This is a genomic window from Kordia sp., from assembly GCF_965283645.1.
Lineage (GTDB): Bacteria > Bacteroidota > Bacteroidia > Flavobacteriales > Flavobacteriaceae > Kordia.
On sequence record NZ_CBDIPG010000001.1, the window covers coordinates 4,332,844 to 4,448,186 of the forward strand.

At 33.5% G+C, this 115,343-nt stretch carries 107 protein-coding genes (2 of these 107 only partly in view); 69 read left to right on the forward strand and 38 right to left on the reverse strand.

All coding sequences use genetic code 11. The annotated features are described in order from the left end of the window. On the reverse strand, positions 1-1,992 hold the beginning of the coding sequence (locus tag ACQ654_RS19305; protein WP_430411983.1) for an MG2 domain-containing protein. The gene continues 4,623 nt to the left of window position 1, outside the view; the window shows 1,992 of its 6,615 coding nt (coding positions 1-1,992); it begins with the start codon at positions 1,990-1,992; its stop codon lies beyond the left edge, outside the window. 172 nt (positions 1,993-2,164) lie between these two features. Between ACQ654_RS19305 and ACQ654_RS19310 the strand changes: the two genes are divergently transcribed. Then, complete coding sequence (locus ACQ654_RS19310; RefSeq protein ID WP_430411984.1) at positions 2,165-3,298, forward strand: hypothetical protein; 1,134 nt, start codon at positions 2,165-2,167, stop codon at positions 3,296-3,298. A 65-nt stretch (positions 3,299-3,363) separates the two neighbouring features. On the opposite strand, the gene ACQ654_RS19315 is transcribed toward ACQ654_RS19310, so the two are convergent. Then, positions 3,364-3,612 carry a hypothetical protein gene (locus tag ACQ654_RS19315; protein WP_430411985.1) on the reverse strand — a complete coding sequence of 83 codons (249 nt, stop codon included), beginning with the start codon at positions 3,610-3,612 and terminating at the stop codon, positions 3,364-3,366. A 232-nt stretch (positions 3,613-3,844) separates the two neighbouring features. Here ACQ654_RS19315 and ACQ654_RS19320 point away from each other — a divergent pair, with 232 nt between their 5' ends. Both ACQ654_RS19320 and ACQ654_RS19325 read left to right on the forward strand, forming a co-directional pair. Next, entirely contained in the window at positions 3,845-4,606 is a 762-nt protein-coding gene (locus tag ACQ654_RS19320) for an isocitrate lyase/PEP mutase family protein (protein WP_430411986.1), read from the forward strand. A gap of 1 nt (position 4,607) precedes the next feature. Next, complete coding sequence (locus ACQ654_RS19325; RefSeq protein ID WP_430411987.1) at positions 4,608-5,669, forward strand: bifunctional transcriptional activator/DNA repair enzyme AdaA; 1,062 nt, start codon at positions 4,608-4,610, stop codon at positions 5,667-5,669. A 159-nt stretch (positions 5,670-5,828) separates the two neighbouring features. On the opposite strand, the gene ACQ654_RS19330 is transcribed toward ACQ654_RS19325, so the two are convergent. Both ACQ654_RS19330 and ACQ654_RS19335 read right to left on the reverse strand, forming a co-directional pair. Continuing rightward, positions 5,829-6,083 (reverse strand): hypothetical protein, encoded by a 255-nt coding sequence (locus tag ACQ654_RS19330; protein WP_430411988.1) that lies wholly within the window; start codon positions 6,081-6,083, stop codon positions 5,829-5,831. A gap of 410 nt (positions 6,084-6,493) precedes the next feature. Next, positions 6,494-12,556, reverse strand: a complete 6,063-nt coding sequence (locus ACQ654_RS19335) for an alpha-2-macroglobulin family protein (protein ID WP_430411989.1) — start codon at positions 12,554-12,556, stop codon at positions 6,494-6,496. 302 nt (positions 12,557-12,858) lie between these two features. On the opposite strand from ACQ654_RS19335, the gene ACQ654_RS19340 reads away from it, so the two are divergent. After that, entirely contained in the window at positions 12,859-13,818 is a 960-nt protein-coding gene (locus ACQ654_RS19340) for a tetratricopeptide repeat protein (RefSeq protein WP_430411990.1), read from the forward strand. A gap of 8 nt (positions 13,819-13,826) precedes the next feature. On the opposite strand, the gene ACQ654_RS19345 is transcribed toward ACQ654_RS19340, so the two are convergent. The 8 genes from ACQ654_RS19345 to ACQ654_RS19380 form a co-directional block, all read right to left on the reverse strand. Continuing rightward, complete coding sequence (locus ACQ654_RS19345; RefSeq protein ID WP_430411991.1) at positions 13,827-14,180, reverse strand: hypothetical protein; 354 nt, start codon at positions 14,178-14,180, stop codon at positions 13,827-13,829. A 134-nt stretch (positions 14,181-14,314) separates the two neighbouring features. Then, positions 14,315-15,076 carry a cyclase family protein gene (locus ACQ654_RS19350; protein WP_430411992.1) on the reverse strand — a complete coding sequence of 254 codons (762 nt, stop codon included), beginning with the start codon at positions 15,074-15,076 and terminating at the stop codon, positions 14,315-14,317. Between the two features lie 16 nt (positions 15,077-15,092). After that, positions 15,093-16,430 carry a hypothetical protein gene (locus tag ACQ654_RS19355; RefSeq protein ID WP_430411993.1) on the reverse strand — a complete coding sequence of 446 codons (1,338 nt, stop codon included), beginning with the start codon at positions 16,428-16,430 and terminating at the stop codon, positions 15,093-15,095. Positions 16,431-16,477: 47 nt separating this feature from the next. Beyond that, positions 16,478-17,065 (reverse strand): 2OG-Fe(II) oxygenase, encoded by a 588-nt coding sequence (locus ACQ654_RS19360; RefSeq protein ID WP_430411994.1) that lies wholly within the window; start codon positions 17,063-17,065, stop codon positions 16,478-16,480. An 83-nt stretch (positions 17,066-17,148) separates the two neighbouring features. After that, positions 17,149-19,848 (reverse strand): carboxypeptidase-like regulatory domain-containing protein, encoded by a 2,700-nt coding sequence (locus tag ACQ654_RS19365; RefSeq protein WP_430411995.1) that lies wholly within the window; start codon positions 19,846-19,848, stop codon positions 17,149-17,151. Beyond that, positions 19,832-20,053: a hypothetical protein gene (locus ACQ654_RS19370; protein WP_430411996.1), complete on the reverse strand. Its 222-nt coding sequence runs from the start codon at positions 20,051-20,053 to the stop codon at positions 19,832-19,834. Before ACQ654_RS19370 ends, ACQ654_RS19365 begins: the two co-directional genes overlap by 17 nt. Positions 20,054-20,055: 2 nt before the next feature. Next, positions 20,056-20,781 carry a GLPGLI family protein gene (locus ACQ654_RS19375; RefSeq protein WP_430411997.1) on the reverse strand — a complete coding sequence of 242 codons (726 nt, stop codon included), beginning with the start codon at positions 20,779-20,781 and terminating at the stop codon, positions 20,056-20,058. A gap of 24 nt (positions 20,782-20,805) precedes the next feature. Beyond that, positions 20,806-21,036, reverse strand: a complete 231-nt coding sequence (locus ACQ654_RS19380; RefSeq protein WP_430411998.1) for a hypothetical protein — start codon at positions 21,034-21,036, stop codon at positions 20,806-20,808. Positions 21,037-21,533: 497 nt separating this feature from the next. Between ACQ654_RS19380 and ACQ654_RS19385 the strand changes: the two genes are divergently transcribed. Beyond that, positions 21,534-21,890: a dihydroorotase gene (locus ACQ654_RS19385; RefSeq protein ID WP_430411999.1), complete on the forward strand. Its 357-nt coding sequence runs from the start codon at positions 21,534-21,536 to the stop codon at positions 21,888-21,890. Between the two features lie 9 nt (positions 21,891-21,899). On the opposite strand, the gene ACQ654_RS19390 is transcribed toward ACQ654_RS19385, so the two are convergent. Genes ACQ654_RS19390 through ACQ654_RS19400 form a run of 3 tightly spaced genes read right to left on the reverse strand, consistent with a single transcriptional unit; the run spans position 21,900 to position 23,553 of the window. Beyond that, a complete protein-coding gene (locus ACQ654_RS19390) occupies positions 21,900-22,439 on the reverse strand; it encodes a GNAT family N-acetyltransferase (protein ID WP_430412000.1) in 540 nt (179 codons plus the stop codon). Between the two features lie 36 nt (positions 22,440-22,475). Further along, the gene (locus tag ACQ654_RS19395) at positions 22,476-22,874 is read right to left on the reverse strand and encodes a hypothetical protein (RefSeq protein WP_430412001.1); all 399 of its coding nucleotides are present in this window, start codon (positions 22,872-22,874) and stop codon (positions 22,476-22,478) included. Beyond that, positions 22,867-23,553: a hypothetical protein gene (locus ACQ654_RS19400; protein ID WP_430412002.1), complete on the reverse strand. Its 687-nt coding sequence runs from the start codon at positions 23,551-23,553 to the stop codon at positions 22,867-22,869. The genes ACQ654_RS19395 and ACQ654_RS19400 overlap by 8 nt, the downstream gene beginning before the upstream one ends. Positions 23,554-23,751: 198 nt before the next feature. Here ACQ654_RS19400 and ACQ654_RS19405 point away from each other — a divergent pair, with 198 nt between their 5' ends. Together ACQ654_RS19405 and ACQ654_RS19410 are read left to right on the forward strand one after the other, a co-directional pair. Continuing rightward, positions 23,752-25,107: a UDP-N-acetylmuramate--L-alanine ligase gene (locus ACQ654_RS19405; RefSeq protein WP_430412003.1), complete on the forward strand. Its 1,356-nt coding sequence runs from the start codon at positions 23,752-23,754 to the stop codon at positions 25,105-25,107. A 324-nt stretch (positions 25,108-25,431) separates the two neighbouring features. Next, entirely contained in the window at positions 25,432-26,085 is a 654-nt protein-coding gene (locus ACQ654_RS19410; RefSeq protein ID WP_430412004.1) for a hypothetical protein, read from the forward strand. A gap of 268 nt (positions 26,086-26,353) precedes the next feature. Here the strand turns inward: ACQ654_RS19410 and ACQ654_RS19415 are convergent, their stop codons facing one another. After that, positions 26,354-26,809, reverse strand: coding sequence for a DUF1569 domain-containing protein (locus tag ACQ654_RS19415; RefSeq protein ID WP_430412005.1), 456 nt, complete (start codon positions 26,807-26,809; stop codon positions 26,354-26,356). A gap of 178 nt (positions 26,810-26,987) precedes the next feature. Between ACQ654_RS19415 and radC the strand changes: the two genes are divergently transcribed. From radC to ACQ654_RS19445, 6 genes are all read left to right on the forward strand, one after another. Next, entirely contained in the window at positions 26,988-27,683 is a 696-nt protein-coding gene (radC, locus tag ACQ654_RS19420; protein WP_430412006.1) for a RadC family protein, read from the forward strand. Further along, entirely contained in the window at positions 27,684-28,979 is a 1,296-nt protein-coding gene (locus ACQ654_RS19425) for a polysaccharide deacetylase family protein (protein ID WP_430412007.1), read from the forward strand. Then, on the forward strand, positions 28,972-29,655 hold the full coding sequence (locus ACQ654_RS19430) for a YjjG family noncanonical pyrimidine nucleotidase (RefSeq protein ID WP_430412008.1): 684 nt from the start codon (positions 28,972-28,974) through the stop codon (positions 29,653-29,655). Before ACQ654_RS19425 ends, ACQ654_RS19430 begins: the two co-directional genes overlap by 8 nt. Positions 29,656-29,788: 133 nt before the next feature. Then, the gene (locus ACQ654_RS19435) at positions 29,789-30,343 is read left to right on the forward strand and encodes a hypothetical protein (protein ID WP_430412009.1); all 555 of its coding nucleotides are present in this window, start codon (positions 29,789-29,791) and stop codon (positions 30,341-30,343) included. A gap of 19 nt (positions 30,344-30,362) precedes the next feature. Continuing rightward, complete coding sequence (locus tag ACQ654_RS19440; protein WP_430412010.1) at positions 30,363-31,790, forward strand: DUF5723 family protein; 1,428 nt, start codon at positions 30,363-30,365, stop codon at positions 31,788-31,790. Between the two features lie 53 nt (positions 31,791-31,843). Continuing rightward, positions 31,844-32,647: a hypothetical protein gene (locus tag ACQ654_RS19445; RefSeq protein WP_430412011.1), complete on the forward strand. Its 804-nt coding sequence runs from the start codon at positions 31,844-31,846 to the stop codon at positions 32,645-32,647. A 90-nt stretch (positions 32,648-32,737) separates the two neighbouring features. Here ACQ654_RS19445 and ACQ654_RS19450 read toward each other — a convergent pair whose 3' ends face one another. After that, positions 32,738-34,015 carry a replication-associated recombination protein A gene (locus ACQ654_RS19450; RefSeq protein WP_430412012.1) on the reverse strand — a complete coding sequence of 426 codons (1,278 nt, stop codon included), beginning with the start codon at positions 34,013-34,015 and terminating at the stop codon, positions 32,738-32,740. A gap of 91 nt (positions 34,016-34,106) precedes the next feature. On the opposite strand from ACQ654_RS19450, the gene ACQ654_RS19455 reads away from it, so the two are divergent. Further along, the gene (locus tag ACQ654_RS19455; protein WP_430412013.1) at positions 34,107-34,856 is read left to right on the forward strand and encodes a rhomboid family intramembrane serine protease; all 750 of its coding nucleotides are present in this window, start codon (positions 34,107-34,109) and stop codon (positions 34,854-34,856) included. Between the two features lie 6 nt (positions 34,857-34,862). Here ACQ654_RS19455 and rlmB read toward each other — a convergent pair whose 3' ends face one another. The 10 genes from rlmB to ACQ654_RS19505 all read right to left on the reverse strand — a co-directional run bounded on the left by rlmB (position 34,863) and on the right by ACQ654_RS19505 (position 51,559). Then, positions 34,863-35,600 carry a 23S rRNA (guanosine(2251)-2'-O)-methyltransferase RlmB gene (rlmB, locus tag ACQ654_RS19460; protein ID WP_430412015.1) on the reverse strand — a complete coding sequence of 246 codons (738 nt, stop codon included), beginning with the start codon at positions 35,598-35,600 and terminating at the stop codon, positions 34,863-34,865. A gap of 72 nt (positions 35,601-35,672) precedes the next feature. Beyond that, entirely contained in the window at positions 35,673-36,518 is an 846-nt protein-coding gene (locus ACQ654_RS19465) for a hypothetical protein (RefSeq protein WP_430412016.1), read from the reverse strand. 11 nt (positions 36,519-36,529) lie between these two features. Continuing rightward, positions 36,530-37,342, reverse strand: coding sequence for a hypothetical protein (locus tag ACQ654_RS19470; RefSeq protein WP_430412017.1), 813 nt, complete (start codon positions 37,340-37,342; stop codon positions 36,530-36,532). Positions 37,343-37,355: 13 nt separating this feature from the next. Then, positions 37,356-38,777: a RagB/SusD family nutrient uptake outer membrane protein gene (locus tag ACQ654_RS19475; RefSeq protein WP_430412018.1), complete on the reverse strand. Its 1,422-nt coding sequence runs from the start codon at positions 38,775-38,777 to the stop codon at positions 37,356-37,358. 12 nt (positions 38,778-38,789) lie between these two features. Further along, positions 38,790-41,837 (reverse strand): SusC/RagA family TonB-linked outer membrane protein, encoded by a 3,048-nt coding sequence (locus tag ACQ654_RS19480; RefSeq protein WP_430412019.1) that lies wholly within the window; start codon positions 41,835-41,837, stop codon positions 38,790-38,792. A 367-nt stretch (positions 41,838-42,204) separates the two neighbouring features. Then, the gene (locus ACQ654_RS19485) at positions 42,205-43,830 is read right to left on the reverse strand and encodes an aryl-sulfate sulfotransferase (protein WP_430412020.1); all 1,626 of its coding nucleotides are present in this window, start codon (positions 43,828-43,830) and stop codon (positions 42,205-42,207) included. A gap of 136 nt (positions 43,831-43,966) precedes the next feature. Further along, complete coding sequence (locus ACQ654_RS19490; RefSeq protein WP_430412021.1) at positions 43,967-44,866, reverse strand: hypothetical protein; 900 nt, start codon at positions 44,864-44,866, stop codon at positions 43,967-43,969. Between the two features lie 11 nt (positions 44,867-44,877). Then, positions 44,878-46,566 (reverse strand): SusD/RagB family nutrient-binding outer membrane lipoprotein, encoded by a 1,689-nt coding sequence (locus ACQ654_RS19495; RefSeq protein WP_430412022.1) that lies wholly within the window; start codon positions 46,564-46,566, stop codon positions 44,878-44,880. An 11-nt stretch (positions 46,567-46,577) separates the two neighbouring features. After that, entirely contained in the window at positions 46,578-49,760 is a 3,183-nt protein-coding gene (locus ACQ654_RS19500; protein ID WP_430412023.1) for a SusC/RagA family TonB-linked outer membrane protein, read from the reverse strand. Positions 49,761-49,933: 173 nt separating this feature from the next. Further along, positions 49,934-51,559 (reverse strand): POTRA domain-containing protein, encoded by a 1,626-nt coding sequence (locus ACQ654_RS19505; protein ID WP_430412024.1) that lies wholly within the window; start codon positions 51,557-51,559, stop codon positions 49,934-49,936. 242 nt (positions 51,560-51,801) lie between these two features. On the opposite strand from ACQ654_RS19505, the gene rpsL reads away from it, so the two are divergent. The 36 genes from rpsL (at position 51,802) to eno (ending at position 73,320) form a co-directional block, all read left to right on the forward strand. Beyond that, on the forward strand, positions 51,802-52,176 hold the full coding sequence (gene rpsL / locus ACQ654_RS19510; protein WP_007094992.1) for a 30S ribosomal protein S12: 375 nt from the start codon (positions 51,802-51,804) through the stop codon (positions 52,174-52,176). A 24-nt stretch (positions 52,177-52,200) separates the two neighbouring features. Then, on the forward strand, positions 52,201-52,677 hold the full coding sequence (rpsG, locus tag ACQ654_RS19515) for a 30S ribosomal protein S7 (protein WP_430412025.1): 477 nt from the start codon (positions 52,201-52,203) through the stop codon (positions 52,675-52,677). An 18-nt stretch (positions 52,678-52,695) separates the two neighbouring features. Further along, entirely contained in the window at positions 52,696-54,828 is a 2,133-nt protein-coding gene (fusA, locus tag ACQ654_RS19520; RefSeq protein WP_430412026.1) for an elongation factor G, read from the forward strand. A 10-nt stretch (positions 54,829-54,838) separates the two neighbouring features. Continuing rightward, positions 54,839-55,144 (forward strand): 30S ribosomal protein S10, encoded by a 306-nt coding sequence (gene rpsJ, locus ACQ654_RS19525; RefSeq protein ID WP_007094989.1) that lies wholly within the window; start codon positions 54,839-54,841, stop codon positions 55,142-55,144. Between the two features lie 154 nt (positions 55,145-55,298). Next, the gene (gene rplC / locus ACQ654_RS19530) at positions 55,299-55,916 is read left to right on the forward strand and encodes a 50S ribosomal protein L3 (RefSeq protein WP_430412027.1); all 618 of its coding nucleotides are present in this window, start codon (positions 55,299-55,301) and stop codon (positions 55,914-55,916) included. Further along, positions 55,916-56,545 carry a 50S ribosomal protein L4 gene (gene rplD, locus ACQ654_RS19535; protein WP_430412028.1) on the forward strand — a complete coding sequence of 210 codons (630 nt, stop codon included), beginning with the start codon at positions 55,916-55,918 and terminating at the stop codon, positions 56,543-56,545. The genes rplC and rplD overlap by 1 nt, the downstream gene beginning before the upstream one ends. 8 nt (positions 56,546-56,553) lie before the next feature. After that, positions 56,554-56,844, forward strand: a complete 291-nt coding sequence (rplW, locus tag ACQ654_RS19540) for a 50S ribosomal protein L23 (RefSeq protein ID WP_430412029.1) — start codon at positions 56,554-56,556, stop codon at positions 56,842-56,844. Between the two features lie 13 nt (positions 56,845-56,857). After that, the gene (gene rplB / locus ACQ654_RS19545; RefSeq protein WP_430412030.1) at positions 56,858-57,682 is read left to right on the forward strand and encodes a 50S ribosomal protein L2; all 825 of its coding nucleotides are present in this window, start codon (positions 56,858-56,860) and stop codon (positions 57,680-57,682) included. A gap of 3 nt (positions 57,683-57,685) precedes the next feature. Then, positions 57,686-57,964 (forward strand): 30S ribosomal protein S19, encoded by a 279-nt coding sequence (gene rpsS, locus ACQ654_RS19550; protein ID WP_072303192.1) that lies wholly within the window; start codon positions 57,686-57,688, stop codon positions 57,962-57,964. 9 nt (positions 57,965-57,973) lie between these two features. Then, positions 57,974-58,381 carry a 50S ribosomal protein L22 gene (rplV, locus tag ACQ654_RS19555; RefSeq protein WP_046756860.1) on the forward strand — a complete coding sequence of 136 codons (408 nt, stop codon included), beginning with the start codon at positions 57,974-57,976 and terminating at the stop codon, positions 58,379-58,381. 10 nt (positions 58,382-58,391) lie between these two features. Continuing rightward, complete coding sequence (gene rpsC / locus ACQ654_RS19560; protein ID WP_298422435.1) at positions 58,392-59,114, forward strand: 30S ribosomal protein S3; 723 nt, start codon at positions 58,392-58,394, stop codon at positions 59,112-59,114. A gap of 20 nt (positions 59,115-59,134) precedes the next feature. Next, on the forward strand, positions 59,135-59,554 hold the full coding sequence (gene rplP / locus ACQ654_RS19565; RefSeq protein WP_430412031.1) for a 50S ribosomal protein L16: 420 nt from the start codon (positions 59,135-59,137) through the stop codon (positions 59,552-59,554). Positions 59,555-59,567: 13 nt separating this feature from the next. Continuing rightward, a complete protein-coding gene (rpmC, locus tag ACQ654_RS19570; protein WP_298422441.1) occupies positions 59,568-59,759 on the forward strand; it encodes a 50S ribosomal protein L29 in 192 nt (63 codons plus the stop codon). Positions 59,760-59,777: 18 nt separating this feature from the next. Further along, entirely contained in the window at positions 59,778-60,035 is a 258-nt protein-coding gene (gene rpsQ / locus ACQ654_RS19575; RefSeq protein ID WP_430412032.1) for a 30S ribosomal protein S17, read from the forward strand. A gap of 2 nt (positions 60,036-60,037) precedes the next feature. Then, positions 60,038-60,406 carry a 50S ribosomal protein L14 gene (rplN, locus tag ACQ654_RS19580; protein ID WP_430412033.1) on the forward strand — a complete coding sequence of 123 codons (369 nt, stop codon included), beginning with the start codon at positions 60,038-60,040 and terminating at the stop codon, positions 60,404-60,406. 12 nt (positions 60,407-60,418) lie between these two features. Then, positions 60,419-60,730 carry a 50S ribosomal protein L24 gene (gene rplX / locus ACQ654_RS19585; RefSeq protein ID WP_430412034.1) on the forward strand — a complete coding sequence of 104 codons (312 nt, stop codon included), beginning with the start codon at positions 60,419-60,421 and terminating at the stop codon, positions 60,728-60,730. A 2-nt stretch (positions 60,731-60,732) separates the two neighbouring features. Further along, positions 60,733-61,284 (forward strand): 50S ribosomal protein L5, encoded by a 552-nt coding sequence (gene rplE / locus ACQ654_RS19590; protein WP_430412035.1) that lies wholly within the window; start codon positions 60,733-60,735, stop codon positions 61,282-61,284. Between the two features lie 2 nt (positions 61,285-61,286). After that, a complete protein-coding gene (gene rpsN, locus ACQ654_RS19595) occupies positions 61,287-61,556 on the forward strand; it encodes a 30S ribosomal protein S14 (protein WP_430412036.1) in 270 nt (89 codons plus the stop codon). A 60-nt stretch (positions 61,557-61,616) separates the two neighbouring features. After that, the gene (gene rpsH / locus ACQ654_RS19600; protein ID WP_430412038.1) at positions 61,617-62,015 is read left to right on the forward strand and encodes a 30S ribosomal protein S8; all 399 of its coding nucleotides are present in this window, start codon (positions 61,617-61,619) and stop codon (positions 62,013-62,015) included. A gap of 18 nt (positions 62,016-62,033) precedes the next feature. Further along, entirely contained in the window at positions 62,034-62,576 is a 543-nt protein-coding gene (gene rplF, locus ACQ654_RS19605; RefSeq protein WP_430412039.1) for a 50S ribosomal protein L6, read from the forward strand. 9 nt (positions 62,577-62,585) lie between these two features. Continuing rightward, on the forward strand, positions 62,586-62,939 hold the full coding sequence (gene rplR, locus ACQ654_RS19610; RefSeq protein ID WP_430412040.1) for a 50S ribosomal protein L18: 354 nt from the start codon (positions 62,586-62,588) through the stop codon (positions 62,937-62,939). A 6-nt stretch (positions 62,940-62,945) separates the two neighbouring features. After that, entirely contained in the window at positions 62,946-63,470 is a 525-nt protein-coding gene (gene rpsE / locus ACQ654_RS19615; RefSeq protein ID WP_430412041.1) for a 30S ribosomal protein S5, read from the forward strand. A 12-nt stretch (positions 63,471-63,482) separates the two neighbouring features. Next, complete coding sequence (gene rpmD, locus ACQ654_RS19620; RefSeq protein ID WP_430412042.1) at positions 63,483-63,662, forward strand: 50S ribosomal protein L30; 180 nt, start codon at positions 63,483-63,485, stop codon at positions 63,660-63,662. 15 nt (positions 63,663-63,677) lie between these two features. Continuing rightward, on the forward strand, positions 63,678-64,130 hold the full coding sequence (rplO, locus tag ACQ654_RS19625) for a 50S ribosomal protein L15 (RefSeq protein WP_430412043.1): 453 nt from the start codon (positions 63,678-63,680) through the stop codon (positions 64,128-64,130). A 15-nt stretch (positions 64,131-64,145) separates the two neighbouring features. Next, a complete protein-coding gene (gene secY / locus ACQ654_RS19630) occupies positions 64,146-65,486 on the forward strand; it encodes a preprotein translocase subunit SecY (RefSeq protein WP_430412044.1) in 1,341 nt (446 codons plus the stop codon). A 2-nt stretch (positions 65,487-65,488) separates the two neighbouring features. Next, a complete protein-coding gene (gene infA, locus ACQ654_RS19635) occupies positions 65,489-65,704 on the forward strand; it encodes a translation initiation factor IF-1 (protein ID WP_046756846.1) in 216 nt (71 codons plus the stop codon). Positions 65,705-65,708: 4 nt separating this feature from the next. Further along, complete coding sequence (ykgO, locus tag ACQ654_RS19640; protein WP_007094966.1) at positions 65,709-65,825, forward strand: type B 50S ribosomal protein L36; 117 nt, start codon at positions 65,709-65,711, stop codon at positions 65,823-65,825. Between the two features lie 2 nt (positions 65,826-65,827). Then, positions 65,828-66,202 carry a 30S ribosomal protein S13 gene (rpsM, locus tag ACQ654_RS19645; RefSeq protein WP_430412045.1) on the forward strand — a complete coding sequence of 125 codons (375 nt, stop codon included), beginning with the start codon at positions 65,828-65,830 and terminating at the stop codon, positions 66,200-66,202. Between the two features lie 101 nt (positions 66,203-66,303). Next, complete coding sequence (gene rpsK, locus ACQ654_RS19650) at positions 66,304-66,693, forward strand: 30S ribosomal protein S11 (protein ID WP_430412046.1); 390 nt, start codon at positions 66,304-66,306, stop codon at positions 66,691-66,693. Positions 66,694-66,776: 83 nt separating this feature from the next. Then, positions 66,777-67,382 carry a 30S ribosomal protein S4 gene (rpsD, locus tag ACQ654_RS19655; protein WP_430412047.1) on the forward strand — a complete coding sequence of 202 codons (606 nt, stop codon included), beginning with the start codon at positions 66,777-66,779 and terminating at the stop codon, positions 67,380-67,382. Positions 67,383-67,407: 25 nt separating this feature from the next. Continuing rightward, positions 67,408-68,400, forward strand: coding sequence for a DNA-directed RNA polymerase subunit alpha (locus ACQ654_RS19660; protein ID WP_298422488.1), 993 nt, complete (start codon positions 67,408-67,410; stop codon positions 68,398-68,400). Between the two features lie 60 nt (positions 68,401-68,460). Then, positions 68,461-68,931 (forward strand): 50S ribosomal protein L17, encoded by a 471-nt coding sequence (gene rplQ, locus ACQ654_RS19665; RefSeq protein ID WP_430412048.1) that lies wholly within the window; start codon positions 68,461-68,463, stop codon positions 68,929-68,931. Between the two features lie 200 nt (positions 68,932-69,131). After that, complete coding sequence (locus tag ACQ654_RS19670) at positions 69,132-69,950, forward strand: FkbM family methyltransferase (protein WP_430412049.1); 819 nt, start codon at positions 69,132-69,134, stop codon at positions 69,948-69,950. 37 nt (positions 69,951-69,987) lie between these two features. Next, positions 69,988-71,100, forward strand: coding sequence for a glutamine-hydrolyzing carbamoyl-phosphate synthase small subunit (gene carA, locus ACQ654_RS19675; RefSeq protein WP_430412050.1), 1,113 nt, complete (start codon positions 69,988-69,990; stop codon positions 71,098-71,100). A gap of 149 nt (positions 71,101-71,249) precedes the next feature. Then, the gene (locus ACQ654_RS19680) at positions 71,250-71,885 is read left to right on the forward strand and encodes a hypothetical protein (protein WP_430412051.1); all 636 of its coding nucleotides are present in this window, start codon (positions 71,250-71,252) and stop codon (positions 71,883-71,885) included. A 145-nt stretch (positions 71,886-72,030) separates the two neighbouring features. Next, positions 72,031-73,320 carry a phosphopyruvate hydratase gene (gene eno / locus ACQ654_RS19685; RefSeq protein WP_430412052.1) on the forward strand — a complete coding sequence of 430 codons (1,290 nt, stop codon included), beginning with the start codon at positions 72,031-72,033 and terminating at the stop codon, positions 73,318-73,320. A 76-nt stretch (positions 73,321-73,396) separates the two neighbouring features. On the opposite strand, the gene ACQ654_RS19690 is transcribed toward eno, so the two are convergent. Continuing rightward, positions 73,397-73,654: a hypothetical protein gene (locus ACQ654_RS19690; RefSeq protein WP_430412053.1), complete on the reverse strand. Its 258-nt coding sequence runs from the start codon at positions 73,652-73,654 to the stop codon at positions 73,397-73,399. Positions 73,655-73,850: 196 nt separating this feature from the next. Between ACQ654_RS19690 and ACQ654_RS19695 the strand changes: the two genes are divergently transcribed. From ACQ654_RS19695 to ctlX, 12 genes are all read left to right on the forward strand, one after another. Then, the gene (locus tag ACQ654_RS19695; RefSeq protein WP_430412054.1) at positions 73,851-74,897 is read left to right on the forward strand and encodes a hypothetical protein; all 1,047 of its coding nucleotides are present in this window, start codon (positions 73,851-73,853) and stop codon (positions 74,895-74,897) included. A 101-nt stretch (positions 74,898-74,998) separates the two neighbouring features. Next, the gene (locus ACQ654_RS19700) at positions 74,999-75,520 is read left to right on the forward strand and encodes a hypothetical protein (protein WP_430412055.1); all 522 of its coding nucleotides are present in this window, start codon (positions 74,999-75,001) and stop codon (positions 75,518-75,520) included. Between the two features lie 14 nt (positions 75,521-75,534). After that, positions 75,535-75,993, forward strand: coding sequence for a hypothetical protein (locus tag ACQ654_RS19705; RefSeq protein WP_430412056.1), 459 nt, complete (start codon positions 75,535-75,537; stop codon positions 75,991-75,993). Positions 75,994-76,326: 333 nt separating this feature from the next. Further along, the gene (locus ACQ654_RS19710) at positions 76,327-83,265 is read left to right on the forward strand and encodes a leucine-rich repeat domain-containing protein (protein WP_430412057.1); all 6,939 of its coding nucleotides are present in this window, start codon (positions 76,327-76,329) and stop codon (positions 83,263-83,265) included. Between the two features lie 271 nt (positions 83,266-83,536). Continuing rightward, positions 83,537-84,826 carry a citrate synthase gene (locus tag ACQ654_RS19715; RefSeq protein ID WP_430412058.1) on the forward strand — a complete coding sequence of 430 codons (1,290 nt, stop codon included), beginning with the start codon at positions 83,537-83,539 and terminating at the stop codon, positions 84,824-84,826. A gap of 71 nt (positions 84,827-84,897) precedes the next feature. Further along, entirely contained in the window at positions 84,898-85,812 is a 915-nt protein-coding gene (locus tag ACQ654_RS19720) for a dimethylarginine dimethylaminohydrolase family protein (protein WP_430412059.1), read from the forward strand. A gap of 742 nt (positions 85,813-86,554) precedes the next feature. Next, on the forward strand, positions 86,555-86,935 hold the full coding sequence (locus ACQ654_RS19725) for a hypothetical protein (protein WP_430412060.1): 381 nt from the start codon (positions 86,555-86,557) through the stop codon (positions 86,933-86,935). A gap of 290 nt (positions 86,936-87,225) precedes the next feature. Next, on the forward strand, positions 87,226-87,882 hold the full coding sequence (locus ACQ654_RS19730; protein ID WP_430412061.1) for a DUF4412 domain-containing protein: 657 nt from the start codon (positions 87,226-87,228) through the stop codon (positions 87,880-87,882). Positions 87,883-88,026: 144 nt separating this feature from the next. Next, the gene (locus ACQ654_RS19735; protein WP_430413038.1) at positions 88,027-88,317 is read left to right on the forward strand and encodes a porin family protein; all 291 of its coding nucleotides are present in this window, start codon (positions 88,027-88,029) and stop codon (positions 88,315-88,317) included. Positions 88,318-88,437: 120 nt separating this feature from the next. Further along, positions 88,438-89,100 carry a hypothetical protein gene (locus ACQ654_RS19740; protein WP_430412062.1) on the forward strand — a complete coding sequence of 221 codons (663 nt, stop codon included), beginning with the start codon at positions 88,438-88,440 and terminating at the stop codon, positions 89,098-89,100. Positions 89,101-89,294: 194 nt separating this feature from the next. After that, complete coding sequence (locus tag ACQ654_RS19745; RefSeq protein ID WP_430412063.1) at positions 89,295-90,035, forward strand: hypothetical protein; 741 nt, start codon at positions 89,295-89,297, stop codon at positions 90,033-90,035. A 795-nt stretch (positions 90,036-90,830) separates the two neighbouring features. Beyond that, a complete protein-coding gene (gene ctlX / locus ACQ654_RS19750; RefSeq protein ID WP_430412064.1) occupies positions 90,831-91,766 on the forward strand; it encodes a citrulline utilization hydrolase CtlX in 936 nt (311 codons plus the stop codon). Positions 91,767-92,000: 234 nt separating this feature from the next. Here ctlX and ACQ654_RS19755 read toward each other — a convergent pair whose 3' ends face one another. Beyond that, positions 92,001-93,449, reverse strand: a complete 1,449-nt coding sequence (locus tag ACQ654_RS19755; protein ID WP_430412065.1) for a hypothetical protein — start codon at positions 93,447-93,449, stop codon at positions 92,001-92,003. 293 nt (positions 93,450-93,742) lie between these two features. Between ACQ654_RS19755 and ACQ654_RS19760 the strand changes: the two genes are divergently transcribed. Next, entirely contained in the window at positions 93,743-94,156 is a 414-nt protein-coding gene (locus ACQ654_RS19760) for an RrF2 family transcriptional regulator (protein WP_430412066.1), read from the forward strand. Between the two features lie 122 nt (positions 94,157-94,278). Next, positions 94,279-96,189, forward strand: a complete 1,911-nt coding sequence (gene argS / locus ACQ654_RS19765; protein ID WP_430412067.1) for an arginine--tRNA ligase — start codon at positions 94,279-94,281, stop codon at positions 96,187-96,189. Between the two features lie 166 nt (positions 96,190-96,355). Here argS and ACQ654_RS19770 read toward each other — a convergent pair whose 3' ends face one another. From ACQ654_RS19770 to ACQ654_RS19780, 3 genes are all read right to left on the reverse strand, one after another. Beyond that, a complete protein-coding gene (locus tag ACQ654_RS19770) occupies positions 96,356-98,662 on the reverse strand; it encodes a TonB-dependent receptor plug domain-containing protein (protein WP_430412068.1) in 2,307 nt (768 codons plus the stop codon). After that, on the reverse strand, positions 98,655-99,554 hold the full coding sequence (locus tag ACQ654_RS19775) for a FecR family protein (RefSeq protein ID WP_430412069.1): 900 nt from the start codon (positions 99,552-99,554) through the stop codon (positions 98,655-98,657). The genes ACQ654_RS19770 and ACQ654_RS19775 overlap by 8 nt, the downstream gene beginning before the upstream one ends. A gap of 148 nt (positions 99,555-99,702) precedes the next feature. Then, positions 99,703-100,218 (reverse strand): RNA polymerase sigma factor, encoded by a 516-nt coding sequence (locus ACQ654_RS19780; RefSeq protein ID WP_430412070.1) that lies wholly within the window; start codon positions 100,216-100,218, stop codon positions 99,703-99,705. Positions 100,219-100,357: 139 nt separating this feature from the next. Here ACQ654_RS19780 and ACQ654_RS19785 point away from each other — a divergent pair, with 139 nt between their 5' ends. After that, entirely contained in the window at positions 100,358-102,370 is a 2,013-nt protein-coding gene (locus tag ACQ654_RS19785; protein ID WP_430412071.1) for a LamG domain-containing protein, read from the forward strand. A 452-nt stretch (positions 102,371-102,822) separates the two neighbouring features. Here ACQ654_RS19785 and ACQ654_RS19790 read toward each other — a convergent pair whose 3' ends face one another. After that, positions 102,823-103,488 carry a hypothetical protein gene (locus ACQ654_RS19790; RefSeq protein ID WP_430412072.1) on the reverse strand — a complete coding sequence of 222 codons (666 nt, stop codon included), beginning with the start codon at positions 103,486-103,488 and terminating at the stop codon, positions 102,823-102,825. A 300-nt stretch (positions 103,489-103,788) separates the two neighbouring features. Here ACQ654_RS19790 and ffh point away from each other — a divergent pair, with 300 nt between their 5' ends. From ffh to ACQ654_RS19810, 4 genes are all read left to right on the forward strand, one after another. Beyond that, on the forward strand, positions 103,789-105,120 hold the full coding sequence (gene ffh, locus ACQ654_RS19795) for a signal recognition particle protein (RefSeq protein WP_430412073.1): 1,332 nt from the start codon (positions 103,789-103,791) through the stop codon (positions 105,118-105,120). 149 nt (positions 105,121-105,269) lie between these two features. Next, positions 105,270-106,160 carry a bifunctional 5,10-methylenetetrahydrofolate dehydrogenase/5,10-methenyltetrahydrofolate cyclohydrolase gene (locus ACQ654_RS19800; RefSeq protein ID WP_430412074.1) on the forward strand — a complete coding sequence of 297 codons (891 nt, stop codon included), beginning with the start codon at positions 105,270-105,272 and terminating at the stop codon, positions 106,158-106,160. Between the two features lie 168 nt (positions 106,161-106,328). Further along, a complete protein-coding gene (locus tag ACQ654_RS19805; protein ID WP_430412075.1) occupies positions 106,329-106,766 on the forward strand; it encodes an SRPBCC family protein in 438 nt (145 codons plus the stop codon). Between the two features lie 117 nt (positions 106,767-106,883). Continuing rightward, complete coding sequence (locus tag ACQ654_RS19810; RefSeq protein WP_430412076.1) at positions 106,884-107,999, forward strand: DUF2914 domain-containing protein; 1,116 nt, start codon at positions 106,884-106,886, stop codon at positions 107,997-107,999. Positions 108,000-108,208: 209 nt separating this feature from the next. Here ACQ654_RS19810 and ACQ654_RS19815 read toward each other — a convergent pair whose 3' ends face one another. The 5 genes from ACQ654_RS19815 to ACQ654_RS19835 all read right to left on the reverse strand — a co-directional run. Further along, positions 108,209-110,917, reverse strand: coding sequence for a carboxypeptidase-like regulatory domain-containing protein (locus tag ACQ654_RS19815; RefSeq protein WP_430412077.1), 2,709 nt, complete (start codon positions 110,915-110,917; stop codon positions 108,209-108,211). Between the two features lie 68 nt (positions 110,918-110,985). Beyond that, entirely contained in the window at positions 110,986-111,828 is an 843-nt protein-coding gene (locus ACQ654_RS19820; protein WP_430412078.1) for a GLPGLI family protein, read from the reverse strand. Between the two features lie 576 nt (positions 111,829-112,404). Beyond that, a complete protein-coding gene (locus ACQ654_RS19825; protein ID WP_430412079.1) occupies positions 112,405-113,919 on the reverse strand; it encodes an NADP-dependent isocitrate dehydrogenase in 1,515 nt (504 codons plus the stop codon). A gap of 285 nt (positions 113,920-114,204) precedes the next feature. Then, complete coding sequence (locus ACQ654_RS19830; protein WP_430412080.1) at positions 114,205-114,777, reverse strand: hypothetical protein; 573 nt, start codon at positions 114,775-114,777, stop codon at positions 114,205-114,207. A 334-nt stretch (positions 114,778-115,111) separates the two neighbouring features. Then, positions 115,112-115,343: the 3' end of a LytR/AlgR family response regulator transcription factor gene (locus ACQ654_RS19835; RefSeq protein ID WP_430412081.1), read on the reverse strand. It continues 521 nt past the right edge of the window; the window shows 232 of its 753 coding nt (coding positions 522-753); the start codon falls outside the window, past its right edge — the gene reads right to left on this strand; its stop codon occupies positions 115,112-115,114.

Genomic DNA, 115,343 nt, shown 5'->3' on the forward strand with positions numbered 1-115,343 from the left:
AATTTCTATAGAATATTCGCCTGTAGGTGCATTTTTTGGCAAACGAAAAGAACCGCTAAACGTACCAAACTCGTTTGTTTTTAGGCGAAATTCTTTCATCTCATCATAATCGGCTTCAATAATAACGGAACAATACACATTTGGCACCACGGAACTTTTGCCATTTTTTTGTTGTAGCAAAATTCCTTTGAAATAAATAGTTTGTCCTGGTCTGTAAATACTTCTATCCATAAACACAAACGGACGCGCTTTCCATTCGGTTGCTTCTTCTCCTACTTCTTTTTTATTATTGATACCTAACGATGTATTTTTCGTGTATAATGTATCGTTTTGATACGTTACATATTCTGTAATCTTGCGTTTTCCTTCACGTTTACGAATGATAGCATTTCCAATATAATCTGTGTGTAAATGCTGATTAATGATTTTTTTATCATCAAAAACAGTAATTTTTGCATTATGAATCGGAATTCCTGTATCTCTATTTACAACCGTATACATAATATCTGAATTGAGCGTAGTTGTAAATATCGCAAGATTTGTTTTTTTAACTTCTGAGTATACAAATACTTTTGAATCAGCGGAATCTTCATTTTTATCAGATAGTGTGATGAGATAGTTTCCTGTAGGAAGTTTTGGAACACTAATTTCAAAATCATGGGCATAAAAATCTTGAGGAATTTTATGCACGTAGTTTTTTGTTAAAACGGGTTTGTGTGTTAACGCATAGCTAGCTATAATTGAATCATGATCTTTATGTTTTGCAGTATATAAAAATCTATTTGGTACACGATATGCTTTCAAAAAAAGGGTGTCAATATTCCTGAAAGATACACTGGCAAGCGAAGGTCTGTTAGGAATACTATGCGCTTCCATTTGTAAACGAATACTACTTTTTTCAATATCTTTTTGTAATAATTCACACTTCAAAGCGCCTTCCGAATTAGGATACTTATCCAGTACTTCTTGTGTAAGTTTGTGGGCTTTTACTCTAAATTCCTTATAATTTGGATACATTTCATGTGAAATTCCGGATGAAATTGATAGATATGAATTTGCAATGTCATACTGAATTAAAGCAGCTTGTGTATGTTCCTGATAACGGTTTGCTAATTTTTTCAACGCTTTTAAATATAGCGGAAGCAAAGGAGTTTTAGATTTCCATATTGCAAACTCTAAGCGTTTTAATACAACTGGAATATATGCTTCTGTAGAATTTTGATGTAATTTTTCAAGCTTTTGAAAAAGTTGCAATGCACTTACTACGCTAATTTCATTTGAAGACGTTGCCACAAAATTATATGTCAAAAAAGAAGCATCTACAGTAAAAAGAATATCTTTATTTATTTTATCATATTGATTTGCACTAAGTGAAGAAACCTTACCATCATAAAAGTCTAAGGCAGTATGTGCTAAAATATCATACAATGTTGGGCGCTGTTCTTTTTTGGAAGCTGTTCCTTTTAAAAATGCAGTATAATTTGTTGAAGGAAGCTGTTGTAATGCAGTTTCTTTTTGAATAGAATGTTGAAAATGTTGATGAATTTTAGCAATAAACATCTTGGCGTCCCAAACCCGATAATCACTTGGAAGACTATCATTTTCAATAGCAGAACGCGCGCGAATTTTATATTGGTGTTTCTTAAAATACTGAAACAAAAAGTTCGCATATATATTTTCAAGAATAGCATTCGTAGGAAACGATTGTTGTTGCAGTGCTACTTCCAAACGTTCAAAAACCAAACGTTCGGCTTCTTCATCGAGCAATAGCGAAAACTTCGAACTGTAAATAAAACTCTTTACAATTTGTGCTGTATTCTGTTCTTTTTCAGCTTTAGTATAAATTTTTTGGACAATCTTATTCGCAGCTTTTGCTTTGCCTTCCAATTCCAAACGTTCTACTTTTTTCCACTTTTTTTCATAATTATATTGCGCAACGCTTATTTGAAAACATAAAAATGTAAAAATGCCAACCAAGTAAAGATTTTTCATAATTTTTAGTGCTAGTTTATGAAGCAAAGAACCAAAAACGTATACTTAACTACAACAAGCAATTAGGCAACGTACATTTTCAATTAGGTAACATACGAATTGAAACAGTTCATCGTTTTAAAAATATCAAAAGCTATTTTCTTTTCAGTATCTTAGTTTCCAATCAAATTATATGAAAAAAAAGATTTTATATTTTCTGTGTAGTTGTTTCGCTTTCGCGAATGTACATGCACAAGTATTTCCCAAGCCTAGTTTGTCTTCACCCGAAAAAACATTCTATACATATTTAGACAATGAAAACATTTCAAATCCTGAAAACTACACGGGAAATGTAAAGAAAGTGATTCGTACATTTAAAGAATATGAATATGGTTTAGATGTGTTAACGCTGGAAAAAACGTCGATGTTTGTCAATAGAGAAGGGAAATTTCATAAAACGGTCGTTCGAACATATTCATTTGGAATTGAAGATTCTAAAACCGAAACAAATCATTTAGAAGTTCCAAAAGCTACAATTAAAACAAACGGAAATAAAACTCTGAAAATCATCAAAAGTGAACTAAACGCAGATTTAGGATACGAATATGAAGAAAAAGGTGATGACACGTATGTGTATGAAAATGATCGTTTGATGGCGTTTTTCAACAATAATGATAGCATTTCATATGTGTATGATGCAAAAGATCGATTGGTAGAAATTAAAATGTTTGAAAGTTTACTTTTGGAAGAATACAATGACGAAGATGAAGCTACCACACTTTGGCGAAGCGAGTTTGAAGACAAGTTTTTACAGCGAATCACCTATGAAAATGGACGTGTTAAAAGTAAAATTATGTATGATAAATTTGGCGAAGTCATTGATATTTATAAAACAACATACACATATTCGAAAGTTAATTTGTTACAAAAATTTGAAACGATTTACCAACGTTATTTATATGATTATTACGATTCATCTATTGTGATTGACAAGCAAAAATATTCAGATTTCCCCAAAGTAGGCGAAACAGATAGTATACAAACGGGAACATTTCAATATTCCAAAACAAACAAAATCAATGCATATGCCGTCGTAAATGGAGATGAAAAAGAAAGTTATACAATTGTATTTGATGAAAATGATCGATTACATTTAGTAAACGGAATTTTGCAGTTTTATGGTAATGGTCAATTACAAAAACTAGAAGTTGAATACGAATATTTGTATGATGAAAAAGGAAATCCTAAAAGTATACGATCGTATTATTATAATGGTGGAGAAAAAATGATTCATAAAGAAACTACTTTTGAAATAGAATACTATTAACATAAAAACCAAAAAGAGCCGAAATGTCACATTTCGGCTCTTTCTGATAAGTAAAAAACAACATACTATTTTTTACTCTTCTTAGCAGACTTTTTTGCTTTCTTAGCAGTAGTCTTAGGTGTTTTGTTTGCTTTTTTCGGTTTCTTTTTTCCAGAACCTTTTTTCGTGTCAGCTTTCTTAGCCTTTTTCTTTGCAGCTACTTTTTTAGCTTTCTTCTTCGCTATTTTTTTAGCAATTGCTTTTTTAGATTCTGACTTTTTTACTTTTTTCTTCGACGCTTTCTTCTTTGCGTCAGACTTTTTATTTTTACTCATGTATACTATTTTATATAACCAAACGGTATGTTTGATCGCTTTATTTTAGATGCTTCAAAGTTAAGTAAATGTTATGTAAATGTTAGTTAAAAGTTATCTAAATAATAATATTGAAGTTTTTTTATATTTTCATACTAGTAAATAGTAGCTGTTTCCTGCTAAAAAATACATGTCCAGTTTTCGGTTGCTGTCCAAATATAAACATATGTTCTTTGTGTAAAATAATACAAAAATGGCGTTTAAAAAATTGTACAATCAAGAAGAACCGTTATTAATTTACAATGTTTGGGATGTGCCAAGCGTAAAAGTTGCAGAAAAACTAAACGCGAAAGCTATCGGAACGTCAAGCGCAGCAATTGCAGCATTGCTAGGATATAATGACGGTGAAGAGCTGAGTTTTGCTGAACTAGAATACATCGTAAAACGAATTGCTTTAAACACAAAACTCCCACTGTCTGTAGATTTAGAAGCTGGTTACAGTCGTAATCCAACAGAAATCGTACAACATATTAAAAAACTGTATAATTTGGGCGTTGTCGGAATTAACATAGAAGACAGTATTGTTATAGCTGGAAAACGGCAGTTGTTAGATTCTGTACTATTTGCAAAAACACTTTCAGAAATCACAACACAACTTCAAAAAGAAAATATACACATTTTTATAAATGTACGTACAGATACTTTTTTACTAAATGTTGCCAATGTTGTGTTGGAAGAAACAAAAACGCGAATGCAACAGTATGAAAAAGCTGGTGCTTCAGGAATATTTATACCTTGTTTAGAAAAAGAAATTGATATAAAACAACTAACAGAAGCTACAAGATTGCCAATAAATGTGATGTGTATGCCAAAACTTTCAAATTTTAATATCTTGACGCAACTTGGTGTAAAACGGATTAGCATGGGAAATTTTCTATTTGGAAACATGTACAATCACTATGAAGAAATGGTCAATAAAATCGTGAAGCAACAATCATTCAATTCTATATTTTAAGATGTTAATTACCGAAACAAAACAAATACAGGAATACTATCAGGCGCTTATAGAACGAAAAGAAAACTTCGTCGGAATCTTTTTTGTTGGAGTAAAAACAACGTCTATATTCTGTATTGCAACTTGCAGAGCGAGAAAACCAAAACTTCAAAATGTAGAATTTTACACAACTTTTAAAGAAGCGTTAGACAATGGATATCGTCCGTGTAAAATATGCAAACCTACCGAAAATGCTAACGAAACGCCTGAAGAAATAGAAACGGCGATTCAACTCGTCAAAGAAAATCCGAAAGAAAAAATAACAGACTTTCAACTTCGTGAGCGTGAAATAAGTCCAGAAAAACTACGAAGATGGTTTAAGAAAAACTACGGAATGACGTTTCAAGCATATCAACGAATGTATCGAATTAACAATGCATTTATTGAATTGAAAAAAGGTAAAAATACAACACATACGGCATTTGATACAGGATACGAATCGTTAAGCGGATTTGGTTACACGTATAAAAAACTCATTGGGAAATCGCCGCAGAAAAGCATCAATAACACAATCATTCTTATTCATCGGTTTACAACACCTTTAGGACCAATGTTTGTATGTGCAACGGACAACGGAATTTGTTTGTTAGAATTTGTAGATAGAGAAATGCTTGAAACAGAATTCAAAGATTTGCAACGCTTACTAAAAGCAAACATTATTATTGGTGAAAACGAACACATTCAACACGTCAAAACAGAGTTGACTGAGTATTTTGAAGGAACACGAACACAGTTCAATATTAAATTAGAAACACCTGGCACCGATTTTCAAAATCAAGTTTGGAAAGCATTACAAACCATTGATTATGGAATGACAACTTCGTATCAAAATCAAGCACAAAAAATAAACAATCCAAAAGCAGTCCGAGCTGTCGCAAAGGCAAATGGTTGCAACCGAATTGCGATTATCATTCCATGTCATAGAGTTATTGGGAAAAATGGAAACCTTACAGGCTATAGTGGCGGAATTGAGCGAAAGCGTTGGTTATTGGAACATGAGCAGAAGCATGTAAGTCAATTATAAAAAATGAAAAGCTATCTAAAAAGTCAATACTAATGTCATTACAAGAAATTTTTTATTTCGAAGTAGCCTGTAAATCAATAACTTAAATTTTACAGATTGCTTCATTTCATTCGCAATGACATTTTTTAGATAGCTTCTTGTTCTCTATAAAAATTGAATTTATTCTAATTCCCATTGAAGTTTTGCTTGTCCGCTAAGAACTTTATACTGTAACTGTAAAGTGTTAGCTTCTATAAGAACTGGTGTTTGTCCTGGGTGCAAAGGAATTGAGGGCTGTTGTCCGTTAACACCATAAAATGCTTGCGTGTCTCCTTGTGGTTCAAAAGTAACGATAACTTGTGAAGGGTATTTACTAGGTCTTACTTGTGCTGTACCATTTGTTCCTGGATCTAAAATTAAAGTTGAAATAGTCATAATAAATTGTTTTTAAAAATGATTAATAGATATGGTTTGTTTGATATGGTAAAATTGTGCATTTATTAAATCTTGCGTAAGCGTAATTTCTCTCAAAATTGAATTCGGGTATATTATGCGTATTTACAGGTAATTTTACTTGGTAAGGAAAGAATGGTCAATAAAAAAGTAGTTATTAGTCACAGTATTCACTGTCACTTCGAGTGATTTTTAAAATGTGCTATATTGAGTTGAGTCGAAATGAAAAGAAGAAAATTGTATCGAGAAGCATGTGTAACTTCTAAGTAGCTCTCGATGCAAATCTATTTCGGAAATCCACTCAATCTGACAAAGTGAGTTGTTTTTGAATAACGAATAACGAATAACGAAATTAAAAATGTAAAAGTGTTTCTTTCTAACAATTAATCCAATTAATCCACTTTCACGCGAACACCTTCACTATGACTGCTAAATTCTGGCGCGTACATACTTTGAATGGTCGTAATTCCGTTAGAAAATTCTCCCGTATTATTCACCCGTAAATCGTATTCAAACACAAAAACACCTTTCGGTAAATAGTCAAAAAAGAAATTTGTACTTGCATCTTTTGTACTTTCATAATAGCCCAAACCATCTTGCCATTTGTAGTGCGATAACACATTGATGGGTTCTAAACCAGCCGCACGCATATCTTTCATATGCACAAATTCCATAACTCTGTCGTTGCGTAATTCAATTCGAACACGAACCAAATCGCCAACTTCTAATTTTGTGTTTTCGTCAATTGCCGTGATCACTTCTCCAGCATCTCCATACGTACGTTTGAACAATTTCTTTTTCAATTTCAATGAAGTTTCTGCCGTTGTAATTTTGTCTAAATCTTCAAAATATTGCCAGTACAATCCGCCCCAAGCGATTCCGTCACCTTTTTTCGTTAACGTAACTTTTGCCATTTCTGGAGTTACTTCATTTCCGTTCCAAGACGTTTTAAAATAACCTGTGCCAGCTTCTACTTTTACATTCTCTAAAGTAGTTGGCGAAATTGTTTGATTTCCAATCGTAACATCCACCATATCTGTCACCGAAAGCCAATCGCTTCCTTGTAATAACAGCGCGTATACAGCGTCCGAAGTTGCTTTGGTTGTTGACCAACGATTGGTTTGTTTATTCTTCAATAACCAAATCTTTAAATTATCAATTGTAGCAACATCACTTGACATTTCTGAAAACACTTCAATCATCAACGCCTGCGTTTCAATTGGCGCCTGATACCAATACCAAGAAGCCGTATTTGCTTTCCAGTACATGCCCAATTCGTCACTTGTAATGCTGTTTTCTTCTAACGAACGTAGAATAGTTTTTGCCGTTTTCGGATTATCCATTCGGTGCGAAACCAATGCCATTAATCCTTTTGCATATAAACTTCTTTTTAACCAATATTTGGTGATTTGCCCTTTGTAATAATCTGAAATGTCTAATACTTCTTTCGATTTTTCAAATTGAGGAAAGAAACTTCGCATGTATAAATAATGCAGTTGCGAATATGATAAATGATCTTTAGAAAGGTCTTCTTTTTTATTGTATTTACGAATGTCTTCATACTCTTTTACAAACTCCGTATCTAAATATGTGATGGCTTTTTCAATAATTGATGACGTTTTGTTTGAAGCATAAATATCTACGCCAAGTTTGTCTAAATGTCCATAACCTGCAATAATGTGTTGTGTGATGAATCGGTTGGCACGTCCGCCTTTAAACCAAGGAAAACCACCTGACGCATACTGCATTTGTTCTAGCTTATTACTAATATTTGATTGTTCATTTTTCATTCGATTTAGATCGAATAATAACGCAATTCGTTTCTTTTGTTCACTTTCTGATTGTGCATCACGAACCCAAGGTGTTTCTTGAATTAACAACGATTTCAATTCTTGATTCTTCTCTAAATTACTCAACAACGCATCCGAAGATTTCCATTGATTGAATACTGCTTGAATTCTTGGATTGCTATTTGCAATATGACTTGCCAATGCATTTGCATAGTAACGCGAGAATGTTTGTTCTGCACATTCATACGGATATTCCATCAAATATGGTAACGCTTGTACGGCATACCAAGCCGGATTGGAAGTTACTTCCAAACTCAGTTTGTGATGTTGTAACGTGCTTGAATTATTTGTAGCAAGTTTATCCAATGTAAATGTTTTTGTTTCGTTAGAACGAATCCACATTGGAAGCGTTTCTGTCACTAACATTCTATTTGATAATACGGGTAATGCACCTTGTTCTCCGTCGCTGAATGCGCCTGCTTTTGCAGTAATGGTATATTGAACTGCCTGAATATTTTCCGGAATATATAATGTCCAAGAAACTTGTGTATTGCCTTCCGCATCAACCGTAAATGATTGTTTTGGGTTTCCTAATCGTGGAAATAAAGCAGGATTGATATCATTTCCATTAATCGGATTTGTCAGTTGCAACATGGCTTCTCCATTCAGTGTTTTTTCTGAAAGATTTGATATTTTACTACTAATTACAATTTTATCACCTTCACGTAAAAAACGCGGTACATTAGGTAATACCATGAGTTCTTTTTGTGTAACCGTAGTTAAAGTTTTCGTTGCCGAATGTAACTCTTTCGTGTGTGCTAACAATTGCAATTTCCACTTGGTTAATGCTTCGGGAGTTGTAAAACTAAACGAAACATTTCCGTCAGCATCTGTTTGTAATTGTGGAAAGAAAAATGCAGTTTCTTGCAGATTTTTACGCGGAACAATAGTTGTAGCTTCGTCCTTTTTAGCTGCGGATGCACTTGGAGGTGGTACGCTATCAGCAGTAATTGTTGACACTTCTGTCATAGCGAACGAAACTTCTTCTTCCACCATTTCAGCATCATTGACAACTTCAATTCCACTGCTTGCATTTTGCATGTTGTATGATACTCTTTGACTTGCTCTTAATACATTTTTTGATTTAAAGTAACCTTTGTAAATATACATGCGAAAGCCAAACCAATTTAGTTTGTCATACGATTGCGTATTGTAATATTGAGATTTATAATCATGATAGCGTGTAAATCCGGAAGTACCAAAACTTTGCGAACCATTGATGGCTACCGAACTGTAATATGTTGGTTGCGATAAAGGTGAAAATTGCCATTGATGCGATTTAAATTCATCCAACGAAGCATCATACATACTTGTTAATAATTCGGATGCTACTTTTTCGCCTTTTGGACCTTTGATACGAAAACTCCAAGTTTCTTGTTGTCCAGGTTTTAACTTATCTCTAAATGTTGTTGTTTCAATTTGCAATTCTGATGGTAGATACGCTACTAAAACACGAACTTGTTTTTCTACAATACTATTAAAAATAGTTGTTGTACAGTGAATTATAAAACCACCTTCATCCGTTTTTAAGACAGGAATTTCTAGTTGTTGCTTTCCATCTTTTAAAGAAATAACATATGTATTAATAATTTCATGACCTTTTTCAATATCAACCGTTACGTTTATATTTTTTGTAGCAGAAGCGATAGTAACGAGTACAGTTTCGTTTGGTGTATACGATGTTTTATCAACAGAAACATCCAATAGTTTTTGATCTGCCGTACTCTCATCGTTGTCATTCCAGACATCAGTATATGTAATGTCTTTAATTTCCATGCCATTGGCATCTTTCGTTTTTAGCTCAATGATATATTTTCCAGATTCCCAACGTTTTATTCTGCCGAGTTCAATGTTGGAAGCAGTTTCAGTATCAAACGATTTATTAAATACTTCTTTCCCTTTTTTCCATTGTTTATAATCTAATTCTTCACGCGAATAAGCATCATGCGGAAATTGTGTTTTAAATTCACTTTCAGAAAGCATTTTATAATCTGGAACTGCCCAAGGACGTTTTCGCAACACGCGATCTGGCACTTGTAATTTGTGAATGGTTATAGTTCCTTTTGCAACAACTTTTTCACCATTTAAATTTTTAGTCAGTACTTCAAGCGTATGATCTTTTTTGGAAGCATCTAACTTTTTGTCAATATTAATAGTGGCAGTTAGCGTATGATATCCAACATGAATAGTTGTTGTTGTACTTCTGGTTTCTCCATTAATATCTGTAATATCGGCAGAAACTTCATAATCAAAAACGGGCAATAATGTTTTGTCTGCTTTGAGATCGGGAATTGCTTTAAACGAAATTTCAAAGTTACCCGAAGCATCTGTTGTTGTTTCTCCTGTCGTAATTTGTTGCGCCGCAGTTTGTATATATGGACGTCTCCAAAAGGCCCAAATAGGATAACGTGGCGTGCGTTTTACCGTATAACTTACTTTTGCATCAGAAATGTTACTACCTGCAAACGCTTTTGCATTTCCTTTGGCAATTACATCATCATTTATACTATAGCTTTCCTTTACAGGAAGAAAATTGGCTTCAAATTTTGGACGTTTGTACTCTTCTACAGAAAAGTTGGTTCTTCCAACATTCCCAAATCCTTCTATGGTTGCTTGTAACGAAAAATTTCCAGTAAGTCCTGAATTTGGGATGATAAATTCACCTTTGATTGAACCATATTCATTGGTTACAAAAGTTTGCTCGGTAACTTCTTGATTATTTGCATCACGTAACGTAACTGTAACTTTTTGATTTTTAAATACGATCGATTTTGCATTCTCAGTTTTTACTGAAATACCTTTAAAATAGAGCGTTTGCGAAGGTCTGTAAATGCTTCTATCTGTAAAGAAAAATAGATTTACTTTCGGATCAGTATTTGCGCTTCTTCTACTTTTGTATATATAATATTGCCCAAAATAGGCAGTTTCGGTATCATTTTTTATATGAATGTGTACATTTCGTAAACTATAAGCATTATCAAACACAACACTTCCTGTAGCATCAGTTGTCATTGTTTTTGTGAGTTCATCTTTGGAACTTCTTTCAGAATATTTGAAATCCATTTTTTGATTTACAATCGGTTTTCCTGTATTTCTATCCATTAACTGGAAGATGGAATTCTTTGTCGTGTTTTTATGAACTAACGCCATATTTGTCACTTGAACCGTACCAAATGCAAACATATCTTTTTGTAAATCAGAAGTTTTGGATGCCATTATTACATGATAACCGTTTGGAAGTTTTGGTACAGTAACTTCTGTAGTATGGGATTGATAATCGTTTTCCGTTGGCAATTGTACATTCCACTGTTGTTGTGTTGTGAGTTTTTGTAGAAATGCAAACCGATCTTCTTTGTTATATAACTTTGAAAGTTGATGGTATTGCGCTAACGAAATTGTACTTGTAGAAAAATATAAACGATCTGTATTTTTATAGGTAATTAATAATTTTGAAGCTTGGTCGATAGGTAAATAATTTTCTGTAAGAATGCTAAAGATCGGTTGTTCAATGCCATGCTTTATGATTTTACATTTTTTTCCAGCAACACTTTTTGGAAATTTTGCAATGACAGCATCACACAATTCTATTGCTTTTTTGTAACTCCATTGATATTCTGGTTTGCTAATAGAATTGTATAACGAAGCTTGTCGTTGGTATAAAACAGCGGTTTCGGCATCGTACATTCCTGAATATGGATGTGAACTATAGGTTGTTTTTTCATTCTGAAACGCTTCAATAAGTTTTTCAGTTTTATTGTCAAATGTAGCTTTTTGTTTTACATAATATAAACGTTCAATGTTTACATTAATTAACGCTTCTGGTGTTTTATCTTTTAAGTGAAAACGAATTAAGTCTTGATAAACTTTTAGAGCTTTTGCTTCCAAAGAAAGTGTATCTTGTGTTGTTAAATCTATGTCGGCAAAAAGCGTTGCATCACACAAATATTCTGGATTATCTATTGCAAATGCATACGAAGGTCTTGTTAAGTTATTTTCATCCGATTTATAAAAAATCAATGCGTTGTGCGCTAGGAAATCATACAGTGTTGGACGGTAAATTCTAGAATCTTTCTCTCGTATAATAATTTCGTCATACATTTTCAAATCTAGTTTTTGCAACTGATCTGTATTTGTAAGCGACGCATCGAAATGTGTAAATATTTCTTTAAAAAGTGTATTTAAATCCCAGGTTCTAAAATCGGTTGCATCTATTTTTTCTGAGGTTTCTGTTCGTTGATGAAATGTATATCTATTATTAGCATAATATTGCCAATACATACTTCCCAAGATGTTTTGTAAAATGTTTTTTGCGGGAAATTGTTGTGTACCTATTGCGGCTTTCAACTCATTAATAATTGTCAACTGTGCATCTTCTTCCAAAATCAATTGATACTTTGCTTTGTGTAAAAATGTTTTAATGATTTGTGGATTGTTTTGATCGTTTTTGGCACGCTTGGAAATTTCCGAAACTTTCTCAAATGCAGATTTAGTCAAGCCTTTCTTCTCAAAAGTTGCTACTTCTTTCCATAAGTCGGAATAACTTTGTTGGGCATTTGAAAATTGACTAAATAATACAATCATAAATATGGTAAGGATGTTTTTCATTCTGTTAAAATTTGATCACACATAGAACGCGATTTGTAACTACATTGGCATAAACCAAGTTGGTATCTTTTACGTATGTAAAGTAAGAATTTTAAAAACAATACGTTCTAACTATGAATTATTATTTTGTAAATAACAAAGAGCATTCCAAAAATAGATTTATAGCAATAATGAATGTGAAGTGTAATGGCAAAGAGTTGTTTGGCTGAGATTTACTTTCTAGAATAGAAAAAATATGTATATAAACAGATGAAATCTTATCTTTGGAACAATAGCTGCTATTAGTAAAAAAACTAAAATTTATGCGCGTGAAATACTATTTTCTACTTTTTGTATGCACTCCAATGTTTTTGTGGAGTCAAACACCTTCCGAAACGGTAACCGATTTATTTGCAAAGAAACAATACAATAAAGCAATTACGGTGATAGAATCGGAATTGGATAAATCGCCAAATAATAAGCAGTTTATCGAGTTTTTAGGTGATGCATACGGCTATCAAGAAAACTGGGACGAAGCCATTGATAACTACGAAAAGTTGGTAGAAATGGACGATTCCAATGCAAATTACCATTACAAATATGGTGGCGCAATGGGCATGAAAGCGTTGAATGTAAATAAATTTCGTGCGTTGGGTTTGATTGGTGACATTAAACGATCGTTTAAAAAAGCGGCGGAACTCGATCCAACTCATATAGATACACGTTGGGCATTGGTAGAATTGTACATGCAATTGCCAGGTATTGTTGGTGGAAGCAAACGAACTTCTATGAAATACGCCAACGAACTTCAAAATTTGTCAAAAGTAGATGGATATTTAGCGAAAGGCTATATTTATGAATACGATGACGAACCAGAATTGGCTGAGAAATATTATAAAATGGCGATTGAAATTGGTGGTTCATTAACATGTTATAAAAAGCTAACCGATTTATACGAAAAACAAAAACAACCCAAAAAAGCCATTGCAAATATTGAAAAAGCACATCAAAAACACCAACGAAATGCATTGCATTACCAAATTGGAAAAGTGGCGGCAGAGTACAACTTAGAACTCGAAAAAGGGGAGAAGTGCTTGTACATTTATATTGAAAACTACACGGCTAAAGATGGTGTTCCAAAATCGTGGGCATATTACCGTTTGGCACAAATATTCAAACACAAACGCAACAAACAAGAAGCACTAAAGTGGATTGATAAAGCGTTGGCTGAAAAAGAGTTGAAACCTTTTAAGAAGCAAAAGGCAGTTATTTTGGGGATGTGATATTGTATTCATTGAATTTTAATGAATTCGAGAATTTCATCCACCGTAGTACTTTTGACGTGCACTTTTATTCGATTACCATTTATTTCTAAAATTTCACAATAGATTTTCTTTCCAATAATTCCGCTTACATCTTTTTTATAATTTAGAATTTCACTGTAAGTCATTACATATTTACATTCAGATGTCCATTCAAGCGTAGTTTTTACTATGGTATTATCATCTGGATTTGTCTCAGTTTGTAATGAGTCAGTTCGAATAATTTTATCAAACATATTTTTATCTACATATCGAAATTCACCAGTTTTGAAATCAGCACATTTTTTTTCTTGAGCGTAATTACTGAAAGTGAAAAGTAACATTAATAGCGTAAGGAGGTTTTTCACAATATAGACTCTACGAAATATAGAATATTTCAAATTATTTTTTTAAAGATGTAGAAGTATTCTCAAATCTGCAATTTAATTATAGTGGAGTATTTTTTGCTCATATGATTCTACTCCATCATTGCTACAACTCTTGCAGGCGCCGCAGAAGCACCAACAATTTTTAACGGAAATACCGCAACTTTAAAGCCTGAATACGGAAGTGCGTCTAAGTTGACCAATTGTTCCATATGGCAATATTCTTTGCGTTGTCCGACCAAATGTGCTTCCCAAAATAATTCTGAATCTCCAGTTTCTTTGGCTTTTTTTAGCATATGTGGTAATGGCAAATCCCAGCCCCAAGAATCAATTCCCATAACTTTAATACCTTTGTCAATCAACCATTCGGTAGCTTCGGCGCTCATTCCTGTGCCAATCTTATGAAAGTCTTTTGTTCCGTTAAATTTGTCTCTTCCCGTTTTGATTAAGACAATCATTTTAGGTTCAATAGTTAACTTATTTTCTTCCAAAAACGTTGTAATATCTTCCACCGTAATCGCATCAAAATCAGCTTTGTGTTTCATGTCAATCACAATTCCTTGACCATAACACCAATCGAGTGGAACTTCATCAATTGTTTTTGCTTTTTCACCATTTACCGTTGGCGAATAATGCCAAGGCGCATCAATATGTGTGGTAGAATGCACGCCCATTTTCTGAATTGTATCATCTGCCCAACCTGTAAATCCTTTTGGAAATAATCTAAAAGGCAATCCCAATACGCGAATCAACCATTTGGCTTTCCGATGTGGTTTATGCTTGATTTTTACTTTCATAAACCAAGGATCGTTTTTGTTGTATTGAATCGGTTTGGATAAGTCGATGATTTTCATGGTAGAAAATGTTAGGTTAGTTTGTTTTTACTTTAATTCCCGAAAGTAAATAATCAGGATTGTCGGTTCCGAAAGTTAAAAATAAATACAGATAATTATTATGAAATATCGGAGAAATAAAACCACCTAAATGATCAGAAGCCCATTCGTATTCAGGATATTTATTGTGTATTGTCATCGGATTTACGATTAATGGACTGCGTTTGTCGTGAACCCATTCATCGTTTTCAAGCTTTAGCAAACCATATTCACGATTGAAAGACGTTAAATACTCAGATGGCAATTCTTCACTTCCTAGCAATATATATAGTTCTGAATTGAATGTTATATAACTTGCATCATCTACTTTTCCGTGTAAATATCCAGTTTCGTTTTTTGCTTGCTGAATTATTTTTGTAGAAAGAATTCCTTTGTTATTGTCAAATGCTTTTAAAATGTTTTTTGTGGTCATTTCATGTACTTCTGATGCAACAGCTCGTTTCGTTCTTTTGTGAAACAACACTCTAAATACACCATCGTGTTTTGTAATTGCTAACGGGAAACTGTTTTGCTGTTCATCATGCCATTCTGGAATATTGATTTCTTTTGGTGCTTGTACAATTTCAAGCTTTTTATTCAACAGCATATATGCAGATGTGTAGTTTCCGTTTGGTTGTTCTACCGCAAGTAATACTAAGAATGTACCATCTTTTAACGCTAACGGGTTTCCTGTGCTGAATACATTTCCTGTTGCCTTTGCAAACGGAATTTGATCTGTACTAAGTATTTTTTCATCGTGAAATGTCCAGTTTTCTAAATCAGAACTTGTTGCATAATAAATGGATCTTTTTTCATGCGCTCCAAAGACAACTGGTGTTAGTAATACATAGTCGTTTTTAGCTTTTTTGATGATGCCGCCAGATTGTATATAGTTGATATATTTGTCTTTTATATGTGTTGGATAAGTTTCAAATAGCGGTTTATTCTGTATGATTTCATAATTGATAAACGGATTGAAAAACTCCAACGTTTCGCCTTCATCCATGTTAAAGACTCCTGCATAGGTTTCGCCAAGCGTAATCCAACCAGAATTGACATCTACATTTTTTATTTCAACAATCGTAGACGCTTCTTCACTTTGCGTTATAAACCACGATTGATTGCCTGTTGCTTTAACCAATAACTTTTCAAGTTGTGTATAATTGGTTTTGATACGATTGTTAGTTTCATCAATTTCAACTACATAAATTGGATTTGCGCGTGCAATATTACTTTTCGTATCTGAAATTAAACAATTTTCAAAAATCGCATTCAAATCTTGCGCTTGAAGCGATATGCTTGAAATGAGATATAAAAACAGGATTAGTTTTTTCATAAAAATTTTTAGCAGCCGTTGATGCGCTTTAACAAATGTAGTGAAGATTATCTATACGGCGGACCAGAAACCCAGCCCACAATAGATTGTCGGACACCTTTCGTAATAGGAGTGATACGATGAATAATGAATGAAGGAAAAATAATGATCGTTCCTTTTTTTCGTGGTGCTTTTACTATTTTTTGGTTAATCATAAATTCCAAATCGCCACCTTCATATTCATCGGATTCCGAGAGTTGAATTGTCATACTTAGTTTTCGTGCCGAAATTTCTCCTGCGCCAAAATCTAAATGCCAATCAAAAAAATCGCCTTCTGAATAGCGTGTCAATTGTAATTCTTGATGAAAGCCTAGTAAATCGAACCAATAGCGTTCATTATTGCAATTAATGGCGAGTCCAGCTAATTTGTGATAAATCCAATCATTTTGTTGTGTGTTTTCAATAAACATGACAGAACTTTTTCGCAATTCGTCATCATATTGATTTTCTCCAGCTAGTGTTGCTTTAATCGTTTTATCATCATCCCAAAAGTTTAGAATCATATTCACTTCATGCGGAAGAAAAAGTCCTTCATAGGATACAAATTCTGCAAAGTTATGTTTAAGTGGAAGTCCAAAAGAATAGTTGATTGCCATATAAGTCACGTATTTTTATAAACAAACAATATAGTTAATTTAATGGAAAGTATGCATTGCAGAAATAATGATTATCAGTGAAGTTATAACGTGTAAATGACCTTAAACATGAAAATCCGCGGGAAAATAAAGATTTGTTGATCTGATACCAACAAGGTAGAAAAAGTATTTCTGCGTTTAAATTCGACATTAAACATATTAGAGACGGAAAATTCAAAATTCCATGGACTTTCATTTTTCTGATAACTTAATGCTGTGTTTCCGATATTGAAATCATTAGACTGATTCATAGTTTTGTTTACATAACGTTCGTGTTGATAATCAATATTAAATGTAAAGTTCTTTAAAAAATTAACATCAACAGTTCCCGAAATAATAGTATTTTCAAACGATGTATTAGTAATGGAATTGTATTCTGAAAAACGTTTGTCTATTCCTAATTGAAGATTTGGAAAATTCTTAAATTTTGTCTCTGCGTCAAATTTGAAAGCATAATTGTTAGAAGATGCTTTGATAAGTTCATTATTAATAGGTCTAAAATAAGTTGACAGCGAGACGTTTGATTTTAATGATAGTTTTATGGCTTTAAATCCCTTTCGTAAAGAACCTCCAAATTGCCAAAAGAGATCTTCATTTTCAAGTAAAAAAGGTGTTGAAATATAGTCAATACCTTGAATTTGAGTCGCATTTTTAATATTTCGATCACTTTTTCTAAAATTTACTGAGATTGTATATAATATATCTCGATACATACTGAATCTGTAAAAATTTAAATTGATATCGTGAAAGCGTTGGTTTTCCAGCGTATTATTTCCTCGGTATACACTGTTAAAATCCAATAGTGTTAACCGATTGGCAAGTTGCGAAATGGTTGGAAATCTTATTTTTTTACGATATTTTAATACCAATTTTTTAGAATTGCTAAAGTCTACATTTGCAGTTAATTCAGGTAAAAAAATATTTTTATTTCGAGAATTCTCTTCTTCAAATTGATCAATCTTCCATGCATAATTATGATAAATTAGTCCTGTTTTGATTGTGAATATATTTTTTTTGAATTTGTATTCAATACCAGAGAAAAAATCATTAAAAGTGAGTCGTGTTCTATTGTTAAAACCATTTGATGTAAAATTATTAATACTTTCATCTTCCAATCGTTGATATTCAAAAGTATTGTAGTGATCATGTGTAAAATTATTACCCAAACTAACATACAAATGATGGTTGGCACTAAGTATTTTATAATGTTTAATAATACTTTGTATGGATTGACTTTGCGTAGATTTATCGTTGTAAATATCAATTAAATCTTCGTTTACAATCGGAATTAATCCTGTGAGTAATGTTTGATTTGTATTCCAATTGAATTGAGGAGTACTTTGCTCATATTGATAGTTTATAAGTATGCTACTTACATTTTTTTTATTAAAACGCTTATGCCATTGAAGTTGTTCTTTAAATGCACTATTTATGTTTGTATACTTAGTATTAATTATTGCATTTCTAGCTGTTGATGTGGTTTGTGTATTACCATTTTGATTGTTATCTGATAGTTTTAGGAGCGATTCAGAAGAAAACTCCGTATCCTCATTGGGAACGTAAGATAAAGAGGCTTTTGCAATACCGAAGGTAATCGTATTTTGGGAATTTCTTTCTCTAAGTTCATTCAGATTATCATTTCCTATGTATTGATTTTGAAGAGATTCTTGAGTTTCAGTTTTAGAATTTGAAAAAATACCATAACTAGAAAACGAAAAATTGTCATTCAACTCTTTGTCTAGATTAAAAGCGCCAAATTGCTGCTTACTTTCTGTGTAATCACGATTGCGTAAAAAACGAGCAAAATCATTCGTATATAAAGAAAAATACGACTGTGAATCGGTTAACAATCTACTAACGCCACCTTCAAAATCTAAATAATCTTTTAACGTAAATGATTTTTCTCCAATATTATTTAAATCTCCAATGAAATTTACGGTGGTTTTAGGACTGTAATAATATAGTGTCGGGTGAATTGTATACCGATTGGTTATTCCAGTAGCGGTCTCTATTTCTCCAAAGAGGAACTTTTTTTTATCTTCTTTCAATTCAATATTCATAGCCATTTCATCACTATCTTCAAGACCTTTTAAAAATGCAACGTCCGAATAATTATCTAACACAACTACGGTTTCGACGGCATTGGCAGGAATATTATTTACAGCAAGTTTACTATTTCCTGTAAAGAAGAGTTTGCCTTCCACTAAGACTTTTGTTACTTTTTTACCTCTGACCAAAACGTTACCATCTTTATCAACCTCAACACCTGGAAGTTTTTTGAGTACATCTCTTAATTTTCGTTCTTTACCAGAAACAAATGAAGAAACGCTGTATGCAATTGTATCCTTCTTTATAACGATTGGTGGCGTATAGTTTAAAGTAACTTGTTCTAATTCCTCAGTATTGGGAATTAACATAAAGTTTTGAACATGATTCTTATTTTTTTTAAAAGAAATTTTTTTTGGTCTGTAGCCAAGATATGTGATCGTTATGGCATAATTTACCTCTTTTCTTAATATCAATCGATATCTTCCTTCTTCGTCAGATATAGCGTGGTTAAAACTTTCCTCAATTTCAGATTGGGCAATTATATTTGCAAAAGCAAGCGGTTTTCCTATAGAATCTTGTATTTTTCCTGATAGTGTAAGCGTTTGCGCATTTGAAGAATAAAGCACTGTGATTAGCAACAGTGCTGTTAAGATATATCTTTGAAACTTTATAGAAAGACTAGTTTTTCGACTCACATTCAATTAATGTCATGAAAGCAGTCTCAGAGGCAGTTTCTAAGTCAACTTCTTGATAAATTAATTCATCATATAAATTAAATGCCATTTCAGTGCAGTCAACTTCTTGAAACATCCCAGGAGGATCTATGAGTTTAATTTCTTCCGCTATAGCAAAATTCACAATACAAAATAGGGCAATTAAAGCAAGGGTGTTTTTTTTCATCACTATTTACTTTTTTCAAATTGTTTAGATTTATTTAAAACGATGGCGGCAAATTCTTCTTTTGCTATTTTTTTCCCTTTTATAGGACGTTTAATTTTGAGATTTAAGGACTTAAGAGTTATATCGGAAACGAAAAAAGTTAGTGGTCCTTCTTTAAGTTCTAATATTAAACCTGGTAAACCACCATAACCTTTTGGTCCGTATGGGACTGGAACTTGTAGAGTAAACCAAGCTGTAACTTTTCGGGGCTTAAATAAAAGTGGATTATCGGAATCTAAATAATAAGCTTTATAACAAGTGTATCCGTCTATTTTTTTCGTTTCATTGGTAATTTTCCAAGGTGTATCGTTAAAAATACTATTCACTAAAAATTCATTACCTAAAAAACTCTTTTCAACAAGTCGCGTATTTGTTTCTAAGTTGCAATAGTAAGTAGCTTTCCCAGCTCTAGTTTTTGTGTATTTTAGAAAAATTCTATCATTTCCATCAAGTTCTAAGGTTTTATCAAGGGAAAATAGTGCTTCTTTTTTAGTAAAGTTTAGAGTGAAAGACAAATACTTAGCATATTTGGGAAAACTCTCAATGATGCGTTTTGATACGTTATTTATATTTTTATTTGTTACATTAATTTCGTCGGTTTGTACTTTGTAGGTTACAACACCTGATGATTTCTGTGCTATGGCAAACTGTGAGGCCGTAAATATTAGTATGAGAAGATATTTTTTCATGTTTACTTAAATTTAAATTTAAAATTAATCAAGATCTTCCTCTAATTCTACGCAAAGCTCATATGTCCAAATAGCCATTTCAACACATTTTTCTCGGTCATGTCCTGTATCTTCAAAAACATGATATATATCAATTGCCATATTCCAACAGTCAGGATCAGCATATTCAGTTAATTTTTTTTTCGATTCTGAATGTGCAAATGTTATGCTACATAGCAATAAGCACATCGTTGAGAATAGTGTGAATGTTTTCATTGAATTAGTTTAAATATGATTTAACGTACTTTTTTTTAGGCTTTTCAGTTTACGCCTTTGCAACTATTTATAACAGATTCAAGATTTTTAATTGGGAAATAAACTATAATAGTTAAAAGTAATAAAAATTTGATTAATATAAAAATCCTACTTTATAGTCTGTTATTTTCAACAAAATAAAAAAGAATTTTTTTTAGTTCCTTGAGGTTTTCCGTAAATAGTACTATTTTTTAATATTTAATTTTTTCAATATGTAGATACATCACTCAAAAACAATCTCATCAATGTAAATAGTTTGCTGAAATCCAAAAATTTGAGTGAATACAACTTAAGTCGAGTCGTAATATAGTGAAGGTATATTTCTTCCATTTATGAGTAAGTTTGATTCCTTTAGATTTTTTGGAAGTATCAGGAAATTAAATATTTAGTAATTTTTAGGGGAGATAATTTATTTTATGATTATTTTTAGGGGAGTAATCATTTTAATTTTACTTCTTATGAATAAGATTTTGTTAGCGCTCATGATAGGGCTTTTTTCGAATGTCATATATGCACAAAGTTCCAATTCTGATATTAAAATTGGAACCATTTTTACGATTGGAAAGGTTGTAAATAATAGTTATGAATTTATTAATTTTCCCAAAGCCAATTTTATTGTAAAAAAAGGCGGTATTGCTAATTATACCAATGTTGTTGGCGAAAAGGTTGAAGTTACTTCTGTAAAAGAAAACAAAGACGGAAGCTTAATTGCAACGATTAAATTGACTTCTAAAAAGTTGTTTTTTAATAGTCACAAGTATGTAACCGTAGCGATTGATGAAGCTATCAAGGGAAAAGAGTTGGTAATGAATTAGAGGAGTTTGTTAGTTGAATCTTTCAGATTTGAGTTTACTATATACTTCCACATCATAATACACATTTTCTTTAATCCATTCGCCTTGGCGTTCAATACCTTCAAAAGTGAATCCTAATCTTTTCGGAACGTTGCTACTTGGAGCATTGCCAACGGCGCACTTAATTTCAACGCGATTGAAGCGTAGTTTGTTAAAAATAAAACTACACAGTTTTGTTACAGATTTGGTAATGATACCTTGTCCTTGGAAATCTTTCGAAAGCCAATAGCCAATTTCTGTTTTTTTGTTGAGCTTGTCCGTGTTTTTATTTCCTATGATGCCAATTAATATATCATCTTTTCGAATGGCGTATGTAAATTCTAGTTTTTGAATAGGTGTGTTGAGCACATTCGCTACAAATTGTTCACTGTCGGTTAGTTCTTTGGTAAAAGCGACAAAAGGCAACCATTTTCCTAAGTATATTCGTTGAGAATCTATGATATTAAAAATGGCTGGAGCGTCTGTAAGTTCCAGTTTTTTTAAAACAATAGTGTCATCAACTTTAATCATTAGTTTTAGATTTCTAACAAAAATAAGAGAAATAACTTAAAGATTACCTGCGCTTAATTCTTTCTTATACTTTCGAGCTTGAACCAAAAATCGTCCACCAACGATTAATCCAAAAAGTCCAAAATATGATATGCCGCCGTTAAGTAATCCCAATCCAAAAAACATAAAAGCAACAGCTAATACTATCATAGCTAAGATGACATTCATTTTTGCGTTTTTAAGCTTTTTGGCAATTCTTTTCTTTTTTTCTTGAATGTATTCAGAAGTTTTTCCATTCCAATAACATTTGACACAGCGTCCATTTTCAAATTTATGAAAACAGCGCGGATAGTTGTACAGTTTATGTGCGCAGTCAGGACAAAGATTCTTCATTTTAGAAGTAGCCGAAAAGTATTCACTTTTACATTCGATACATTTGTTAATTTCTTTATCCATTTAATGTTGCGTTCAGCTCATTCATTTTATCGTCCGTCATAGTTGCCATTTTTGACATTCCATTGATAAGTTCAAAAGTTAGACTTAATGCTACGGAAGAATTTATTGCAGTTTTCGTTTCAATAAGAATATGTGTGAGTGCATTTATGGCTATAGATAAAGATTGCGTATTGTTTTCTGAGGAGACATGTTTTTCAACATACTTTCTTGATTCATATCCAGCTCTTAAAGGAAATAAAAATGGTGCGTTGTCTTTTGGAACAGTTAGCGGTATATTTCCCCATTCTGCTGTGCCAACATATTGCGCATAATTTTCGAAAATTGCTATTACAGAAGGAAAAGATGCAATAGGAAACTTTGATTTAATTTTATCTCTAATCGTTCCAAAAATGCTTTCACTTGGTACATCACTCCAATTTTCAACAGCTACAGATCCAGCAAGTAACTCATTTATTTTGTCTGAAAAAATAGCCGAACCAGGTTCAAAATCATGTTTGTTTATATTATACTCGTCAGCAAGTACAATGCATCTTTCAGCTACTATTGTTGCACTAAGGCAGATAGCATCTTCAACGCGAACACCACTGTCATTTTTCACAATATTGTATACGTAGTTGACTAATTTTTCTGTTTGTTTTTTTTCTGTTGGTTTTGAACTTAGAAAATCGAAAAGCCCCATAGTTTAGTTGTAATGTTTTCTTAAATTTAATCTGTTTTCAATTTAGGAAAAGAAAATGATTTTAAAGATGGTTTAGTGCTTAAAAATTAAACAGCTGACTTCGTTTACATTTAATAAGAATGCTTTTATATCTACTAAAATAAAATTCCCAAAAACCAAAAAACCCTTTTATCTTTACACTTTAGAATTCTACAACTCATGCGAATACATTTTATAGCTATTGGTGGAAGCGCCATGCACAACTTAGCCTTGGCATTACATGCAAAAGGATATCAAATTACTGGAAGTGATGACGTTATTTTTGAACCGTCAAAAGGACGTTTGCAAGCAAAAGGATTGTTACCAGAAGCCTTTGGTTGGTTTCCTGAAAAAATTACTACAGATTTAGATGCAATTATTTTAGGAATGCACGCCAAACCTGATAATACTGAGTTGCTAAAAGCGCAAGAATTAGGCGTAACGATCTATTCGTATCCAGAATTTTTATACGAACAATCAAAATACAAAACGCGTGTGGTTATTGGCGGAAGTCATGGAAAAACAACTATTACATCAATGATTCTTCATGTATTAAACTATCATGATATTGCTGTAGATTATATGGTTGGTGCGCAATTAGAAGGTTTTGAAACGATGGTGCATCTTACAGAAGAAAACGATTTTATCATTTTAGAAGGCGATGAATATTTATCATCACCAATTGATCGTAGACCGAAATTTCATTTATATCAACCAAATATTGCCTTGTTAAGCGGAATTGCGTGGGATCATATCAACGTATTTCCAACGTATGAAAATTATGTAGAGCAGTTTCAAATCTTTGTAGATTCTATCACAAAAGGCGGAAGCATTAATTACAATGAAGAAGATGCTGAGGTAGTTCGTGTTGTGGAAGCTTCAGAAAATCCAATTCGCAAGCTAAGTTATAAAACACCAAATTACAGCATTGAAAACGGAGAAACTTTACTAGAAACGCCTGATGGTTTGATGCCAATTGAAATATTTGGAAAACACAACTTGAACAATCTGGCTGGTGCCAAATGGATTTGTCAACATATTGGCGTAGATGAAGAAGATTTCTATGAAGCAATTTCAACCTTTAAGGGCGCAAGCAAACGTTTGGAGAAAATTGCCGAACACAATTCTACAGTAGTTTATAAAGATTTTGCACATTCGCCAAGCAAAGTAAAGGCAACAACGCAAGCTGTAAAAGAACAATATGCAGATCGAACAGTTTTAGCATGTTTGGAATTACATACCTATAGTAGTTTAAATGCTGAATTTTTAAAAGAATACAAAGGTGCGTTAAATGCGGCAGACAAAGCAGTTGTTTTCTATTCGCCACATGCGGTTCAAATAAAGCAGTTGGAAGAAGTTTCAAAAACACAAATTGCGGAAGCTTTTGAGCGTGACGATTTAATTATTTACACAGATCCAACAGCATTTAAAGAATATTTATTTAGTCAGTCATTAAATGAAACTGCCTTATTATTAATGAGTTCTGGAAATTATGGCGGATTGGATTTTAAAGCATTTAAGCAACACATACACTAAAAACACAAAAATATACGTTACACATAATAAGAACCCACAAAAACAAACACACTATATCTCATCATTACTTTTTTAACAATCAATTTAAAAACTAGTATGAGAAAATCTTTTTTATTAGTGTGTGTAGCACTCTTTTGTATTTCCTGTTATGTTAATGACGACGATGTCAAATCTAAATGAATTCTATAAATTGTAAAGTTGTAAACTTTTAGTAGCACATACACTAAAGTATAAAATACTACGTTAAGGGAACATACTGAACCAATTAAACCCGAATTCTATCGTTTCATAATTACTTTTTACAACTATATAAATCGACTAATTATGAAAAAACCATTCGTGCTGGCATGTCTAGTATTTGCACTTATATGTGTATGCGTCTCATGCTCTAGTGACGACAATTCAATTCCTGAACCAGAAGAAAGTTTTTATGCGTTGCGCGTAGGAAACTCTTGGGTATACAAATATTACCGAAGAGAAAATATACTTTCTAGTGTCTTTAACGATACAGGCGTTATTGATTCTGTTACAATTGTTGATACAGAAATGATTAACGGGAATGAATTTTATAAATTTAGAATACGTACATCGGGTAATGAAACAAACGCTGCTTTATGTGCTCCAAATGGAGAACGGTTTGTGAATTTTCGTGACTCTCTAGGGTATCTTATTACAGATGTAGGTCAAGTTGAGTTTTCACGGGAAGATGATCAAGAATTTTTACTAAATGCAAATGAATTTTTACAATTGTGTACCGCTAGAGGAGAAGGTGTTGAAACAATTTCAACAGAAGCAGGAAGTTTTGATTGTGAATGGATGAAAGTGTATGCTAAAGAAATTCCAAGTTTAGAAGTGTTTCCGGCACTTGATAAAAATTACTACGCAGATGGAATAGGAAAAATACTTAATACCTGTTCTTTTGCAAGTCAAGATGTCCATGTAATGGAAAGACGTTTAGTATCCTATAATGTGCAATAGTTTAGTGTTATTACGTACTATTTGCCATATAGTACGTATCTAAAATGCCATTCAAAAGAGTCTGTTTGAAAAGTCGTCATTGCGAATAAAATGAAGCAATCTGTAAAATTTAAGTTATTGATTAATAGATTATTTCAAAATTAAGAATTTCTCGTAATGAAAGTAGTAGCTTTTTAGACAGTCTCTTTGTATATAGGTTTTAACCCTGTTTTCAGTTAGTTGTCATTCTGTCCTATAATTTAACAGCGAAGCGGTCTTTTATCTTTTTTTAAACACCAAATTGATTCAAATGATGGTCTAAATGTTTGTATTGCATTTTTCCCCATTGTTCATTGGTAAATTTTCCAAACATTGGATGCGGCGGAAATTCATCAGTATCTTTATATTGATGAAATTCTGAAACAAGATTGGACAATTTTGCTTTTTCAACGTCCACATCTTTGGCATCATTCACGATAAAATCTCGCACTGTTGGTAAATTTTTACTCCAAGCTTTATCATTATACATTAAAGGTTTATACAGTTTAAATAGCAATCGTTTCATAAAACCAGGTTTCTTGGCACTTAATGTCCGTTTTTCCATTGCAATTTCTAAAGGCATTTGGCAATGCGCAAACATTTGTCCTACGTTCATTTTCCCCCAAGACGGCATTGAATCTGTGGAAACTTTGTCAATTCTATTCAGAATTTCATCATGTGTAGTTATATCAAAAAGTGATTTCATAAAATATAAATTAAGAGTAAACTCGCATAAACGAGTTCAATATCTAAAAGTAAGGTAATCATTATAAAAAAGCGAAAAAAACGTTTAAAATTAACGCTTATATAATTTTTTTAACGCTCACGAAGTATTACTGGTTTTCTTGAAGTAAAACGAGTAGTTTTAAAAAAATATACTAAAAATGGAAGACAAACATTTGAAATCAATCAAATATTGGTCAGAAGATGATAGACCGCGTGAAAAGTTGGCACTCAAAGGAAAAACAGTACTAAGTGATGCTGAATTGCTTGCCATTTTAATTCGATTGGGAAGTAAAGATGAAAGTGCGGTATCGCTTTCCAAGCGTATTTTGGCTTCCGTAAGTGGAAATTTAAATGAACTCGCAAAACTGTCTGAAGATCAATTGAAAAAGTTTAAAGGAGTTGGACAGGTAAAAGCAATTACAATAATTGCAGCATTAGAATTGGGCAAACGAAGACAAATAGAAACCAAAGTTGAACTCAAAAAAATTAGTTCAAGTAGAATGGTTTTTGAAATCATGCATCCAATTATTGGAGAATTACCGCATGAAGAATTCTGGATTATCTATCTCAATAATTCAAATAAAATTTTAAAAAAAATACGACTCAGTAAAGGCGGAATTACAGGAACATTGGTAGACATTCGTTTGGTCTTAAAAACGGCGTTAGAAGTTGGTGCAGTTGCCGTTATTTTGGCACACAATCATCCATCAGGAACGTTGAAGCCAAGTGCGGCGGACAAAGCCATTACCAAAAAGTTAAGTTTAGGTGCAGAAAATATAGATATAAAAGTATTAGATCATCTAATTATCACAGAAAAAGAGTATTTTAGTTTCGCTGATGAAAACTTACTCTAAATGCTACTTGTATACACTCAAAAAATTACTCCAAGATTACGTTACACATTCAAGCATCTAATTACGCGTATACTAGGAATTCCTGTCGATTTTACAACAAAAATTGAAACGTTTATTGCGCACAATGAAGTGAAAATGTCGTACGCTAAGCAACCGCTTGGGGATGAATTTTTTATCCGTAGTCACGATTTATTATTTGAACAAGGCATTGGAGAAGTAGCATTTAAAGTATTGGAATGGGAAGATATTCCTTGCTTTTTTATGGCAGGTGAAAAAAGTACAATTCCATATGATATTTTTGCGGCAAGTTTTTATCTATTGAGCAGATATGAAGAATATTTACCATATGTAAAAGATGAACACGGACGCTATACTGCAAAAGAAAGTTTAGCGTTTAAGCACGATTTTCTAACCTTACCCGTAGTCGATATTTGGTGTCAGAAATTTAAAAAAATCTTAGAAGAAAAGTTCGAAATATTTAAAGATAATGAGTATGAACAACGTTCATTTTCATACATGCCTATTATCAATATTCCAATTGCATATGCGTACAAAAAACGTGGAATGATTAGAACATTTGGTGGTTATTTGACGGATATATTCCGATTGCGCTTTTCTCGATTTTTAGACCGATCTGCTGTGTTATTAAGCATGCGCGAAGATCCGTATGATAATTTTGAAGAATTCATCCAACTACATAAAGAATATAAAACGCAAGCACAGTATTTTTTTCAAATTGGCGATTATTCAACCCACGATCATAACATTTCTGTCTATAAAAATGTATTTGTCAGATTGATCAAAAATGTTTCAGATTACAGTAAAGTTGGGCTGTTAGCTTCGTACGATTCTTTTTCAGATATTGAAAAATTAAAGATTGAAAAAAAGCGGTTAAACAGTATTATCAATCGTCCAATGAAGCGTGCACGACAGCATTTTAATATGTTGAGTTTGCCAAAATTCTACAGAAATTTAATCGACTTAGAATTTACAGAAGATTATTCCATGGGCTATCATGATACACTCGGATTTAGAGCAGGAACTTGTAGCCCGTTTTACTTTTACGACATTGGCATGGAAATACAAACGCCGTTAAAAGTACATCCGTTTTGCATGGCATATTTAGGAAAAATAGACACGATGTTGCCAAATGATGAAATCATGCAAATGGCAACAGAAATACAAAAAGTTAATGGTACTTTTATGCCTTTATTTCACAATGTCGTACTGTCAGAAAACAATGCCGCATGGAAAGAATTGTATATCAGTTTATTAAAAGCGTACAGCAATGCATAACATCACAGATATTTTTTTTGATTTAGATCACACACTTTGGGATTTTGAGAAAAACTCAGCATTAACCTTTAAAAAAATCTTAGCAGAAAACAATATTCCTGTAGATATGGATCGTTTTTTAGACATATATGTGCCTATTAATTTAGAATATTGGCGTTTATTTCGTGAAGAAAAAATATCTAAATCTGAATTGCGTTATCAACGTTTGTCAAAAACCTTTACACAATTAGAAGTTGCCATTTCTGATGAGATGATCAATCATTTATCAGAACAATACATTGAACACTTATCAATGTTCAATCATCTATTTGAATATACTGAAGAATTGCTTGAAAATTTACAAGACAACTACAAATTACACATCATAACCAATGGTTTTAGAGATGTGCAACGCAGAAAAATAAAAGCGTCCGGAATTTATGATTATTTTAAACATATCATCGATTCAGAAAGTGTTGATGTAAAAAAACCAAATCCGAAAATATTTAATCACGCATTAGAATTGGCAAATGTAGCGCCCGAAAATGCATTGATGATTGGCGATAGTTTCGAAGCAGACATCAAAGGAGCATTGGCGCTAAACATGCAAGTAATTCATGTAGATTTTGACAAAAAATACGATCATACATTGTGTCCAATTGTACGTCACTTAACCGAAATCGAGAAAATACTGTAATAAAAATATCAAAGCGTCGTTTTTTTAATAAGTTAGTTGTTATAAGATAAAGAGTTGCTTCTGATTTTTTTTGAACAGAAAAGAATTACTTAGTTAGAAGTAACGGTTACTAATTTTTAAAATCAAACACTCAATGCTACAGCGAATTTTTTCAATATTGCTTTTAGTCTTAATCACTTCGTGTGTAAAAGATGTAGATTTTGAACAAGCAGAAGATTTGTCTATTTCTCCAGTTATAGAATCGAGCTTGGTCTTTTTTGACTTTCCTGCTTCAGAATTTCAAGAACCTACAGGAACTGCTTTAGTGGTAGAGCAAGACGCATTGGAACTTAATTTTTTTAATGAAGAGTTTATCAGAGACAATTTGGTACGTGCAGAATTCTTTTTTGATATTTCAAATACTATCAATAGAGCTTTCCGTTTGGATGTTGTGATGTATGGTGAAAATGGAAGTGTAACCTATGCGTTTGATATTTCCATAGGAGCTGGCGGAACTAATGAAGTAGTAGAAATACATACAGAAATCTTTGAAGATGCAACGCTAGATCAATTAAAGAATACAACAAGTATGCAGTTTGTTTTAACCATGTTTCCAAGTATTACTGGAGAACCATTAGATGACACAAGTACTGGAAATATAAAAATGCGCTCCAAGGCAACACTTTTTTTCGAAATAGATACACAATAAATAATCAATAGCTTTTTTAGTGAAAAAAATCAGTTTCATACTATTTCTTTTCTCTTGTTTTGCTTTCACGCAGCACAAGCAATTGCTGTATAATTTTACGGATATTCCGCAATCATTATTGTCAAATCCTGGTGCCGAAGTAAATTACAAATGGCATGTTGGAATTCCATTAGTATCTCACATTCACCTAAATGCTGGTGCATCCGGAACTTCTGTATATGATCTTTTTGCTGACAATGGTGTTGATTTTAATGAAAAACTCAGACGTGTTGTGTATAGTATGGATCGAAATGATTTCTTTACCATAAATCAACAATTAGAAATATTTAGTGGCGGATTTGCTATTGGGCCATCTTATGAAAAAAATAAATACCTGTCTTTTGGATTGTATCAAGAAACAGACATTCACTTTTATTTCCCAAAAGATTATGCCGTATTAGCATATGAAGGAAATCGTGATAATATTGGACGTGTATTTGATTTAGGTGATTTGAATGCGAAAGGCGAATTGATTTCCGTATTGCATGTAGGGTTAACCACAAAGTTGAATAAAAAGTGGACGTATGGTTTTCGTGGAAAAATCTATTCAAGTATTTTAAACTTTAAATCGACCAACAACAACGGTGCTTTTCTAACTACGGAAGGAACAAATAATATTTACAATCATACATTTGATTTGGATTTGGCGTTTCAAACTTCTGGATATGCTTCTTTGATCGACTTAGATAACGATGGGCAAAATGATTGGAATGGAAAAGCGATTAAAGAATTACGCAAGCGTGTACTTTTTGGTGGAAATTTAGGCTTAGGTTTTGATTTGGGTTTCACCTATCATCCGAAAGAACAATGGACGGTAACGGGAAGCATTCAAGATATTGGGTTTATTCATCATACCAAAGATGTCGAAACATACACACTAAAAGGCGCCTATACATTTGAAGGTGTCAATCCGCTATTTCCAAACAATGGTTCTGGACAAACAGCAGCAGCATATTGGGAAGAAATTAAAAATACTTTTGAAGATTTATTCGAACTGGATACCATTACTAAAAATTATACATCTTGGCGTTCGCCAAAATTAAATGGTTCTGTTTCGTATAAATACGGTAAAAAAGTGTTGAAAGAATGTAATTGCACCGCCGATGATGGCGATTATTTAAATGAAGTTGGTTTGCAAGTGTATGCCATTGGAAGATCAAGAAGACCGCAAACGGCTGTAACTGCCTTTTATTACCGTCGATTGTTTAGCTTTTTAAGTGGAAAAGTTACATATACGGCTGATAGTTTTTCGAAAACAAATATTGGGTTGGGAATTTCTTCGCATATTGGCAATGTCAATTTTTATCTAATGGCAGACAATCTCTTGGAATATCAAAATTTAGCCAAAGCAAACTACGCTTCTATACAACTCGGATTTAATTATATTTTTCCTCTCGCTAAAAAGTAACGAATTCCAATAAAATCCTTATTTTGGAGCCTCAAATACACAATATCATTATTATGAAACGTTTTCTAGCAATTAGTATATTTCTATTCATAACGGCTTCTGGTTTTTCACAAAAATTAGACAACTACAAATACGTAGTGATTCCGTATGAGTTTGAATTTTTAAAAAAACATGATCAATATCGTGTAAACTCGTTGGTGCGTTTCCTATTTAAAAAAGAAGGATTTCATGCACTCTATAATTCTGAAACGTTTCCGCAAGATTTAGCAGATGATAGATGTTTGGCATTGTATATAGATATAGATGATGCATCAGGAATGTTTGTTACAAAAACTAAAATTATCTTACGAGATTGTTCAAATCAAATTATTTTAGAAACGCAAGAAGGAAAATCGCGAATAAAAGCATACGAAAAAGCATATAATGAAAGTCTTAGAATCGCTTTTGCAGATGTGAAAGCACAAAACTATTCGTACAAACCTGCCAAAATAAAAAAAGTGATTGAGCCTGTAAAAGAGGTAATTACAGAAGCTGTTACAGAAAAAATTGAAGAAGTAAAGCAAGAAGTGACTCCTCCAGTAAAAGAAATGGTTACGATTAAAGAAGTAAAAACAGTTGAAACCATGCCTGTAACCAAAGTAAAAGCAGGTGTATTGTATGCACAACCATTAGAAAACGGATATCAATTGGTTGATAGCACGCCAAAAGTGGTGATGATTCTATTAAAAACAAATATTCCGAATGTATATCTTGTCAAAGGTAAAGACGCTATTGTGTACAAAGAAAACGGTAAATGGATGTTGTCTAATGTAACCATGTCTGGAAACCAAGTTTCTGGATTAAATGTGAAATTTTAGCTTCGACTTCGCTCAGTTAGCTTTTCTTTATAAATTGTTTAACTACCTTTTATACAATTAGTACTTAAATGTAGCGTTTGACTTAGCTCATTAGTATTCATACTTATCTTTCCAACGATTTTTTAAGAAATCACGAAGGCTATTTTCGCGTGGATTGCTTCCAGGATTGTATATTTTAGTGTTTGAGACTTCATCTGGAAGGTATTCTTGCGCTACAAAATTGTTGTTAAAATCATGCGAATATTTGTAATCTTCACCGTATCCTAAATCTTTCATCAGTTTTGTTGGTGCATTTCGCAAATGCAACGGAACAGACAAATCGCCAGTTTCTCTAACAATTGCTTGCGCTTTTTTAATAGCCATGTACGAAGCATTACTTTTTGCGGAAGTTGCCAAATATACGGCACATTGACTTAAAATGATGCGTGCTTCGGGATATCCAATAATAGAAACTGCCTGAAACGTGTTGGTTGCAATAACCAAAGCGGTCGGATTGGCAATTCCGATGTCTTCACTTGCCGAAATGAGCATTCGTCTTGCTATAAATTTTACATCTTCGCCACCTTCAATCATTCTGGCTAGCCAATACACGGCACCATTTGGATCGCTTCCACGAATCGATTTTATAAAAGCAGAAATAATGTCGTAGTGTTGTTCACCAGTTTTGTCATATAAAACCGTGTTTTTTTGCACACGACTTAAAACGAGTTCGTCTGTAATTGTAACTTCTTCCGTTCCTTCCGAATTGATAATAAGTTCAAAAATGTTTAGCAGTTTTCGTCCATCACCACCAGAAAGTTTTAGCAAGGCTTCCGTTTCTTTTAGCGTAATTTTCTTTTGTGAAAGTTGTGCATCTTCAACAATAGCACGTTTTAGCAATCGTTCTAAATCATCTTTCCCAAAAGGATTTAAAATGTATACTTGACAACGTGATAATAGTGCAGGAATGACTTCAAAACTTGGATTTTCTGTAGTTGCACCAATTAATGTAACCCACCCTTTTTCTACAGCGCCAAGCAATGAATCTTGTTGTGATTTGCTAAATCGATGAATTTCATCAATAAATAAAATTGGATTTTTTGTGGTAAATAAACCACCATCTTGTTTGGCACGTTGTATAACTTCACGCACATCTTTTACACCAGAACTTATCGCGCTAAGCGTATAAAATGGACGCCCAGAAGTAGTTGCAATAATATTTGCCAGCGTAGTTTTTCCGGTTCCTGGTGGTCCCCAAAGTAGGAGTGAAGGAATAATTCCTTGTTGAATTTGGCGTGTTAGTACACCAGTTTCTCCCACAAGATGTTCCTGACTTATATAGTCTTCAAGTGTTTTGGGACGAATGCGTTCTGCTAATGGTTCATTCATGGGATAAAAATAAGATATTCGTAAGTAAGTGACAATTTTTCATGCGAACTAATCTTGGCTAATTTTTTGACTGTTTGATTTAAAATTTTATATGAAGTCCAAACAACAACACCCTTTTGTGTTTACGCCAGAAGTAGTTTTACTACCTTTTCTGTTTATACTGATCATTTGGTTTGTGTTTTGGACAGAAGTTCGCTTCGGGTTTCGATTTAATAATTATGGAGTGTATCCAAGAACGTTTACCGGATTGCGCGGTGTTTTACTAAGTCCTTTTATTCATGGTAGCATGCGACATTTATGGAATAATACGATTCCATTATTTTTGTTGAGTGCCGCCGTTATTTATTTCTACAGATCGCAACGTTGGACAATTTTTATTATAGGATTACTAGGTTCTGGATTTTTGACATGGATTATTGGTAGAGAAGCCAATCATATTGGTGCAAGTGGATTTATATATGTGTTGATGAGTTTTATATTTTTTAAGGGGATTATTACCAAATATTACCGATTTGTGGCGCTTTCACTAATTATTATGTTTTTGTATGGTGGAATGTTGTGGTATTTATTTCCTGTTGAAGAAAAGATTTCATGGGAAGGTCACTTAGGTGGATTTGTCACAGGATTTTTACTGGCTGTTTTTTTACCAGTTGTATATGTAAAAGACACCTATGAATGGGAAAAGGAAGAGTTTGTCCCAGATAATGATCCATTTATGAAACATTTTGACGAGCATGGAAACTTCATTGAGATTTTGCCTGATGAAGTAGAAGCGGAGTTGCCTACACTAAAGGTGAATTACATTTATGTAGAAAACGCTAAAACAGACGAAGAAGAGTAATTTATCTTATTGACGTTGTCTTACAATTTCATATAAAAATGCGCCACAGGCTACAGAAACATTCAAGGAAGCAATTTCACCTAACATGGGTAATTTTGCTTGGTTGTCTACAATTTTTAAGATTGAAGGCGAAACACCTTTTCCTTCTGATCCCATTACAATGGCAACAGGTACAGAAAAATCAATATCATACAAATTGTGTTGGGCTTTTTCAGTTGCGGCAATAATTTGTATTCCTGAACTTTGAAGATGATAGATGGCATCTTTGATATGATCTACTTTACAGATAGGCATTTTAAAAATTGCACCAGCGGATGTTTTTACGGCATCGGCATTTACAGGAGCACCACCTTTTTTCTGAATGATGATTCCGTCAACACCAGTACATTCGGCAGTTCTGATAATTGCACCAAAGTTACGTACATCACTTAGTTGATCTAATATTAAAAATTTTGGTACACGCCCAGATTCAATAACAGTTAACACTAAGGTATCCAAATCATGAAATTCTACAGGAGAAACCAACGCCACTACTCCTTGATGATTTTTTTTGGTAAGCCTGTTTAGTTTTTCGGGTGGCACAAACGAAGTACTGATTGCGTTTGTGCGCAAAAGTTGGTCTAATTCGCTGAATAGCTCACCTCTAAGACCTTTTTGTATAAAAACTTTATCAATAGTGCTTCCAGAGTTTATAGCTTCTATAATAGCTCTAATACCAAATATTTGGGTGTTATTGTTTTGCATGGGACAAATATAAAATAAAAAACCACCCAATTGGGTGGTTTTTTGTATATGTATTGTAATAAAATATTATTTCTACAATGGTGTGTAAACAGATACACCGTTTTCTCCGTATCCTTCACAGAACCAAGAGATAGTTACTACTCCAGTAGCGATGTTAACTTCGTTAACACCTCCAGTTAGAGGAACACATGCTCCATAACCATCAGATTGATCTGTCCATTGGATTTTGTTACAAGAGTTGCTGAATGTTACATCAAAACTTGTAGGTCCAGTTCCATAAGCAGTTGTATATGGACCTCCATTGTAAAGACCTCCTGAGAAATCTTGAATGAAGAAAGTTCCATCTCCGTTATCGATGATTTCAGTAACTTCAGTATTTGGGTTGAAGCTAGGTAAGAAATCATGGTATCCGTAGTTAGTAGTTACGCTGTACATTCCACCAAGGTCTAATGTAAGGTCACATACTAAGTTTACAGTGTGCGTAGTTGTAGAAGAACCATCAGATAATCCAACAGAAATTCCTCTAGTAGCTGATTGTAATACGATATCAAAAGTAATATCTGAAGCTACTAATGCAGTAGCAGCAGTTGGAACTACGTTTAATTCGATTAAACCTATATTAGAGTCAGCGGCAATTTTAACAGAACCACTGGCTGAAACAGCATCACTAGAAGATCCTAATACGTCTACAATTGTATAAGTTACATCAAGATCACTCTTGTTAATTGGAGCAGTAAAGCTCACAGGAATTGAAATTGTAGTCAATTCGTTATTAACAGATTGTGTTGTAGATGCACTTGGAAATTGTATCCATCCTAATTCTGGATTAGAAGAAAATCTACCATCATCATCTTTTGCACAGCTATATGCAAGTACCAAAATTAATGGCAAGACGAATGCTTTTATTATTTTTTTCATAACAGGGTTGTTTATATTTTAGTTAATGTCAATGTTTCAATAGCAGTACCACATGAATTTTCAGGGTCAAATAGATAATTAACTGTTAGTACCGTGTCAGAAGATAAATCGTAATTAGATCTATCAGCAGGTGCAGGAGCTGTCAAGATTATAAATGGAGGATTTCCTTGAGTACAACTAACATTGACATCATCCACGTCTTGAATACTAAATTGATTACATATTAAATTTACATCTATGTCAACTACAGTAGCAAATGCAAATCCAGGATACCAAGTAGCTTGAAATCTTCTGCTATTAGGTCCAGTAGAAACAATTGTAACAGTTTCATCTGTAAAATTTAATCCAGAAGTATCTTGCAACATGTATTGACCAAGCATATAAGTATCTGGAGTTGGACAAACTTCAACTAAAGTTAAAGTGTGAGATGCTGTACTTCCAACAATTCCAGAAGAATCTTCCACATTTAACAATACTGTTCTACCTGCTGTTGTTAATCCTTCATCAATACCTGTAACAGTAAGTGTTCCAAAATATTCATTAGCAGGAATAGTTACTGTAGAATTGAAAGAGTACATAGCTGGATCAGCGGTAGAAGCAGCATCAGCACTTACAGTTATAGTTCTGTCAGAACTAGATAGTGTACTTACACCAATTTTTACTTCACCACTATTTGTTTGATTAATTTCAACTTCTATAGTAGAAGATGTTTCATCAAAGAAAGCTATTGGCTGGCCATTTACGCCATCATAGATCACTTCTTCAAAATCACCACATGACACCAAAAATGCACATGCGATAAATAATTTTATAAAATTTTTCATTTTTTCTTATGTATTAATTATATCCTGGAGTTTGAGTCATATTAGCATTACCATCTAATTCAGCAGCTGGAACAGGAAGTGTAAATCTATGATCGTTAGCAGCAAGATCACAATTAGACGTCCCACTTGTTCCTCCACAGTCATTTAGAGCTTGAGATCTTACGATTCCAGAACCTGTAATATCACGAGTTCTTTTAAGGTCTAAGAAACGGTGTCCTTCAAAAGCTAATTCAATTCTTCTTTCAAATAAGATATCATTGATAGCTTCGTTGATATTAGCATAAGAAGGAAGTGTAGCAGTTGTTCCAGTTCTTGCACTTCTTAATGTTTGTATCATGATTGCAGCTCCAGGGAAATCAGAAGTTCTAGCTTTAGCTTCAGCATTGATTAAAAGCATTTCAGCAGAACGGAAAACTTTGATATCATTTAAATATCTGTTTCCACCTGATCCAGGATACTTATTTACACGCTCTTGAGTATCAGCATTGAATGTAGCATCTTGATTTGTCCATATTGTAGTGTTACGAACATCTCCTGCAGGGATAATACTTACTAATTCATTAGAAACTTCAATAAATGAACCTCCATTGTTAGTAAACATCCAAGTACCACCTGCTAAAGGATCTCCTACTACTCTATCAGCTTTAAAGATTACTTCAGTATTATCTTCATCATCGAACATAGAAATATATTGCGTTTGGTTAGCAATAGGGTAATTGTTCAGTAATTGTTGAGATAATGTAATAGCTGTTGGGTTATCACCTGTATAAAGAGCAATTCTAGCTCTTAATGCAGTAAAGAAATCTTGTGTGATTCTTGTTACATCTGTGATAGATGGATCAATGAAACCTTGTGCTGTTGTAATATCAGCTTGGATACCTGTTAAAACTTCACCTACAGTATTTCTAGCTGGTTGCTCTAATACAACTACATAATCAATGTAAGGTACAGATTCAGTCGCAGCATTGTAATCCTGAGAGTAGAATGATAATAGGTCAAAATGAGCTATAGCTCTTAGTGCATAAAGCTCACCAAGAATGTTATTATATGTTGCTTGTTCAGCAGCATCTTGTGGAGTAATACTACCTGCGGCAGCAATAATACGGTTAATACTGTTGATTAACGCGTAATTTCCTGTCCAGATTTGAGTAGCTCTAAATGTATTTGCTGTAACAACAAAGTTGTGCTCATTAATACGCTGTCCTCCATTATCTTCTCCAACTTTTGTATCATCTGTTAAAATAGATGAAAAATCAAAGTTAGCTTCTGGTGCATAGTTTGAAAAAACTGCATTCATACCAATGACTAAGTCAGGTACGGTTTGAAAAGCGTTCTCTTCAGGAATCGTGTTTTCAGGTAAAATATCTAATGCATCGTTACACGAATAGGTAAATGCGAGCAGAAGTATTAATATTGATAAATTTATTTTTTTCATTTTCTTTTTTTTTTAAAAGTTAACATCTATTCCTAATGTCCATGTTTTAGGTGTTGGGAATTCAAAGAAAGTAGAGTTAATGTTTGATTCTGGATCAAATCCTCTCCACTTAGACCAAGTTAAAAGGTTTTGTGCTTGAACGTACATTCTTATACTTGAAAATAAATTTGTTTTCCCTAAAATGTCCTTATCTAATGTATATGCAAGAGTAACATTTCTTAAACGTAAGAAAGATGCATCCTCAATATAACGGTCAGTTAATAAAAGTCTAGTTGAACCAAAAGCAGAAGATGGGATATCTGTGATATCTCCTGGCTGTTGCCATTCTCTTAAGATTGAAGTAGCTTGATTAGAGATACCTACTAATGTTGGATCTTCAACTACTGCTAAACTACCATTATATCTGTATTGGTCGATAGCATAAGTGAATAATGCATTTAATGAGAATCCTTTGTACTGAATATTAGTTCCGAAACCTCCAACAAATCTTGGATCTTGAGTTTTGTCAAGAATCACACGATCATCAGCTGAATACGTATCTGTAATGTTACCATCGATATCATAGTATAATGGAGAACCATTAGCAGGATTAACTCCAGCCCAACGAACTGCGTAGAAAGAACCAAATGGGTCACCTTCTGATAAGGCAGTACGAGTAGTTTCAATTAAACCATCACCAGTTAATTTAGTGATTTCGTTTACGTTGTTTGCGATATTTCCGTTAACAGACCACTTGAATCCTTTTCTGTCATCACTTCTTACGATGTCATAGCTTAAAGATAATTCAACACCTCTGTTCTGCATTTCACCAACGTTAGCGTTGATACTACTAAATCCAGCCAATGTAGATATTGGTCTATTCAAGAATAAATCTTCAGTTGTAGTTTGGTATACATCAATAGTACCACTTAATCTGTTTTTGAACATTGCAAAATCAACTCCAATGTTTGCTTTTACTGATGTTTCCCATTTTAAATCAGGATTTCCAATTTGAGCAACCCAGTATCCGTTTGTTCCTTGGTATCCTTGACCAGATCCGTTAGTGTTTCCAGCAGCTGTAGTTCCGATTAAGTCAAATGCTCCAAAACGTGCACCAGCTCTATCGTTACCAGATGTACCGTAACTACCTCTTAACTTTAATTCATTTAAGAAATCAACATTTTCCATGAATTTTTCTCTATGAATGTTCCATCTAGCAGCTACAGACCAGAATGTACCCCATCTGTTAGTTTTACTAAATCTTGAAGAAGCATCACGTCTAATAGAAGCTTGAAGACCATATTTATCATCATAGTCATACTTAGCAACTCCAAAGTAAGAGAATAAACCTCCATTTGTAGTCGTAGAGAAAGCTGTTGGGATATAGTTGTAAAGATCACTGTTAGGACCTTCTGTTGTATTTCCTGATGTAAAACCAGCTCCAACACCTGGTAACTTAGGGTCTAAACCGAAAGCTTCAAATCCGTATGTGTCAAAGTGTTGCTTTACGTATTCAGTAAATGCAGAAACTTCTATGTTATGTACATCACTAAACGTGTTCTTGTAAGTTACAAAAGCGTTTGTGTTGAATGTTACGTTTCTTGTGAAATTTTCTTGATGCGAACCTTTGATAAGTGCAGCAGGTGGATTGTTTGTATCATTATTTAAACCTCTTAAACTTCCAGGAGTAATAATTGTAAGTGCATTAATTTGCTCAAAATCCATACCTATAGAACTTCCTACAGTAACATTTTTAGCAACTTCTAAAGTAGCTCCAATTTTACCAACTATCTTTAATTCATCCTGTACACCTGTATTTAAAGTTGCTGTGTTTAGGGCAACGATTGGTGAGTTTTGGAATCCTGTAGTTCCGTCTCCAGTTAAATCTAAAGATCCGTCTGGGTTGAAAGGATTCAATGATGGACTACCAATGTAAGCATTAATGAATGGATTGTCTAATGATCCTGTTCCTGCACTTGCTGGATTATCATTAACACTATAACCCATTGTTAAGTTAGTCGTTAAATTGAATTTGTTGTTCGCAGAAGAAACGTTCGTGTTATTTCTAAACGTGAAACGCTTTAAGTTACTACGTAATGTAATACCTTCTTGCTCAAAATATGCTAAAGATGTATAACTAGTAGTGTTTTCTCCACCCGTAGTTACGTTAACTTCGTGAGATAATGTAGTACCAGTTCTTAATAATAAATCTTCCCATTTTGTATTTGTCTGAGCAGCTAATGCCGCAATTTGAGTGTCAGAGAAGCTGTTAAAACCTCTTTGTCTTCTATATGTCAAATACTGTAAAGAGTTCATTAACTCAAAGTTAGGATCAATTGAAGTTGATTGTCCGTAAAGAGTTCTGTACTGGATACGAGTTCCAGAGTTCTTCTTACCTATTTTAGTAGTAACAATGATTACACCATTTGCAGCTCTGTTTCCGTAAAGTGCAGATGCAGATGCATCTTTTAATACAGATACACTCTGAATGTCATTCGCGTTGATACTTCTAAAGTTATCTTCATTTACAGGAACTCCATCAATAATGAATAAAGGCTCTTGGTTTCCATTAATAGAGTTTCTACCTCTTAATAAAATGGTACCACTATCTCCAGGCTGACCTGAACTAGTTTGGATGTTTAAACCTGCGGCCTGTCCTTGTAAGATGTTATCTATAGAAGCAACAGGAACTTGCTCTATTGATTCAGACTTTACTACAGAAATCGCAGATGCTACATTTGATCTTTTTTCAGACCCGTATGCAACGACTACTACCTCTCCTAATGTATTATCTGATTCTAATTGTACATCTACTGATGCAGATGTAACTCTAACTTCTTTTGCCTTATACCCTATATAACTGAACACAAGCGTCTGCCCGTTGTCAGCTTTAATAGAATATTTACCATCAAAATCAGTAGTTATACCTTTGGATGTACCTTTGATTGAAACAGTTGCTCCTGGTAATGGTAAACCGGTGTCATCGGTTACTGTTCCAGAGACAGTCTGTTGTTGTGCAAACAGAATTTGCACAAATAACGCTAGGAATAGCGTTAGAATTCCACTAAACTTTGTTCTCATTTTTTTAATTTATTTGAATTAGCTATCGCCAAAAATCCTAATTTTATGTTAATAATCCAATTTTTTTTTCTTAAAAATCAAATTGAATTGCAAGTTTTTTTGAAATAGATGGCATATTTTGGATGAAAAAAAGCTGTTACAGTCTTAGAAATGAAGGGGCTGCGATCTAAAAATACATAAAATTATCATTATCGTAGAGTTTTGTTAAATATCTTAACAAATTGATAAAATACTCTGTATTAGCTAGATATTTTATGAATTTTAGTGTTGATCCGCCATTAAGATTGCTTCTGGAATACTAAAAATGGCCTAGATTTTTCAGTATAAAGATTTTTTAAGCTCTTTCTTGACTTTTTAAGGGCGGATTTTATTGTTTTATTATTTTTGCCGTAGTCACTTTTGTATTTGAATACATTTTCACAATGTACATACCTGTTTTCTGAGTATTTAAATCAATTGTGTTTTGATTTGAAGTAATGATCAATTTGCCCAATAGATTATATATTTCAACTTTGTCAATATTTCCATGTATGGTAATGATATCTTTTACAGGATTCGGAACTAATGAAAATGGTTGACTTTCAACTGTTGGAGTGTTTAAAAGTGTGCATCCTGTAAGATTAGGATTTTGTTCTACTGGTGGACCTGGTATTAAATCTCGATTTGTAAAGGCAGCATAGTCACTTGCATATCGCAATACTCTAAAAGTTAAGTTTGGAGAAGCTGTTGAATCATCTCCTTGCGAAAGAATACCCGTAGGTGTTACTGGATTTATGTATTCCCATACAACTTCTTCTGTTGGTGTAATTTCAAAAAAACGTCCATCGTCACCATCACAAATTAATGTGTTTCCATTTGGAAGTCTTTGTGCACTTGATAAAATTCGTGAATGGAAATCGGTTTCTACTGGATCTTTGTAGGTATAATTTGTGCTTGCTGGACCATATGCAGTTCCAGAAACATATGTATATACACCTTCAGAATCTTCTGGTGGCGTTATAATATCTATTTGCGAAACACTAGGAATACGACTGAAACCATTATTAAATACGATTATTTTTCGTGCATCTTCTAGTCCGTCAGCAATGAAATGTGGATAGTGTTGACCAAATAATTTCTGATCAGTGGCAGTTCCTCTTTTGTACGATTGTGGATTTCCCCAACGGTATAAGAAATCTCCGCCTCTATTTTTGTCGCCTCCTGTGTTTGAAGCGGCTTGTGCAGTTGTTGTGCTGTGATCAATTATGTATATTTCGCTTAAAAGTCTGGAACTAATCACAATTTGATCAAGTCTTTCATCGTATTGAATTGAGTTGAAGTGTAGCCAATTTGCATTTCCTGCAGAACTTCCAAGGAAATTGATATCAAGTAGTTGCGGATTGTCTTCAACGATTCCGAAATTATCTTTAGTAGCATCAAAGTCTTGAATTAAGTGATCTTTTGCATTCCATTCCCAAACAATATTTGCTGTATTTGAACCAATAGGTTGAAGTTCTAAAATTTGTTCATTAAACAGTTTTCCTTGATTAATTTCACTTGGATTTCTTCCAGCTTGAATTGCTTCAGCTTCCGTTATAGTAGTTACGGCTAGCATTAATATATTTCCATTTGGCATGGGAAATACATCGTGATGTTGTGAAACAGTAGTAGAAGAGTAGGTGTATTCCCAAAGTAAATTGCTATTCCAATCATATAATTCTATTTTTCCACCAACTCCACCAAAGTTAATAGCTGCATTGGCAATTCTTCCTGCACGAAGTAAATTTCCATTTTCTAGTAAATAAACAGCATTACCAGGAGAAACGGTGCTAGTCCACTGATTTACAACTTCTCCACAATTATTGATGAGATACGTTTCCGTGTGTCCGGCTGGTGCATAGAGTGTATATCCGTCAAAAGTACCTTGATTGTTAACAATGGTTCCTACAGTGTTTTGGGCTTTTATACAGAAAGTTAGTAGTAAAGTGACATATAGCAAAAGGTATTTTTTCATAGCAATTTATGGTTGAGGAAATCGTAATTGATTTTCAAGTGTGAAAAGTAAAGAATATTGGAGTAAAAAAAAACTGCCTATGAATAAAATTCATAGGCAGCTTATATTTCGAATTGATTTTTATAATTAAACCAATCTATTCATTACATAAGTTTAATGCAATTGGTCCTGCTGAAGATCCTGCTGTGTAAGCGGCAACTAAGTTTCCACTTGGCGCATAGATTTCAAAAGAAATTTCTCCATAGTTATCACCTGGAAAAAACCAATCTGCAGTTAGAGTTCCTACGGGAATTGTAATGGTATCAGTTCCGTCATTTGCCTCATCGATACAATCAAATGTATCTGGCTCGTAAGGAGTACATAAACCAACTTTAAATACAGTTCCGTCATCTAAAGTGATCGTGATAGGAGCAGAGCTATTACCAATAGTTTGCCATCCATCTCCATAAGAGTCATGCATATCTATTGTCCAAACACCTGGAGGTGGTGGCGCAATACAAACAACTGTTGATGAAAAAGTATGATCCGCTGATTGATTGTCAAAGTTTGCACTTACATCAGAAAATGTACCTTGAGAATTTGAAACTGCTAATCTGTAGTTAAATGTGTCTCCACCTTCTAGGTTAGATGCATCAATACCTAAAGCGGTAATAATATCAGATCCAGAAAAGGTTATGTTTACTTCTGGGTATTGAGCGTCTGCTGCAGATGTAAAGCTTGAAGCCTCTGAAGTGTATAATAATGCTTCTGCTGCATTAATACTTTCTCCTGTTAAGCTAACATATACTTCTACTTTAGTAATATCTGCTCCTCCTGCTGGAGAAACTAATTGATAGTCTTTAGAGAAGCTTGAGCTACCTGGGTCTAATTTGTTAACATTTGTAGAACCATTTGTAGTGATTTCTGAAGCAAAAGGCACTCCAGTATTGATCAAATCTCCAAAGTCGATAGGTAATGTCTCGTCGTCAGAGCAGCTACTGAACGCTATAGCCATAGCGCCAAGTACTAAGAATGATTTTAATAATTTATTTTTCATAATTTATTTTTTTATTGAATAAATCCAGCAGGATTGTTATCCCAGAATACTTGTTCTGATAATCCAGGTTTTTGAGTGATATTTATATTTCTATCAACCGTTACGTTAGGATATAAGAACGATCTTGGGAATCCACCAGTACCTAGTAATGTAGGTTGTAAATTGGTTGGTGCTCCAGTTCTTCTGTAAAGATTATATCCTTCAACTCCGTTTCCGTACATAGCTAACCAGTATTCTTTACCGATAATAGCCATTCTTTCTGTGTCATTAGTCGCAGCCATGTATGAAGCCATTAGATCTGTTACATAATCATTGATATCTGTAGCATCTGACGTGTTTGTAAAATCTCCAGGGTTTGGTAAAAATCCAATTACTGTTTCCATAGAAGATCTAACTCCTTGCTCAAGCATAGCGGCAGCATCATCAGCTGTTCCTAAGTATAAAGATGCTTCAGCTCTCATGAAGTATACGAAAGAGTCTAGCATGATTGGCCAAGTTCCTGCACCAGCAAGTCCTTGTCCGCTTCTAACTCTTTCAGCATCGTTGTCGTCAAAACGACCACCAACTGGATACACTCCAAACGTAGTTCTTTTAGTGTTATCTGGTGGAATACCTTGATTGTTAGCGTGGTCTCTACCCCAGTATCCATCTCCTCTACCAAATAATGAACAGAATGGTAATGGAACTGCTTGCATTGCGTCAATTGGCGCGTATGTAGCAGGTCTTGGGTCATTCCAACAGTCAATTTCAGTATCTAATGTAGCTGCATCTGTTGGGAACGAGTTTACTTGTCTGTATGTGTAGTATCTTAAACGAGGATCATCAGTACCTTTTTCAAGTGTTAATGCCCACATTAAGTAGTTAGGAATATATTCACCTGTGTTTGCAGCTTCATACTCTTCAACGTAATATGGGTGCTTACTTTGTGGATTTAATGAAGTTCCAGATACCCATCTGAAATCATCGGCACTAGAAGTAATGATATCTCCAGCTGCTAGTATAGCATTAATTCCTGCGGTAGAACCTGCTGGATCAATAAGTCTTTTGTTTAAATAATACTTAAGTTTAAGTGTATTTAAAAACTTTGTCCATTTGTCCATTGTATCACTGCTATCTTCTCCGTAAAATAAATCATTAAAGTCAGGAGTTAGGTCTGAATCAATATTAGCAAAATCAGCTAATGCCAAGTCTAATTCAGCGAAAGCTGCATCATATACATCAGATCCTGAATCAACATTAGGAAATACTGTACCTGTATCGCCTTGTAATGCTTCTGAATAAGGAACATCGCCAAAATAATCTACAAGTGTCATTAATGTGTATGCTTTAATAATTCTAGCAACACCAATGTGTCGATAGCTACCACTAGTTGTAGCAATAGGAATTAAAGCTTCCACTTCATTTAAAACATCAGCATATCCAGTAGTCCACATGCTTGCTATATTTGCGTTTGAATTATTGAAGTTTACTTCATATGTGTCAAACATGTACTCTGATCGTACAGCTTCTGCTCCAGCTTCTGTAGCTTCAGCAAAGAAAGCTTGAAAGTTGAACTGAATAAGGTTTAAACTTCCATTCTCGTTCAACGTTGTTGGCGTTGGTACATTTGGGTCTACTAGTATATCTAATTCTGTTGTTTCACAAGAGAATACAAGTATTAGTGCTAGCAACCAAAATAAGTTGTTATTTTTTATTTTCATTGTCATTTTTTTTAGAATGTTACTTTTATACTCATACCGTATCTTCTAGAATTCCAAGAAGTTAAGTAGTCAAATCCTTGAGAGTTACCAACTCCTAAACTGTTAAGTTCTGGATCGTAGTTTACGCTATCAGGTGTGTTGAATGCTTTTACCCATAAGTTTTGACCTGAAACCGTAAATGATACATTTCCGAAAGGAGTTTTGTCTAACCATTTTTTTGGTAATCTGTAGGTAAGAGATGCTTCTCTTAATCTAATGTGTGTAGCATCATAAACTAATAGTTCATCAACACCAAAACCAATATTGTTAAAATATGCTTCAGTTGACGTTACTTGAATGTCATTTGGTTGTCCTGTAGATTGACGAACACCTGGTAATACGATACTTTGAGTTCTATCAAAATCAGTGTCTTCAACCAGTCCTCTACCAACTAATGCTCCTACAGTAGTAGCATAGATGTCACCACCTTGTTGGTATTCCCACTGCATGTTTAGAGATAAGTTTTTCCATGTGATTCCTGTATTTACAGTTGTAAACCAGTCTGGGTTTGGATCTCCAATAATACCATTTGTAGGATCTTGAATCCAATATCCGTTTTCATCAACTAAACGATTTCCATCAGCATCTCTTAATACTCTGCTACCTACAATAACACCTAATGGTTGTCCATTGATTGCGGCATTGGTAGGTGTAGAGAAGATACCTCCGTATTGGATTTGCTCTCCTTCATCAAGTCCTTTAACTTCGCTTTCGTTTTGCGTGAAGCTACCTGTGAATTTAAGCTCAAAGTCTTCTGTTTTTAGTGGAGTAATGTCAAATCCAATTTCAAAACCTTTGTTAAGTACATTACCAATGTTTGTAAATGTACTTGTGTATCCTGTTTCAGGAGCTAAAGGTCTTTGGATAATTTGATTTTCAGTATCTCTACTATAATAAGTAAAGTCAAGTCCAATTCTATTGTTTAAGAATCTTGTTTCTAGACCAAATTCGATTTCTTTCGATAATTCAGGTTTTAACCCTGGGTTTGGTAAGAAATTTGGAATACCTGTTGTTACAGTTCCGTTTCCTGCAGGAGTTTGGAAAATGTTTGGAACTAATGATATAACACTTCTTGTATTATATGGTCCAGGGAAACCTGGAGATGTACCATAACCTGCTCTAAGTTTTAAGAAATTTAAACCTCCTTCAGATCTGATTTCTGGGAAAGCAGAAGTAGGGACGAATGACATACTTACACCAGGAGAAAACTGTGATCTGTTTTCTTGCTCTAAGGTAGAGTTCCATTCATTTCTTAAAGATGTGTTTAAATATAAAAAGTTTTTATATGAGAATGTTCCAGAAACATAAGCGGCAACGTTGTTTTGTTCGCTAAATGTTTGGTATGTAAGATTGTTATCTGCAAATACTGTTCCTTCAATAATTGTACTTGAATTACTAAAGTTTAAGTGATTCCATAAACCAAATACGATTTGATCTCTACTTTCAGAACCATCTCTTTCAAATATTTGACGCTTAGTTGTAGCACCAAAAGTACCTTGGAAAGCGAAGTCTTCTGATATTTCTTTATCAATCGAAACTAATAAAGAGTGATCCCATATTGTAAATCTCTCAGAAGTTGTTTGTAAATATCCATTTGGATGCAAACCATCATTTGATCCTTTGTTAATTACACGTCTTGATCTTGTATTTTGACTATCAATACCAAGTCTGTAAATGAATTTTAACCAATCTGTTGGGTCATATGATACAACAAAATTAGAAAACACACGGTCTGTACTGTTTTTATCCTGTGTATTGTTTAATACCCATGCTGGGTTTGTACGGTCATTTCCACCTCTATACCAAACACTTTCTCCTGTTACAGGATGTTGTGAAGGTAAGCTGATATCAACACTTCGTGGTAAGTAAAGAATATTCCAAATAGAAGCAATACCTCCAGTTCCAGCAGTTGAAGACGTTACGTCACTACCAGTAGAAGCATCTGTAAATGGACTTCTAATATCTGTTTTAGCAATACTAATTTTACCAGAAACACTAAAGTTATTAGACATTTTAAAGTTTCCACCAACAGAGAAGTTATCTCTTCGTAATCCATTGTTTGGAATAAATGACTGATCATCTACGTGTGCATAAGAAGCGTTAAAACTTCCTTTGTCAGAGAATGCTCCGGCAACGTTTACAGAAGTACTACTAATAGTACCAGTCTTAAAGAAATCTTCTTGACTATCATAAGGTCTGTATGCTACAGTTGGAGAATCTAACTCAGGTCTGTTAGGATATAAAACAGATGGCTCAACTCCAAAGTTGTTTAAGATAGATGTTCTAAACGCATTGTCAATAGTTTCTTGACTATCAAAACGAGCTCCCCAGTTACTAAAGAATGCTCCATATACGTTTTGGAAACCATTACCCCAAGTATCTTGGTAGTCTGGTAAAACAATACTGTTAAAGAAAACAGATTGGTTTACAGTTACTTCCATTTTTTTGTTAGCATTTTTTCCTGTTTTTGTAGTAATTAAGATTACTCCATTTCGTCCTTCACCTCCATAAAGAGCAGTTGCACTTAAACCTTTTAAGATACTTACGCTTTCAATGTTGTTAGGATCGATATCCGCAAATCTACTACTTACGTTACCAGATTGGAAATCAGCTGAACTTGCAGATTGGTTTGCACCACCAGATGATCCATCAAACGGAACACCATCTACAATAAATAATGGTTGGTTTCCACCAGTAATAGAAGATTGCCCTCTAATAATAATGTTAGAACCACTACCAGATACACCTCCAGAACCAGTAATACGAACACCAGAAGCTTTACCACGCAATATCTTACCAATATCCGTATCTGCTTTCTGCTCTAGGTCTTTACTGTCTACAGTTGATACCGCATATCCTAAGGCTTTTTTCTCTTTCTTAATACCTTGTGCAGTAATAATCACCTCTTCAAGCTGATTGTCTGCAGGATCTAAAGAAATATCGATTTTGTTTGAAGCTCCGACTACAACTTCTTTTTTACCGTAACCAATGTAACTAAATACTAAAGTCTGTCCTTTACTAGCTTTGATGTTGTAAATTCCATCAAAATTGGTAGAGACTCCTGTATTCGTTCCTTTGATTACTACACTAGCTCCCGGTAACGGAAGACCAGATTCGTCGGAAACAGTACCAGAGACTAGTTTGTTCTTGTGCAAGCGCTAGCTGCACCATTAACGCTAATAAAAGCGTTAATACTCCATTAAACTTTGTTCTCATTGTGTTAATTATTTGAATTAGCTATTCCAAAAATCCTAATAATATGTTAATATTCCTATTTTTTTAAGGAAAAAAGTGACTCTAATTCAAGAAAAGATATGTTTAAGTCTTGTTAAAAGGAAGTAGATAGACTTATATGAACCTTAGATTCAGATAGTTTAATGCTGGAGTCGTCAGTTTTTCCAACAGCATAATTAATTTTTAACAGTCCAGATTTTGACCGAATCCCCAATCCGAAGCCGAAACCGTACAATTTTGCAGTTGTATTTGTTAAATCGTCTTGGAAGTAGGTAAAGTCTATAATTGAATGTACATACGAGTTGCGTGATAAAATATATCTGTATTCCGTGTTAATAGTGCTATAAAGTGTCGCTTCTAAGCTGTTTTCATTAAAACCTCGTATGGATTGAATTCCTCCAAAACGTAATTTCTCATTGGTAAGGTATGTGTCAGAGAATAATGCTTCGGAAGTATTATTTATATAAATGAAATTTCTATTATTCAGTTCCCAAAGATAATTTCCAGTAAATGAAACTTTACTTTGTTCGTTTTTCTCTGAATCATTTTTTCGATTTCCTATCTGACCTTCTATCTGTACAATAGTTTTGTTGGGAAATATGCTAAAACTATTATTTCTTTTGTTGTAAGTGTAGCCTGCGGTGGTGAAAAAACTCTTATAATCGTCAATTGCAGTATTGGAATTATCGTCTAAAAGGTTGTTAGATTCCGTTTGTTGTATTCCTAAATGAACTTGATTATTTTGATTAATCTGATAAAAAGTACTGAAAGTTGTATTTACAGTAGTAAATAAAGAGTCGCGTTTAAAAATATCTAACGCCGCATTCACACCAATAGGAGAATTAAAAATATAAGGAACTCTCAAATCTGCTAAAAATTTTGTTTGCTTATTTCCGTCGTTCTTCCATAAAATATTAAACTCTTCTCCCGAATTCAAATTATTAATCAATTTCAAATCAAGATAACCGTTCAATTTCAAGTTTCCAGTGTCTTCATCTGAATTAAATCCTATAAAGCCATCAAAAAAATTACTCTTTACTTTTTCTACATATATATATAAGGTAGTAGAATCTTTAGTAAATAGTAATTCTGGGTCTTTCAACTGTCGTGCAAATCGTAGTTGATCAATTCGTTTTGTTTGCGTTGTAATTTCTTCTTTATTGAAAACTTTAGAAGTAAGTCTCAAATAATTTTTCACATACGATTTTGGAAATTTCTCATACCCTTTAATGATAATCTTGTCCAATCTTCTTTTTTCGATTACTTTAATATCTAAATCCGCAATAACAATATCATCTTGTTTGACAATGTTTTTAAGCTGTACTTCTGCAAAAGGATTTCCGGTGTTCTGAAAATTAGCAACTAAGGCTTCTAAAAAGGGAGTAAGGTTTTCTGGTGCGATATTAAGATATGAATCGGTAAAATCTAAACTAAACGCACTTAATACATCTAAGTTCATTTTTTCCTTCTCGTAGTATATCTTAAGAGATGTGTATTTTGAATTTAGGTTGAAGGTACTCTCGTAAACTGAATCATTCAACTTTTCTAATTTCGAATACGAAGCGTGAAAATAGCCAATAGTGAAAAACTCTTTTTGAAGCAAATTGAGTTCATCTACAATAGATTTAATATTTTCGTGTGATGTTCTGTAATTTGTACCGTCAATAATAATTTGTTCAGCTTCATTGCTTCCTTTTACGTTTAATGTTTGACTATTCATAAAAGAAAAACAAAAAAGCAAAAAAAATAAAAATAGAATATGTATTGACGATTTTTTCAAACTAAAAAGTGAATGCAAGTGTTGTCAAAGTAACGTAAAAAAACAGGATTTAATGTGTTTAAAAGCTTTAAAAAATTAATCTTATTGAAAATTAAGTCGTTAAGATTTGAATAATTGGAAATAATACTTACCTTTGCCGCCCTCTAAAGAGGGTTTTAACATCAAAATATATTTAATAATAGATGCCAACAATTTCACAATTAGTAAGAAAAGGAAGAGCCAAAATAACTAAGAAGAGTAAATCGGCTGCTTTAGATTCTTGTCCTCAGAGACGTGGAGTTTGTACGCGTGTTTACACGACAACACCAAAAAAACCGAATTCAGCAATGCGTAAAGTTGCAAGGGTTCGTTTAACAAATGGTAATGAAGTAAACGCATACATTCCAGGAGAAGGACACAATCTACAAGAGCACTCGATAGTATTAGTTAGAGGTGGAAGGGTAAAAGATTTACCAGGAGTTAGATATCACATCGTTCGTGGAGCTTTAGACACCGCTGGTGTAGAAGGTAGAACACAACGTAGATCTAAGTACGGTGCAAAACGCCCAAAGAAGTAATTTAAAAACTTTTAATGTAAAGACATGAGAAAAAGTAAGGCGAAAAAAAGACCTCTTTTACCAGATCCAAAATTTAACGATCAATTAGTGACACGTTTCGTGAACAATCTAATGTGGGACGGTAAAAAGTCAGTAGCATTCAAAATTTTCTATGATGCAATTGCTATTGTAGATGAAAAGAAGACAGACGAAGAAAAATCAGCTTTAGAAATTTGGAAAGAAGCATTATCTAATGTAATGCCACACGTAGAAGTTCGCTCACGTAGAGTTGGTGGAGCTACATTCCAAATTCCAATGCAAATTAGACCAGATAGAAAAGTATCTATTGCTATGAAATGGTTAATTAGCTATTCACGTAAAAGAAACGAGAAGTCAATGGCTTTAAAATTAGCTTCTGAAGTATTAGCTGCGGCTAAAGAAGAAGGTGCGGCAGTTAAAAAGAGAGTTGATACTCACAAGATGGCTGAAGCAAATAAAGCATTCTCACATTTTAGATTTTAATCAGACACAACTTAAGAAATGGCTAGAGATTTAAAATATACTAGAAATATCGGTATCGCTGCTCACATTGATGCTGGTAAAACAACTACTACAGAACGTGTATTGTATTATACGGGTGTAAGTCATAAAATTGGAGAAGTGCACGATGGTGCGGCAACAATGGACTGGATGGAGCAAGAGCAAGAACGTGGTATTACTATTACGTCTGCTGCTACAACATGTACATGGCAATTTCCAACAGAAAATGGGAAGCCAACTGATGACGCTAAAGGATATCATTTCAATATTATTGATACTCCAGGTCACGTTGATTTTACGGTGGAAGTAAACCGTTCATTACGTGTATTGGATGGGTTAGTTTTCTTATTTAGTGCAGTTGATGGTGTTGAGCCACAATCTGAAACTAACTGGAGACTTGCTGATAATTACAAAGTTCCAAGAATTGGATTTGTAAACAAGATGGATCGTCAAGGTTCTAACTTCTCTATGGTTTGTAAGCAAGTGAAAGAAATGTTAGGTTCTAACGCTGTGCAAATCGTATTACCAATTGGAGAAGAAATGGACTTTAAAGGTATTGTTGACTTGGTGAAAAACCGTGCTATTGTTTGGCATGATGAAACACAAGGAGCTACTTTTGATGTTATTGACATTCCAGAAGAATTAAAAGAAGAAGCTGCTGAAGCTCGTGCTTTATTAATTGAAGAGGTTGCGACGTATGACGAGAACTTGTTAGAAAAGTTCATGGAAGATGAAAACTCTATCACTGAAGAAGAAGTTCATGCTGCATTAAGAGCTGCTGTAATGGACATGGCAATCATTCCAATGATTTGTGGTTCTGCGTTTAAAAACAAAGGAGTTCAATTCTTGTTAGATGCTGTTTGTCGTTACTTGCCTTCGCCTTTAGATAAAGAAGATATAAAAGGTACAGATCCTGATACAGGAGATGTAATAACACGTAAGCCAGATGTAAAAGAGCCTTTCGCTGCATTAGCATTTAAAATTGCAACAGATCCTTTTGTAGGTCGTTTAGCATTTTTCCGTGCATATTCAGGAAGATTAGATGCTGGTTCTTATGTGTTAAATAATCGTTCAGGTAAAAAAGAACGTATCTCACGTATCTATCAAATGCACTCTAATAAACAAAATGCAATCGATTATATCGAAGCAGGAGATATTGGAGCGGCTGTAGGTTTTAAGAGTATCAAAACTGGAGATACACTTTCTGATGAAAAGAATCCAATTATTTTGGAATCTATGGACTTCCCTGATCCAGTAATTGGTATCGCGGTTGAGCCTAAGACAAAAGCAGATGTTGATAAATTAGGTATCGCTTTAGGTAAACTAGCTGAAGAAGATCCTACATTCACAGTGAAAACTGATGAAGCGTCAGGTCAAACTATTATCTCAGGAATGGGAGAGCTTCACTTGGATATTATTGTAGATCGTTTAAGACGTGAATTCAAAGTTGAAGTAAACCAAGGTGAGCCTCAAGTAGAATACAAAGAAGCACTAACGAAATTAGCGCAACACAGAGAAACATATAAGAAACAATCTGGTGGACGTGGTAAGTTTGGAGACATTGTTTTCGAAATGAGTCCAGTAGATGAAGATTTCGAAGGAACTGGATTGCAATTTGTTGATCAAATTAAAGGTGGTCGTATTCCTAAGGAATTTATCCCTTCAGTTGAAAAAGGATTTGCAACAGCAATGTTGAATGGTCCTTTAGCAGGATTCGAAATGGATTCTATGAAGATTGTCTTAAAGGATGGATCTTTCCACCCTGTAGATTCTGATGCATTATCATTTGAATTGGCAGCAAAAATGGGTTACAAAGCAGCGGCAAAAGCAGCTGGAGCTAAAATCCTTGAGCCAATTATGAAATTAGAAGTATTAACTCCAGAAGAAAACATGGGAGATATTGTTGGTGACCTTAACCGTCGTCGTGGACAAGTATCTGATATGTCTGATAGAGCTGGTTCTAAAGTTGTAAAAGCTACAGTGCCATTATCTGAAATGTTTGGATATGTTACTTCGTTAAGAACTTTATCGTCAGGTAGAGCAACTTCAACGATGGAATTCTCTCATTATGCAGAAACTCCTTCTAATATTTCTGAAGAAGTAATTGCTAAATCAAAAGGTGTAACTGCTTAAAACTAAGAAAATGAGTCAAAAAATTAGAATAAAATTAAAATCATACGATCATAACTTAGTTGACAAGTCAGCTGAGAAAATCGTAAAAACAGTAAAAACTACAGGTGCTGTAGTAACGGGACCAATTCCATTACCAACGCACAAAAAAATCTTTACTGTATTACGTTCTCCACACGTAAACAAGAAATCAAGAGAGCAATTTCAATTAAGTTCTTACAAGAGACTGTTAGATATCTATAGTTCTTCTTCAAAGACAATTGATGCGCTTATGAAACTTGAATTGCCAAGTGGTGTTGAAGTAGAGATCAAAGTGTGATCATAAAAAACTAAAAGGGAATCTTTTAGTAACATGTCCAGAGCGTTTCGCAAAGGAAAAATGGAAAAATACATCAAACAGGGTTGAAGTATTTGACCCTGTTTTTTTAAGGCTTTAAGATAAAGCAAATAATAATTAATTTAAATTAATAAATATGTCTGGGTTAATCGGAAAAAAAATCGGCATGACTAGCATCTTTGACGAGAATGGAAAAAACATTCCATGTACAGTTATTGAAGCAGGTCCTTGTGTCGTTACCCAAGTCAGAACCAATGAGGTTGACGGGTATGAAGCTCTTCAACTTGGTTTCGATGACAAGGCAGAAAAACGTGCTTCAAAAGCGGCTAATGGTCACTTTAAAAAAGCAGGTACTTCGCCTAAATACAAAGTTGTTGAATTCCAAGGATTTGAAGAAGATTATAAATTAGGAGACAGTATCACTGTAGATCACTTTGAAGAAGGTGAATTTGTAGATGTTGCTGGTACTTCAAAAGGTAAAGGATTCCAAGGGGTTGTAAAGCGTCACGGATTTGCTGGAGTTGGTCAAGCTACTCACGGGCAGCATAACCGTCTTAGAGCACCAGGATCTATTGGAGCTGCTTCTTACCCTGCACGTGTATTCAAAGGAATGCGTATGGCAGGAAGAATGGGTGGAGAAAAAGTGAAAGTTCAAAATTTAAGAGTTTTAAAAGTTGTTCCTGAGAAGAACTTGATAGTTGTCAAAGGATGTGTTCCTGGGCACAAAAACGCTTATGTAATCGTTCAGAAGTAATGGAAATAGCAGTTTTAGATTTAAACGGAAAAGAAACAGGTAGAAAGGTGAACCTTTCTGACGCTGTTTACGCTATAGAGCCAAATGATCATGCAGTTTACTTAGACGTGAAGCAATATCTTGCGAATCAAAGACAAGGAACGCACAAGGCTAAAGAAAGAGCTGAGATCGTAGGTAGTACTAGAAAGATTAAAAAACAAAAAGGTACTGGTACGGCTAGAGCAGGTAGTATTAAAAACCCTTTATTTAAAGGTGGAGGTAGAGTTTTTGGTCCAAGACCAAGAAGTTATTCTCAGAAATTGAATAAAAATGTAAAGAGATTGGCTAGAAAATCAGCTCTTACATTAAAAGCAAAAAGCGAGTCAATCATCGTAATTGAAGACTTTAATTTTGACGCTCCTAAAACTAAAAATTTCATCAATGTGTTGAAGGCTTTAGGTTTAGATAGTAAAAAATCGCTATTTGTGTTGGGTGATTCAAATAATAATGTATATTTGTCGTCACGTAATTTGAAAACCTCTGAGGTTTTAACTAGCTCAGAATTAAGCACTTATAAAATTGTACACGCGAATAGCGTTGTTCTTTTTGAAGGTGCATTAGAAGGAATTGAGTCAAATTTAAGTAAATAAGGAACCAAATGAGCATCTTAATAAAGCCAGTTGTAACTGAAAAAGCTACCGCTGATAGTGAATTGAATAATCGTTACACTTTCTTAGTAAATGTAAATGCTAATAAAGTTGAGATTAAGAAAACTATAGAGGCTACTTATGGGGTTTCTGTAGAGAAAGTTCGTACTATGAATTACGGACCTGATAGAAAAGTACGCTTCACCAAAACTGGAATCCAGCATGGGAAGACTAACGCAACAAAAAAAGCGGTAGTTGATGTAGCGGAAGGAGATATTATTGATTTTTATAGCAATATATAAGTAAAGACAAAAAATGTCAGTAAGAAAATTAAAACCAATTACACCAGCTCAGCGTTTTAGAGTAGTCAATGGATTCGATGCCATCACTACTGATAAGCCGGAAAAGAGTTTACTCGTACCGAAAAAGAGATCTGGTGGTAGAAACAATCAAGGAAAAATGACCATGCGTTACATCGGAGGTGGTCATAAGAAAAGATATCGTATTATCGATTTCAAAAGAGACAAAAAAGAAGTTTCTGCTGAAGTAAAATCGATTGAGTATGATCCAAATAGAACTGCTTTCATCGCATTAGTACAGTATGCTGATGGTGAAAAACGTTATATCATCGCTCAAAATGGTTTGAAAGTAGGACAATCTGTTGTTTCAGGAGAGCAAGTTGCTCCAGAAATCGGAAATACAATGCCTTTGGCTAACATTCCTTTAGGAACTATTATTTCTTGTGTTGAATTACGTCCAGGACAAGGAGCTGTTATGGCTCGTAGTGCAGGAGCATTCGCTCAATTAATGGCACGTGATGGAAAGTATGCTACAATCAAGTTGCCTTCAGGTGAAACTAGATTGGTAATGGCTAACTGTTTAGCAACAATAGGAGCTATCTCTAACTCTGACCACCAGTTATTAGTATCTGGTAAAGCAGGTAGAGGAAGATGGTTAGGTAGAAGACCAAGAACTAGACCAGTAGTAATGAACCCTGTTGATCACCCAATGGGTGGTGGAGAAGGTAAATCTTCTGGAGGACACCCAAGATCAAGAAACGGAATTCCAGCTAAAGGATACCGTACAAGATCTAAGACGAAAGCAAGTAATAAGTATATCATAGAACGTAGAAAGAAATAAGACATGGCAAGATCATTAAAAAAAGGACCTTACGTTCACTATAGTTTAGATAAAAAAGTTCAACAAAATGTTGAGTCAGGAAAGAAAGCTGTGATCAAAACTTGGTCAAGAGCATCTATGATTACTCCAGATTTCGTTGGTCAAACTATTGCTGTGCATAACGGTCGTCAATTCGTTCCTGTATATGTTACAGAAAACATGGTAGGACATAAATTAGGAGAATTTTCGCCAACAAGATCATTTAGAGGTCACGCTGGTGCAAAAAATAAAGGAAAAAAATAATAAGAAGCTATGGGAGTTCGTAAAAGAGAAAGAGCAGAGCAAATCAAAGAGGCTAAGAAAAGCATAGCCTTTGCAAAGTTGAATAACTGCCCTACTTCGCCAAGAAAAATGCGCTTAGTAGCGGATTTAGTAAGAGGTAAGAAAGTAGAAATAGCGCTTCATATATTAAAATTCAGTCAAAAAGAAGCATCACGTCGTTTAGAGAAATTATTGTTGTCTGCAATCGCAAACTGGCAAGCTAAAAACGAAGATGCAAGCGTTGAAGAAGCTGAATTATTTGTAAAAGAGATCAGGGTTGATGGTGGAAGTATGTTAAAAAGACTTCGTCCAGCGCCTCAAGGTCGTGCACATAGAATAAGAAAACGTTCCAACCATGTTACATTGGTATTAGGAGCTAATAATAACACACAAAGTTAAGATAGGAAGTATGGGACAAAAGACAAATCCAATCGGAAATCGCCTTGGTATCATCAGAGGATGGGAATCTAACTGGTACGGAGGTAATGACTACGGAGATAAGCTTGCTGAGGACGATAAAATCAGAAAGTATATCCATGCTCGTTTATCTAAAGCTAGTGTATCTAGAGTAATCATTGAGCGCACACTTAAACTTGTAACCGTTACTATCACGACGGCTCGCCCAGGTATCATTATTGGTAAGGGTGGTCAAGAGGTAGACAAGTTAAAAGAAGAGCTTAAGAAGATTACAGGTAAAGAAGTACAGATCAATATCTTTGAAATTAAGAGACCTGAACTTGATGCAAACTTAGTTGCAGCTAGTATTGCTCGTCAAATCGAAAACAGAATTTCGTATAGAAGAGCTATCAAAATGGCTATCGCTGCTGCAATGCGTATGAATGCTGAAGGTATTAAAGTGCAAATTTCTGGACGTTTAAACGGAGCAGAAATGGCACGATCAGAATCTTATAAAGATGGTCGTATTCCTTTATCAACTTTCAGAGCAGATATCGATTATGCATTACACGAATCTCACACTACATATGGTAGATTGGGAGTAAAAGTATGGATAATGAAAGGTGAGGTTTACGGAAAAAGAGAATTATCTCCATTAGTTGGAATGGCTAAAAAACAGTCAGGAAAAGGTGGAAACAATTCAGGTGGAAAAGGAAAATCTCGTCGTAGAAAGTAATTTTTTAAAGGTAAAGAACAATGTTACAGCCAAAAAGAACAAAATATCGTAAAGTACAGAAAGGGCGTATGAAAGGGAACTCAGGAAGAGGTCACTTGCTTTCGAACGGTATGTTTGGTATTAAATCATTAGATTCAAATTTTTTGACATCTCGTCAAATTGAAGCAGCCCGTGTTGCGGCAACTCGTTTCATGAAAAGAGAAGGTCAATTATGGATTAAGGTTTTTCCAGACAAGCCAATTACAAAGAAGCCATTAGAAGTACGTATGGGTAAAGGTAAAGGTGCGCCAGAATACTGGGCAGCTGTTGTAAAACCTGGAAGAATAATTTTTGAAGTAGGTGGTGTTCCTATGGGAGTTGCCAAAGAAGCGTTACGCTTAGCCGCTCAAAAATTACCAGTTAAAACTAAGTTTATTGTAGCTCGAGATTTCGAAGCTTAATTTTTAATAAGTTATGAAACAATCAGAAATTAAAGAATTATCTGTAGCTGAGTTACAAGAGAAATTGAAGGAGTCTAAAAAAAGCTACGCTGATTTAAAATTTGCAAATGCTATTTCTCCTCTAGAAAATCCAATTCAGTTGCGATTTGCGAGAAGAACAGTTGCTAGAATAGCTACTGAACTAACTAAAAGAGAATTGCAATAAATTGAATTCTACTGACAGATGGAAAAAAGAAATTTAAGAAAAGAGAGAATAGGTGTTGTTACTAGCAATAAAATGACGAAATCAATCGTCGTTTCAGAAGTAAAACGAGTAAAGCATCCTATGTACGGAAAGTTCGTGTTAAAAACAAAGAAATATGTTGCACACGACGAAAAGAACGATTGTAACATTGGTGATACAGTAAAAATAATGGAAACACGTCCATTGAGTAAAACCAAATGTTGGAGATTAGTTGAAATCATTTCAAGAGCTAAATAATTATGTTACAGCAAGAATCAAGATTAAAAGTAGCAGATAACACGGGAGCTAAAGAAGTTTTAACTATTCGTGTATTAGGCGGAACAAAAAGACGATATGCTTCAGTTGGAGACAAAATTGTTGTAACTGTAAAAGATGCAACTCCTAACGGAAGTATCAAGAAAGGACAAGTTTCTACAGCAGTTGTTGTACGTACTAAGAAAGAAGTAAGAAGACCAGACGGATCTTATATTAGATTTGATGATAATGCTTGTGTTCTCTTAAACCCAACAGGGGAAATGAGAGGTACACGTGTTTTCGGACCGGTTGCAAGAGAACTTCGTGATAAACAATTCATGAAAATTGTATCATTAGCACCAGAGGTACTTTAATACATTATTAAGATGACAAAATTAAAGATAAAATCAGGAGATACAGTTCGAGTAATTGCTGGAGACCATAAAGGTTCTGAAGGTAAAGTGCTTACTGTTCTTCGTGAAAAAAACAAAGCGATCGTTGAAGGCGTAAATATGGTATCTAAGCATCAAAAGCCTAGTGCTCAAAACCCTCAAGGTGGAATCGTTAAAAAAGAAGCGCCTATCCAAGTATCTAACCTATCTTTGTTAACTTCAAAAGGAGAAACAACAAGAGTAGGATATAGAATGGAAGGAGACAAGAAAGTAAGGTTTTCTAAAAAATCTAATGAAGTAATATAGTTATGGCTTACATTCCAAGATTAAAACAAGAGTACAAGGATAGAGTTATCCAAGCTCTTACAGACGAATTCAGTTACAACAACGTTATGCAAGTGCCAAAACTTGAAAAAATAGTTTTAAGTAGAGGTGTTGGTGGTGCTGTAGCTGATAAGAAATTAATTGATCACGCTACGGATGAGTTAGCGAAGATCACGGGACAAAAAGCAATTGCTACAATATCTAAAAAAGATGTTGCATCTTTCAAATTACGTAAAGGAATGCCAATCGGTGCGAAGGTTACGTTAAGAGGAGAAAAAATGTACGAGTTTTTAGATAGATTGGTTACTTCAGCCTTACCACGTGTAAGAGATTTTGGAGGAATCAAAGCAAATGGATTCGACGGAAGAGGTAATTATAACTTAGGAATTACTGAGCAAATTATCTTTCCAGAAATAAATATTGATAAAGTGAACAGAATTGCAGGAATGGATATTACATTTGTAACTTCTGCTTCAACCGATAAAGAAGCTAAATCATTATTAACTCAATTAGGATTACCTTTTAAAAAGAATTAATTATGGCTAAAGAATCAATGAAAGCCCGTGAGGTAAAAAGAGCAAAAACGGTTGCTAAATATGCTGAGAAAAGGAAAGCTTTAAAAGAAGCAGGAGATTACGAAGCATTGCAAAAGTTACCGAAAGATGCTTCACCAGTTCGTATGCACAATCGTTGCAAACTTACTGGAAGACCAAAAGGGTACATGCGCCAATTCGGTCTTTCTCGTGTAATGTTTAGAGAAATGGCTAACAAAGGGTTAATCCCTGGAGTTAAAAAGGCAAGTTGGTAAAAATATAAATTGGTTTCAGGTTCGATATACGTCGAAAACCAAAACCGCAAATAAATAAATATGTATACAGATCCAATAGCGGATTATTTAACTAGAGTTAGAAACGCTAGTAGAGCAGGACACAGAGTTGTGGAAATTCCAGCTTCTAAGCTAAAGAAAGAAATCACAAAGATCTTATTTGATCAAGGTTTCATTTTAAGCTACAAGTTTGAAGATACTACAGTTCAAGGAAGCATCAAAATCGCCTTAAAATACGATAAGATGACTAAAGATCCTGTAATCAAGAAAATTCAAAGAATCAGTACGCCAGGTTTACGCCAGTATGCTGGAGCTAACGAACTTCCAAGAGTATTAAACGGATTGGGTATTGCTATCGTATCTACTTCTCACGGAGTAATGACAGGAAAGCAAGCGCAACGTGAAAATGTTGGTGGAGAAGTTTTATGTTACGTTTACTAATAAAAAAGACTTACGAAGATGTCAAGAATAGGTAAAAACCCAGTAAGTATTCCATCAGGAGTTACTGTAGATATAAAAGAAGGTCAAGTAACCGTAAAAGGTAAATTAGGAGAATTGATTCAACAAGTTGACGGTATCACTGTTAAACAAGAAGAAGGTCAATTAGTACTAGAACGTCCATCTGAAAGCAAAGATCATAGAGCAAAACACGGTCTATATAGAGCATTACTTAACAACATGGTTGAAGGTGTCTCTAAAGGATTCACAAAAGAGTTAGAACTAGTTGGAGTTGGTTACAGAGCAAGTAATCAAGGACAAAGACTAGAATTAGCCTTAGGATTCTCTCACAATATTGTATTAAACTTAGCTGAAGAAGTAAAAGTTGAAACAGTATCTGAGAAAGGAAAGAACCCAATTATAAAATTAACTTCTCACGATAAACAATTAGTAGGACAAATTGCTGCTAAAATCCGTGGATTCCGTAAGCCAGAACCTTACAAAGGAAAAGGAGTTAAATTTGTTGGAGAAGTATTAAGAAGAAAAGCAGGTAAATCAGCTTAATAATTAATTATGGGATTATCAAAGACTGAAAGAAGACAGAGAATCAAAAACAGAATCAGAAAAATCGTTGGCGGTACAGAAGCTAGACCAAGATTAGCTGTTTTTAGAAGTAATAAAGAAATTTATGCTCAAATTATCAATGATGTAGATGGTAAAACAATTGCCGCAGCATCATCTCGTGATAAAGACATCAAAGCAGAAGGAACAAAATCAGAAGTTGCTGCCTTAGTAGGGAAGTCAATTGCTGAAAAAGCCCTAAAAGCTGGAATCGAAACAATCGCGTTTGATAGAGGTGGATATTTATACCACGGTAGAGTAAAATCATTAGCAGAAGGTGCTAGAGAAGGAGGACTTAAATTCTAAGAAACTATGTATCAGAAATACAAAAACGCAGAATTAGTAAAGCCAGGTGGATTAGAATTGAAAGATCGTTTGGTAGGAGTACAACGTGTAACTAAAGTAACCAAAGGTGGTAGAGCTTTTGGATTCTCAGCTATTGTAGTTGTCGGAGATGAAAACGGTGTTGTAGGACACGGTTTAGGAAAATCAAAAGACGTAGCTACAGCAATTGCAAAAGCAATTGAAGATGCTAAGAAGAACTTAGTGCGTATACCTTTACAAAAAGGAACATTACCACATGAGCAAAAAGGTAAATACGGTGGAGCTAGAGTATATATCCAACCAGCATCTTCCGGTACGGGAGTTATTGCAGGTGGAGCTGTTCGTGCAGTATTAGAAGCTGTCGGAGTTCACAACGTATTATCTAAGTCACAAGGATCATCTAACCCGCACAACGTAGTAAAAGCAACATTTGATGCTTTATTACAATTAAGAGATGCTGGTATTGTTGCAAAACAAAGAGGAATTTCTTTAGAAAAAGTATTTAAAGGATAAATCAAGGATAAAATGGCAAAAATTAAAGTAACACAAGTAAGAAGCAAAATTAGTCGTCCTCAAAATCAAAAGAGAACACTAGAAGCGCTAGGTCTTAAAAAGATCGGTCAGGTTGTAGTACATGATGCTACACCAAACATCCTTGGAATGGTAAATAAAGTTAAACATTTAGTTTCTGTTGAAGAAGCTTAAAAATAACAACTAGTTATGGATTTAAGTAACTTAAAACCAGCTGAAGGTTCAGTTCAAAGTAATAACAAAAGAGTAGGTAGAGGACAAGGTTCTGGAAAAGGTGGTACCGCAACACGTGGTCACAAAGGAGCCAAATCTCGCTCAGGTTATTCAAAGAAAATTGGATTTGAAGGTGGTCAAATGCCTTTACAAAGACGTGTTCCTAAGTTTGGATTTACAAACATTAATCGTAAAGAATATCAAGGAGTAAATCTTGATAGATTACAGGAATTAGTTGAAGAAGGAAAAATCACAGATACTGTTGATTTACAAACATTAGTAGCGAATAGAGTAGCTAGAAAAACGGATTTAGTAAAAATCCTTGGAAGAGGTGAACTAAAAGCAAAATTAAAGGTTACAGCTCACAAATTTACAGCTTCAGCTAAAGCAGCTATAGAAGCGGCAGGTGGAGAAGCAGTAACTTTATAATTTCTACAAAGAAGCATGAAAAATTTTATTGACACAATAAAAAATATTTGGAACATAGAAGAACTAAAAAATAAAATTTTAGTGACACTAGGACTTTTACTCGTGTACCGTTTCGGTGCGCAAGTAAGTCTTCCAGGTATGGACTATACAAAACTTGGCGCAGATTTCGCCGGTAACTTTCAAGGTGGTGGAATCGGTAATCTTCTAAACATGTTTACAGGAGGAGCTTTTGCTAAAGCTTCTGTATTCGCTTTAGGAATTATGCCATACATCTCTGCTTCAATTGTGGTTCAGTTGATGGGAATAGCAATTCCTTATCTACAAAAACTCCAAAAAGAAGGAGAAAGTGGTCGTAAAAAAATTACGCAAATCACTAGATGGTTAACAATTGTAATATGTTTGGTGCAAGCACCTTTCTATTTATGGGGATTAGGACAGTTAGGAGTTCCTGATGAAGCCTTCATGATGGGGAAAGGACTTGACTTTATCATTCCTTCAGTAATTATCCTTGTAACTGGTACTATATTTGCCATGTGGTTAGGAGAAAAAATTACTGATAAAGGTATCGGAAACGGTATCTCACTATTAATCATGGTAGGAATTATAGCGTACATGCCACAAGCATTTGTTCAAGAACTTGCTTCTAACGCAAGTAAACCAATGCTTATTCTTATAGAAATTGTAATCTGGTTAGCAATTATTATGGCTAGTATTATGCTGGTAATGGCAGTTCGTCAAATTCCAGTACAATACGCTAGAAGAACAGCTAGTGGTGGATACGAGAAAAATATCTTCGGAGCAAGACAATTTATTCCATTAAAATTGAATGCATCAGGTGTAATGCCAATCATTTTTGCGCAAGCATTAATGTTTGTGCCGTCAGCAATTGGAAAAGGATTAGGTAGTTCAGCTGCTGGACAGTGGATGATTGCTAATTTCCAAGATGTATTCGGATTATGGTACAATTTATTGTTCGCCTTCTTAATTATAATATTCACATACTTCTATACTGCAATTACAGTTCCAACGAACAAAATGGCAGATGACTTAAAAAGAAGTGGTGGATTTATTCCTGGAATTCGTCCAGGTGGAGAAACAGGAGAATATTTAGACAAGATAATGTCGCAAATTACGTTGCCAGGATCAATCTTCTTAGCATTGATCGCTATATTCCCAGCAATTGTTGGTAATATATTAGGTATTCAACAAAGTTGGGCACTATTCTTTGGAGGAACATCGTTGCTAATTATGGTAGGAGTTGCCATCGATACTATGCAACAAATAAACTCATACTTGTTGAACAGACATTATGATGGTTTAATGAAAACTGGTAAAAACCGTAAAGTAGTTGCATAATTATGGCTAAACAAGCTGCAATAGAACAAGATGGAACAATCATTGAAGCATTATCAAATGCTATGTTCCGTGTAGAATTAGAAAACGAGCATATCGTAACGGCTCACATTTCAGGAAAAATGCGCATGCATTATATCAAATTATTACCTGGTGATAAAGTGAAACTAGAAATGAGTCCATACGATTTAACTAAAGCAAGAATTACTTATAGATACTAAAATCATGAAAGTAAGAGCATCAATAAAAAAGAGAAGTCCCGAGTGCAAAATAGTGCGTCGTAAGGGCAGATTATACGTAATCAATAAAAAGAATCCTAGATTTAAACAAAGACAAGGATAGTTATGGCAAGAATCGCAGGAGTAGACATTCCAAAGCACAAGAGAGGAGTTATCGCATTAACATACATCTTTGGAGTCGGAAGAAGTAGAGCTAAAGAAGTTTTAGCCGCAGCAAAAGTAAGTGAAGATACTAAAGTTTCTGATTGGAACGATGACGAAATCGGTCGTATTCGTGAAGCTGTAGGAACATACACAATTGAAGGTGAATTACGTTCTGAAGTACAATTAAACATCAAACGTTTAATGGACATCGGTTGTTACAGAGGAATTCGTCATAGATCTGGACTTCCATTAAGAGGTCAAAGAACTAAGAACAACTCTAGAACAAGAAAAGGAAGAAGAAAAACTGTTGCTAACAAGAAGAAAGCAACTAAATAATTAAAATAGATGTTGGTAATTAGTATTGAGTAGTGAGAACTAATATGTAATTATAAAGAATCTAACTACTAACTACTAAAATCTAAATACTAAATAAAAGTATGGCAAAGTCTAGCAAGAGTACAAAAAAACGTAAAGTAATCGTTGAGTCAGTTGGAGCAGCACACGTAACTGCATCTTTCAACAACATCATCATATCACTTACAAACAAAAAAGGAGATGTAATTTCTTGGTCATCTGCTGGTAAAATGGGCTTTAGAGGTTCTAAAAAGAACACTCCATATGCTGCGCAAACTGCAGCTGAGGACGCATCTAAAGTTGCACACGAAGCAGGTTTACGTAAAGTAAAAGTTTACGTAAAAGGTCCAGGTAATGGTAGAGAATCCGCTATCAGAACCATCCACAATGCAGGAATTGAAGTAACCGAAATTATCGATGTTACTCCATTACCACACAATGGATGTAGACCTCCAAAAAGAAGAAGAGTATAATTAAATTAATTTTCATTGAGAGATTAACGATTATCGAAGGAGAAAGCCTTAATTCATAATCACTCTCATAATAACTATTAGAAATGGCAAGATATACTGGTCCAAAAACTAAAATTGCCCGTAAATTCGGAGAAGCAATTTTCGGAGATGATAAGTCTTTTGATAAAAGAAATTATCCTCCAGGTCAACACGGGAACAACAGACGTAGAGGAAAAAAATCTGAATACGCAGTTCAGTTGATGGAAAAACAAAAAGCAAAGTACACTTACGGAATTCTTGAGCGTCAGTTCAGAAACTTGTTTGAAAAAGCAAACAGAAGTAAGGCAATTACTGGTGAAGTTTTATTACAATTATGTGAATCACGTTTAGATAACGTTGTTTTCAGAATGGGTATCGCACCAACAAGAAGCGGAGCAAGACAATTAGTATCGCACCGTCACATCACAGTAAATGGAGAGAAAGTAAATATTCCTTCATACAGCTTAAAACCTGGTGATGTAGTAGGAGTTAGAGAAAAATCTAAATCCTTAGAAGTTGTATCAAGATCTCTAGCTAACGCTAGCCACGTACATGAGTGGATTACATGGAATGGAGAAAAAATGGAAGGTACGTTTGTAACGACTCCTGAAAGACTTCAGATCCCTGAAAATATCAAAGAGCAGTTAATAGTAGAATTATATTCTAAATAATAAATAATCAGAAAGTATTCTTAATATGGCATTATTAAACTTCCAAAAGCCCGATAAAGTTATCATGATTGACTCATCTGAGTTCGATGGCAAATTTGAATTTCGTCCTTTAGAACCTGGATACGGGTTAACAATCGGGAACGCATTAAGAAGAGTACTTCTATCATCATTGGAAGGTTTTGCGATTACTTCTGTTCGTATGGACAAAGTAGATCACGAATTTTCAACGATTTCTGGTGTTGTAGAAGATGTAACAGAAATTATTTTGAATTTAAAACAAGTTCGTTTTAAAAGACAAATAGACGATATTGATAACGAATCAGTATCGATCTCTGTTTCTGGAAAAGATCAACTTACCGCAGGTGACTTCCAAAAATTTATCTCAGGTTTCCAAGTGTTAAACCCAGATTTAGTGATCTGTAACATGGATGCTTCAGTAAACTTAAACATGGAAATTACTATTGAAAAAGGTAGAGGATATGTTCCAGCTGAAGAAAACAAAAAGTCAAATGCTCCGTTAGGAACGATCTTTACAGATTCAATTTACACACCTGTAAAGAATGTGAAATACAGCATAGAAAACTATCGTGTTGAACAAAAAACTGATTATGAAAAATTAGTTTTTGAAATCATTACTGATGGATCTATTCATCCTAAAGAAGCATTAACTGAAGCTGCAAAAACATTAATTCACCACTTCATGTTATTCTCTGATGAGCGTATCACGTTAGAAGCGGATGAAATTGCACAAACAGAAACATATGATGAAGAATCATTACATATGCGTCAACTACTAAAAACAAAATTAGTAGACATGGACCTTTCTGTAAGAGCATTAAACTGTTTAAAAGCTGCAGAAGTAGATACCTTAGGAGACTTAGTATCATACAATAAAAATGATTTAATGAAATTCAGAAACTTCGGTAAAAAATCATTAACAGAACTAGAAGAACTAGTAAACGTTAAAGGATTAAGTTTCGGAATGGACTTATCAAAATATAAATTAGATAAAGATTAATTCCACTATAATTTGCTCCTCAAATGAGTTGAAGCAAGATAGCGGTAAAAAACAAATGTCATGAGACACGGAAAAAAAGTAAATCACTTAGGTAGACAAACAGCGCACAGAAAAGCAATGTTAGCTAATATGGCTTGTTCATTAATTGAACACAAGCGTATTAACACTACAGTAGCAAAAGCAAAAGCATTAAAGCAATTTGTTGAGCCGTTAGTAACAAAGTCGAAAGATGATACTACACACAATCGTCGTTTAGTATTTAGTAAACTAAGAAACAAATACGCTGTTACTGAATTATTCAGAGACGTAGCTGTAAAAGTTGCTGATAGACCAGGTGGTTACACAAGAATTATAAAATTAGGAAATCGTCTTGGAGATAATGCTCAAATGGCATTAATCGAATTGGTAGACTACAACGAAACGTACAATACTGAGAAGAAAGCTAAGACTACTAGACGTAGTAGAAGAGGTGGTGGAAAGAAAACTACACCAGTAGTAGATACACCAAAAGCTTCAACTGAAGAAGAATAATGAAAAATAATTCATTACATATAAAAAGGGTAAACTTTCTGAGTTTATCCTTTTTTTTATATTAGTGAAGCTCAGTTTTTAAGAAGTCGATAGACGTACTTAAAAATGTAAGTTGAACTAATTCCACTGGAAAGTAGAATCTTAAAAGAAAAACAGCGGATTTAGATTTATTTTTTAATCTAAAAAAACGAATTGCCAAAATGATTAAACTTGTAAAATCATTACTTCCTAAAAAACTAAAGAAGTTTGTAAAACGAAACATCCTCAAAAAAGGATTCGTAAACAAACCTACATATACAGCTTCTTTGCATAAGGATGAATTTACACTAAATGCAACAATCGCATACAATAAATATGGCGGTTATTGCACGCCCTTTTCGGCACAACAAGAATCTGTTGTTCAAGAAATACTCAAAGGAAAAGTATATGAGCCAGACACAATACAATACATCATCGATCACTGTAAAGATGGTGATGTCATACAAGCTGGTGCATACTTTGGAGATTTCCTTCCGGGAATTGCCAAAAACATTTCAAAAAATGCAAAAGTTTGGACATTTGAACCAAGTTCCGAATACTATCGATGTGCGGAAATAACAATCTTAATCAATAATCTAACAAATGTAAATCTATTCCAAGTTGGCTTGGGAGAAAAAAAATCTGAAGTCAAATTGCAAATAGAAACAGAAGATGGAAGACGATTAGGTGGCGCGAGTAGAATAATTGATTCAGAAATTGGTAAATTTGTACCCATCACAATCGAAACTTTAGATAGTATGATTCCGGAAGACAGAAATATTACAGTACTTCAACTAGATTTAGAAGGATTTGAAATACCTGCACTAAAAGGCGCGATCAATACAATCAGCAGATGTAAACCAATACTAATACTCGAAATATTATCACACAACGACATTTTAACCAACAACTGGTTTAAAGAACATATACTTTCGCTAGGATATAAAATTACAGGAAAAGTACACAACAACACAATAGTAACAATACAACATAACAACTAATTCACAAACACAACACAACTAAATTGTATAGCTAGATATGAAATACCAAACTCGACAAAAAGCACTATTACTACTCGAAGATGGAACTATCTTTTACGGGAAGGCAATTGGAAACCCTGGAACTGCATACGGCGAAGTATGTTTTAATACAGGAATGACGGGATATCAAGAAATTTTTACCGATCCGTCGTATTATGGACAACTCATGGTCACTGCAAATGTTCACATTGGAAACTATGGAACGGCTACTGCCGAAATGGAATCTGATGGCGTTAAAATTGCAGGATTAATTTGTAAAAATTTCAGTTACGATTACTCACGTGATGCCGCAGACAGTTCACTAAAAGAATTCTTAGATCAAAATGATTTGTTTGCAATATCAGACGTAGATACAAGAGCATTGGTAAGTTACATTAGAGATAATGGAGCTATGAATGCCGTAATTTCTACAGATGTTGACAACATAGACGAACTAAAAGCGAAACTAGCCAACGTACCAAGCATGGCAGGATTAGAATTAGCTTCAAAAGTATCAACCAAAGAACCATATATATTTGGAGATGAAAATGCAGCTGTAAAAATTGCCGCATTAGATATTGGTGTGAAAAAGAACATTCTAAGAAATCTTGCAAAGCGTGATGCTTGCATCAAAGTATTTCCATACAATGCAACTTTTGAAGAAATGAGCGCTTGGAATCCAGACGGATACTTCTTATCTAACGGACCTGGAGATCCAGAACCATTAAGTGAAGCAATTACATTTGCTAAAGAAGTCATCAAACGCGATTTACCATTATTTGGAATCTGTTTAGGACACCAAGTAATTGCATTAGCCAACGGAATTTCTACGTACAAAATGCACAATGGTCACCGTGGAATCAATCATCCCGTGAAAAACATGTTGACAGGAAAAGGAGAAATCACTTCACAAAATCATGGTTTTGCCATCAACAGAGAAGAAACAGAAGCAAACGCAAATGTAGAAATTACACATGTACATTTAAATGATAATACAGTTGCTGGAATTCGTGTAAAAGATAAAAACTGTTTCTCGGTTCAATATCATCCAGAAGCAAGTCCTGGACCACACGATGGAGAATATCTATTTGATGAATTCATTGCGAACATTCAAAAAGTAAAAACGGTTTAATACGGTTACCTGAAAAGTATAATTTTCGTCAGACTAAACTTGATTCAGTTTCACACAAACTATGAAAACTAGCAGGATGAGATTCTGAATTAAATTCAGAATGACGTTTCAAATTTTTTTAGAGAATCTGATAACATAAAAACAAAAAGATGAATAAAATCATCATATTACTAATAGCGTTTACAGTTGTAGTTTCATGTAAAGAAGAAGCAAAATCTTCAACGTCAACGACTGCAACAGAAAAAGCAGTTTCAGGAACTGAAAAAACGACGGAAACAGAAGCAGTCGAAAAAGATGCAAAACTTTCGGTTGATAAAGAGCAATTCCTATCAACAACAATTGCCTATTTCAAAAACTGTAAAGCAAATTCATCCAATAGAAATGACTGTCGAAACAGTATCACAAAAATGATTTCTGAATTTTATGATATTTCAGACTTTAAAAATGAAGCAGGCGATTATGTGATTTACGATAGCATACAACCAATCATCAAAAAATCTGAAAATTGGGTAAAACTTGGAAATGCAAACGATCAGGAAGTTCTAAAAAAAGCACAAGAAGCCGCAAACAATGGAAACGCAACCATAGCTGTAGATGTATCTGAATCATACGGACAAATAGCAATGATAATTCCAGGGAAACTGACAAATTCAGGTTCGTGGAAACTCAAAGTTCCGAACACAACAGCTTTGGTAAACTATGATGCTACGAAGTCATTTATGAAAAAATCATTAGCATACGCGTTCAAATCAATGGACAATATTGTACTATACAGTAAAAAATAGTTGCATTATTTTTCATAGAAAACGTTTTCGCATTTTATAAAAAGAATCAAAAATAGCGCATTGCTAACATATCCGTAAAAGCGATGCGCAACCATAAAAAACTAATGTTAGTTTCGTAAATTAGCAATAAAGAAAATAAAAAAATATGAGCAGAATTATTAACATTCACGCAAGACAAATATTAGATTCAAGAGGAAATCCAACTGTTGAAGTAGATGTAGTAACTGAAAATGGAGTATTAGGAAGAGCCGCTGTGCCTTCAGGAGCATCAACAGGAGAACATGAAGCAGTAGAGTTAAGAGATGGTGGAGACGCTTACATGGGAAAAGGAGTCAGTAAAGCTGTTCACAATGTAAATACAATAATTGCCGAAGAATTAATGGGCGTTTCTGTATTTGAGCAAAATCAAATCGACAAAATGATGATCGATTTAGATGGAACACCAAACAAAGGAAACTTAGGCGCAAATGCAATATTAGGAGTTTCGTTAGCTGCAGCAAAAGCCGCGGCCAACGAATTGGGAATGCCATTATACAGATATGTTGGTGGAGTTTCTGCAAACACACTTCCGGTTCCAATGATGAATATCATCAACGGAGGTTCACATTCTGATGCACCAATTGCGTTTCAAGAATTTATGGTAATGCCTGTAAAAGCTAAAAACTTTACACAAGCAATGCAAATGGGAACTGAAATTTTTCACCATCTAAAAAAAGTATTACACGACAGAGGTTTAAGTACAGCTGTTGGTGATGAAGGTGGATTTGCACCAACATTAGACGGAACAGAAGATGCGTTAGATACAATTTCTTTGGCGGTTGCAAATGCAGGTTACAAACTTGGTGAAGAAATTATGATTGCTTTAGATTGTGCCGCGGCAGAATTTTATGTAGATGGTGCATACGATTATACAAAATTTGAAGGTTCAACAGGAAAAGTAAGAACTTCAAAAGAGCAAGCAGATTACTTAGCATCATTAGCGGAAAATTATCCAATCATTTCTATCGAAGACGGAATGGACGAAAACGATTGGGAAGGTTGGAAATATTTAACTGAAATTGTTGGCGATAAAGTACAATTGGTTGGAGACGATTTATTTGTAACAAATGTTGAACGTTTATCAAGAGGAATTGAAAACAACACAGCAAATTCTATCTTAATTAAAGTAAACCAAATTGGAACGCTAACAGAAACTATTGCGGCGGTAAACATGGCGCACAATGCTGGATATACTTCTGTAATGTCTCACAGGTCAGGTGAAACGGAAGACAACACCATTGCTGATTTAGCAGTTGCGTTAAACACAGGTCAAATCAAAACAGGTTCGGCTTCACGTTCAGACAGAATGGCAAAATACAATCAATTATTACGTATTGAAGAAGAATTAGGAGCTGTTGCTTACTTTCCACAAGACAAAGCTTTTAAAATAAAATAATAAATTATCTATATCTATTAAAAGACCGCTTACAAATTTGTAAGCGGTCTTTTTGTATGTTACAATAGAGTCGGTATTAAGCACAAGTTACACACGTTAATTCTTCACAAGCAGTTGCTCTGCATGTTAATATACCTTCGGTTAATTGTGGTATTGTCGGATCTGGACAACCACAACTTACATGTGGACAATACGAAAACACACGTGTAACTTTTGTCAGTACGGTGACAATATCTACAGCGGTTTGCACAACATCAGTTCCACCAGAAACTTGGTTTAAATTACTAACAGATTGCTTACGTAATACTAAATTTTTTAAATTCTTTTTTTTCATAATATTGAATGTGTTGATTTATAGAAAGTTATGAAAAAATGAAATATCATGATTATGGTTTAACCGTAATTAATGTGTTGTGAGTCAGAAAATTAGATTTAAAAACGAAATCAAAAAAATACACAAGCAATTCAAAGAAAAATCAGCAATTCATCGTATTTTCAAAATTCAAAAAAGATAGTATCTTTAACACATCATGACAGAACACAAAAAACCTCACGGATGCGTCGTTGCATTACAAAAACTCTTTTCGGGTTGTTTGGCACTTATAGCCACGGGGTTTTTAATAATTATTATCTTCTTTTTGGCTACAAAAGTCAAAATAGAAGGTATGTCGTTACTTATAGTTTCTGTTTGTGGGCTCTTCTTATTAAGATATCTCTGGAAAAAAGTAGTAAGAAAAAACAGTTCTAATAAAGATGCTTTCAAAAATATCTTTTTCAACATACTCCAAACAATAGCAGTAATCGTATTATTCTCTATAGTATTAACAATTTTAGCTAAAAATGCAGGATATAATTTTGAAGACGATACGACAGTTGTAGAAGAAGAAACCAAAAAAACAGAAATCATTACCAAAACTGAAGGTGACAAAACAATAGAATACATTGTAAATAGACTAAGTTGGAAAGATTTTGATGGTGATCGCTACCGAATGGACTTCAAAATAGCCAAACAAGATGTTCCGAAATCTAAAAAGAATCGTCGCAGTTACAGAATAACAAATAATTTCAAATGGGGCAATTTCTACAAACACATGGCAAACCATGATGCGCCATTGTTAGAACATTTGTATACATCTTTCAGTAAAATTCAAAAAGACAAAAAGTTGAACCGACGAAAATTTGCAGAGTTCATCATTACAAGTGTTCAAAATATTCAATACAACTACATAAAAATAAATGCGTGTACTGGAAATGAAGATTATCCATGTGTTGGAAACGTTCGATTAGGCGTATTTGCACCTGTGGAATTTGGAGCAAATCTCTCAGGTGATTGCGATTCGCGTACTGTATTGCTATTTGTATTGCTATCAAAATTCAATTATGATGTTGCTATTTTAAACAGTAACGAGTACAAACATTCGGTACTTGGAATAAGTTTGCCAGCACGCGGAAAACATAAAATATACAACAGAAAAAAATACTATTTCGTAGAAACAACAGCAACAGGATATCCAATTGGGCATTTACCCAAAGACATGTCAAGTTTGCGTTATTGGGACTTTGTATTAGTCAACTAAAAAAAACCACATGAAAGGAGCCAAGACAATTAGTTTATATAAACCGATGTCTTTTAAGGTGAATTCCATCTGACAAAAATTAATAAATAAAAAAGAAACAGATGAATACAGAATTATTTTATCTCGCATTAAGTCAAATGGTATTATCCATTGTACTTGCTATTGTCATATTCTTTATCTCATATAAAGTACTCATCAAAATATTCAAACTAAAAGAAGAAAATCTAAACGATTCCAATTTGGCATTAAGTATCTTCTTTTCAGGAATTATTTTCAGTACAGGATACTTACTAAGCGGAATTATTCCATCGATCATAAGTGCGATAGAAATGCTAAAAATTCACGCAAAAGAAAACCTATTTGTCGAAATCCTAAAATATTCGTCACTATCACTATTTGTAGGATTCTTACTAGCGGGCTTAATTCACTTCACTTCATTTATGCTAGCAAAATCACTCACAAAGCATGTGGATGAAGTTGGCGAGTTGAAAAAAAATAATTTAGCTGTCGCGATTTTACTCACAACTATACTAATATCCATCACAATAATATCAAGAGACAGTTTAGTATTTTTGATTGAACTCTTCTTACCACAACCAACCGTTTTAGAATATTCTTCTTAAAAACAAGAATCAGTATGGCTTGGTTTCGAACATTTCATCGTCATGTAAAAGGATTAGAATATATCATTTTTGGGCGTCATGTAAATGATGATTATGGTCATAAGAAATATGCTATCTATAAATTAACACGCAATCAATTATACATTGATACAAGCGAAAAATGGCATACAAAACATGACTTTGGAAAAAAGTATACATTTCGTGGGCACAAAGCATCCGATGAACAATTTGAAATTGCAAAAGAGCTATTGCATAAAGTTCCTCAGATACTATATAGTAAAAAGCTAGAACGATACAATGACAACTTTGGAGGCAAACTTCAAGACAGTCTCATCATAGCATTATTTAACGAAGTACAAAAAACGAATATAGTCATTAATGCATATACATTCGAAACCAAAAAACTACCTAAAGACCTTCGTAAATTTAGAATTTTAGCAGAAACAACTATTAAAAAAATAGAATTGCTGTAGTAACTTATTTAAAAAGGAAAAATTAAGCACTATTCATTGACAATTGTCATTACTAAACAGACGTAGAGAGTCACTTCAATAACAAATAAAATGACTTTTTGCATTTTAGCAATCGTTTTTTATAAATAACGACTTAATTTTATAGAAAGCGGTTAGATAATTGATTCTTAAATTCTTATTTTCGCTTAAGCAAGAATTTACCCCACAATACTACACTTGTTTTAGTATGCCACTTAAATGAATCAAAGTAAATCACTAACAGGAACAAATGCATGCTATGTATTGCAGTTGTATCTAGTTTTACGGTACTTTTAAACAAATTAAATATTTTGCATGAAATTAAAATTACTATTCCCTTTATTAATTTTCACAAACATTATTTGGGTACTAACAGCAGTAGCACAACCTTCAAACGACAATTTTGCAAATGCTATTCCTATAAGTTGTGGAAACAATTACACATCAAGTACGGCAGATGCCACTTTGGATGAAAACGACGCTCCAGATGGTTTTGGTGCCGATTTAGATGCGCCAAACATTTGGTATTCCTATACAGGTGCTGGAATTCCAGAAGTTATAACCTTAGACCTTTGTGCTTCAGGCTATGACACTTCCTACCTAGTATACACAGGAACTTCGGGAAATTTAACGTTAGTTGCGGCAAATGATGATAATTCAGGGCAATGTGGACCAGGATATCGTTCATACGGAACGTTTGAATCTGATGGAACAACAACCTATTATATCACAATTACTGGATATGGATCATCAGATGTAGGAAGTGTGGATATGAATATTTCTTGTATACCTCAAGATGCGGTTTTTGTAACAGATGCAAATTTTGAACAAGCATTGATCGATTTAGGTCATGATTCTGGATCCGTAAATGGATACATATTAGGAGCTGCTGTTGATCAAGTAAATGACCTAAATATCAGTAATAAAAACATTTCAGACCTAACAGGAATCGAAGCGTTTACTTCATTACAAATATTAAATTGTAGTAATAATAACTTAACAAGTTTAAATCTAATTTCAAATACGAATCTAACAATACTGAATTGTAGTTCTAATGCGTTACAATACTTAGTTCTAGAAAATCAAACAAACCTTACTTCGCTAGATTGCAACACTAACGAGTTGGAATTTTTAAGTGTAAAAAACGGAAACAATACAAACGTTACTTTTTTCAATGCATTAAATAATCTTAACTTAGCTTGTATTCAAGTAGATAACGAAGCATATAGTACGGCAAATTGGACAAATATAGGTGCAGGAGCTAACTTTTCACAAATGTGTACAAGCGTAACATATGTGCCAGATGATAATTTTGAGCAAGGCTTAATTGATTTAGGATATGATACTGTGCTAGACGATTATGTCCTAACAAACAATATAAATACTATTACAGTGCTTACGATATCGAATCGTCAAATTGCTGACTTGACAGGAATAGACGATTTTACAGCGTTAGAAGAATTAAATTGCACAGGAAATAATTTGACGAGTTTAGACTTATCTCAAAATGCAGCGTTACGCGATTTAAAGTGTTATTTTAATGAGCTTACCAGTATAAACTTAACCCAAAATACAGCATTAGAAAGACTAGAATGCTTTACAAATAATCTAACGACAATAGACCTTACACAAAATACAGTGCTTGACTATATGCGGGCAGAACTAAATCCTTTAGTAGCTCTTGACTTAAGTCAAAATGTGATATTAGATTATATAAATCTAAGAGGAACACAACTAACCACATTAGATTTTACGCCTAACGTTGCAATAGAGACAATTGTGTTATCAGACAATAATCTGCTTACAAGTATAGACATTTCACAGAATGTGAATCTAAGAAACCTTTTGGTTTCAGGTAACTCATTAACAAGTCTAAATACCTCACAAAATACAGCTTTACTACAACTAAACTGTAATGATAACGCCATTGAATATTTAGATTTATCAAACAATACACAATTAGTTTCACTAGAAGCTACAAACAATGCATTGACAAGTGTAGATTTGAGAAGTGGAAACAATACCATACTTCCAAGTTTTATTGGTAACTCTTTTGACCTAACGGGTAATCCGGATTTAAGCTGTGTAGATGTTGACGATGTTGCATACAGTACTACCAATTGGACAAATATTGATGCAGGACTTACTTTTAGTGTAAATTGTAATCCAGCACCAATTCCATCTAATGACGAATGTGTAGATGCCATTTCAGTTCCAATAAGTGACGCTACGTGTAACAATACAGTCGCAGGAACGCTAACCCAGGCAACAAACTCAAACTCACTTCAATGTGCTGGGCCTTCTACTGCTTTTTCTGATGTTTGGTATAGTTTTGTTGCCACACAAACAACGCACAATATCAAAATATTAAACACATCTGGAGTAGATTCACGAGTATTTCACGCAGTCATTGATGCACAAACCTACAATTGCGGAAACATTACAGATGCAATTTATTGTACGGATGCACTAGAAGATCAAGCTTTTGGATTGACAATTGGAAACACCTATTACATTCAAGTATACACAAATATAGAAAACGCAACGGAAACATTTGATGTTTGTGTAGCTTCAAATGAAATTCCAGGGCTAACCTATGTGCCAGATGATAACTTTGAACAAGCACTCATTGATCTCGGATATGATATAACCTTAGACAATTACGTAACTACGACAAATATCGATGCTATTGAAATTTTAAATATAGACAGTAGAAATATTGGAAATCTAACAGGAATTGAAGATTTTACAGCGTTGGAACAATTATATGTTGGTAATAATCCATTGGGAAATTTAAATCTAACGCAAAATCCAGCATTAGTACTTTTAAACGCAAATAATACTTCACTTTCAACGATAGATTTAACTCAAAATATAGCCTTACAGTATCTATCCATTGAAAGCAACCAACTCACAACAATTGATATTACACAAAATACAGCGCTCATCACTGGAAGCTTTCAATCAAATCAATTGGCAACAATAGATGTATCGCAAAATACGTTACTAGAAACTTTAAATGTTGTACTAAACCCGCAATTCTTTGAAGTAGATGTATCTGTAAATTCAAGTTTGAAAACATTAAATATGAATTTTACCCAAGTACAAAGCATAGATGTTTCAAACAATCCAAATCTTGAATCATTATTATGTGCAAATTGTCCTTTAGAAGCAATCGATGTTTCAGCAAACCCAACTTTAAAAATCTTAAGTGTTGGCGGAACGCAAGTGCCATTTGTAGACGTATCTAACAATCCAGTTTTTGAGAACTTATTTGTGAATAATTGTTTTCAGTTAAACGGAATTAATATCCAAAATGGAAATAATACAAGCGTTACAACCTTTTTAGCTTCAAATGTGCCCAATCTTACTTGTATTCAGGTAGATGACGTAGCATACAGCACCGCGAATTGGACAAATGTTGATGTAGGTACAAACTTTAGTATGGATTGTGGTTTTCTTGAAAATGATGAATGTGTAAACGCAATAAACATTCCAATCAGTAATGCTACATGTAACAATGTAATAGCTACGACAATAGTTGGTGCAACTGATTCTAATTCACTACAATGTTTTGGAAACAATGCAAACTTTGCTGATGTGTGGTTTAGCTTTGTAGCCACCGAAACAACACATAAAATTGCATTGCAAAACCTAACAGGTTCGCCAAACTTTCTTTGGCATGCCTTAATTGATGCACAAACGTACAATTGTGGAAACATTACAGATGCCATTTACTGTGCGGATGCTTTAGAAGGAGAAGCAACAGAATTAACCATAGGAAATACATATTACATCCAAGTATATTCGCATGTAGCAAATGCAAATACTACATTTGATATATGTGTATCTACAAATACAATTCCAGGATTAACCTATGTGCCAGACGATAACTTTGAGCAAGCACTGATTGATCTCGGATATGATATAACCTTAGACGATTACGTAACGACAAGCAATATCAATACAGTAAATGACTTAAACATTCGCGATCTTGGTATTTTCGATCTCACAGGAATAGAAGACTTTGCAGGATTAGAAATCTTAAACTGCGGATTAAACTTCTTAGGCGAATTAGACTTAAGCAACAACACCAACTTAAACTACTTAATTGCTGATAGTGCTGCGTTAGTTGGTCTAAATGTTCAAAACGGAAACAATACCAATGTTACAACGTTTATTACACTTGGTAATGTAGATTTATTCTGCATTCAGGTGGATGATGCTGCGTACAGTACAACCAATTGGACAACCATTGAAAATGGAACGAGTTTCAGTACAAACTGTGGTCCGCCTGAAAATGACGAATGTACAAACGCAATCACAGTTCTAATAAGTGACAATGCGTGTAGCACAACAACATCAGGGACATTACTGCGTGCAACCGATTCAAACTCATTACACTGTTTTGGAGACTTGCCAGATTTTACAGATGTTTGGTTCAGTTTTGTTGCCACAGAAACGACACACAACATCGCATTACTAAACACAACAGGTCCGTCAAACACCGTTTTTCATGCAGTCATTGATGCACAAGCGTACAACTGCGGAAACATCACGGATGCAATCTACTGTGCGGATGAATTACAAAGTCAGGCAACAGATTTAACCATCGGAAACACCTACTACATTCAAGTATACTCAGATCTAGCAGACTCAACAGAAACCTTTGATCTTTGTGTATCTACATTAAATATTTCTGGATTAACCTATGTGCCAGATGATAATTTTGAACAAGCGTTGATTGATTTAGGGTATGATGATGTATTAGATGATTATGTATTAACAGGGAGCATTAGTAATATTACTGAATTAAATATAGCAAATAAAAGTATTTCAGATTTAACAGGTATTGAAGATTTCATAGCATTAGAATCTTTAGGCTGTTGGTTTAATCAATTAACAAGCATAGATTTATCTCAGAATACAAGCTTAACAAGTCTACAGTTGGAGGGGAATCAGCTGACAAGTATAGACTTATCACAAAATATAAACCTAACGTATCTAAGACTTAGAACAAACCAACTAACAAGTATAGATCTAACGAATAATATTAATTTAACAGATTTATCTTTAGGAATAAACCAATTAACGACAGTAGATGTATCACAAAATGTTGACTTAACCCATTTAAGTCTTAGTAATAATCAACTAACGAATATAGATCTTGCGAATAATATTGTGTTAGAAAATCTTTATTTATCTGATAATCAGTTTACAAGCGTTGATATTGCTGGTAATGTAAATTTGGATATTTTATATTGTGAAGGCAATCAACTAACAACTTTAGATGTAAGCAATAATACAAATATCACTTTTCTGAATTGTAGTAATAATTTGCTTACCAGTTTAAATGTTGGTAATAATACAAACTTAGATTATATCGATTGTAAAAATAATCAATTAGCAATTTTAGATTTTTCTATTAATACAGGTTTAAGAGGCTTAGTAGCTAGTGACAATAACCTTATAAATTTAAATATTAAAAATGGTAATAACGCTAACTTTCTTTATCTTTTCACAACAGTTAATAACCCCAATTTAGAATGCATAGAAGTTGATGATGTATCATACAGTACTGCCAACTGGAGCAATATTGATGCAGGTACAAGTTTTAGTACAGATTGTGGTTTTCTTGAAAATGATGAGTGTGTAGACGCTATTGACATTCCAATAAGTGATGCAACATGTAACAATGTAATAGCTGCGACAATGGTTGGTGCAACTAATTCTAATTCACTACAGTGTTTTGGAAATAATGCAAACTTTACTGATGTGTGGTTTAGCTTTGTAGCCACCGAAACAACCCATAAAATTGCATTACAAAACCTAACAGGTTCACCAAGCTTTCTTTGGCATTCCTTAATTGATGCACAAACATATACCTGTGGAAACATTACAGATGCCATTTACTGTACAGATGGATTAGAAAATACAGCAACAGGATTAACAATAGGAAATACATATTATGTTCAAGTATACTCGCATGTAGCAAATGCAAACACTACTTTTGATATCTGTGTATCTACAAACACAATTCCAGGACTCACATACGTGCCAGACAACAACTTTGAGCAAGCTTTAATCGATTTAAGTTTAGATGATGTCTTAGACGATTATGTAACCACAAGCAACATCAATACAGTAAATGACTTAAACATTCGCGATCTTGGTATTTTCGATCTCACAGGAATAGAAGACTTTGCAGCGTTAGAAATCTTAAACTGTGGATTAAACTTCTTAGGCGAATTAGACTTAAGTCAAAACACCAACCTAAATTACCTAATTGCAGATAGTGCTGCGTTAGTTGGTCTAAATGTTCAAAACGGAAACAATACCAATGTAACAACGTTTATTACACTTGGTAATGTAGATTTATTCTGTATTCAGGTGGATGACGCCGCATACAGTACCGCCAATTGGACGCTTATTGAACCGAATACAAGTTTTAGTGAATTCTGTGGAAACCCTATTCAGGTAGCCGCAAAAGCATACTTACAAGGAGCAATGCTTCAAAATCTAGATGGTTTCATGCGTACAGATTTAAAAGATAACGGTTATATTTTAACAGTAAGCCCATATACAGATGCTACTGCCATTCTTACTACCGATCCTGTATTTACTGCAACGGGACAAGACAAAATTGTCGATTGGGTTTGGGTAGAACTTAGAGATGCAACCAATCCTACAATTGTCATTGATGGAAAATCGGCACTATTACAACGCGATGGAGATATCGTAGAGGCACTTTCTGATAATACATCAACTCCTGTAAGCTTCAGTCAAGCACCAGGCAATTACTACATAGTTATAAAACATAGAAACCACTTAGGAATCATGTCAAGCAGTACATTGGCTTTATCTACGACTGTCACTACTATAGACTTTACAGATCGTAACAACCAAATTACCTATGGTACAAATGCTCAGACAAACTTTGGCATGCCAGCCGATGTGGTGGCCATGTGGTGTGGAAATGTAAATGGAGACACGGTTGTGCAATACTCAGGAACTACGCCTGATGTACCATCAATTCTCTCACAAGTACTAAACGATGCTGGAAACTTCTTAAACTTCCCAACCTATGTCGTTTCTGGTTATGATACAAATGATGTCAATATGGATGGAAACACACAATATACAGGTACAACTCCTGATACGCCATTCATCTTACAAAACGTATTTGCACACCCTGGAAACTTCTTAAACTTTAGTACCTATCAAATTATAGAGCAATTACCTCAAAGCGAATAGCAAACATGTAAAAATCATCAACATTACTAACACTAGAAAAGCACGCTAAAAACGATTCGAAAAACAAGCATTTAAACATCGAAAAATCTCAATATGCAAAAATAGACTCTTGTCATAAAACCAAGGCTATTCTAAGTATTAACAAGATTTATTTTTATTATAAATTTAAATGATATCTTAATTCTTAAATCCTTTGTAAAGTCTTTTCATAAATCGCGACTTATTTTGTAATTTAGCAATCCAGTTAAAAAAATAAAAATTCTAGAAAAATATGTCAGATAATATAGCTACGTTAGAAGTTAATGGTGAGAAACATGAGTTCCCTGTAATTAAAGGAACAGAAAATGAAATCGCTATTGATATCAAAAATTTAAGAGGCTCCACAGATGGAGTTATCACAATTGATCCAGGATATAAAAATACAGGCTCTTGCCAAAGTGCCATTACATTTTTAGATGGAGAAAAAGGTGTGCTTCGTTACAGAGGTTACTCAATTGAAGACTTAGCTGAAAAAGCAGATTTTTTAGAAGTTGCTTATTTATTAATATTTGGAGAATTGCCAACTGCAGCACAATTAGCAAAATTCCATAAAGACATCAAAGCGCAATCTATCGTAGATGATGATATCAAAAAAATAATAGATGCGTTTCCAAAATCTGCACATCCAATGGGTGTGTTAGCATCACTAACAAATGCACTAACAGCATTCAATCCTTCCTCTGTAAATGTAGATTCAGAAGAAGAAATGTATCATGCAATTGTAAAAATACTTGGAAAATTTCCTGTATTAGTAGCTTGGACAATGCGTAAAAAACAAGGTTTACCATTAGATTATGGTGATTCATCATTAGGATACGTTGAAAATGTATTAAAAATGATGTTCAAACAACCACATGAAGGATACAAACTAAATCCAATAATAGTTAACGCTTTAGACAAACTATTAATCTTACATGCAGACCACGAACAAAACTGTTCAACATCTACAGTTCGTATCGTAGGTTCTTCTCATGCTGGATTATTTGCTTCACTAGCCGCAGGAATCTCTGCACTTTGGGGACCATTACATGGAGGAGCAAACCAAGCTGTATTAGAAATGTTAGAAGGAATTCGTCAAGATGGTGGAGACACTAAAAAATACATGGCGAAAGCAAAAGATAAAAGTGATCCTTTCCGTTTAATGGGATTTGGACACAGAGTTTACAAAAACTTCGATCCAAGAGCAACAATTATCAAAGTTGCTGCCGATGAGGTATTAGCTGACTTAGGAGTGGAAGATCCAATCTTAGACATTGCAAAAGGATTAGAAAAAGAAGCATTGGAAGATCCATACTTCGTAGATAGAAAACTATATCCAAACGTAGATTTCTACTCTGGAATTATATACAGAGCAATGGGAATTCCAACAGAAATGTTTACAGTAATGTTTGCATTAGGACGCTTACCAGGATGGATTTCACAATGGAGAGAAATGCGCTTGCAAAAAGAACCAATTGGTCGCCCACGTCAAGTATATGTTGGAGAAAACCACAGAGAATTCAAAGCAATATCTGAAAGATAAACACCATAATAATACCAAAAAGCTTCATAGAAAAAATATCTATGAAGCTTTTTTTAATTATACCCCAAAGTATGTTAAAATTATATGTAAATGATGAAACCTCACAACTCAAAGCAGTTGTGTTAGGAACGGCAGAAAGTTGCGGACCTACTCCAAAAGCTGAAGACTGTTACGATCCAAAATCAAAACAACACGTATTGGCAGGAACATATCCATTAGAAAAAGACATGGTGCCAGAAATGGAAGCTGTTGCGAAAGTTTTTGAAAAACATGGAATTCAAGTATTCCGACCGAACATCATAAAAGATTACAATCAAATATTCTCAAGAGATATTGCTTTTGTAATTGAAGACAAATTCATCAAATCGAATATATTACCTGATCGCGAACGTGAAATTGAAGCCATTCAGCACGTAATTGATCAAATCAATCCAGAAAACATAATCACATTGCCAGAAGAAGTTCATGTAGAAGGTGGTGATGTAATGCCTTGGGGCGATTATATTTTTATCGGAACGTATTCAGGCACTGACTATGCAGACTATATTACCGCACGCACAAATATTGATGCTGTCATTGCTTTGCAAGAATTATTTCCACACAAAACAGTAAAATCATTCGAACTTCGTAAATCGAACACAGAGCCAAAAGACAATGCATTGCATTTAGACTGTTGCTTTCAACCAATAGGAAATGACAAAGCAATCTTACATAAAAATGGTTTCTTAGTGGAAGATGAATACCAATGGTTGGTTGATTTTTTTGGAAAAGAAAACATCTTCGAAATCAGCAAAGACGAAATGTACAACATGAATAGTAATATATTTTCTATATCTCCAGAAGTTGTCATTTCCGAACAAAACTTTACACGACTCAACACTTGGTTAGAAGAAAAAGGGTTCACTGTTGAAAAAGTTCCATATGCAGAAATTGCCAAGCAAGAAGGTTTGTTGCGTTGCAGTACCATGCCGTTAATAAGAGCGTAATACTTTGCTTTTCCGTAGTCTAGTATGGCTTTTTCGTTAAGAATTTTTGAAGCCACAACATCCCGAAACCTAAGATTTTCATCAAAGGTACTATATCTTTTGTGGAGTATTTAGAAAACAATTTTGAATTGTTGATTGCTTTTCAAGTTGTATTTTTAAGTGAGGAATCACAAATGAGAACAATGCCGTAAAGTGGGATTCCGAACTTTTTCGTGGAGAATTTAAACATGTAGGTATTGGTATAACAAATTTATCAGCATTTGAAACCAATAGTATCGGAATTAGTATTATGCCGATTTAGTTACGAATCTGAACAATCATATTTTTTCATTTTATTTGAATATGAATTCCGAAATTAAGATAGTTAAGGCATCCGATATTGAAAAAAATGTTACTGAACTAAATGTAACTTATGGTAGAGAAATAAAAAGTTGGATAGCAGTTGAAGGTCATTTTGGGCTAGCAGGCACATCAATAAATATCTTAATAAAATGTTTGAACTTTTACTAAAAAGCTATTGTAATATATTATGATGTTCTGCGGCATTTAAAGACATCAAAAAAGGAGATTTAGTATCAAACCAAAACTATTACGACCGATCTCATTTTAATAAAGAAATAAAAAAGTATACCAATCACACTCCAAAAAAAAACTATCTACTAACGAAAACGACCGATTTTTACAAACCTCAATTATAGCTAATAAGTAACTTTGTAGTATTACTAATTATAGTAAACTAGAGATGAATAAAGAAGTAGTTGCATGGAAGAATAGAGGTCAGGCAATAGATGTAAACGGTCATCAAATATTTTACATAAAAGAAGGTAATGGTGCTAACCTTTTAATACTTCATAGGTATCCTACAGATGAACTCATCAATCAATTTTGTAATATTTTAAATTATAAGGATGGAAAGTCAATCGCATATTTAATAGCCAGGCTCGTTTTCGAAAAATTAAATCATCAAGAAAGATGGATCCGTGCAATGCAAAATACGAAGGTTCCTATGTTTTTTATAAATGGACCATTAAAGTACCTAATGACAACGCTCTTGATTGAAAAAGGTTTTCTCAAACTTGAATGTTTAAAATACAATACGCCAAATAACCTAAGTTGTGTGTAATCTAAAAATAAAAAAGATGATACATAACGACGTATAATTAAGTTGCTATTGCAAGCCTAAAATGGGAAGCAACTAAAATTACTTTGCGCTTAAGTTTTAGCAAGCTTATTCATTTCCCTCACTTTTTTGAATACTATTATAAATAGCAAAAAGATATAAATAAGAACTTAAATGATAGGTTTATCAAGCAACTAAAACTCCATATTAGATAATAATTAAAAAAATGTAACATTTTGATATTTCTAGTATCAAAAAGGAGAAACATACTTTAAAATTTTAATACTTAACAAATGAAAAATACACTTTACATTTTACTAATTACTCTTGTAACATCTATACAAGTATTTAGCCAGGAAAAGCATAATGAAGAAAAGCCACAAGTTAACATATTTAATGAAGGCTATTTTGTTTCAAAAAACATTCAAAAAGATAATTTAGAATCTGACATTTTAAATTCCATTACATATTTCAAGAATAATAAATTAAGATCAGAATCGCCTTATTACGTTGGTAGTGGACAAACTATACTTATTGTTGATATTGAAACTAACGAAACTCTAGCGCTTACAGATCATCCGTACTATGGTAAAACATTTAGTCTTAAAAAAAAGAATTCTAAGGAAGATCAAAAAGAAAAATATGAAGTTGTTTTAGGAAACAAAAAAAGAAAAATTCTAGGTTATAATTGTCAGCAATATATAATAAAAATTAATGAGTCTATTCAATTTGAAGTTTTTGGTACAAAAGAAATAAATACCACTTATTTAAAAAATGTTAATAAAACAAAGCCTTTGGCGTCAAAAGTAGGATTTATATTATATAGAAAAGTCATCTCTGAAGGTGAGACCCAAAGCATATCAGAAGTAGTAAAAATAGTGAGTGAGCCTGTATCGGACAAAAAGTTTAGTTTGACACCTCCAAAAGAATACTTGAAAACTGGTGAATAGTTTTCAATAGTTAAAAAATAACTCTGATCAAATGCAAAAAGTAAACACACTTATATTGCAAACACTTGAACAAATGAAAAATACATTTTGCATTTTATTATTTACGGTTGGAACCTGTATTCAGGTATTTAGTCAGAAAAAAATATAGAGACCGTTGAAGGAGGCGGTGATGCAGCCAAGAATAATCTATTTGGTTTTTATGTTGGTGGATTTGCCGAAATTAAGTTGAACGAAAAATTTTCACTTCAACAAGAATTATTGTATTCCACACAAGGTGCAGAAGCTAACGATGTAATTGAAGTAAAAGTAGATTACTTAGCAATTCCTTTGATGGTAAAATATCATCTATCTGAAAAATTTAGTGTAGAAGCTGAGCCGCAAGCGTCATTTTTAGTGAATGAAAAGGTAGAATTTAAGAATGTTAGTCAAAACTAATTTCGAGAAGTTTTTACTCTGTGGGCGTTAACTTCTGCAATTCTAAATTGGATAATTCTATGTAAAAACAGATGCGAATTGAAAAAGTAACAAGTGGAAACAATATATAAAACAAAGAAAATGAGAAAATTTATTTTATTAATATTAATTGTTTTAGGAACAATTACATGTTCTAATAATAACAATTCTAAAATTATTGTCGGTAATGGCGAAAGTCAAAACTCAATAACTTACCAAATATCAAATCCAACTGTTTTTAGTACCGTACCTGAACAAGTCGAGAATTCCAGTTTTAATACTATCAATACTAAAAAAGGTTTTATAACATCTAAATTCATTTCCAATCTTGGCAAATTTCAAAAGGCCAAAAATTTTGATTTGAACTTACAAATCACAAGACAAACAGAGAATCCTCTATTTGAAGTAGGTTCATTCAATTTAGCAGGACCCGAAGTCATATTAGAATCTCTTATCTCTCCAAAAGACACAACATTTGCTGTTGTTAATGCTATCAGTATAAAAGAGTATACGATACAAAAGTCTTTAGGCAACTTGAATCAACTCAAGGGTAAATTTGTTTTTTATGAAAATTTGAATAATAAGTTGATAATTGAAAAGGTAAAAGACATAAAAGAGCTAGAAAATGTTCCTGGTAATTTTAAAGTTGGTTCTCAACAATTAGAAGGATATGCTTTAATTCATTTAATGGAAATAAACTCTAATGAAATTTTCTCTATAAAATTAGATTTTAGTGTGATTAATGATGTTAAAATAAGAATGTGATTCATAAAAGATTCAGAGTTGAGATAAGTAGAAAACTTGACAATCAACAGTCTTTTTGGAACCTAATTAACGAATAGATGTTTGTAATAAAATCATGAATATGATGAATACTACAAACCATTAGTATTCTAGTTATTTTTTATTTAAAAAAATATAGAATTGTATTTAGTCTGTCGTTAGAAAAATTAAATATAATGAAAAAAGTACTCCTGTTAATAACTATAATACTATTCACAAACTGCTCTATACCCAACAAATATGATTCTAATATGATGAGTGTTTCAGAAAAAGGATATGGAGTTATGGTTACTAAAATAACTCAACATGATAAATTTCAAGTACCTATAAATACTGTTACCGATACGATTCGTATAAATCCCTCAATACCTGGGACATATAATAATGGCACTTCATTGCGAAATTCTAAACAAATTCCAAAATCAAAACTTCCTAATTACTTAACGTTTGAGTATCAATATGTGCAAATGTCTGATTGTAATACAGTCAATAGAAGTAGAACAGTGAATTTAATTTTCATTAAAGATAATTTTCCAAAAGAGAAAGGAGATATTATAGAAATAAGTCAAGAAAAAGCCAATTTTTATTTAAAAAATGATCAAGTAACCTTAGCCTCATTGTCAAGTAAAAAATATAATAAAGAAAATATTTTAAAGCAATATGAGAAAGAACTTGAAGTTGCCAAAGTATATTACGAAAAATCTAAATGCAGAACACAAATACCTATTGATTCCTTAAAGTTCACTAAAACTGTGGATTTAAGACCTTATAAAAATTCAAAAGAAATAAAAAAAATGGGGAAAAGGAATAAAAGAGCAGCAGGTAGTTATTTCGGAACAAGAATCAGCTATCAGTTTTATGATAATGGCGAAATTAAATTATTTTTAGAAAATTACACTACCAACTCTTGGAACTAACTTTTTCCAAGCAAAATTAATACTTTATCGCTATTACTAACCTTTAGCAATAATTTTTAAAAAAATCGATTGAGAAAATTCTTGTCAGATATCTATAAGGTAAATAATAACCTTTTAGATGAGTATATCTCATATTGATCTGAATACACTGTGCCAAAAAAACTATAAATACTGAGCTAGGAAAAACTGAACGCTACATATATTTTGTAAAAGAAGGAATTCAAAAAACCTATTATTTAAATGATGGCAAACAACATATAATGTTCTTCGCTTACATTCCTCCATTTTGTGGTGATATAGATTTTTTCTTATACAAACAAAACACCTTCGAAATATAACCTTGAAACAATTACTAATAGTAAACTATTACGATTGTCATGTGAAAAACAGCTACAATTAATAAAAAAATACAGAGCTTGAAACTCTATTTAGAAAAATCACAGAACTAATTTTTATTAAGTCTTATCTTTTTGTCTAACTTTTTGTTGCAAGTTCACCAAAATACTAGAAACACGCGCACTACTATACTAAAAAAAAAACAGGAATTTACATTGCTCCTTCACAGACAATCTCAGGAAGAAACGTATTTCAAGGATTTGCATATCATGTAGGTTCGACATATAAAATGTAAATTTTGTTTAATGTAAAATAAAAAAGCAGCTATAAATCAGGGCGTTATTTAAGAACTTCATAATTTATTTAAGTTTTTATTGAAAAAAGCGAAATATAATTAGCATTATTTTAGTTTTTATGTAATTTTAGCGCATCAAAAAATAATATAAAAGTTAGGTGTCAATGCAACAAATTACCAACACGATCCTGATGGTGCGCCCGATAGCATTTCGTATGAACGAACAAACGGCGGTAAACAATTATTACCAACAAGAAATAGATGATTTGAAGCCGAAAACCGTACAGTCGAAAGCGCAACAAGAGTTTGATGCGTATGTAGAAAAGCTACGTGGAATTGGTGTAAACGTTGTTATTATTCAAGATACAGAAGAACCTGACACACCAGATTCTATCTTTCCAAACAATTGGATTTCTTTTCATCAAAGTGGAAATATTGGCGTATATCCAATGTTTGCCGAAAATCGCCGCTTAGAACGCAGAGAAGATGTGTTGGAAGTATTGGAAGCACAAGGTTTTCAAATAAATAATGTCATTGACTATACGTCTGCGGAAGAAGAAGACGTTTTCTTAGAAGGGACAGGAAGTATGGCGCTCGATAAAATTAACAGAAAAGCATATTGTGCGTTATCGCCAAGAGCAGACGAAACTTTATTCATTGAATTCTGTGAAGATTTTGAATATTCGCCAATTGTATTTACTGCAAATCAAACCGTAGATGGAAAACGAAAAGCCATTTATCATACCAATGTAATGATGTGTTTGGCAGAAACTTTTGCAGTGATTTGTTTGGAATCTATTGATGACAAAAAAGAACGTGAAAATGTAAAAAAACATCTGAAAGATGATGGAAAAGAATTGATCGTTATCACAGAAAAACAAGTGGAAAACTTTGCAGGAAACATGTTGCAAGTTAAAGGCGCAAACGATGAGCCGTACTTGGTTATGAGCGAATCTGCATATACATCGTTAACGGAAAGTCAAATACAAGCGATTGAAAAACACTGTAAAATTTTATACAGCAATATTGAAACCATTGAAACTTGTGGTGGTGGAAGCGCTCGTTGCATGATGGCTGAGGTTTTCTTGCCAAAGAAATAATAAAGCTAAAAAAGATAGTCTTTCATCTCAGTAAAGACGGCACTTAAAAAACATCAAGATAAAAAATAATTTTATCTTGATAAGTTGAGTAAGTTATCAAGACAAAAAAATATTTTATCAAGACAAAATTTAGAAATTATCAAGATATAATATATTCTCATAAAGAAAAGACACAAAAAAAGCCTGAGAAATTCACTTCTCAGGCTTTTTCTTTATAATTCAATTATTAAAAACTTATTTCCCGCAGTCATTATATTCTTGAATGATTTGTTTTAAGTTTTCTTCGTTCTTTAAGTCAAACTCTTCTGCTTTAATATCATTTGAAACATCTTTACACTTCTTTAAATACTTTGCCAAGGCTTTCGAAATTTTCGAATTGCTACGATCGTCAATCATAAAACCAGCTTTCTGATCTTTCGCTTTAATCACATGCGTTCCTTCTTCACCAGGTTTTGTCAACAACATATTCCCGTTTTCTTCATATACCTTTTCGTAGAAGTATGAATTGTTAAACCCAAAATTAGCCGCGTTTGATAACTTTTTCATGGCATTTCCTTTAGTTTTCATACCGTAAAACAATTTTTCTACACCTTCATCAGTAGCTGTAAACGAAATTCCATCTTTAGCAGAAAACTTTTTAATACGAGTTCTTCCTTTATCATTCTTATATCGAATACTGATCGATTTTCCATAATTGTCAATAGAATTCATATCGTGTAAACCAGCTACTTGTTGTCCTGGCTCAATCTCCAATTTCTCAAAAACAACATACACAGTTCCTGTATATTTCTTTCCTTTTTTATCGGTAATACTTCCAGGAACGCCATATAAATTCACGCTATTTTCTTTGGCAATCTTTACTTTTTCTTTGCGCAAATCACTTTGATATTTCTTCGCCTGACGACCAAAAACATATCCACGTCCAACCATTTCTTCTACAAATAACTGTCCAAATGTTCTTGAAAAACGATTCGTAAACATTGTACGAGAACCTTTGTCATATTCAAATGTTTCATCCGTGTAGGTTGTGACAACTGCGGCAGTAGAACCTGTTTTGCGCGATTCTTTTGCAGTAGCAACACGAATTCCGTCTAAATCTGTAATTCCATACGAGTTGTCAGAAGCAGAATAAAATACCTTTCCAACAATTTGAGTTCCGTTAGATCCTCCAAACGTAATTGTTCCATTTGGCTTTACATAGGGTTTGTAACGACCAACAGTTTGCTTGCGTTTATCTTCGTCAAGTTTTGCAGCAGCAGCGGCTTTTGCAAACTTTTCACTGATAATTTCACGTTCTTCAGCAAAAAAAGCGGCAACAGCTTCTTTATTAATTCCGTTGGCATCAATCAAATTATATTTCTCACTCAACAAACGAATGATAATTTTCTTTGAACTAAAAGAGGTTTGTAAAATTTCATATGGAATCTCTGTTTTTTGTCCATCGGCAGCAGTCATTTCTACATATTGATGATCTTGAATAGCAGAAACTGAAATGGCTTTGTAGTGTGCATCAAATGCTTTTTCACCAGATAAATACTTAAATGTATATTTATCTCTTTCGCCTCCATCTTCAAAAATGGCTACTTCTTTCTTATCAAAAAGGATTTTGTTTTTCTTGATCTTAATTTTTTGACCAAAAGTCAAAATTGGTAACAATAGTAAAATAAATAGTGATTTTTTCATGTAATGTAATAATTAGTTTATAACTATAATCGGCGGCTAAAATAGTAAAATAAAACTACACAGTATGAGAGTGTTACGTTTGAAGCAATCAAAAGGAGCAATTAAAAAATCGTGATTTTATAAAAAATACTTCAAAATCGTTAGAAAAGTAGTAAAAAACGCTTGTTTTGGTAATAAATTGGTCGTTATTGTAGATAATTACAGAATACTTTTGTTTTTAACTAACAACCGTTTATTTTTATGCACTAGATTGGAATGCCTCGAAACGTTACCATTATCTGAAACTTATATATATGCTTTCTAAAAAAACAAAATACGGACTCAAAGCATTAACCTACATAGCTCGAAAAGGAGACGACGCGCCAGTGTTAATATCAGAAATTGCCACAGAGGAAAAAATTTCTAAAAAGTTTCTAGAAGCAATTCTACTTCAATTAAAGAACAACGGTTTTTTGGGTTCAAAAAAAGGAAAAGGTGGCGGTTACTATTTAATCAAAACACCAAGTGAAATAAAAGTTGCTTCACTTATCCGAATCTTAGAAGGACCAATTGCAATGCTTCCATGTGTAAGCCTAAATTTCTACGAAAAATGTGATGATTGTCCAGATGAAACCAAATGCGGATTGCATCAATTAATGCTAGAAGTACGTGATAATATGCTCGCTGTTTTAGACAACAAAACATTGGAAGACCTTACTACTTTATAACACGTACAATTCCCAAATAATTCTCTAGATTTTTAAATTAAAGCCAAGACGTAATTATCTATTACAACTTTCGTTGTACCTAATCAATAATTGATATCTTTGCACCTTAATTTTTAGGAGTAATGAATATTCAAGAAGTTTTAACGGTAAAAGTCAAAGAAGCATTTCAAACCCTGTATAAAGCTACATTAGAAAATGTAGAATTTCAGGCAACTAGGAAAGATTTTGAAGGTGATATCACAATTGTGACCTTTCCTATGTTACGCGTTAAAAAGATGAATCCTGCACAACTTGGAGAAGAACTTGGACAGTATTTACAAAAACATGTAACTGAAATAAGCCGTTTTAATGTGGTAAAAGGGTTTTTAAATCTTGTAATAGATGATTCCTTTTACTTGAATTTCTTCGCGAATATTACAAAGAATGATACTTTCGGACACGAAACACCAACAAAAGGTGATACAGCTGTGATGGTTGAATATTCTTCACCAAACACAAACAAACCGTTGCATTTAGGCCACATTCGTAACAACTTATTAGGATACAGTGTTGCGGAAATTATAAAAGCTTCAGGTAAAAAAGTATACAAAACACAAATTATCAACGATCGTGGAATTCACATTTGTAAATCGATGTTGGCTTGGCAACGTTTCGGAAACGGAGAAACGCCAAATTCAACAGAATTGAAAGGTGATAAATTGGTTGGAAACTATTATGTAGAGTTTGAAAAAGTTTTTCAATTAGAATATGCTGAATGGCTACACACAACACCTGCGATTGATAAAATAGAAGAATTTGCCAAAAAACCAGAAACTCAGAAATTTTTAGAAGAGAAGTTTTCTGAGAAATATGAAAATGGTGGCGATCTTTCAAAAGAAATTATAGCCGCATTTAAGAAATCATTTAAAAATGAATACTTCACAAACATTAGTACTATTGGAGCTGATGCACAAGAAATGTTGCGTAAATGGGAAGCAGGAGATGAAGATATTGTAGCACTTTGGAAACAAATGAACCAATGGGTATATGATGGTTTTGCAACAACATATACCAACTTAGGTGTTGATTTTGACGCGTTATATTATGAAAGTGATACGTACCTTTTAGGAAAAGACTTTGTAAAAGAAGGCTTGGAAAGTGGTGTATTTTATGCAAAAGAAGATGGTTCTGTTTGGTGCGATTTAACAGCTGATGGCTTAGATGAAAAAATTGTATTGCGTGCAGACGGAACAGCAGTGTACATGACGCAAGATATCGGAACGGCAATTCAGCGTGTAAAAGACTATCCAGATATTGGAGGAATGATTTATACAGTTGGAAACGAGCAAGATTATCACTTTAAAGTATTATTCTTGATCTTGAAAAAACTCGGATTCGATTGGTCTAAAAACCTACATCATTTATCCTATGGAATGGTAGATTTACCAAGCGGAAAAATGAAAAGCCGTGAAGGAACAGTAGTGGATGCAGATGATTTAATGATTGAAATGGCGGCTACTGCCAAAGAAATTTCACAAGAATTAGGAAAGTTAGAAGGCTACACAGACGAAGAAAAAGAAGATTTATATAAAATCATTGGAATGGGCGCGTTAAAGTATTTCATTCTAAAAGTAGATCCTAAAAAACGAATCTTATTTGATCCGAAAGAATCAATTGATTTTGCAGGAAATACAGGACCTTTCATTCAATATACATATGCGCGTATTCAATCAATTTTGCGAAAAGCAACTTTTGAGTATACAGCAGAAATAACTGATATCGAAATTGATATTCGTGAAAAAGAAATTGTAAAGCAATTGCAAGGATATCCTGCGGCGGTTCAATTAGCGGCAAACAATCAGAGTCCGGCTGTCATTGCAAATTATACCTATGATTTAGTGAAATTATACAATTCGTTCTTCCAAAATATTTATATTTTAGGAGAAGAAGACGATGCTAAAAAGATATTCAGAGTACAATTATCAAAGAAAGTAGGAGACACCATCAAAAATGCATTTGCGTTGTTAGGAATTCAGGTTCCTGAGCGAATGTAGTTTTCGTAGAAAATTATCCTGAACTTGTTTCAGGACGCTGCTGCTTTTACATTCCTCTATAGTATAAGATTCGTCTTTGCTAGAAGTTAGAATAAATTCGTGGCAATTTGTTTGTTGAATAAACAGATTACTTTGCTATCGCTCGTAAATGACGTTTTACATAAAATCAAAAATCAACACGAAAACTCAAATTCGGTGTAATTCCTAATGCCTGGTTTTGAACTTGTGAAACTACTTGATTGTCTATATTGTAATATTCATTCAACACATTTTGCTGATCGAATACATTCCAAACAGAAAGTCCAATTTTAGAATTGATATTCCTCTTTTTAGAAAGTGTCAAACGATACGTTGCAGAAAAATCTGTTCTGAAATAATCTTCTAAGTTTTCTGCATTTGGCGAGTTGTAATTGATAGTTCCATTAGTTACTTCTGGTACACCAATAGAAGTTGTTGGTCTTCCTGTGCGGTAATAACTTCCTAACGAAAATTCAAAATTCTTCCAAGAATACGTTCCGCCAAGCGTTAAATTGTGTGTGATATCTAAATTATTTGGAAACTGTTCGCCGTTATTTAATGACCTAAATTCGTAATCATTCTTGCTAAAAGAATAACTCAACCATGTATTGAAATCGTGCCATTTCTTATTAAACAACACATCAATTCCTTTTGCTGTATAACTTCCAATTGCATTGACAAATTGAAATTGATTTTGAAAACCTTGACTTCGCGTGGTAATTCCGTCAACTTCTTTTATATACACTTCTGCGCTGATCAGTAAATTATTCTTGTTGTATTGTACGCCAATAGAAGCTTGCTTGCTTTCAATAAGCGGAATAGAAGTTCCGTTTGCCAAGGTCCAACGACGCTTTTCAATTCCTAAAAAATCATTTTGTAAATCTATAATTTGAGAAATCGCCTGACTTTTATATTCACCCAATACCAACAAACTAAAATGATTAGAGAATTGTTGTCTAAAACTCAAACGTGGTTCAAACCGAAATTCGTCAATTTTGCCATAACGATTTCCGCGAATTCCAACATTTACCATGGTTCTGTAACTATCTGAAATATAATTGAGTTCAGCATATACAGCATGATTTCGCATGACATCTTTACGATCGGTACGAAATTGCGGATTGCTTACGTCTTGAATGTTTGTAATGCCAATTTCTGAAAATTGATAACCATTTTGAATCGTAAAGTTTTCATTGATACGATATTTTGTGTGAAATTTTAAAGCGCTATCTGCTAAATCATTTTCTTGAAACAACCGTTGATTGTTGGTAATGTCAAAATTCGTTGCTTCTAGGTTGTAATTGGAAGTATAGAGTTGAACTTGCGTAGAAAACGACGGCGACCATTCCCGATTGTAGGTTAAACCAGTTGCTAAATTTCGTTGTGTAATACCGCTATTTACAGCTTGTACGCTATTGTTAAATGTGCCTTCTTCTGTATAGCTTAAATCATTAAAAATAGTTAAAAAACTAAGTTGTAGGTTGTCTTTTTTAGAAATATCATAGATGAATTTTGCGCTTATATCATAGAAATGAAAATCTCTATTGATCGTTGTTGTACTATTGGTTTGCTGCATGTTATTGGTAATGTCAGTATCTTGAAATATACGATCAAAATATACCGTGTACGTTGGCGTTTCAATCAAATCGGTAATGGAACGACGTGCTGAAACTTGTACTTCCATCTTTTTGTTGAGTTGAATTTTTGCAAAACCATCTGCATGAATCAAGTTTAATCCAGCGCCAGCTTGTAAAGAATCATTAGGATGTTCATCTAATTGCATTTCAATCATGCCCGAAACACCATCGCCATATTTAGAACTTGTTCCGTTTTTAGTAACGGTAACTTTGTTTAAAAAGTAGGGGTTAAATGCAGAAATCAATCCGAAAAAGTGTCCAGATTGATACATTTTAATATTGTCCCACAATAAAATATTTTGATCATTTGTTCCACCACGAATGTTGATGTTTGAAACCGTTTCGTTCACACTTGAAATTCCAGGTAAAGCTTGAATGGTAAGTAAAACATCAGGTTCTGTAACGCCTGGGAGAATTCCGAAGTTTTTAGGTTTTATGGTTATTTGTCCAGTTCTATTGGTAGAAATTCCAGAAGCAATATATTCGGTTAAGTAAATTTCATCCAACTCTTGAATTTGATCTACAAACACTGTAATTGCAATATAACGCCCATTAATTAACGTAAATCGCAGATTGGTTTCAGTTTCAAAACCTTTCAATAAATCTGTAAGTGGAATTGTTTTTTGTTGTGGAGTTACATATACATTTTCGATAAACTTATCGGCAAACGAAAAAACGACATCATATTGTTTTTCGATAGTTGGCAGTAATTTAGACAGTAAAATTTTATTCTCTTGATTTTCTTGTGCTGTAATGCATTGAAAACTAAGAAAAAAGAAAAGAAATGTGAGTAACGTTCGTACGCGTTTTTTAATCACGTTTTAGAATAATCGAGTTTTGTTTCTTTTGATATTTGAGTTGTAATGGCAACGTAATTGATTGTAATGCCATGTCTATATTGGTATGTGTAAAACTACCTGTATATACTTCTGAAGTATCTATAGCATTGGCATCAATTGTTACATTGTACTGTCGTTCAAATTCTTGAATGACTTCTCGTAAAGGTAAACTTTTAAAAGAACTTTCGTTGCGAATCCAAGAAGGTTCTTTTAGCATTTCTTTTTCATTGCGAATTTGTTTCCCATCTAGTATCAAAAAGCGTTGTCCTGGTTTTAAGACAACTTCTGTAGCATTGTAATTTACTTTTACAGAACCTTCATAGCAGAAGACTTCAAACAAGTTTTTACGTTGCTTTACATTAAATTGTGTTCCTAACACAGTTACAATTCCATCATCAGTAATCACGCTAAAAGTTTCGCCTTTGGCAACTTTAAAATACGCTTCACCTTTTAAGCTTACTTCGCGATTTTCTTTCCAAGAATCTTCATCAAATGACAAACTCGATACGGCATTTAATGTAACAGCTGAAGTATCTGGTAATTCTACAGATGTTTTGTCGGCAACATGTGTTTCTACAAGTGTTGCATTCGGTATGGTTGAATATAAGTATGCGCCAAATCCTATAACTAAAATCGCGGCAATGCGTAGCAAAGGTTTGAACCATGAAGCAGGTTTTGATATGTTTTCTTGTGTCGGTTTTTGTACAATAGTATACGCCGCATCAACATCAACGTCGGGCGCTTTAAAGTACTGTAAGGCAGTGTTCATCTTCGTTAATTCTGCATAATCATCAAGCTGTTTAAAAGCTTCTAATTCTTGCGGTGTTAACGAGTGATTTAACCATTTTTGTATTAATTCTTCTCGTGTCATAATCGTTACTTATCTATATAACAACCAACTGTTTAAAATTCCCCTATCTAATGTGAAATTATAAATTTTGAATGTTAAATCTAAAATGAAATTACGTAGGTAATGTTATTATTTAACTATTTTCAACTCACAACTCACAACTCACAACTCACAACTCTTTAATCTGTTCTCGTAATTTTGCCAATGCTCTATAAATACGTTTTTCTACAGCTTTTGACGAAATACCAAGAATTGCGGCAATTTCTTTGTGTTTTTTTCCTTCAACTCTATTCATTAAAAAAGCGGTGCGTTCCGATTCGGTCAAATTTCCAATCGCGCGTTGTAACTTTTGCAAATATTCTTGTTCCTGCATTAAAAACTCAGGACTTTCGTTGGTATGTGCTTTCGGTTTCAGTTGTCTGTGTTGCAATACAACTTTGTGGTGTTTTACTTCGTTCAGCATCATATTATTACCAATAGTAAAAACATAACTCTTTGCTTTTTCGGGTTTTACTTTGCCACAATTTTGCCACAATTTGGTAAACGCTTCTTGTGCTTTATCTTCAGGATTTAAATAATCACCAAACTTGTAATACAAATACGCATACAAACTTTGATAATGTTTCTGAAAAATTTTAGAAAACAAACCTTCGTTGCATATATTTTCGTGTAATGATTTTGGCATAAATTGTGGTTAATTTGACGCTAAAAGTAAACATAAATTTTTTAATTTGTGAGGTGGGAATTTTGCCGTTTCAGTTGTTTAAGAAGTAACACACTTGAAAATTGTTGTGTTTGCTATTTCCCGAATACTATAACATATTATGAATAAAATCTCAAAAATAACGTATTTGCACTATATGTTTTCGCTTCTCGCGATGTGTCTCTGTTTCACTTCTTGCCAAGAAGAAAGACTAGAAACCGCAACGCCTAACGCGCAAGAAACTTTGGTTGCTAATACAACGTTACCACAATTAATGGAACGTATTTCAATGCTTGATGGTTCTGCGGATAACTTTATAGACACTGCAAATTGTTTCTTGGTTGATTTGCCAGTTACGGTTGCAATCAACGGAACAATAATCATTGTAAACAATACAAATGATTACAGTGCAATTATTGAATTATTGAATCAATCTGATGGTAATGCAGTTGCTATTACCTATCCAATTACAATTGTTTTAAGTGATTATTCCGAAATTACCATCGAAAATCAAGAACAATTACAAACACAAATTAGTAACTGTTCTGGACCAAATCAGCCAGATATTGACATTGAATGTATCGATTTTCAATATCCGTTTAGCATTGCCATCTTCGATACGAACTTTGAAGTTATTGAAACACAAAATATTATAAACGACGAAACCTTATTTCATTTCTTAGCAACGCTTTCAGATGGTATAGTAGCAAGTATCAACTATCCAATAAATCTTATCGAAACTGACGGAACAGTTGTTTCAGTGAATAATAATCAAGAATTGCAAACTGCTATTGCCGCGGCAGAAAATACTTGTGATGAAGATGACGATAACAATTATAATGATGCCAATTGTACAGAAGCATTCATTACAGAAAACTTAACCGATTGTTTTTGGCGAATTACCAATTTGAACGGAAATATGCAATTGATATATGAATTCTATTTCAACACAGACGGTTCGTTTACATTTTCAACAGAACCAAGTAGTAGCACTATATATGAAGGAAATTGGCAAGTAACCACTTCAGAAGGAAATTTAGTATTGAATATTAGTAATGTGGTTTCAAACATTACATCAATTAATGGAACTTGGATTATTGACGAATGTACTTCGGACGAATTGCAATTGCACAGCGGAAATCAGCAAATAACATTACAAAAAAGTTGTGAAAACGAAACACCTTTTGAATGTTTTGAAAATATTGACACAACTATTTGTGATGAAGACAATCCGTATGATGGTTTTGTAGAAATGAACTTAGAAGAATTATTTATTTCAAACATAACATGTACACAACCGTATAGTTTTTCATTTCATCTTTCACAAGCAGATGCTGATTCAAATTCAAATGCACTTATTCCAACATCATATACAAATACATCTTTACAAGAAACATTGTTCTTGCGAATTCAAAATCAAACAGGAGAATATCAGCTATTTACAATTACGTTAAGTATAGAAGATTGTTGTACAAATCCAACAACAGTGCTTACGGATAACTTAATTTTATACATGCCGTTTGCGAATGAAACAAAAGATTTAGTAAGCAATTGGGAAGCAACAGGAAACTATAATTATACGGCTGATAGAGCAGGAAATGATACATGTGCGTTACGCTTTGATGGAACGCAAACTGTAGAAATTCCTGTAACAACTGCTAATCAAATTGTACAAGGTGACGCATTTTCGGTAAGTCTTTGGTTTAAAATGCAAAACACAGATCCTTCTAATTATGAAATCTTATTTCAAAAAGGAAGTGCGATAAGTGAAGGTTTTCAGCTAAGCGTATTCGATTTAAATACACCTGTATTTAGTGATGCAGATTCAGGCTACGGACTTTGGGACGATCCTTGGAATACAGATGCTAGTTTGCCAACAGATACAACCAATTGGCATCATTTAGTACTTACGGTTGATGCTAACAATACAGTACGATTGTACAGAGATGGCGTACAACAAAATGCAGATGAAAACTCTACCATTGATATTGGCAATACGCCATTAACGAATTACATATTAGGAAATGGCTTTGAAGGTCATTTAGACGATATACGCATGTACAACATTGCACTAACACCAAATGATGTTTCTACCTTATTTACATTAGAAGCAGACTGCAATGTGTGTCTTTAACATATAAAAATAAGTGTTTATTTAAGTTAGTTTAGTGTAACTTAGTTCAAAGCTGCCTTTTGTTGAATTAGGGCAGCTTTTTTTTGGTGAAACTCAATTTTGAAAAGTCTGAAAGACGCATTCAAAATTGTTAGTTGAACTAATCCCGTTGGAGAACGAAATCTTAGGTTTAAATAAATTTATAGATAAATACTTCTGGAAATGTTTATATTCATGAATACCAAAATTGAAAATAAGAATGTATGAGCTAAAAGCGCACTTTCTTTTGTTGAAGTCTTTGCTGAACTTCATTCAGTATTCTTTGTGTAAACAAAGAAAGCGAAAGTAAATAATTAAAAATCAAGTTATTATATTTAAATTCTCAATAATTCTTAAATTTTAATTTTGTAAAAGTTATATCGAACTCACACTAAATAGGACTGTTGTTCCTGCTTTCGCAGGAATCTAAAAGCTTACCCAGCAACCTTTTCCAATAACTCTTTTGCTTCCTGTAAGTCTATAATCTTTTGATCAATTTCAGCCATTAAATTCTTTTCAGCTTGCGGATCAATCTTTTTACGTTTCGACCCTGCTTTGCCCATTTCGGTTTTAAAAGCTTCAATAGTGGTAAGCTCTACTTCTTGTTTCTGCAAAGCTTCGACAACTCTATTATTAAAACGTGCAATTTCAGGTGTCATTTTTAGATAAGATGGCAGGAAAAATTTATCCTTGATAGCTTGCCAATACACTACTGCATCTTCTTCACGATCTGGAAATTCGATTTTCTCAGAACGTAAATTCTTCAAACGTTTCTTTTCAGAGATATATGATAACCCAATAATTAAAAGAATAAAACCAATAAAAATTCCGAAAGTAACTCCAATTCCTGTCCATTTATAAGACATGTACGTAATTACAAAAGGCAATGGAATACTTAGCAACCACATTGGAATAAAAAACAAACGTCCTACTACGCCAATTCCTTTTCCAACAAATGAAGCCACTAAAATCATCCAGCTTACACAAATAACCAGTATCTCTTCGCCCATGCCTCCAAAGTAATACACTCCAAAAAAAGGTGCTGAAAATAATGCGGCTAATAAAGTAACAAGAATGGCATCGAGGTTGAAAATAATCATGGTATATACAGTTTTAAGAATTTAAAAGTAAGGGATAAATTTGAATTCTACAAAATGAAAAACTTTCCTGAATTGTTATTTTGCTTATCACGATGCCATCTAAAAAAAGGTTGGAATTCTTCCCAATCTTACTTAGCAGAAAGTACACGATCTGCACAAAATTATAACTAAGTGAGCGTCTTATCTTCAAGAAATTGCAAGAAACAACTAAATAATCTTGTTGAAAACGAGCCGTTTTATACTTTCAAAATTTAGAAGTTTCCCCTATCTTTGCAACTTCTAAAAAAGAACAGGAATCCTATGTTTAATAATTTAAGTGAAAAGTTAGATAAAGCGTTACATGTACTAAAAGGTCATGGAAGTATAACAGAAGTAAATGTTGCTGAAACATTAAAAGAAGTTCGAAGAGCGCTACTTGATGCCGATGTAAACTTTAAAATCGCCAAAGAATTTACCAAAACAGTAAAGGAAAAAGCCTTAGGACAAAACGTATTAACAACTTTACAACCAGGACAATTAATGGTAAAACTCGTAAAAGACGAGTTAACTGAATTAATGGGAGGAGACGCCGCAGGAATCAACTTGTCTGGAAAACCATCTATTATATTAATGTCAGGTTTGCAAGGTTCAGGAAAAACAACGTTTTCTGGAAAACTAGCGAATTACTTAAAAAACAAAAAAACAAAGAAACCTTTATTAGTTGCGTGTGATGTATACCGTCCAGCGGCGATTGATCAGTTACATGTAGTAGGAGATCAAATAAAAGTGGATGTCTTTTCAGACAGAGGAAACAATGATCCGGTTGCAATTGCGGAAGCAGGAATTGCACATGCAAAAGAAAACGGACACAATGTTGTTATTATAGATACCGCAGGTCGTTTGGCAGTTGATGAAGCCATGATGAACGAAATTGCAAACATTCACAAAGCAATTGAGCCACAAGAAACATTATTTGTGGTAGATTCCATGACAGGACAAGATGCAGTAAACACTGCAAAAGCCTTCAACGATATCTTAAACTTTGATGGAGTTATCTTAACAAAATTAGATGGTGATACACGTGGTGGAGCAGCAATATCGATAAAATCTGTAGTAAACAAACCAATTAAATTTATTGGTACAGGTGAAAAAATGGAAGCAATTGATGTATTCTATCCTTCACGTATGGCAGATCGTATTCTTGGAATGGGAGATGTTGTTTCGTTAGTAGAAAGAGCGCAAGAGCAATTTGATGAAGAAGAAGCACGTAAATTACAAAAGAAAATTGCCAAAAATCAGTTTGGTTTTGACGATTTCTTAAAGCAAATACAGCAAGTGAAGAAAATGGGGAACATGAAAGACTTAGTCGGAATGATTCCAGGAGCTTCCAAAGCAATGAAAGGTATGGAAATTGAAGATGATGCTTTTAAGCATATTGAAGCATTAATTCACTCAATGACACCAGACGAACGCTCAAAACCAGCGATGATAAATGCAAGTCGTAAAAAACGTATTGCTAAAGGAGCTGGACGCTCAGTACAAGAAATGAATCAATTGTTAAAGCAATTTGATCAAATGAGTAAAATGATGAAGATGATGCAAGGCGGCGGCGGAAGAAAGCTAATGCAAATGATGAAAGGAATGGGCGGTTAATTCTTGAAATGTTGAATGTAAAATGCTGAATTATGAATTTTAAATGTAAAAGTATTTTTGTTAGCAGTTGGAAGCTCAGCAATAAATAACTGTCACATCGAGCGCAGTCGAGATGCAGCAAAAAAAAGACACACACAACACAACTATACATGATTTTATTAGATGGAAAAAAGGTATCGAACGATATCAAAGATGAAATTGCTGCTGAGGTTCAGAAAATGAAAGATCGCGGTGAGAAAGTTCCGCATTTAGCCGCAGTTTTAGTAGGAGATGATGGCGCAAGTTTAACATACGTTGGAAGTAAAGTACGTTCTTGTGAGCGTGTCGGATTCGAATCTACAATGGTACGTATGTCGAACACAACTTCAGAATTAGAATTACTTAAGAAGATTCACGAATTGAATGATAATGATGATATTGACGGATTCATCATTCAATTACCATTACCACCACAAATTAATACACAAAAAGTAATTATGGCAGTGCATCCAGATAAGGATGTGGATGGATTTCACCCTGAAAACTTTGGGAAAATGGCATTAGATATGTCTACTTTTATTCCTGCAACTCCGTTTGGAATCTTAGAATTACTAGAACGTTACGATGTGGAAACCAAAGGAAAACACACGGTTGTTATTGGAAGAAGTCATATAGTTGGTAGACCCATGAGTATTTTAATGGGAAGAAGAGGTTTCCCAGGAAATTCAACTGTTACCTTAACACACAGTCATACCCAAAATATTACACAAATTACATGTCAGGCAGACATTATCATTACGGCATTAGGACAACCAAATTTTTTAAAAGCAGAAATGATCAAAGATGGCGCAATCGTAATTGATGTCGGAATTACACGTGTGCCAGATGAAACTAAAAAACGCGGTTACCGTATTACAGGTGATGTAGATTTTGAAAACGTAAGCAAAAAGACAAGTCACATTACGCCAGTTCCTGGTGGAGTAGGACCAATGACTATTGCCATGTTGTTAAAAAACACATTATTGGCACGAGAACGTCACAATATGGCAAATAGAAAATAATACATACTATATATACTGAAAAGCAACTTTGAAAGAAGTTGCTTTTTTTTATGAATAAATTTAAAAAATTAATATTTAGAGTGAGTTAGGATGTCAAATTTATGTACTTATGAAACTTGATGTACACTTAAATAAAAATTCAAGTATCTTTATACAAAACCAATCCACATGAAAACTTCTGAACCACCAGTTATTGTAACACAAAACTTTGAACAATCAGTAGAAACGGTATGGAATGCTATTACTGAAGCATCACAAATGCGACAATGGTTTTTTGATAACATTCCCGATTTTAAAGCAGTAGTAGGCTTTCAAACAAAGTTTACTGTAAAAGCACCTTCTCGCGATTTTTTACATATATGGACAATTACAGAAGTAATTCCGAATAAAAAGCTAGTATATAACTGGAAGTACGAAGGTTTGGAAGGTGATTCGTTTGTCAATTTTCAATTAGTTGAAGATGGTAACAATACAAAACTCACACTAACGACTACTGTTGTAGAGGACTTTTCCGATGAAATTCCTGAATTTAAACATGAAAGTTGTGTTGCAGGTTGGAATTATTTTATAAAAGAACAGTTGCATAATTATCTTAAAAAGAGCTGAAAGTTTCCTATCGTTTGAGCGCTTACCTTTATGAGAAAAAAATAAATAATCTATCATATTTTTATAAGTTTCATGTGAACTTGTGAAAAAATGTATCTTTAAAGATTATTTGTCTGTATGAAAAGAACATTGGTTAAATTTCGAAGAAGTAAATTCAGAAATTTCATTCGAAAGCATGAAAAATATGCACCTTTATTATTCTTTATTGGTGGTTTTATTTTTGATACATTAACATTGGGTAGAATTGACAGAATGTACGATTTAGTTGTACTGACTTCTCATATGACATTACTCACAATTACACTGTACCTATTTAATTTAGTGGATGATGGAAAATGGAAAAACACCAAATTGGAAAAATATGAACTGTATTTTCCTTTGGCCATTCAGTTCTTTTTTGGAGGGCTTTCCAGCGCATATGTTATTTACTTTTCTAGAAGTGTTTCCTTATCTAAAACGTTTACATTCTTTATAATTTTAGTATTGCTATTACTTGCAAATGAATTTTTAAAGAAAAGAATTTCCAATAAATACCTGCAATTTAGTGTGTATTACTTCATTAGTTTTACATTTTTTGCTTTTATGATTCCTGTAATTTTAAAGGAAATGAGTACAACTATTTTCATGCTATCAGGAGTCGTAAGTCTAGTAATTACAGTATTCTTGATCTTGTTTATTTACTTTTCTAGTCCAAGTACAAAATCGGAAATTCGCTTGAGTAAACTCTTAGGAATCGTAGTTTCTATATTTATTTTCATCAATACGATGTATTATTTTAATATGATACCGCCAGTTCCGTTAGCACTAGATAAAGGAGTTGTAGCGCACAACATCACAAAAAAGAATGACACCTATGTAGTAACATACGAAAAGGATGATTGGTATGTTTTTTGGCGAGATCACAAAATAGAATTCTATCATCACGTAGGTGAAAGAGTTTATGTGTATGCTTCTATTTTTGCGCCGACAGATTTAAATAAAACAGTATTACATCGCTGGAGTTATTTCAATCCAGAAACTGAGCAATGGCAAGTAATGGACGAAATGACCTATAAAATTATTGGTGGACGCGATAATGGTTTTCGAGGATATACATATAAAGAAAACGTGATTGATGGTACTTGGAAAGTAGAAATTGTCACCGATGACGAATTATTAATTGGCGTTATTGACTTCGAAATTAGTTCTACAGTTCCTGAAAAACTTCCAAAACTGGTTACGAGAAAGTTTTAGATTTGTTGTTGTTGCATAAGTCTTTTGATTATTACTACTGCAGTTTTAAAAAAAAATATGCAGGAAACTTTCTTGACTTTACCATGAAAAATCAATTAACAAAAAAAACCGAACAACACATTCTCACAAATGTTGTTCGGTTTTTAAACTAACTATACTTATACTAACTATTTTTAAGTCTGTATTTTTATATACTACAGACGTATATTTTACAACGTATATATAAATCGGAAGGTTACAAAACGCGGTTGTATAAACGTTTCCGAAGTAAATACGGATAAATTATTTGCAGTGTTTCGTACTTGCGAACTAATATCTAATAAGTTTGTAGCTTTAATTTCATATTCCCACTTTGCGTCTCTGTCTTTTCTATACGAAAGTGTCGCATCCCAATTTTGGAACGATTGCGATTGTCCATTACCTAAATCTTGATTTGTATAGGTATAATCTGTACGGAACGTTACTCGTTTCCATATATATGCATCAAAGTTTATAGAAGGTGCCGTTGTAACAAACTTCGTTTTACGTCCACCTTGCGTATTATCCGTAACACTGTAACGGTACTGCAAACTTACATTTGGTGCCACTCTAAAGTTTGTACGGATACTTGGCGTATATGTTTGTGTAAAGCCTTCATTCAATGATTGTTGCCCTTGAATAAATTGATTGATTTTGCTATAATTGAAACTCGCATTTAAGCTTCCACGTATTTTTCCAAACGTACGTTGTATACGTCCAAAAACGTTTACATTTTCGTCTGCAAAGTTAGAGTTGAAGAATGTACTTGTACGAATTACACTTTCAAAATCCGTTAAGCTTCGTATCTGATCAATATTACTTGAATACGATGCTCTCGCAAATACATTTGTATAATTGAATAGGTTGAAACTTGTATACACCAAACTTACATTGTGTGATAATGCATTCTGTAAATCAGGCTCACCAAATTGAAAACTATTAAAGTTATTCATTACCAAACCTTCTGCCAATCGTGTAACATCAGTAAACTGGTTACGCATGTCGTATCGTAAGGTTAAAGCTTCACTCTTTTTAAACTGAATTCGCGTTTCAAAATCTGGCAATACTCTAAAGAAGTTATCTTTATAGGTTTGCCCAAATTGTGTATTGTTATTTCCATATGCATGTACGGAGAAACCTGGTGTAAACGTGAATTTTCCGCTTTTCAATCGATAGTGAACACCTAAATAAATATCACTAAAATTATATTCTGTATCATTTGTAATACGTCCATCATTAAATGTCGGAATTGGATTGAATTGAACACCTGTTCCTCTAAACTGGAATAAATTAGAGTTAAATTCTTGATGACTTAAAATAGTTCCAAGTGTTATATTGATATTACTTTTTGTGTTTAAAATATTATAATAATCCAACTTCGCATCTAATTGATTTGATTTGATACGTCTGTTTTGTGCCAAATCATAATTGTCTTGAGTAGTATCTAACCCTAAAGCACTCGCAGTTGTATCAAAAGCACTGTTTGGACCATTGTCTAAGCGCACATTGTAAAAAGGATCTTCATTTTTTAATAAATGCTGTGCTTCAAATGCTAGAATATTATTTTCGTTAATTGTATAATAGTAATTTATATTTTGATTGATGCTATATGGCTTTACATCATCGGTCTGATTGGTGTTTCCAATTACAGAAGAAAATACATTTTGTGCTTGCGAATCGTTTGAAGTACGTGCCAATACATCATAATCTAATTGATTGTTGAGGTTTGGCTGATACGAAGCACTTAACTTTAACAATGCTTGGTCAGAACGTTCTCTACTTCGTTGTTCGGTAGCTTCATCAGGAATTCCTAAATCGGGATCTGTATATTGTACAAAACTTGTTTCTTTGGAAAGAATACGACTGCTGTTGTAGATTAAGAAACCACTTAAATCCAACGCTTTGTTTGGAGAATAACTAAAGTTTCCTGTAGCAAGTTTATTTTCAATTTCTAAAGCATTTCCTTGATTCGTTAAGAAATTTAAACCGTTATCACCTAAGTTTATATTAGTTCCACTACTTCTACTTGGCGCTCTAAAACCACCGCCAAAGGCTCTAATATCTCTACGGGATAAGGCAACTTCACCAATATTATTCAAATCACCAATAAAGTTGATACTATATTCTGGACTGTAATAAAATAGTTTAGGCTGAATTAGATAGAGTTCATTATCTGGCGAACTTCCTCCACCAGCAGTTATATTTCCAAACCAGAAATTTTCCTTTCCTTCTTTTAGTTTGATATTGATAGCTACATTATCCTGATTGTTTGTCACGCTTCTAAGTTGACCAACTTCCGAATAGTTTCGTAATACTTGAATCTTATCAACCGCTTTGGATGGAATATTTTTTGTGGCAAGTTTGGTATCTCCATCAAAGAAATCTTTACCATTAACCATCAATTTATTTACAACTTTACCTTCTACTTCAATTTGACCGTCTTCATTAATTTCTACACCAGGAAGCTTTTCAAGAACATCTTCTAACTTTCGTTCAGAACCATTTTTGAAAGAATCTGCATTGTAAATTAACGTATCACCTTTAATAGTAACAGGCATTTCATACGTAAGTTCAACTTTATCTAAGGTGTTATCTTCTTGTAGTGTGTAATTTTTTGTAATATCACTTTCTTTTGTTGACAAAGAATCTTGAAGCGTTTTTAATCCAATATAACTTACTTGAATTTTATACGTACTATTCTTTTTTAGGGCCAACTTATACTTTCCTTGCTGATCCGTTATGCTATAGGATTCTAATGCGCTGGTTTTCTTGTTAATAGCAATTACATTTGCTAATTCTAGAGGTGTTTTAAGACTGTCTCTTACAATTCCTTCAACTTTAATTTGTGCAAAAGTGCTGTGTGCAATAAGAAATAAGAGAATACAGAGTATTTTTTTCATTGGTTTTGTTGCTAATTAGTTTTAAAATAAATATAATTTTAAGTTAGACTAAATTTTGAACCAAAGGTTTAACCTCTTCTTCTTCTTCCTCTATTATTTCTCATTTCTAGCATTTTTTCACGAATTGTATTCTGGTAATCAGCTTTATTTATTTCTTTTCCTTTGTCTGGCGCTTCAATCTTAACTTGTTCTCCAGAGTTAATTACTATTTTAGAACATAGCATTATTGTGTTTCCAGCACTAACTTCTAAAATTAACCCTGGAAGTCCCCAATATTCCGCTGGTCCGTGACTTACAGGAACTTGTGGTGTATACCATGCTTCAATTTCGGTCATTTTAATTTCTGGCTCTTTTACTTCTTCAGTAGTACCATCTGCATTTTTCTTAGGCTCAGGTTGACTTATATCTGCCCATGAAAAATTATACCAATTTAAGTCGTTTGTTGGAATTGAAGCTGTCGCTTTAAAACAAGTGTATTGTCCAATTTGCTTAGTTTCTTTGCCCATTTTCCATTCAATGGTTTGTAATTTGTCTTTTACTAAAAACTTTTTGCCATAAAATTCTTGACTTTGTACCAATGCATTCTCTTTTACATTTTTATATTGATAACCTCTTGAAAAATTTGCTCCCCAAGAATCTGTTGCGCCTGAAACCGCATCTAGCTTGTCTTCTTCTTTAAAAACAGACGCTTCTTTATCGAAACTTAATACATATGTTTTTTCTAAACGATTCTTTAACCGTGCCGCTACATCTTTTTTCTGCGCTTCACTCAAACGTGCGCCCCATTTTCCTAATTCCATTTTAGATTTAGAATAGTAATAGGCTTTGCCTTGAAATTCTTGCGTATTTGATTTAAATGATAGCAAAACTATAAATGAGATACAGAAAAGTTTTAGTAAAAGTGATTTCATGGTTTCTAGTTAAAGTTAAATTGTTTAACGAATTTACATAAAGATTAAACAGTGAAGCTGATTTTACAAAAATATTAACATTAATTTAAGGGTATCTGCTTCACTTTCAATCTTCTTAACTGGATAAACTCCTGTAAGAAATATGAAAACTTAAAAATACTCAAAATACTCTTATAAGATTGTGAAAGTTTAAGTGGTAGAAAGAAGAAAACCGAATGGCCTCATCACTTGCTATTCGGTTTTTAAAACTAGCTATACAAAAAACACTTGTTGCTTTTTCTTTTTTTGTGCATTACAAAGATGGAGAATATTATTGATATATTTTTATTTATGTTTTTAATGTTCATCATAAATATTATTTATGTATTGTGTAATGAACTTTACTGAAAATTGATATGTGCCTGAATTTTTAAAGTTATCTAATGATGATTCATGAACTATGAACTAGATGCTTTCAGTTATATTCTTAGTACAAACTGAAACTAAAAAACTAAAAAAACCGAACTGCTTCATCACTTGCAGTTCGGTTTTTAAACTAACTATACAAAAATACTAACTTTCTTTGCTTTGCAATTCTTATTCTCCTTGTCCTAGTGAAAAAGCACGTTTTCCATCAAATTCGTACAGGTTTTCTGTTTTAATAACTTCGTATCCTATTTCGTTAATGTTTGACAACAATGCTAAAATTTGTTCAAAATCAATTGGTGCATACTTTGGCGTTTCTCCTTTAATCATTGCATCTGTTCCAACAAATCGGCATCTCCAATGATCTGTACAATATGTTTCTGGCAATCCGTTTGGAAATACTTTTACACCTCTATTGGTTATCATTTTAAGTTTTAGCTTGTACGATTTTAATGTTGCTAATGCTTCACCAATTTCATTCGGATTAGAGCCTTTCCAATTGATAAACACATCTGTACCCACCAAAATTTGTTCTTGTTCTTGTCGTATATATTCAGGAATTGAAATTTTTCCTGCTTTTTCATCAATGTCACTAGGTGTTAATTGTTGCGGTTGCTTTCCTAAGTTTTCAATTAACTTGTCTGCAAATTCACTTGTCGACATTTTTTGAATGCTTTGGCCTTCTTCATACATATCTGCTGTATGATATCCTTGTTCAATAGTTGTTAACCAAGCATTTTTAATTTTGTTCGCAATATTTACTTTTCCAACATGTACCAACATCATTACAGCGGCATTTAACAATCCAGAAGGATTTGCGATCGCTTTTCCTGCAATATCTGGTGCCGAACCGTGAATGGCTTCAAACATTGCAATGTTTTTTCCAACATTTGCCGAACCTGCCATTCCTACCGAACCTGCAATTTCAGCGGCAATATCAGAAATGATATCTCCGTATAAATTTGAAGTTACAATCACATCATAGTTTTCAGGATTTGCCGCCAAACGAGCTGAGCCTATATCTATAATTTGAGATTCACTTTTAATTTCAGGATATTCGGTAGCGATTTCTTTAAATACTGTATGAAAAAGACCGTCAGTTAACTTCATGATATTGTCTTTTACCATACAAGTCACTTTTTTTCTTCCGTATAATTTTGCATACTCAAATGCATAACGAACAATTTTTTCACAACCTGGTCGTGTAATTAATTTTAAACACTGTACAACATCTTGTGTTTGTTGATGCTCAATTCCAGCATATAAATCTTCTTCGTTTTCACGAATGATTACAACATCCATATTTGGGAAATTTGTGTGTATATAAGGATGTAAAGCATTTACAGGACGTACATTTGCAAAAAGACCTAATGATTTTCTTAAAGTAACATTTAAGCTTTTGTATCCTTTTCCTTGTGGAGTTGTAATGGGTGCTTTTAGAATAATTTTATTCTTATTGATAGTTTCCCAAGACTGTTTTTCAATTCCTGAAGAGTTTCCTGATACGTATACTTTTTCACCAACTTCAATAATTTCAGGCTGAATGTTTGCACCACTCGCTTCTAAAATTTTTAACGTAGCTTTCATGATTTCAGGACCAATTCCGTCACCATATGCTACAGCAACTTTAGTTACTTCAGTTGAAGTTTGATTTGCAATTGCTTTTGTAGTTTTTGTATTCTCCATTCCTTTTGTTTTTAATTACACTACAAAGGTGGAAAATATAATTCATATATTTTTATTTATGTTTTATATGATATGCATAAGCATTATTTATGTTTTTAGTTAAAATAGGTATATTTCTAAATAATAGTGTAGGGTAAACTAAAATTAGAATGTTTTGTATGTGTAAACGGGCAGTGAGTTTACTTATTGTTTTTTTTATAACAGGGATAAAAGCTCTTTTTAAAGAGCTTTTTTTAGTTTCTAAAGCTTTCGTTCATTACTGAAACTGTAGCAAGTTTCAAAATACTATTCTTCTCTTTTCACACATGCAATTCGCCAAAAAGGAAAGGTGACAGTTTCGTTTTTATCAACCCATTCACCAATCCATTTGTAACCCAAATCAGTAATATCATAAAATGTCAAGCGTGAAAATCCTTCCGTACCATTTGGTGCTTTTTGAGGTTTATACAGTACAATGTTACCGTCTTTTGTTTTGTTGCCTTCCCAAGCCGATAATGTTGCCGTTGGCGCAGCAGATGCATAATAATGTACGTACCATTTTAGACTGTCTTTGTGAAACTGCCGGATGCTTCCCGAATGTTTCCCATCAGCTTTTAAGGTTTCATCTTGCACAGCCATTCCATTCATAATGTATGAAAATTTCCAAGTCATTTTTACAGGTGTTCCCCAAGTTCCATCAGGGTTTCTGCGTTCAGATTCACAATTACACGTTCCAATCATAGGTTTGTAATCATCTAATTGTGTTGGTGCTTTCGGGTTTTTAGTTCCGTACGGATTTGTTTTAGAAGGCGCGTGCTCGTTTTGCGCCATACCAAATGTGGTAACACATACCAATAGGAATGTAGTTAGTTTTTTCATACTATTCGTTTTTTGATGAACTTGAAGATAAGAAATTATAATTTAACAGAAAGTATTTGTCTAGTTGTAACGGGATTTTGAGACTTTTTTTGAGAAATGAGAGAAAAGATTTTAGAATTAAGAATCTAGACTTTTTCAAAGACTTCTCAATACAAATTAATTTTACAAATTGACTCAAAGTGACGTTTGTGAAAACCGAATACAGTTCAACAATCAAAAATCATGATTTATTTTTGAACCAAAAGATTGCTACGAATTTTAAAAAAAATCTCGCAATGACGTTTTAATGAATCTAATGATTTAAGTTAGTCCAATAAACTGAGAGAAGTTGAAGCTATTTTCGATGAATACTACTCAAAATATCCATAACTTCTACTTTTTTACGAACAGAAACAGGAACCGTACTTTTATTTTTTAATAATAAATAACCGCCATCCGTTTTTATGAAAGCTTTGATGAATTGCAGATTGACTAAATGACTTTGATGAACACGTAAAAACTGGTAACTTTTCAACATATCTGAAAAGTATTTTAGCGTTTTGGTTACGAAAATCTTTTGTCCATCT

What these genes read in the sequence shown, in the direction of transcription:
- ACQ654_RS19310 (WP_430411984.1), top strand. Translation starts at nt 2,165, where the DNA reads ATGAAAAAAAAGATTTTATATTTTCTGTGTAGTTGTTTCGCTTTCGCG.
- ACQ654_RS19315 (WP_430411985.1), bottom strand. Translation starts at nt 3,612, where the DNA reads ATGAGTAAAAATAAAAAGTCTGACGCAAAGAAGAAAGCGTCGAAGAAA.
- ACQ654_RS19320 (WP_430411986.1), top strand. Translation starts at nt 3,845, where the DNA reads ATGGCGTTTAAAAAATTGTACAATCAAGAAGAACCGTTATTAATTTAC.
- ACQ654_RS19325 (WP_430411987.1), top strand. Translation starts at nt 4,608, where the DNA reads ATGTTAATTACCGAAACAAAACAAATACAGGAATACTATCAGGCGCTT.
- ACQ654_RS19330 (WP_430411988.1), bottom strand. Translation starts at nt 6,083, where the DNA reads ATGACTATTTCAACTTTAATTTTAGATCCAGGAACAAATGGTACAGCA.
- ACQ654_RS19335 (WP_430411989.1), bottom strand. Translation starts at nt 12,556, where the DNA reads ATGAAAAACATCCTTACCATATTTATGATTGTATTATTTAGTCAATTT.
- ACQ654_RS19340 (WP_430411990.1), top strand. Translation starts at nt 12,859, where the DNA reads ATGCGCGTGAAATACTATTTTCTACTTTTTGTATGCACTCCAATGTTT.
- ACQ654_RS19345 (WP_430411991.1), bottom strand. Translation starts at nt 14,180, where the DNA reads ATGTTACTTTTCACTTTCAGTAATTACGCTCAAGAAAAAAAATGTGCT.
- ACQ654_RS19350 (WP_430411992.1), bottom strand. Translation starts at nt 15,076, where the DNA reads ATGAAAATCATCGACTTATCCAAACCGATTCAATACAACAAAAACGAT.
- ACQ654_RS19355 (WP_430411993.1), bottom strand. Translation starts at nt 16,430, where the DNA reads ATGAAAAAACTAATCCTGTTTTTATATCTCATTTCAAGCATATCGCTT.
- ACQ654_RS19360 (WP_430411994.1), bottom strand. Translation starts at nt 17,065, where the DNA reads ATGGCAATCAACTATTCTTTTGGACTTCCACTTAAACATAACTTTGCA.
- ACQ654_RS19370 (WP_430411996.1), bottom strand. Translation starts at nt 20,053, where the DNA reads ATGAAAAAAAACACCCTTGCTTTAATTGCCCTATTTTGTATTGTGAAT.
- ACQ654_RS19375 (WP_430411997.1), bottom strand. Translation starts at nt 20,781, where the DNA reads ATGAAAAAATATCTTCTCATACTAATATTTACGGCCTCACAGTTTGCC.
- ACQ654_RS19380 (WP_430411998.1), bottom strand. Translation starts at nt 21,036, where the DNA reads ATGAAAACATTCACACTATTCTCAACGATGTGCTTATTGCTATGTAGC.
- ACQ654_RS19385 (WP_430411999.1), top strand. Translation starts at nt 21,534, where the DNA reads ATGAATAAGATTTTGTTAGCGCTCATGATAGGGCTTTTTTCGAATGTC.
- ACQ654_RS19390 (WP_430412000.1), bottom strand. Translation starts at nt 22,439, where the DNA reads ATGATTAAAGTTGATGACACTATTGTTTTAAAAAAACTGGAACTTACA.
- ACQ654_RS19395 (WP_430412001.1), bottom strand. Translation starts at nt 22,874, where the DNA reads ATGGATAAAGAAATTAACAAATGTATCGAATGTAAAAGTGAATACTTT.
- ACQ654_RS19400 (WP_430412002.1), bottom strand. Translation starts at nt 23,553, where the DNA reads ATGGGGCTTTTCGATTTTCTAAGTTCAAAACCAACAGAAAAAAAACAA.
- ACQ654_RS19405 (WP_430412003.1), top strand. Translation starts at nt 23,752, where the DNA reads ATGCGAATACATTTTATAGCTATTGGTGGAAGCGCCATGCACAACTTA.
- ACQ654_RS19410 (WP_430412004.1), top strand. Translation starts at nt 25,432, where the DNA reads ATGAAAAAACCATTCGTGCTGGCATGTCTAGTATTTGCACTTATATGT.
- ACQ654_RS19415 (WP_430412005.1), bottom strand. Translation starts at nt 26,809, where the DNA reads ATGAAATCACTTTTTGATATAACTACACATGATGAAATTCTGAATAGA.
- radC (WP_430412006.1), top strand. Translation starts at nt 26,988, where the DNA reads ATGGAAGACAAACATTTGAAATCAATCAAATATTGGTCAGAAGATGAT.
- ACQ654_RS19425 (WP_430412007.1), top strand. Translation starts at nt 27,684, where the DNA reads ATGCTACTTGTATACACTCAAAAAATTACTCCAAGATTACGTTACACA.
- ACQ654_RS19430 (WP_430412008.1), top strand. Translation starts at nt 28,972, where the DNA reads ATGCATAACATCACAGATATTTTTTTTGATTTAGATCACACACTTTGG.
- ACQ654_RS19435 (WP_430412009.1), top strand. Translation starts at nt 29,789, where the DNA reads ATGCTACAGCGAATTTTTTCAATATTGCTTTTAGTCTTAATCACTTCG.
- ACQ654_RS19445 (WP_430412011.1), top strand. Translation starts at nt 31,844, where the DNA reads ATGAAACGTTTTCTAGCAATTAGTATATTTCTATTCATAACGGCTTCT.
- ACQ654_RS19450 (WP_430412012.1), bottom strand. Translation starts at nt 34,015, where the DNA reads ATGAATGAACCATTAGCAGAACGCATTCGTCCCAAAACACTTGAAGAC.
- ACQ654_RS19455 (WP_430412013.1), top strand. Translation starts at nt 34,107, where the DNA reads ATGAAGTCCAAACAACAACACCCTTTTGTGTTTACGCCAGAAGTAGTT.
- rlmB (WP_430412015.1), bottom strand. Translation starts at nt 35,600, where the DNA reads ATGCAAAACAATAACACCCAAATATTTGGTATTAGAGCTATTATAGAA.
- ACQ654_RS19465 (WP_430412016.1), bottom strand. Translation starts at nt 36,518, where the DNA reads ATGAAAAAAATAATAAAAGCATTCGTCTTGCCATTAATTTTGGTACTT.
- ACQ654_RS19470 (WP_430412017.1), bottom strand. Translation starts at nt 37,342, where the DNA reads ATGAAAAATTTTATAAAATTATTTATCGCATGTGCATTTTTGGTGTCA.
- ACQ654_RS19475 (WP_430412018.1), bottom strand. Translation starts at nt 38,777, where the DNA reads ATGAAAAAAATAAATTTATCAATATTAATACTTCTGCTCGCATTTACC.
- ACQ654_RS19480 (WP_430412019.1), bottom strand. Translation starts at nt 41,837, where the DNA reads ATGAGAACAAAGTTTAGTGGAATTCTAACGCTATTCCTAGCGTTATTT.
- ACQ654_RS19485 (WP_430412020.1), bottom strand. Translation starts at nt 43,830, where the DNA reads ATGAAAAAATACCTTTTGCTATATGTCACTTTACTACTAACTTTCTGT.
- ACQ654_RS19490 (WP_430412021.1), bottom strand. Translation starts at nt 44,866, where the DNA reads ATGAAAAATAAATTATTAAAATCATTCTTAGTACTTGGCGCTATGGCT.
- ACQ654_RS19495 (WP_430412022.1), bottom strand. Translation starts at nt 46,566, where the DNA reads ATGAAAATAAAAAATAACAACTTATTTTGGTTGCTAGCACTAATACTT.
- ACQ654_RS19505 (WP_430412024.1), bottom strand. Translation starts at nt 51,559, where the DNA reads ATGAATAGTCAAACATTAAACGTAAAAGGAAGCAATGAAGCTGAACAA.
- rpsL (WP_007094992.1), top strand. Translation starts at nt 51,802, where the DNA reads ATGCCAACAATTTCACAATTAGTAAGAAAAGGAAGAGCCAAAATAACT.
- rpsG (WP_430412025.1), top strand. Translation starts at nt 52,201, where the DNA reads ATGAGAAAAAGTAAGGCGAAAAAAAGACCTCTTTTACCAGATCCAAAA.
- fusA (WP_430412026.1), top strand. Translation starts at nt 52,696, where the DNA reads ATGGCTAGAGATTTAAAATATACTAGAAATATCGGTATCGCTGCTCAC.
- rpsJ (WP_007094989.1), top strand. Translation starts at nt 54,839, where the DNA reads ATGAGTCAAAAAATTAGAATAAAATTAAAATCATACGATCATAACTTA.
- rplC (WP_430412027.1), top strand. Translation starts at nt 55,299, where the DNA reads ATGTCTGGGTTAATCGGAAAAAAAATCGGCATGACTAGCATCTTTGAC.
- rplD (WP_430412028.1), top strand. Translation starts at nt 55,916, where the DNA reads ATGGAAATAGCAGTTTTAGATTTAAACGGAAAAGAAACAGGTAGAAAG.
- rplW (WP_430412029.1), top strand. Translation starts at nt 56,554, where the DNA reads ATGAGCATCTTAATAAAGCCAGTTGTAACTGAAAAAGCTACCGCTGAT.
- rplB (WP_430412030.1), top strand. Translation starts at nt 56,858, where the DNA reads ATGTCAGTAAGAAAATTAAAACCAATTACACCAGCTCAGCGTTTTAGA.
- rpsS (WP_072303192.1), top strand. Translation starts at nt 57,686, where the DNA reads ATGGCAAGATCATTAAAAAAAGGACCTTACGTTCACTATAGTTTAGAT.
- rplV (WP_046756860.1), top strand. Translation starts at nt 57,974, where the DNA reads ATGGGAGTTCGTAAAAGAGAAAGAGCAGAGCAAATCAAAGAGGCTAAG.
- rpsC (WP_298422435.1), top strand. Translation starts at nt 58,392, where the DNA reads ATGGGACAAAAGACAAATCCAATCGGAAATCGCCTTGGTATCATCAGA.
- rplP (WP_430412031.1), top strand. Translation starts at nt 59,135, where the DNA reads ATGTTACAGCCAAAAAGAACAAAATATCGTAAAGTACAGAAAGGGCGT.
- rpmC (WP_298422441.1), top strand. Translation starts at nt 59,568, where the DNA reads ATGAAACAATCAGAAATTAAAGAATTATCTGTAGCTGAGTTACAAGAG.
- rpsQ (WP_430412032.1), top strand. Translation starts at nt 59,778, where the DNA reads ATGGAAAAAAGAAATTTAAGAAAAGAGAGAATAGGTGTTGTTACTAGC.
- rplN (WP_430412033.1), top strand. Translation starts at nt 60,038, where the DNA reads ATGTTACAGCAAGAATCAAGATTAAAAGTAGCAGATAACACGGGAGCT.
- rplX (WP_430412034.1), top strand. Translation starts at nt 60,419, where the DNA reads ATGACAAAATTAAAGATAAAATCAGGAGATACAGTTCGAGTAATTGCT.
- rplE (WP_430412035.1), top strand. Translation starts at nt 60,733, where the DNA reads ATGGCTTACATTCCAAGATTAAAACAAGAGTACAAGGATAGAGTTATC.
- rpsN (WP_430412036.1), top strand. Translation starts at nt 61,287, where the DNA reads ATGGCTAAAGAATCAATGAAAGCCCGTGAGGTAAAAAGAGCAAAAACG.
- rpsH (WP_430412038.1), top strand. Translation starts at nt 61,617, where the DNA reads ATGTATACAGATCCAATAGCGGATTATTTAACTAGAGTTAGAAACGCT.
- rplF (WP_430412039.1), top strand. Translation starts at nt 62,034, where the DNA reads ATGTCAAGAATAGGTAAAAACCCAGTAAGTATTCCATCAGGAGTTACT.
- rplR (WP_430412040.1), top strand. Translation starts at nt 62,586, where the DNA reads ATGGGATTATCAAAGACTGAAAGAAGACAGAGAATCAAAAACAGAATC.
- rpsE (WP_430412041.1), top strand. Translation starts at nt 62,946, where the DNA reads ATGTATCAGAAATACAAAAACGCAGAATTAGTAAAGCCAGGTGGATTA.
- rpmD (WP_430412042.1), top strand. Translation starts at nt 63,483, where the DNA reads ATGGCAAAAATTAAAGTAACACAAGTAAGAAGCAAAATTAGTCGTCCT.
- rplO (WP_430412043.1), top strand. Translation starts at nt 63,678, where the DNA reads ATGGATTTAAGTAACTTAAAACCAGCTGAAGGTTCAGTTCAAAGTAAT.
- secY (WP_430412044.1), top strand. Translation starts at nt 64,146, where the DNA reads ATGAAAAATTTTATTGACACAATAAAAAATATTTGGAACATAGAAGAA.
- infA (WP_046756846.1), top strand. Translation starts at nt 65,489, where the DNA reads ATGGCTAAACAAGCTGCAATAGAACAAGATGGAACAATCATTGAAGCA.
- ykgO (WP_007094966.1), top strand. Translation starts at nt 65,709, where the DNA reads ATGAAAGTAAGAGCATCAATAAAAAAGAGAAGTCCCGAGTGCAAAATA.
- rpsM (WP_430412045.1), top strand. Translation starts at nt 65,828, where the DNA reads ATGGCAAGAATCGCAGGAGTAGACATTCCAAAGCACAAGAGAGGAGTT.
- rpsK (WP_430412046.1), top strand. Translation starts at nt 66,304, where the DNA reads ATGGCAAAGTCTAGCAAGAGTACAAAAAAACGTAAAGTAATCGTTGAG.
- rpsD (WP_430412047.1), top strand. Translation starts at nt 66,777, where the DNA reads ATGGCAAGATATACTGGTCCAAAAACTAAAATTGCCCGTAAATTCGGA.
- ACQ654_RS19660 (WP_298422488.1), top strand. Translation starts at nt 67,408, where the DNA reads ATGGCATTATTAAACTTCCAAAAGCCCGATAAAGTTATCATGATTGAC.
- rplQ (WP_430412048.1), top strand. Translation starts at nt 68,461, where the DNA reads ATGAGACACGGAAAAAAAGTAAATCACTTAGGTAGACAAACAGCGCAC.
- ACQ654_RS19670 (WP_430412049.1), top strand. Translation starts at nt 69,132, where the DNA reads ATGATTAAACTTGTAAAATCATTACTTCCTAAAAAACTAAAGAAGTTT.
- carA (WP_430412050.1), top strand. Translation starts at nt 69,988, where the DNA reads ATGAAATACCAAACTCGACAAAAAGCACTATTACTACTCGAAGATGGA.
- ACQ654_RS19680 (WP_430412051.1), top strand. Translation starts at nt 71,250, where the DNA reads ATGAATAAAATCATCATATTACTAATAGCGTTTACAGTTGTAGTTTCA.
- eno (WP_430412052.1), top strand. Translation starts at nt 72,031, where the DNA reads ATGAGCAGAATTATTAACATTCACGCAAGACAAATATTAGATTCAAGA.
- ACQ654_RS19690 (WP_430412053.1), bottom strand. Translation starts at nt 73,654, where the DNA reads ATGAAAAAAAAGAATTTAAAAAATTTAGTATTACGTAAGCAATCTGTT.
- ACQ654_RS19695 (WP_430412054.1), top strand. Translation starts at nt 73,851, where the DNA reads ATGACAGAACACAAAAAACCTCACGGATGCGTCGTTGCATTACAAAAA.
- ACQ654_RS19700 (WP_430412055.1), top strand. Translation starts at nt 74,999, where the DNA reads ATGAATACAGAATTATTTTATCTCGCATTAAGTCAAATGGTATTATCC.
- ACQ654_RS19705 (WP_430412056.1), top strand. Translation starts at nt 75,535, where the DNA reads ATGGCTTGGTTTCGAACATTTCATCGTCATGTAAAAGGATTAGAATAT.
- ACQ654_RS19710 (WP_430412057.1), top strand. Translation starts at nt 76,327, where the DNA reads ATGAAATTAAAATTACTATTCCCTTTATTAATTTTCACAAACATTATT.
- ACQ654_RS19715 (WP_430412058.1), top strand. Translation starts at nt 83,537, where the DNA reads ATGTCAGATAATATAGCTACGTTAGAAGTTAATGGTGAGAAACATGAG.
- ACQ654_RS19720 (WP_430412059.1), top strand. Translation starts at nt 84,898, where the DNA reads ATGTTAAAATTATATGTAAATGATGAAACCTCACAACTCAAAGCAGTT.
- ACQ654_RS19725 (WP_430412060.1), top strand. Translation starts at nt 86,555, where the DNA reads ATGAATAAAGAAGTAGTTGCATGGAAGAATAGAGGTCAGGCAATAGAT.
- ACQ654_RS19730 (WP_430412061.1), top strand. Translation starts at nt 87,226, where the DNA reads ATGAAAAATACACTTTACATTTTACTAATTACTCTTGTAACATCTATA.
- ACQ654_RS19740 (WP_430412062.1), top strand. Translation starts at nt 88,438, where the DNA reads ATGAGAAAATTTATTTTATTAATATTAATTGTTTTAGGAACAATTACA.
- ACQ654_RS19745 (WP_430412063.1), top strand. Translation starts at nt 89,295, where the DNA reads ATGAAAAAAGTACTCCTGTTAATAACTATAATACTATTCACAAACTGC.
- ctlX (WP_430412064.1), top strand. Translation starts at nt 90,831, where the DNA reads ATGCAACAAATTACCAACACGATCCTGATGGTGCGCCCGATAGCATTT.
- ACQ654_RS19755 (WP_430412065.1), bottom strand. Translation starts at nt 93,449, where the DNA reads ATGAAAAAATCACTATTTATTTTACTATTGTTACCAATTTTGACTTTT.
- ACQ654_RS19760 (WP_430412066.1), top strand. Translation starts at nt 93,743, where the DNA reads ATGCTTTCTAAAAAAACAAAATACGGACTCAAAGCATTAACCTACATA.
- argS (WP_430412067.1), top strand. Translation starts at nt 94,279, where the DNA reads ATGAATATTCAAGAAGTTTTAACGGTAAAAGTCAAAGAAGCATTTCAA.
- ACQ654_RS19775 (WP_430412069.1), bottom strand. Translation starts at nt 99,554, where the DNA reads ATGACACGAGAAGAATTAATACAAAAATGGTTAAATCACTCGTTAACA.
- ACQ654_RS19780 (WP_430412070.1), bottom strand. Translation starts at nt 100,218, where the DNA reads ATGCCAAAATCATTACACGAAAATATATGCAACGAAGGTTTGTTTTCT.
- ACQ654_RS19785 (WP_430412071.1), top strand. Translation starts at nt 100,358, where the DNA reads ATGAATAAAATCTCAAAAATAACGTATTTGCACTATATGTTTTCGCTT.
- ACQ654_RS19790 (WP_430412072.1), bottom strand. Translation starts at nt 103,488, where the DNA reads ATGATTATTTTCAACCTCGATGCCATTCTTGTTACTTTATTAGCCGCA.
- ffh (WP_430412073.1), top strand. Translation starts at nt 103,789, where the DNA reads ATGTTTAATAATTTAAGTGAAAAGTTAGATAAAGCGTTACATGTACTA.
- ACQ654_RS19800 (WP_430412074.1), top strand. Translation starts at nt 105,270, where the DNA reads ATGATTTTATTAGATGGAAAAAAGGTATCGAACGATATCAAAGATGAA.
- ACQ654_RS19805 (WP_430412075.1), top strand. Translation starts at nt 106,329, where the DNA reads ATGAAAACTTCTGAACCACCAGTTATTGTAACACAAAACTTTGAACAA.
- ACQ654_RS19810 (WP_430412076.1), top strand. Translation starts at nt 106,884, where the DNA reads ATGAAAAGAACATTGGTTAAATTTCGAAGAAGTAAATTCAGAAATTTC.
- ACQ654_RS19815 (WP_430412077.1), bottom strand. Translation starts at nt 110,917, where the DNA reads ATGAAAAAAATACTCTGTATTCTCTTATTTCTTATTGCACACAGCACT.
- ACQ654_RS19820 (WP_430412078.1), bottom strand. Translation starts at nt 111,828, where the DNA reads ATGAAATCACTTTTACTAAAACTTTTCTGTATCTCATTTATAGTTTTG.
- ACQ654_RS19825 (WP_430412079.1), bottom strand. Translation starts at nt 113,919, where the DNA reads ATGGAGAATACAAAAACTACAAAAGCAATTGCAAATCAAACTTCAACT.
- ACQ654_RS19830 (WP_430412080.1), bottom strand. Translation starts at nt 114,777, where the DNA reads ATGAAAAAACTAACTACATTCCTATTGGTATGTGTTACCACATTTGGT.